Below are 113,944 nucleotides of genomic sequence, written 5' to 3'. Positions count from 1 at the left end.
CACTATGGGCCCGGGCCTGGTCATCGACCAGGGTTCCCTGGACGCGTAAGACAAAATTGGCGCAGTCAAATGCGCCAATTGAAAGATTGGGGTCCCTGCCTGGCGGGGGCTATCCAAGACCGTAGGCGGCGAAAGCCTTAAACCTCAAGCCTACGCAGATGGTGCTCCCGGTTCCTTACCGAATCAGACACCAAAACGACATCAGGCCTCGGCCAGATGAAACGGTAACAAGCAGGAGTTAAACCCGTGGCAATTAAACTCGAAGACAAGAAGGCCATCGTCGCTGAAGTCAACGAGGCTGCCAAAGTTGCCCTGTCCGCTGTTGTGGCTGATGCCCGCGGTGTGACAGTAGGCGCTATGACCGGACTCCGTAAAGAGGCTCGTGAAGCTGGCGTTTACGTACGTGTTGTACGTAACACCCTGCTCAAGCGCGCTGTTGCTGACACTGAATACAGTGTTCTCAACGACGTGTTCACTGGCCCGACCTTGATTGCATTCTCGCAAGAACATCCGGGCGCTGCTGCTCGTATCTTCAAAGAGTTCGCAAAAGGTCAGGATAAGTTCGAGATCAAGGCAGCTGCGTTCGAGGGCAAGTTCCTCGCAGCTAATCAGATCGACGTACTGGCAAGTCTGCCGACCCGTGACGAAGCAATTTCTCAGCTGATGAGCGTGATTCAAGGCGCTACCAGCAAATTGGCTCGTACTCTGGCGGCCCTTCGCGACCAGAAAGAAGCTGCTGCAGCCTAAGGCTGAGCGACTCCTTTCAGCGTTTATTGTTTATTTCGATGGCCGCGTAGGCTGTCACCCCAATACAGGAATTTATAGTCATGTCTCTGACTAACGACCAAATCATCGAAGCAATCGGCGAAAAATCCGTTCTGGAAATCGTTGAACTGATCAAAGCAATGGAAGAGAAGTTCGGCGTTTCCGCTGCTGCTGCTTCTGCTGGTCCTGCTGCTGCCGCTGCTGTTGTTGAAGAGCAAACTGAATTCAACGTTATGCTGCTGGAAGCTGGCGAGAAGAAAGTTAACGTGATCAAGGCTGTTCGTGAGCTGACTGGTCTGGGCTTGAAAGAAGCCAAGGCAGTAGTTGACGGCGCTCCAGCTATGGTACTGGAAGCTGTTGCTAAAGAAGCAGCTGACAAAGCCAAGGCTACCTTGGAAGAAGCAGGCGCTAAAGTCGAGCTGAAGTAAGCATCGACCTTGCGTTTCCAGCCCAGGCGTTAAGCTGAGGCTGATGGCTGGTGGCTCTTGCCACCGGCCTTTTTCCGTTATTGGCAGCCGACTAGGTTGGTGCCTTTAACGTGCTGTAACCACCCTGTGCGGTGGAGCAAACCAAGGGGTTTGCACGATTTTCTGGCTGCTCCCGTCGGGAGAGGCCAAACAAGCAGGTGACCAAGCTGGGGAACGCTGATGGCTTACTCATATACTGAGAAAAAACGTATCCGCAAGGACTTTAGCAAGTTGCCGGACGTCATGGATGTGCCGTATCTCTTGGCAATCCAGCTGGATTCGTATCGTGAATTCTTGCAGGCGGGAGCGACTAAAGATCAGTTCCGCGACGTGGGCCTGCATGCGGCCTTCAAATCCGTTTTCCCGATCATCAGCTACTCCGGCAATGCTGCGCTGGAGTACGTCGGTTATCGCTTGGGCGAACCGGCATTTGATGTCAAAGAATGCGTGTTGCGTGGCGTAACGTACGCCGTACCTTTGCGGGTAAAAGTTCGTTTGATCATTTTCGACAAAGAATCGTCGAACAAAGCGATCAAGGACATCAAAGAGCAAGAAGTCTACATGGGTGAAATCCCCCTGATGACTGAAAACGGTACCTTCGTAATCAACGGTACCGAGCGTGTAATTGTTTCCCAGCTGCACCGTTCCCCGGGCGTGTTCTTTGACCACGACCGCGGCAAGACGCACAGCTCCGGTAAGCTGCTTTATTCCGCGCGTATCATTCCTTACCGTGGTTCGTGGCTCGACTTCGAGTTCGACCCGAAAGACTGCGTGTTCGTGCGTATTGACCGTCGTCGCAAGCTGCCTGCATCGGTATTGCTGCGCGCGCTGGGTTATACCACTGAGCAAGTGCTGGACGCGTTCTACACCACCAACGTGTTCCACGTTCAGGGTGAGAGCATCAGCCTGGAGCTGGTTCCACAGCGTCTGCGCGGTGAAATCGCGGCCATCGACATTACCGATGACAAAGGCAAGGTGATTGTTGAGCAGGGTCGTCGTATCACTGCTCGTCATATCAACCAGCTGGAAAAAGCCGGTGTCAAAGAGCTCGTTATGCCTCTGGACTATGTCCTGGGTCGCACAACGGCCAAGGCTATCGTGCATCCGGCTACTGGCGAAATCATTGCTGAGTGCAACACCGAGCTGACCACTGAAATCCTGGCAAAAGTTGCCAAGGGCCAGGTTGTTCGCATCGAAACGTTGTACACCAACGATATCGACTGCGGTCCGTTCGTCTCCGACACGCTGAAGATCGACTCCACCAGCAACCAACTGGAAGCGCTGGTCGAAATCTATCGCATGATGCGTCCAGGCGAGCCGCCAACCAAAGACGCTGCCGAGACTCTGTTCAACAACCTGTTCTTCAGCCCTGAGCGCTATGACCTGTCTGCGGTCGGCCGGATGAAGTTCAACCGTCGTATCGGTCGTACCGAGATCGAAGGTTCGGGCGTGTTGTGCAAAGAAGACATCGTTGCCGTGCTGAAGACCCTGGTCGACATCCGTAACGGTAAAGGCATCGTCGATGACATCGACCACCTGGGTAACCGTCGTGTTCGCTGTGTAGGCGAAATGGCCGAGAACCAGTTCCGCGTTGGCCTGGTACGTGTTGAGCGTGCGGTCAAAGAGCGTCTGTCGATGGCTGAAAGCGAAGGCCTGATGCCGCAAGACCTGATCAACGCCAAGCCTGTGGCTGCGGCGGTGAAAGAGTTCTTCGGTTCCAGCCAGCTGTCCCAGTTCATGGACCAGAACAACCCTCTGTCCGAGATCACCCACAAGCGCCGTGTTTCTGCACTGGGCCCGGGCGGTCTGACGCGTGAGCGTGCGGGCTTTGAAGTTCGTGACGTACACCCGACTCACTACGGCCGTGTTTGCCCTATTGAGACGCCGGAAGGTCCGAACATCGGTCTGATCAACTCCCTGGCTGCCTATGCGCGCACCAACCAGTACGGCTTCCTCGAGAGCCCGTACCGTGTAGTGAAAGACGCACTGGTAACTGACGAGATCGTTTTCCTGTCCGCCATCGAAGAAGCTGATCACGTGATCGCTCAGGCCTCGGCCACGATGAACGACAAGAAAGTGCTGATCGACGAGCTGGTTGCTGTTCGTCACTTGAACGAATTCACCGTCAAGGCGCCGGAAGACGTCACCTTGATGGACGTTTCGCCGAAGCAGGTTGTTTCGGTTGCAGCGTCGCTGATCCCGTTCCTGGAACACGATGACGCCAACCGTGCGTTGATGGGTTCCAACATGCAGCGTCAAGCTGTACCAACCCTGCGCGCTGACAAGCCGCTGGTAGGTACCGGCATGGAGCGTAACGTAGCTCGTGACTCCGGCGTTTGCGTCGTGGCTCGTCGTGGCGGCGTGATCGACTCTGTTGATGCCAGCCGTATCGTGGTTCGTGTTGCTGATGACGAAGTTGAAACTGGCGAAGCCGGTGTCGACATCTACAACCTGACCAAATACACCCGTTCCAACCAGAACACTTGCATCAACCAGCGTCCGCTGGTGCGCAAGGGTGACCGTGTACAGCGTAGCGACATCATGGCTGACGGCCCGTCCACCGATATGGGTGAACTGGCGCTGGGTCAAAACATGCGCATCGCGTTCATGGCCTGGAACGGTTACAACTTCGAAGACTCCATCTGCTTGTCGGAACGAGTTGTTCAAGAAGACCGCTTTACCACGATCCACATTCAGGAACTGACCTGTGTGGCACGTGACACCAAGCTTGGGCCTGAAGAGATCACTGCAGACATCCCTAACGTGGGTGAAGCTGCACTGAACAAACTGGACGAAGCCGGTATCGTTTACGTAGGTGCTGAAGTTGGCGCCGGCGACATTCTGGTAGGTAAGGTCACTCCGAAAGGCGAGACCCAGCTGACTCCGGAAGAGAAGCTGTTGCGTGCCATCTTCGGTGAAAAAGCCAGCGACGTTAAAGACACCTCCCTGCGCGTACCTACCGGTACCAAAGGTACTGTTATCGACGTGCAGGTCTTCACCCGTGACGGCGTTGAGCGTGATGCTCGTGCACTGTCGATCGAGAAGACCCAGCTGGACGAGATCCGCAAGGATCTGAACGAAGAGTTCCGTATCGTTGAAGGCGCTACCTTCGAACGTCTGCGCTCTGCTCTGGTTGGCCGCATTGCCGAAGGTGGTGCCGGTCTGAAGAAAGGTCAGGAAATCACCAATGAAATCCTGGACGGTCTTGAGCATGGTCAGTGGTTCAAACTGCGCATGGCTGAAGATGCTCTGAACGAGCAGCTTGAAAAGGCTCAGGCTTACATCATCGATCGCCGTCGTCTGCTGGACGACAAGTTCGAAGACAAGAAGCGCAAACTGCAGCAGGGCGATGACCTGGCTCCAGGCGTGCTGAAAATCGTCAAGGTTTACCTGGCAATCCGCCGTCGCATCCAGCCGGGTGACAAGATGGCCGGTCGTCACGGTAACAAGGGTGTGGTCTCCGTGATCATGCCGGTTGAAGACATGCCGTACGATGCCAATGGCACCCCGGTTGATGTGGTCCTCAACCCGTTGGGCGTACCTTCGCGTATGAACGTTGGTCAGATTCTCGAAACTCACCTGGGCCTCGCGGCCAAAGGTCTGGGCGAGAAGATCAACCTCATGATTGAAGAACAACGCAAGGTCGCTGACCTGCGTAAGTTCCTGCATGAGATCTACAACGAAATTGGCGGTCGTCAAGAAAGCCTGGATGACTTCTCCGATCAGGAAATCCTGGATCTGGCGAAGAACCTTCGCGGCGGTGTGCCAATGGCTACCCCGGTGTTCGACGGTGCCAAGGAAAGCGAAATCAAGGCAATGCTTCGTTTGGCAGACCTGCCAGACAGCGGCCAGATGGTGCTGACTGATGGTCGTACCGGCAACAAGTTCGAGCGTCCGGTTACCGTTGGCTACATGTACATGCTGAAGCTGAACCACTTGGTAGACGACAAGATGCACGCTCGTTCTACCGGTTCTTACAGCCTGGTTACCCAGCAGCCGCTGGGTGGTAAGGCACAGTTCGGTGGTCAGCGTTTCGGGGAGATGGAGGTCTGGGCGCTGGAAGCCTACGGCGCGGCATACACTCTGCAAGAAATGCTCACAGTGAAGTCGGACGATGTGAACGGCCGTACCAAGATGTACAAAAACATCGTGGACGGCGATCACCGTATGGAGCCGGGCATGCCCGAGTCCTTCAACGTGTTGATCAAAGAAATTCGTTCCCTCGGCATCGATATCGATCTGGAAACCGAATAACACGTGACGCGAATCGAGAGCGGGGCTGTATGGCCCGCTCTCTGCTCCGCCAGGAGGAAAGGCCTTGAAAGACCTACTGAATTTGCTGAAAAACCAGGGTCAAGTCGAAGAGTTCGACGCCATCCGTATTGGATTGGCATCGCCTGAGATGATCCGTTCGTGGTCGTTCGGTGAAGTTAAAAAGCCGGAAACCATCAACTACCGTACGTTCAAGCCTGAGCGTGACGGCCTGTTCTGCGCCAAGATCTTTGGCCCGGTAAAGGATTACGAGTGCCTGTGCGGTAAGTACAAGCGCTTGAAGCACCGCGGTGTGATCTGTGAGAAGTGTGGCGTTGAAGTCGCACTGGCCAAGGTCCGTCGTGAGCGCATGGCTCACATCGAACTGGCTTCGCCGGTTGCTCACATCTGGTTCCTGAAATCGCTGCCGTCCCGTATCGGCTTGCTGATGGACATGACCCTGCGTGATATCGAACGCGTTCTCTACTTCGAGAGCTATGTCGTTATCGATCCGGGCATGACCACTCTGGAAAAAGGTCAGCTGCTGAACGATGAGCAGTACTTCGAAGCGCTGGAAGAGTTCGGCGACGACTTTGATGCCCGCATGGGTGCTGAAGCTGTCCGTGAACTGCTGCACGCTATCGACCTGGAGCACGAGATTGGCCGTCTGCGTGAAGAAATTCCGCAAACCAACTCTGAAACCAAAATCAAGAAGCTGTCCAAGCGCCTGAAGTTGATGGAAGCCTTCCTGGGCTCCGGCAACCTTCCGGAGTGGATGGTTCTGACCGTTCTGCCGGTTCTGCCGCCAGATCTGCGTCCTCTGGTACCGTTGGATGGCGGTCGTTTCGCGACTTCCGACCTCAACGACCTGTACCGTCGAGTGATCAACCGTAACAACCGCTTGAAGCGCCTGCTTGATCTGTCCGCTCCGGACATCATCGTGCGCAACGAAAAGCGTATGTTGCAAGAAGCGGTCGACGCACTGCTCGACAACGGCCGTCGTGGTCGCGCTATCACCGGTTCGAACAAGCGTCCTCTGAAATCCCTGGCTGACATGATCAAGGGTAAGCAAGGTCGTTTCCGTCAGAACTTGCTCGGTAAGCGTGTTGACTACTCGGGTCGTTCGGTAATTACCGTAGGTCCGACCCTGCGTCTGCACCAGTGCGGTCTGCCGAAGAAAATGGCTCTCGAGCTGTTCAAGCCGTTCATTTTCGGCAAGCTGGAAATGCGTGGTCTTGCTACCACCATCAAAGCCGCCAAGAAGATGGTTGAGCGCGAGTTGCCGGAAGTGTGGGACGTTCTCGCTGAAGTTATCCGCGAACACCCGGTTCTTCTCAACCGTGCACCGACCCTTCACCGTCTGGGTATCCAGGCGTTTGAACCGGTACTGATCGAAGGTAAAGCTATCCAGCTGCACCCTCTGGTCTGTGCTGCGTACAACGCCGACTTCGACGGCGACCAAATGGCCGTGCACGTACCGCTGACACTGGAAGCCCAGTTGGAAGCGCGCGCGTTGATGATGTCGACCAACAACATTCTGTCGCCAGCCAACGGTGAGCCAATCATCGTTCCGTCGCAGGACGTTGTATTGGGTCTGTACTACATGACGCGTGAAGCGATCAACGCCAAAGGCGAAGGTCGTGTATTCGCTGACTTGCAGGAAGTTGACCGTGTATTCCGTGCCGGCGAAGCCGCACTGCACGCCAAGGTCAAGGTTCGTATCAACGAAACCGTCAACGACCGTGATGGCGGCAGCGTGACCAACACCCGTATCGTCGACACCACTGTCGGCCGTGCGCTGTTGTTCCAGGTTGTGCCAAAAGGTCTGTCGTACGACGTCGTCAACCTGCCGATGAAGAAAAAAGCGATCTCCAAGCTGATCAACCAGTGCTACCGCGTGGTTGGTTTGAAAGAGACCGTGATCTTCGCTGACCAGTTGATGTACACCGGTTTTGCTTACTCGACCATCTCCGGCGTTTCCATCGGTGTTAACGACTTCGTTATCCCGGATGAAAAAGCTCGCATCATCGCTGCTGCAACCGATGAAGTGAAAGAGATCGAAAGTCAGTACGCCTCCGGCCTGGTAACCCAGGGCGAGAAGTACAACAAGGTAATCGACCTTTGGTCGAAAGCTAACGATGAAGTTTCCAAGGCGATGATGTCCAACCTCTCGAAAGAGAAGGTAATCGACCGCCACGGCAACGAAGTCGAGCAAGAATCGTTCAACTCGATGTACATGATGGCCGACTCCGGCGCACGGGGTTCTGCTGCGCAGATCCGTCAGCTGGCCGGTATGCGTGGTCTGATGGCCAAGCCGGACGGTTCCATCATCGAAACGCCGATTACTGCGAACTTCCGTGAAGGTTTGAGCGTACTTCAGTACTTCATCTCGACTCACGGTGCTCGTAAGGGTCTGGCGGATACCGCCTTGAAAACAGCTAACTCCGGTTACCTGACACGTCGTCTGGTAGACGTTGCACAAGATCTGGTTGTGACTGAAGTTGACTGCGGTACCGAACACGGTCTGCTGATGACTCCGCACATCGAAGGCGGCGACGTTGTTGAGCCATTGGGTGAGCGCGTACTGGGTCGAGTAATCGCCCGTGACGTATTCAAGCCGGGCACCGAGGAAGTTATCGTTCCTGCAGGCACCCTGGTTGACGAGAAGTGGGTTGAATTCATCGAGCTGAACAGCATCGACGAAGTGATCGTGCGCTCGCCAATCAGCTGCGAAACCCGTTTCGGTATCTGCGCCAAGTGCTACGGCCGTGATCTGGCTCGTGGTCACCAGGTGAACATCGGTGAAGCTGTCGGCGTTATCGCTGCCCAGTCGATCGGTGAGCCGGGTACACAGCTGACCATGCGTACGTTCCACATCGGTGGTGCGGCAAGCCGGACCTCCGCTGCTGACAGCGTTCAGGTGAAGAATGGCGGTACTGTCCGTCTGCACAACCTGAAGCACGTTGAGCGTGTAGATGGCTGCCTGGTTGCAGTATCCCGTTCCGGTGAGCTGGCCATTGCTGATGACTTCGGTCGTGAGCGTGAGCGTTACAAGCTGCCGTACGGCGCCGTGATTTCGGTTAAAGAAGGTGACAAGGTTGACGCTGGCTCTATCGTAGCCAAGTGGGATCCTCACACTCACCCAATCGTTACCGAAATGAAAGGTACCGTGACCTACGTGGGCATGGAAGAAGGCATCACGATCAAGCGTCAGACTGACGAATTGACCGGTATGACCAACATTGAAGTACTTGATGCCAAAGACCGTCCAGCTGCCGGCAAGGACATTCGTCCAGCCGTCAAGATGGTGGGTGTTGATGGCAAGGATCTGCTGTTGCCAGGTACCGACGTACCGGCTCAGTACTTCCTGCCAGCGAACGCCTTGGTCGGTGTAGCGGATGGTGCGGAAATCGCGATCGGTGACGTTATCGCTCGTATTCCGCAAGAAACTTCGAAAACTCGAGACATCACCGGTGGTCTGCCACGGGTTGCTGACTTGTTCGAAGCCCGTCGTCCGAAAGAAGCCTCGATTCTGGCTGAAGTCAGCGGCACCATCGCGTTCGGTAAAGAAACCAAAGGCAAGCGCCGTCTGGTTATTACCCCGAACGACGGTACTGATCCGTACGAAGAGCTGATTCCAAAGTGGCGCCACCTGAACGTCTTCGAAGGCGAACAAGTGAACCGCGGCGAAGTTATCTCCGACGGTCCAAGCGATCCACACGACATCCTGCGTCTGCTGGGTGTGAGTGCGCTGGCCAAGTACATCGTTAACGAGATCCAGGACGTTTACCGTCTGCAAGGCGTAAAAATCAACGATAAGCACATCGAGACCATTCTGCGTCAGATGCTGCGTAAAGTTGAGATTGCCGAGTCTGGCGATTCCACCTTCATCAAGGGCGACCAGATGGAGTTGACGCAGGTATTGACCGAGAACGAGCGTCTGGGCAACGAAGACAAGTTCGTGTCCAAGTTCACTCGCGTCCTGCTGGGTATCACCAAGGCGTCGTTGTCGACTGAATCGTTCATCTCGGCGGCCTCTTTCCAGGAGACCACTCGAGTACTGACCGAAGCGGCGGTAACCGGCAAGCGCGATTACCTGCGCGGCCTGAAAGAAAACGTTGTCGTGGGTCGTCTGATCCCGGCAGGTACCGGTTTGGCATACCACAGCGAGCGTAAGCGCCGCCGTGAGGCTGACAAGCCGTTGCGCGTAAGCGCCAGTGAAGTGGAAGCTGCACTGACCGAAGCGCTGAACTCGAGCGGTAACTGAGTTCTGCGGTAAATGATGGGCGGGCCCCGGCAGTTCCGTTCATCGAATCGAGACAATTTGTCTGGGTTTGATGAGTGGAAGTGTCGGGGCCTTGCCTTGACTGGGGGCAAGATCCTCTTTAGACTCTTGTACCCCTAAATTTGGCGGGAATTCGTTCCTGCCATTTTGCTTTTCTTGCAAGACAATAGCGTCGCAAGACAACAGTGGAGCTAGTAGATGGCAACTATCAACCAGCTGGTACGTCAGCCGCGTAAGCGTATCGTCGAGAAATCCGACGTACCTGCGCTGCAAAACTGCCCGCAACGTCGTGGCGTATGCACCCGTGTGTATACAACTACGCCGAAAAAACCTAACTCGGCACTGCGTAAAGTATGCCGTGTGCGCCTGACCAACGGTTTCGAGGTTTCCTCGTACATCGGTGGTGAAGGTCACAACCTGCAAGAACACAGCGTGGTACTGATTCGTGGCGGTCGTGTAAAAGACTTGCCAGGTGTTCGTTACCACACCGTTCGCGGCTCTTTGGATACTTCCGGCGTTAAAGGTCGTAACCAAGGTCGTTCGAAGTACGGTACCAAGAAGCCGAAGTAGTCTTCGGTTTCCGGTAAATAATGCAGATTTCTTTTTTTCTGAGTCGATAAGAGTAAGGTCGGACCTGCATCCCTGGGGTGTAATGGTTCCGAGCTAACCTGAAGACCGTTTGAGGGCTTATCCATGCCAAGAAGACGCGTAGCAGCCAAGCGCGAAGTGCTTGACGATCCAAAATACGGAAGCCAAATTCTGGCCAAGTTCATGAACCACGTGATGGAAAGCGGCAAAAAAGCCGTTGCCGAGCGTATCGTTTATGGCGCGCTGGAAAAGGTTAAAGAACGCAAGAACAGCGATCCCCTGGAACTCTTCGAGAAAGCTCTCGACGCCATCGCTCCGCTGGTCGAAGTGAAGTCGCGCCGTGTAGGCGGTGCTACTTACCAGGTTCCGGTCGAAGTTCGCCCGTCCCGTCGTAACGCCCTGGCAATGCGCTGGTTGGTAGACTTCGCCCGCAAGCGCGGCGAGAAGTCTATGGCTCTGCGTTTGGCTGGCGAACTGTTGGACGCTGCCGAAGGTAAAGGTGCTGCTGTTAAGAAGCGTGAAGACGTGCACCGTATGGCCGAAGCTAACAAAGCTTTCTCGCACTACCGCTTCTAATTTCAGCTTCACTAATTTTGCGAGGGCTTTATGGCTCGTACTACTCCGATTAGTCGCTACCGTAACATCGGTATCGTCGCTCACGTGGATGCTGGTAAAACCACCACCACCGAGCGCGTACTGTTTTACACTGGCAAAAGTCACAAAATGGGCGAGGTGCATGATGGCGCCGCGACCACAGACTGGATGGTTCAGGAGCAGGAGCGTGGTATTACCATTACTTCTGCTGCCATTACCGCCTTCTGGAAAGGTTCTGCCAAGCAGTACAAGGACGAGCACCGCTTCAACGTAATCGATACCCCGGGCCACGTTGACTTCACTATTGAAGTTGAGCGTTCCCTGCGTGTACTCGACGGCGCTGTCGTTGTGTTCTGTGGTACCTCGGGCGTTGAGCCTCAGTCGGAAACCGTATGGCGTCAAGCCAACAAATACGGCGTTCCACGTCTTGTTTACGTAAACAAGATGGACCGTGCTGGTGCCAACTTCCTGCGCGTTATCGAGCAGATCAAGAAGCGTCTGGGCCACACTCCAGTTCCAATCCAGTTGGCTATCGGTTCCGAAGACAACTTCCAGGGTCAGATCGATCTGATCAACATGGAAGCTGTGTACTGGAACGATGCTGACAAAGGTATGGTTCCTGTTCGCAAAGAAATTCCAGCTGAGCTGAAAGATCTTGCTGACGAGTGGCGCGACAACATGGTTCAGGCTGCGGCCGAAGCCAATGAAGAGCTGATGAACAAGTACCTCGAAGGTGAAGAATTCACCATCGCGGAAATCAAGGCGGCTCTGCGTCAGCGTACTATCGCTGGTGAGATCGTCCTGGCTGTTTGCGGTTCTTCCTTCAAGAACAAGGGTGTTCCCCTGGTTCTCGACGCCGTTATCGACTTCCTGCCTGCTCCGACTGATATTCCTGCCATCAAGGGTACTGACCCGGATGACGAGACTATCGAGCTGGAGCGTCATGCAGACGACAACGAGCCGTTCTCGGCTCTGGCGTTCAAGATCGCTACCGACCCATTCGTGGGTACCTTGACCTTCGTCCGTGTTTACTCGGGCGTGTTGAACTCCGGCGACGGCGTAATCAACTCGGTTAAGGGCAAGAAAGAGCGCGTGGGTCGTATGGTGCAAATGCACGCAAACGCCCGTGAAGAAATCAAGGAAGTACGCGCTGGTGACATCGCGGCCTTGATCGGCATGAAGGACGTCACCACTGGTGAGACTTTGTGCAACGCTGACAAGCCAATCATTCTGGTTCGTATGGACTTCCCGGAGCCGGTTATTTCGGTTGCCGTAGAGCCTAAGACCAAGGATGACCAGGAAAAAATGGGTGTTGCACTGGGCAAGCTTGCTCAGGAAGATCCATCTTTCCGCGTTAAAACTGATGAAGAGACTGGTCAAACGATCATCTCTGGCATGGGCGAGCTGCACCTGGACATCCTGGTTGACCGGATGCGCCGTGAGTTCAACGTCGAAGCCAACATCGGTAAGCCTCAGGTTTCCTATCGTGAGCGCATCACGAAGAACTGTGAGATCGAAGGCAAGTTCGTTCGTCAGTCCGGCGGTCGTGGCCAGTTTGGTCACTGCTGGATTCGTTTTGCACCTGCTGACGAAGGTCAGGAAGGTCTGCAGTTCGTGAACGAAGTGGTAGGTGGTGTGGTTCCTAAGGAATACATCCCGGCTATCCAGAAGGGTATCGAAGAGCAGATGAAGAACGGTGTTGTTGCCGGCTATCCGCTGATCGGCCTGAAGGCTACCGTGTTTGATGGTTCTTACCACGACGTCGACTCCAACGAGATGGCGTTTAAGGTGGCTGCTTCCATGGCGACCAAGCAACTGGCTACCAAAGGTGGCGGTGAGCTGCTTGAGCCGATCATGGCGGTAGAGGTTGTTACACCTGAAGACTATATGGGTGACGTGATGGGCGACTTGAACCGTCGTCGCGGCATGATCCAGGGTATGGAAGATACGGTCTCCGGCAAAGTAATTCGTGCTGAAGTACCGTTGGGTGAAATGTTCGGTTATGCGACCGACGTTCGTTCCATGTCCCAGGGTCGCGCAAGCTACTCTATGGAATTCAAAAAATACGATACAGCTCCGGCGCACATCGTCGAAACTGTTACTAAAAAACAAGGCTGATTTAGTTCAGTCCTTTAGGCAAGGAGTTAATTGTCGTGGCTAAAGAAAAATTTGATCGTTCCCTACCGCACGTCAACGTTGGCACTATCGGTCACGTTGACCATGGTAAAACCACGCTGACTGCAGCTCTGACCCGTGTTTGCTCCGAAGTTTTCGGTTCGGCAATCGTTGACTTCGATAAAATCGACAGCGCGCCAGAAGAAAAAGCTCGTGGTATCACGATCAACACTGCGCACGTTGAATACAACTCGCACATTCGTCACTACGCTCACGTTGACTGCCCAGGTCACGCTGACTATGTGAAGAACATGATCACCGGTGCTGCTCAGATGGACGGCGCTATCCTGGTTTGTTCGGCCGCTGATGGTCCGATGCCACAAACCCGTGAGCACATCCTGCTGTCCCGTCAGGTTGGCGTTCCGTACATCGTGGTTTTCCTGAACAAGGCTGACCTGGTAGACGACGCTGAGCTGCTGGAACTGGTTGAGATGGAAGTTCGTGACCTGCTGTCGACTTACGACTTCCCAGGCGACGACACTCCGATCATCATCGGTTCGGCTCGTATGGCGCTGGAAGGCAAAGACGACAACGAAATGGGCACCACTGCCGTTCGTAAACTGGTTGAAACTCTGGATACCTACATTCCAGATCCAGTACGTGTTATCGACAAGCCGTTCCTGATGCCAATCGAAGACGTATTCTCGATCTCCGGTCGCGGTACTGTTGTAACTGGCCGTATCGAGCGCGGTATCGTTCGCGTTCAAGATCCGCTGGAAATCGTTGGTCTGCGTGACACTACTGTTACCACCTGCACCGGCGTTGAAATGTTCCGTAAGCTGCTCGACGAAGGTCGTGCGGGCGAGAACTGCGGCGTGCTGCTGCGCGGCACCAAGCGTGACGACGTTGAGCGTGGCCAGGTTCTGGTTAAGCCAGGCTCGGTTAAGCCACACACTACCTTCGAAGCTGAAGTGTACGTGTTGAGCAAAGAAGAAGGCGGCCGTCACACTCCGTTCTTCAAAGGCTACCGTCCTCAGTTCTACTTCCGTACAACTGACGTAACTGGTAACTGCGAACTGCCGGAAGGCGTTGAGATGGTAATGCCGGGCGACAACATCAAAATGGTTGTTACCCTGATCAAAACCATCGCAATGGAAGACGGTCTGCGTTTCGCAATCCGTGAAGGCGGTCGTACCGTTGGCGCTGGCGTTGTAGCCAAAATCATCGCGTAAGTGATGATTGCCTGAAAAAAGCCCCCGCTCAGCGGGGGCTTTTTTTATTGAGTTGACACCTACTGGGGTCGTCTATAGAATTGCGCCTCCTTTTAACGGGCGTATTGCGCTCGGTGGGAACAGCAATCTGGAGTCTGAAATCCAATGCAAAATCAGCAAATCCGTATCAGGTTGAAGGCTTTTGACCATCGCCTGATCGACCAATCAACCCAGGAAATCGTGGAAACCGCGAAACGTACTGGTGCTCAAGTGCGTGGTCCAATTCCACTGCCTACCCGTAAAGAGCGGTTCACCGTTCTGGTCTCCCCGCACGTCAACAAAGACGCGCGTGACCAGTACGAGATCCGTACTCATAAGCGCGTACTGGACATCGTCCAGCCAACGGATAAAACCGTTGATGCACTTATGAAGCTTGATCTTGCGGCCGGTGTGGAAGTGCAGATCAGCCTCGGCTAAGACTTGGGTCTTAGTCGTGTAACGCTCTGAAATGGGCGGCCATAGCGGGTGAAAGCCCCGTACACTCATGAGGTTTACAACATGACTATTGGTGTAGTCGGTCGTAAATGCGGTATGACCCGTATTTTCACCGAAGAAGGTGTCTCCATTCCGGTCACGGTCATTGAGATCGAGCCGAATCGCGTCACCCAGTTCAAAACTGAAGAAACCGATGGCTATCGTGCAGTGCAAGTCACTGTCGGCGAGCGTCGCGCTTCGCGTGTAACAGCTGCTCAAGCGGGTCACTTCGCTAAAGCAAACGTTGCCGCCGGTCGTACCGTAATGGAATTCCGTCTTGAAGAAGGCGAGTACCAGGCTGGCGATCTGATCAACACTGAAATCTTCACCGCTGGCCAACTGGTTGATGTAACCGGTCAGTCCAAGGGTAAAGGCTTCCAGGGTACGATCAAGCGTTGGAATTTCCGTGGCCAAGACAACACTCACGGTAACTCCGTTTCCCACCGCGTCCCGGGCTCTATTGGCCAGTGCCAGACTCCTGGTCGTGTATTCAAGGGCAAAAAAATGTCCGGTCATATGGGCGCTGAGCGCGTGACCGTGCAGTCCCTGGAAGTAGTGCGCGTCGACGCTGAACGCAATCTGTTGTTGGTCAAGGGTGCTGTTCCTGGCGCTACTGGCGGCAACCTGGTTGTACGTCCAGCGGCCAAGGCTCGCGGTTAAGGGGAAGCTGACATGCAATTAAATGTAAATGACGCTCAAGCGATCGAAGTTTCCGAACTGACTTTCGGCGGCGAATTCAACGAGACGCTGGTTCACCAAGCAGTCGTGGCCTACATGGCCGGCGGCCGTCAAGGTAGCAAGCAGCAAAAGACCCGTTCCGACGTTCGTGGTGGCGGTAAGCGCCCTTGGCGTCAGAAAGGTACTGGCCGTGCTCGTGCCGGTACTATCCGTAGCCCAATCTGGCGTGGCGGCGGTACCACTTTCGCAGCTCGTCCACAGGATCACTCCCAGAAGCTGAACAAGAAGATGTATCGCGCAGCAATGCGTTCCATCCTTGCTGAGCTGGTGCGTACTGATCGTCTGGTCGTGGTTCAGGACTTCGCTGTTGAAGCGCCGAAAACCAAAGATCTGCTCAACAAGCTGAATGGCATGGGTCTGACTGATGTCCTGATCGTGTCTGAAGGTGTTGATCAGAACCTGTACCTGGCTGCTCGTAACCTGCCACACGTTGATGTACGTGACGTGCAAGGTTCCGATCCAGTTAGTCTGATCGCATACGACAAGGTGTTGATCACCGTGTCGGCCGTGAAGAAATTCGAGGAGCTGCTGGGATGAACCAGGAACGCGTATTTAAAGTTCTGCTTGGCCCGCACGTTTCCGAGAAGGCTACGGTTCTGGCAGACAAGAAAGGCCAGTTCGTTTTCAAGGTTGCTACCGATGCAACCAAGCTGGAAATCAAGAAGGCCGTCGAAAGCCTGTTCAGCGTGAAAGTTGAGCGTGTTACTACCCTGAACGTTCTGGGTAAGAGCAAGCGCACCGCTCGCGGCGTGGGCAAGCGTAATGACTGGAAGAAGGCAGTAATCTCCCTTCAGCCAGGCCAAGATCTCGATTTCAGCAGCAGTGCTGAGTAAGGAAGGGGTGCATCATGGCAATCGTTAAATGCAAACCGACTTCCCCTGGCCGCCGTCATGTGGTCAAGGTGGTCAACCAGGAGCTGCATAAAGGCGCTCCTCACGCACCGCTGCTCGAGAAGAAATCGAAGTCTGGTGGTCGTAACAACAATGGCCGTATTACCACTCGTCACATCGGTGGTGGTCATAAGCAGCATTACCGTATGGTCGACTTCCGTCGCAACGACAAAGATGGCATTCCAGCCACTGTTGAGCGTATCGAATACGATCCAAACCGTACTGCTCACATCGCTCTGATGCTGTACGCAGACGGCGAGCGCCGCTACATCATCGCCCCTAAAGGCGTGAGTGCTGGCGACCAGCTGATTTCGGGTGCTTTGGCCCCAATCAAGCCGGGTAACTCGTTGCAACTGCGCAGCATTCCAGTTGGTAGCACCGTACACGGCATCGAATTGAAGCCGGGTAAAGGCGCGCAAATCGCACGTTCCGCTGGTGCTTCGGCTCAGCTGGTCGCTCGTGATGGTGTCTATGTGACCCTGCGTCTGCGCTCTGGTGAAATGCGTAAAGTACTGGCTGAATGCCGTGCGACCCTGGGTGAAGTCTCGAACTCCGAGCACAGCCTGCGTTCGCTGGGTAAAGCTGGTGCCAAACGCTGGCGTGGCGTTCGCCCAACCGTTCGTGGTGTTGCCATGAACCCGGTTGACCACCCACATGGTGGTGGTGAAGGTCGTACCTCTGGTGGTCGTCATCCGGTATCGCCATGGGGCTTCCCGACTAAGGGCGCGAAGACTCGTGGTAATAAGCGTACCGACAAAATGATCGTCCGTCGTCGCAAGTAAATAGAGGGATACGACAGTGCCACGTTCTCTGAAAAAAGGTCCTTTTATTGATCTTCACCTACTGAAGAAGATCGAAGTGGCGGCGGAAAAGAACGATCGCAAACCGGTGAAAACCTGGTCGCGTCGTTCGATGATCCTGCCACAAATGGTCGGTCTGACCATCGCTGTGCATAACGGTCGTCTTCATGTCCCAGTTCTCGTGAACGAAGACATGGTTGGCCATAAACTAGGCGAGTTTGCCGGTACCCGCACTTATCGTGGGCACGTGGCAGACAAGAAAGCCAAGCGTTAAGGGGTAAGGAACGATGGAAGTAGCCGCTAAGTTGTCGGGCGCTCGAATCTCCGCCCAGAAAGCCCGCTTGGTCGCCGACCAGATCCGCGGGAAGAAGGTGGGCGAAGCGCTCAACCTGTTGGCTTTCAGCAACAAGAAAGCCGCCGAGATCATCAAGAAAGTGCTGGAGTCGGCCGTAGCCAACGCCGAGCATAACGAAGGCGCAGACGTTGACGACTTGAAAGTCGCCACCGTTTTCGTCAACGAAGGGCGTTCGCTGAAGCGCATCATGCCGCGTGCCAAAGGCCGCGCTGATCGCATCGTCAAGCGGTCTTGCCATATCACTGTCAAGGTTGCTGACAAGTAACGGAGTCGAAGAGATGGGTCAGAAAGTACATCCCATTGGCATTCGCCTGGGAATCGTCAAGGAGCACACCTCCGTCTGGTACGCAGACGGCCGGACTTATGCGGACTACTTGTTCGCTGATCTGAAGGTGCGTGAATACCTCCAAGACAAACTAAAAAGCGCGTCCGTAAGCCGTATCGATATCCATCGTCCGGCCCAAACTGCACGTATCACCATCCACACCGCTCGTCCAGGTATCGTTATCGGGAAGAAAGGTGAAGATGTTGAGAAACTGCGTCAGGACCTGACCAAGCAAATGGGTGTGCCTGTGCACATCAATATCGAAGAGATCCGCAAGCCGGAACTCGACGGTATGCTGGTTGCGCAGAGCGTAGCTCAGCAGCTGGAGCGTCGTGTAATGTTCCGTCGCGCGATGAAACGCGCTGTACAGAACGCTATGCGCATTGGTGCCAAAGGCATCAAAATCCAAGTGAGCGGTCGTCTCGGCGGTGCTGAAATCGCACGTACTGAATGGTATCGCGAAGGTCGTGTGCCATTGCACACCCTGCGTGCCGACATCGACTATGCCAACTACGAAGCTCACACCACTTACGGTGTGATCGGTGTAAAGGTTTGGATCTTCAAAGGCGAAGTAATTGGTGGTCGCCAAGAAGAACTGAAGCCACAAGCACCAGCGCCTCGTAAAAAAGCTGCTAAGTAAGGGGTACGCCAAATGTTACAACCTAAGCGTACGAAGTTCCGCAAGCAAATGACTGGCCACAACCGTGGCTTGGCATTGCGCGGTAGCAAAGTCAGCTTCGGCGAATACGCGCTGAAGTCTGTTGCTCGTGGTCGTCTCACCGCTCGTCAGATCGAATCAGCGCGTCGTGCACTGACCCGTCACGTTAAGCGTGGCGGCAAGATCTGGATCCGTGTATTCCCGGACAAGCCTATTTCCAAAAAGCCCCTAGAAGTTCGTATGGGTAAAGGTAAGGGTAACGTGGAATATTGGGTTGCCCAGATTCAGCCAGGCAAAGTCCTGTATGAAATCGAGGGTGTTACTGAAGAGCTGGCGCGTGAGGCTTTCGCCCTGGCTGCTGCAAAGCTGCCGCTCGCCACCTCCTTTGTTAAACGGACGGTGATGTGATGAAAGCGAATGAACTTCGTGAAAAATCCGCACAGCAGCTGAACGAGCAACTGCTCGGCTTGCTGCGCGACCAGTTCAATCTGCGTATGCAGAAAGCAACTGGCCAGTTGGGGCAGTCGCATCTGCTCTCGCAAGTTAAGCGTGACATCGCTCGCGTGAAGACTGTGCTCAAACAGCAGGCAGGTAAGTAATCATGGCTGAAGCCGAAAAGACTGTCCGTACGCTGACTGGCCGTGTTGTCAGCGACAAGATGGACAAAACCATCACCGTTCTGATCGAGCGTCGCGTTAAGCACCCGATCTACGGTAAATACGTTAAGCGTTCGACTAAGCTGCACGCGCACGACGAAACCAATCAGTGCCACATCGGCGACAAAGTCACTATTCGTGAAACTCGTCCGATGGCCAAGACCAAGTCTTGGGCACTGGTTGATGTTCTCGAACGCGCTGTGGAAGTCTAAGGACTAGGGGTCGGAGAAATTATATGATTCAGACTCAATCCATGCTCGATGTGGCCGATAACAGCGGCGCACGCCGCGTTATGTGCATCAAGGTGCTGGGTGGCTCCCATCGTCGTTACGCTGGTATCGGTGACATCATCAAAGTTACCGTGAAGGAAGCAATTCCTCGCGGTAAAGTGAAAAAAGGCCAAGTGATGACTGCTGTTGTAGTCCGCACTCGTCACGGCGTACGTCGTGCTGATGGCTCCATTATCCGCTTTGATGGCAACGCTGCTGTTCTTCTGAACAACAAGCAAGAGCCGATCGGCACCCGTATCTTTGGGCCAGTGACCCGTGAACTTCGTACTGAGAAGTTCATGAAGATCGTCTCGCTCGCCCCAGAAGTGCTGTAAGGAGATCCGACATGCAAAAGATTCGTCGTGACGACGAGATCATCGTGATCGCCGGCAAAGACAAAGGTAAGCGCGGTAAGGTGCTTAAGGTTCTCGCTAACAACCGTTTGGTTATTGGCGGTCTGAACCTGGTTAAGCGTCATACCAAGCCTAACCCGATGTCGGGCGTACAAGGCGGTATCGTCGAGAAAGAAGCTCCACTGGACGCTTCTAACGTGGCCATCTTCAACAGCGAAACCAGCAAAGCAGATCGCGTTGGTTTCAAAGTAGAAGAAGGCAAAAAAATTCGTGTCTTCAAGTCGACCCAAAAAGCGGTTGATGCTTGAACACTGCTAGGTAGATGAGACCATGGCACGACTAAAAGAGATTTACCGGAAGGAAATCGCTCCGAAACTTAAGGAAGAACTTAAGCTTTCGAACGTGATGGAAGTTCCGCGCGTTACCAAAATCACCCTGAACATGGGTTTGGGCGAAGCGATCGGTGATAAGAAAATCATCGAGCACGCTGTAGCTGATTTGGAAAAAATCACGGGTCAAAAATGTGTAGTGACCTACGCTCGCAAGTCCATCGCAGGCTTCAAAGTTCGCGAAGGCTGGCCGATCGGCGTTAAGGTTACTCTGCGCCGTGAGCGTATGTACGAATTCCTGGATCGTCTGCTGTCGATCTCCCTGCCTCGGGTACGCGACTTCCGCGGCCTGAATGCCAAGTCCTTCGATGGTCGTGGTAACTACAGCATGGGCGTAAAAGAGCAGATCATCTTCCCGGAAATCGACTACGACAAAATCGATGCTCTCCGCGGTCTGGACATTACCCTGACCACCACTGCTCGGACAGATGATGAAGGTCGCGCCTTGCTGCGTGCTTTCAAATTCCCGTTCCGCAACTGATTGGAGTAGGACCATGGCTAAGATGAGCATGAAAAACCGCGAGCTGAAACGTCAGCTCACGGTTGCCAAGTTCGCCAAGAAGCGTGCAGCACTGAAAGCTATCATCGTGGATCTGAACGCAAGTCCAGAAGCACGTTGGGAAGCTCAAGTTGCTCTGCAGAAGCAGCCACGTGACGCAAGCGCTGCGCGCATGCGTAACCGCTGCCGCCTGACTGGCCGTCCGCATGGTGTTTACCGCAAGTTCGGCCTTGGCCGTAACAAATTGCGTGAAGCAGCAATGCGTGGCGACGTACCAGGTCTGGTTAAAGCCAGCTGGTAAGGCGCACAGGCAAAGTTACCCCTGTCAGGGTTGCAAGATCCTGACAGCCGGTGACCTTGAATATGAATCAAGCCCCTATTGGGGCTTGATTCATTTCTGGCGTGTGTCTAGAATGACCGGCTCGCCTGAGCCCGTGCTTTTTAAGCATTGAGTACTCGGCGACAGTTGTAGCCGCAAGGCTAATTCTTTTTGTATCAGGAGCGTCTAGCCCATGAGTATGCAGGACCCGTTAGCGGACATGCTAACTCGAATCCGTAATGCCCAGATGGCTGAAAAGTCCGTCGTAAGCATGCCATCTTCCACGTTGAAGGTAGCTGTAGCCAAAGTTCTCAAAGACGAAGGTTACATCGCGGATTATCAGATCAGCAGCGAAATCAAGCCACTGCTGTCTATCGAGCTGAAGTACTTCGAAGGCCGTTCGGTTATCGAAGAAGTTAAGCGCGTTAGCCGTCCAGGCCTGCGTCAGTACAAGTCCTCCGAAGATCTGCCGAAAGTTCGTGGCGGTCTGGGTGTGTCTATCGTCTCCACCAGCAAAGGTGTGATGACGGATCGTGCTGCGCGCGCTGCCGGTGTCGGCGGCGAAGTTCTTTGCACTGTGTTCTAAGGGGGGATAAGCATGTCACGCGTCGCTAAGAACCCCGTTAAGCTGCCAGCTGGTGTCGAAGTAAAATTCGCCGGCCAACAGCTTTCGGTGAAGGGTGCCAAGGGTACTCTAGAACTGAACATCCATTCGTCCGTTGAGATTGTTGAAGAAGCTGGTGAGCTGCGTTTCGCTGCTCGCAATGGCGATCAACAAACTCGCGCAATGGCTGGTACCACTCGTGCGTTGGTAAACAACATGGTCCAAGGCGTAAGCCAAGGCTTCGAGCGCAAGCTCCAGCTGGTCGGTGTTGGTTACAAAGCGCAAGCAAAAGGCACAGTGCTGAACCTGGCTCTTGGCTTCTCGCACCCAGTGGATTACGAGTTGCCGGAAGGCATCACCGCTGAGACTCCTAGCCAAACCGATATCCTGATCAAGGGTATTGATAAGCAGCTGGTAGGTCAGGTGGCCGCTGAGATCCGCGGTTTCCGTCCGCCAGAGCCTTATAAAGGCAAGGGTGTACGTTACGCGGACGAAGTCGTCCGTCGTAAAGAAGCCAAGAAGAAGTAGGGCATAGCAAATGACCGACAAAAAAGTTACTCGCCTGCGCCGCGCTCGCAAAGCACGTCTGAAAATGCACGAACTAGAAGTCGTGCGTCTCTGCGTGTTCCGCTCGGCACAGCACATATACGCCCAGGTCATCTCGGCCGACGGCAGCAAAGTCCTGGCAAGCGCCTCGACTTTGGACAAAGAACTGCGTGATGGTGCCACTGGCAACATCGACGCGGCCACAAAGGTTGGCCAGCTGGTCGCTACGCGTGCAAAAGCCGCTGGCGTCTCGCAGGTGGCTTTCGACCGCTCTGGCTTCAAGTACCACGGCCGCGTGAAAGCGCTGGCTGAGGCTGCTCGTGAAGCTGGGCTGGAGTTCTAAGTTATGTCAAATAACGACCAAAAGCGCGACGAAGGCTACATTGAGAAGCTGGTTCAAGTTAACCGCGTAGCCAAAACCGTTAAAGGCGGCCGTATCTTCACTTTCACCGCGTTGACCGTGGTTGGTGATGGTAAAGGGCGCGTTGGCTTCGGCCGTGGCAAGTCACGTGAAGTGCCTGCTGCGATCCAGAAGGCAATGGAAGCTGCTCGCCGCAACATGATTCAAGTGGACCTTAACGGCACCACTCTGCAGTACGCCATGAAATCCGCCCACGGCGCTTCCAAGGTTTACATGCAGCCTGCTTCTGAAGGTACCGGTATCATCGCTGGCGGCGCTATGCGTGCTGTCCTCGAAGTTGCTGGCGTTCAGAACGTACTGGCCAAGTGCTACGGCTCGACTAACCCGGTAAACGTGGTTCACGCCACTTTCAAAGGTTTGAAAGCTATGCAATCTCCTGAATCTATTGCCGCCAAGCGTGGCAAAAGCGTCAAGGAGATCTTCTGATCATGGCTACCGTTAAAGTAACGCTGATCAAAAGCATGACCGGCCGTATCCCTAACCACAAACTGTGCGTTAAGGGTCTGGGTCTGCGTCGCATCGGTCACACTGTAGAAGTACTTGATACTCCCGAGAATCGCGGGATGATCAACAAGGCTTACTACATGCTGCGTGTAGAGGGTTAATCGATGAAACTCAATGATCTGAGTCCAGCGCCGGGTTCCCGTCGCGAAAAGCATCGTCCGGGCCGTGGTATCGGTAGTGGTTTGGGTAAGACTGGTGGCCGTGGTCACAAAGGTCAGACCTCCCGCTCCGGTGGCACCATTGCTCCAGGCTTTGAAGGCGGTCAACAGCCGCTGCATCGCCGTCTGCCTAAGTTCGGTTTCGTATCCCTGAAAGCCATGGATCGCGCAGAAGTGCGTTTGTCCGAGCTGGCTAAAGTGGAAGGCGACATCGTAACTGTGCAGACCCTGAAAGATGCCAACGTGATCAACGTCAACGTACTGCGTGTGAAAATCATGCTGTCCGGTGAAGTGACTCGCGCTGTCACAATCGGCAAGGGAATCGGCGCCACCAAAGGTGCGCGTTCGGCTATCGAAGCAGCTGGCGGCAAGTTCGAGGAATAAATGGCTAAGCAAGGTGCTCTCTCAGCGCTCAGCAAAGGCGGGTTATCCGAGCTCTGGGCTCGACTGCGTTTTCTATTCCTGGCGATTATCGTCTACCGGATAGGCGCACACATCCCAGTTCCAGGTATCAACCCGGACCGGCTGGCGGACCTGTTTCGACAGAATGAGGGGACCATACTTAGCTTGTTCAACATGTTTTCCGGCGGCGCGCTGGAGCGGATGAGTATTTTTGCGCTGGGGATCATGCCGTACATTTCGGCATCGATCATCATGCAGCTTATGTCCGCTGTCAGCCCGCAACTGGAGCAGTTGAAGAAGGAAGGTGAAGCTGGCCGTCGCAAGATTAGCCAGTACACCCGCTACCTCACTGTCGCTCTTGCTCTTGTCCAGGCTATTGGCATGTCCATTGGTCTGGCAGGGCAAGGCGTAGCGTTCACTGGTGACCTGGGCTTCCATTTCGTTGCAGTAACCACGTTTGTGGCGGGTGCAATGTTCATGATGTGGCTGGGTGAGCAGATTACTGAGCGTGGTGTTGGCAACGGTATCTCGATGTTGATTTTTTCGGGTATCGTCGCCGGTCTTCCGAGAGCAATCGGGCAGTCTTTCGAGTCTGCACGTCAGGGCGATATCAATATCTTCGCTCTGGTTGCTATCGGTTTGCTGGCAGTAGCGATTATCGGTTTTGTGGTGTTCATTGAGCGTGGCCAGCGTCGTATTGCTGTTCACTACGCCAAGCGTCAGCAGGGCCGCAAGGTGTTTGCTGCGCAGACTAGCCACCTACCGCTGAAAGTGAATATGGCCGGTGTTATCCCGGCTATTTTTGCGAGCAGCATTTTGCTGTTCCCGGCTTCGCTGGGTGCCTGGTTCGGTCAGTCTGAAGGTATGGGCTGGTTGCAGGACATCTCGCAGTCGATCGCTCCTGGTCAGCCGTTGAATATTCTGCTGTTTAGTGCAGGGATTATTTTCTTCTGCTTCTTCTATACGGCGTTGATGTTCAATCCGAAAGACGTAGCGGAAAACCTGAAGAAGTCCGGTGCCTTTATTCCGGGTATCCGTCCAGGTGAGCAGTCGGCACGCTATATTGATGGCGTTTTGACTCGTTTGACTCTGTTCGGTGCTCTTTATATGACGGCCGTGTGCCTGTTGCCCCAGTTCCTGGTGGTTGCGGCAAACGTTCCGTTCTACCTTGGCGGGACCTCGTTGCTGATCGTTGTTGTGGTTGTTATGGACTTCATGTCCCAAGTACAATCGCACCTCGTTTCGCACCAGTACGAATCCCTGATGAAGAAAGCCAACCTGAAGGGCTACGGCAGCGGCATGCTCCGCTGAAGTACTACCCCGTAAGGTGAGAGGAGTTGGTGATGAAAGTTCGTGCATCGGTGAAAAAGCTGTGCCGTAACTGCAAGATTATTCGCCGCGAAGGTGTTGTTCGGGTAATTTGCAGCGCGGAACCACGTCACAAACAGCGCCAAGGCTGAGTGTGATCTGTTTGAAGCCCAGCAGCTAGTGCGCTGCTGGGTTGATTATTTGTTATTACAGCGATATTATCTCGCGCCCTATTTCTTGGCTTCCGGGGCGTAGGTAGCTGTCAATTGGAGTCCCACTGAATGGCCCGTATTGCAGGCGTTAACATTCCAGATAACAAGCACACTGTTATCTCGCTGACCTACATCTATGGTGTTGGTCGCACTACCTCACAGAAAATCTGTGCGGATGCTGGTGTAAACCCAGCCGCTAAGATCAAGGATCTGAGCGACGAGCAGATTGAGTTGCTGCGTGGCGAAGTGGCGAAGTTCACCACTGAAGGTGACCTGCGTCGTGAAGTCAACATGAAAATCAAACGCTTGATGGACCTGGGCTGCTACCGCGGTCTGCGCCATCGTCGTGGTCTTCCAGTGCGCGGTCAGCGTACCAAGACCAACGCGCGTACTCGCAAAGGTCCGCGTAAGCCGATCCGCAAGTAATCGCACCAGCGAATCGACAGGAATTTAGTCATGGCAAAACCTGCTGCTCGTCCTCGTAAAAAAATTAAAAAGACAGTGGTTGATGGCATCGCCCACATCCACGCGTCTTTCAACAACACCATCGTGACCATCACGGATCGTCAGGGTAACGCGCTTTCTTGGGCTACCTCTGGTGGTTCGGGTTTCCGCGGTTCACGCAAGTCCACCCCGTTCGCTGCTCAAGTAGCTGCTGAACGTGCTGGTCAAGCTGCGCTGGAATATGGCCTGAAAAACCTTGACGTTAACGTCAAGGGCCCAGGTCCAGGTCGTGAGTCCGCTGTCCGTGCTTTGAACGGCTGTGGCTATAAGATCGCCAGCATCACCGACGTGACGCCAATCCCGCACAACGGGTGCCGTCCGCCGAAGAAGCGCCGCGTGTAATCAGGAGACTGTAAAGAATGGCTCGTTACATTGGTCCAAAATGCAAACTGGCACGTCGTGAAGGCACTGATCTCTTCCTGAAGAGTGGTGTGCGCGCTATCGAATCGAAGTGCAATATTGAAGCTGCTCCAGGCATCCACGGCCAACGCCGCGGTCGCCAATCCGACTACGGTACCCAACTGCGTGAAAAGCAGAAGGTCCGTCGTATCTACGGCGTTCTCGAGCGTCAGTTCAGCGGCTACTACAAACAAGCTGCTGGCAAAAAAGGTGCAACCGGTGAAAACCTGCTGCAACTGCTCGAATGCCGCCTGGATAACGTCGTATACCGTATGGGTTTCGGTTCTACTCGTGCCGAATCTCGTCAGTTGGTATCGCACAAGTCGATCAGCGTTAACGGTCAGACCGTAAACGTTCCGTCCTACCAGGTTCGTGCTGGTGACGTGGTCGCTATCCGCGAGAAAGCAAAGAACCAGCTTCGCATTGTCCAAGCTCTCGATCTGTGTGCCCAACGTGGCCGCGTAGAATGGGTAGAAGTAGACACTGAGAAGAAGTCGGGCGTTTTCAAGAACGTTCCTGCTCGCAGTGATCTGTCCGCCGACATCAACGAAAGCCTGATTGTCGAGCTCTACTCCAAGTAAGGGCTAGAAAATAGGTGCATCCATGCAGATTTCGGTAAATGAGTTCCTGACACCTCGCCATATTGATGTGCAAGTTGTCAGTCCAACCCGCGCTAAAATCACTCTCGAGCCTCTCGAGCGTGGTTTTGGCCACACCCTGGGCAACGCGCTGCGCCGCATCCTGTTGTCCTCAATGCCAGGCTGTGCAGTAGTCGAGGCCGAGATTGACGGTGTGCTCCACGAGTACAGCGCCATCGAAGGTGTACAGGAAGACGTAATTGAAATCCTGTTGAACCTTAAAGGTCTGGCTATCAAGCTGCACGGCCGTGACGAAGTTACGCTGACCTTGTCGAAGAAGGGTTCGGGGGTGGTTACCGCTGCCGATATTCAGCTGGATCATGATGTCGAGATCGTTAATCCCGATCACGTAATCGCCAACCTGGCGTCTAACGGCGCCTTGAACATGAAGCTCACCGTAGCTCGTGGTCGTGGTTATGAACCAGCAGACTCGCGTCAGAGCGATGAAGACGAAAGCCGCAGCATTGGTCGCTTGCAGCTGGATTCTTCGTTCAGCCCGGTTCGCCGTATCGCATACGTGGTGGAAAACGCCCGTGTCGAGCAGCGCACCAACCTGGACAAGCTGGTTATTGATCTGGAAACCAACGGTACACTGGATCCTGAAGAGGCCATTCGTCGTGCTGCAACCATCCTGCAACAGCAGTTGGCTGCATTCGTCGACCTCAAAGGTGACAGCGAGCCAGTGGTAATCGAGCAGGAAGACGAGATCGATCCGATCCTGCTTCGTCCTGTTGACGATCTGGAACTGACCGTGCGTTCGGCCAACTGCCTTAAGGCGGAGAACATTTACTACATCGGTGACCTGATTCAGCGCACCGAAGTAGAACTGTTGAAGACTCCGAACCTGGGCAAGAAATCCTTGACTGAAATCAAGGACGTTCTGGCCTCCCGTGGTCTGTCCCTCGGCATGCGCCTCGACAACTGGCCGCCTGCAAGTCTTAAGAAGGACGACAAGGCGACTGCCTGATCGTCGTAATCACCGAACGTTGTGTTTGGTAAGGAATGAACCATGCGTCATCGTAAAAGTGGTCGTCACCTGAGCCGCACTAGCTCGCACCGCAAGGCTATGTTTCAAAACATGGCAGTGTCGTTGTTCGAGCACGAGCTGATCAAAACGACTCTGCCGAAAGCCAAAGAATTGCGTCGCGTTGCTGAGCCGCTGATTACTCTGGCCAAGATTGATTCTGTTGCTAACCGCCGTCTGGCCTTCGACCGTACTCGTTCGAAAGCCATGGTTGGTAAGCTGTTCAACGATCTGGGCAAGCGTTATGCAACTCGTGAGGGTGGCTACCTGCGCATCCTCAAGTGCGGTTTCCGCGCTGGCGACAACGCGCCTATGGCGTACGTCGAGTTGGTTGATCGTCCAGTTGGCGGTGAAGCTGTATCCGCTGAGTAAGACGTCAGTCTCTACAAAGAACCGGGCCTAGTGCCCGGTTTTTTGTGCGCGTTCGATTATGATTATCTATTGATTCTCATCATTTAATGCATTTGCCCATGTGTAATTCATGGTCAATACTCCTCGTCAGCCGATTAGCCGGCAGTACAAAGACTGACTGAGGAAGCAAACATATGAGCCAGACCAAAACGCTTACAACCGCCAGCGGCGCTCCAGTTGCGGATAACCAGAATTCTCGTTCTGCCGGTCCTCGTGGCCCATTGCTGCTTGACGATTTTCATCTGATCGAAAAGCTCGCGCACTTCAACCGTGAAAACATTCCTGAGCGTCGCGTACACGCCAAGGGTTCAGGCGCCCATGGCACTTTCACCCTGACCCGTGACATGACTCAGTACAGCAGTGCCAAGCTGTTTGATACCATCGGCAAGCAAACCCCCACTTTTCTGCGCTTCTCAACGGTAGGTGGCGAGCGCGGCTCGGCAGATACCGAGCGTGATCCACGTGGCTTTGCCCTCAAGTTCTACACCGAGGAAGGTAACTGGGACATCGTCGGTAATAACACCCCGGTGTTTTTCATCCGTGACCCGCTTAAATTTCCCGACTTTATCCACACCCAAAAACGCCTCCCGCAAAGCAACCTGAAAAGCGCACAGATGATGTGGGACTTCTGGTCGCACTCCCCTGAGTCGCTGCACCAGGTCACCATCCTGTTTTCCGATCGCGGCATTCCAGATGGTTACCGCCATATGCATGGCTTTGGCAGCCACACGTACAGCCTGATCAATGCTGCGGGTGAGCGTCACTGGGTCAAATGGCATTACAAAACCAAGCAGGGCATCAAGAACCTGCCGCCTGCAGAGGCTGCGCGCCTTGCCGGTACCGACCCGGATTACGCACAGCGTGACTTGTTTGGCGCCATCGAACGCGGTGACTTTCCGAAATGGCGCGTATGCATGCAGGTCATGACTGAAGCTCAGGCTGCAGCCCACTATGAGAACCCGTTTGACGTGACCAAGACCTGGTCGCAGAAAGAGTTCCCGCTGATTGAAATCGGTGAGCTGGAGCTGAACCGCAACCCGCTGAACTACTTTGCCGAAGTGGAGCAGGCTGCGTTCGGGCCAAGCAATATGATCCCGGGTGTGGGCCTGTCGCCTGACCGCATGCTGCAAGGCCGTGTGTTCGCGTATGCCGATGCCCATCGCTACCGTGTAGGCACTAACCACCAGCACCTGCCGATCAACTCACCACGGGTACCTGTGCATAACTATCAGCGTGATGGCTCTATGGCCTTCGGCAACAATGGTGGTGCTGCACCGAACTATGAGCCGAACAGCTATGGCGACGCGCCAAAACAAGCACCGCAATATGCTGAGCCGCCATTGGCCCTCAGTGGTGCAGCTGATCGTTACGATCATCGTGTAGACAGCGATTACTACAGCCACGCCGGTGCCCTGTTCCGACTGATGAACGACGAGCAGAAAGCCCTGCTGATCAACAATATTGCAGGGGCTATGGAGGGTGTGACGGGGGATGTCGTCGAGCGTCAGCTGCAGCATTTCTACAATGCTGATCAGGCTTATGGTGATGGTGTTGCCAAGGCGTTGGGTGTACAGCGTAACTAACTCTAAGTGAGAAGCAGAACCGCCCTCAATTGGGCGGTTTTTGCGTTATTTAACCCTGTTTTCTCTGAAAAACAGGGTTTTTATTGCGATTTAGCCGTGACCTCTCAGTCGGCTTGGTTCAAACTACAGCCTTTCAAGCAGGGAGATGTAAGGCAATGCAAGGCCACCCGGATGTAATCGATTATCTCAATACGTTGCTGACCGGCGAGTTGGCTGCGCGTGACCAATATTTCGTCCATTCCCGTATGTACGAGGATTGGGGTTTCACCAAGCTTTACGAGCGTATCAACCACGAGATGGAGGAAGAGGCACAACACGCTGATGCGTTGATGCGCCGGATTCTGATGCTCGAGGGTACGCCGCGCATGCGCCCTGACGACCTGGATGTGGGCACTACGGTGCCTGAGATGTTCGCTGCCGACCTGCGCCTGGAATATAAAGTCCGTGCCGCGCTGTGCAAAGGCATCGCCCTGTGCGAACTGCACAAGGACTACGTGAGCCGTGACATGTTGCGTGTTCAGCTGGCAGACACCGAAGAAGACCACACCTACTGGCTGGAAAAACAGCTGGGCCTGATCAAGTCGATCGGCTTGCAGAACTACCTGCAATCGCAGTTCTGATCCAGGGAAGCTGAGATGCTTTTGGTGGGAGCGTGGCTTGTCCGCGATGCAGGCAACACGGTCTGGCTTGTGTGTCGCGGCGTTACCATCGCGAGCAAGCCCGTTCCAACAAGAGCTTGATTTGCGCTCAGTAAAAAGCCCCTGCCATCTCACGATGGCAGGGGCTTTTTCGTACCGCGCTTTAAGCCTTGTCGCGAATCAACAGTGGCTTCAGGTAGAAGCCCGTGTGTGATTGCTTCATCTCGGCTACTTCTTCCGGTGTACCGGTAGCAATGATCTGCCCGCCCTTGGAACCCCCCTCAGGGCCGAGATCCACCAGCCAGTCAGCGGTCTTGATCACGTCCAGGTTGTGTTCGATCACTACCACGGTGTTGCCATGGTCGCGAAGACGATGCAGCACATCCAGCAACTGCTGGATGTCAGCAAAGTGCAAACCGGTAGTAGGCTCATCGAGGATATACAAGGTCTTGCCTGTGTCGCGCTTGGACAGCTCGCGGGACAACTTGACCCGTTGCGCCTCACCGCCTGACAGCGTGGTGGCGGATTGTCCTAGCTTGATATAGGACAAGCCTACATCCATCAGCGTTTGCAGCTTACGCGCCAGTGCAGGCACAGCATCGAAGAACACTCGCGCTTCTTCGATGGTCATTTCCAGCACTTCGTGGATGCTCTTGCCCTTGTATTTGATCTCAAGGGTTTCACGGTTGTAACGCTTGCTTTTGCACACATCGCAAGGCACATAGATGTCCGGCAGAAAGTGCATTTCTACCTTGATCAGGCCATCACCCTGACAGGCCTCGCAGCGTCCGCCCTTTACGTTGAAAGAGAAACGCCCCGGGCCGTAACCGCGCGAGCGCGACTCGGGCACACCCGAGAACAACTCGCGGATTGGCGTAAACAACCCGGTGTAGGTCGCAGGGTTGGAGCGCGGCGTACGGCCAATCGGGCTTTGGTCGATATCGACGACCTTGTCCAGATGCTCAAGCCCCTTGATGCTGTCGTGCGCCGCCGCTTCCAGCGTGGTCGCGCCATTCAGTGCCGTGGCGCTGAGCGGGTAAAGTGTGTTGTTGATCAGGGTGGATTTGCCTGACCCCGAGACCCCAGTGACACAGGTCAGCAGGCCAATCGGAATTTCCAGATCAACATTGCGCAAGTTATTGCCGCGAGCACCCTTGAGCGACAGTGTCAGCTTCTTGTTGCGCGGTGTGCGCTTGGCGGGTACGGCAATCTTCACACGCCCCGACAGGTATTTGCCTGTCAGTGAGTCAGGGTGAGCCATCACCTCGGCCGGTGTACCTTCAGCAACAATATGACCGCCATGCACGCCAGCACCAGGGCCGATATCCACCACATAGTCCGCCAGGCGGATGGCGTCTTCGTCGTGCTCCACCACAATCACGGTGTTACCGATATCACGCAGATGCTTGAGGGTGCCCAGCAGGCGATCGTTATCGCGCTGATGCAGGCCGATGGAGGGCTCGTCGAGGATATACAGCACGCCAACCAGGCCTGCACCAATCTGACTGGCCAGACGAATACGCTGGGCTTCACCGCCTGACAGGGTATCGGCACTACGGTCCAGCGACAGATAGTCCAGCCCCACATTCACCAGGAACTGCAGGCGCTCGCGAATTTCCTTAAGGATTTTGTCAGCGATTTCGCCACGGCGTCCGCTCAGGCTCAGCGTGCTGAAGTATTCGGTCGCATCACCGATAGGCATGCTGGTGACCGCGGGCAGGGTTTTTTCGCCGACCCATACATGACGGGCTTCGCGACGCAGTCGGGTACCACGGCAATCCGGGCAGGACTGGGTGCTGAGGAACTTGGCCAGTTCTTCGCGCACGGTGGCCGACTCGGTTTCGCGATAACGGCGTTCCAGGTTTGGCACGATGCCTTCGAACGGGTGAGCACGCTTGACGATATCGCCACGATCATTCAGATAGCGGAAATCCACGTTTTGCGTGCCGCTGCCATACAGGATCACCTTTTGCTTGTCGGCCGGCAGCTCGCTGAACGGCACTTCAAGGCTGAAGTCGTAATGCTTGGCCAACGCCCCGAGCATCTGGAAGTAATAAACGTTGCGCCTGTCCCAACCGCGGATCGCGCCTTCGGCCAGCGTCAGCTCACCATTGACCAGGCGCTTGATATCGAAGAACTGCTTGACCCCCAGACCATCGCAGGTCGGGCATGCACCTGCCGGGTTGTTGAAGGAAAACAGCTTGGGTTCCAGCTCGCTGATCGCATGGCCGCAAATCGGGCAGGCGAAGCGCGCGGAAAAGATTATTTCTTCGCCCGGCTCATCGTCCATCGGCGCAACCAGGGCAATGCCATCAGCCAGTTTCAGCGCTGTCTCGAAAGACTCGGCCAGGCGCTGCTGCAGATCGGCACGCACTTTAAAGCGGTCAACCACCACATCAATGCTGTGCTTTTTCTGTTTGTCGAGCTTGGGCAGTTCGTCCAGCTCGCAAAGCTTGCCGTTGACCCGGGCGCGAACAAAACCCTGGGCGCGCAGTTCTTCAAATACTGAAAGGTGTTCGCCCTTACGCTCGCGGATCACCGGCGCCAGCAGCATCAGCTTGCTGCCTTCGGGCTGGGCCAGTACCAGGTCGACCATTTGGCTGACGGTCTGGGCTTCCAGAGGAATGTCGTGATCCGGGCAGCGCGGGATACCTACGCGAGCATACAGCAGGCGCAGGTAGTCGTAGATTTCGGTGATGGTGCCGACCGTGGAGCGCGGGTTGTGCGAGGTCGATTTTTGCTCGATGGAAATCGCCGGCGACAGACCCTCGATGGTATCGACGTCAGGCTTTTCCATCATCGACAGGAACTGCCGCGCATAGGCTGACAACGACTCGACATAACGGCGCTGGCCTTCGGCATACAGCGTGTCAAACGCGAGGGATGATTTGCCGGAGCCAGACAGTCCGGTGATAACGATCAGTTTGTCCCTTGGCAGGGTCAGGTCGATGTTCTTCAGGTTGTGGGTTCGTGCCCCACGTATCAGGATCTTGTCCACTGCGGCCTCGCTTGGCGGGCATAACGTAAACGAATGAGTATACGGATCTGTGCGAAAGCTGTGCAGGCCCTTGATGGCACACTGTCATTCAAGCAGCCTTTATAACTTTTGCGTGACAAAGCGTCGCGTCTCTCTCGTGTATGTGCTGTTAGACGATGGGACTGATAGAATCGCCGCCGGTTCACATGAGGTTTTTCCATGCACGATCCCCACAGCGAACGCATGAGTAGCGGCGAGACCCGGGCAGCAAGCGGTCTGGCCCTTGTGTTCGCCTTCCGTATGCTGGGCATGTTTATGGTGTTGCCGGTTCTGGCAACCTATGGAATGGACCTTGCCGGTGCAACGCCCGCCCTGATTGGTCTGGCGATTGGCGCTTATGGCCTGACCCAGGCCATTTTCCAGATCCCCTTTGGTGTTATTTCCGATCGTATTGGACGGCGCCCGGTCATTTACCTGGGCTTGATTGTCTTCGCGCTGGGCAGTGTGCTGGCGGCCAATTCCGATTCGATCTGGGGCGTCATTGCGGGACGCATCCTGCAAGGTGCGGGGGCGATTTCTGCAGCGGTCATGGCGCTGTTGTCAGACCTTACCCGTGAACAGCATCGCACCAAGGCCATGGCCATGATCGGCATGACCATCGGCTTGTCATTTGCCGTGGCCATGGTGGTGGGCCCGCTCCTGACTCGCGCTTTCGGGTTGTCCGGGCTGTTTCTGGCGACGGGGGCAATGGCGCTGTGCGGGATCGTGATTGTGATGTTTATGGTGCCGCGTTCCACCGGTACCTTGCAGCATCGTGAGTCCGGAGTGGCGAAGCAGGCCTTGCTGCCGACCTTGCGCCATCCCGACCTGTTGCGCCTGGACCTTGGCATTTTTGTGCTGCACGCCATGTTGATGTCGAGCTTTATCGCACTGCCGCTGGCGCTGGTCGAGAAGGCCGGCCTGCCCAAGGAACAACATTGGTGGGTGTATCTGACGGCCTTGCTGATTTCATTCTTCGCCATGATCCCGTTCATCATCTACGGCGAAAAGAAACGCAAAATGAAACGAGTTTTGCTCGGCGCCGTCGTGACGTTGATGCTCACTGAGCTATTCTTCTGGAAGTTCGGCGACAGTTTACGAACGCTGGTGATTGGCACTGTGGTGTTTTTCACTGCGTTTAACCTGTTGGAGGCTTCATTGCCTTCGCTGATCAGCAAAGTTTCACCCGCAGGCGGCAAGGGCACGGCGATGGGGGTTTACTCCACCAGCCAGTTCCTCGGATCGGCACTGGGCGGCATACTCGGCGGCTGGCTGTTTCAGCATGGCGGTCTGTCGGTTGTGTTCCTGGGAGGCGCAGGTCTGGCTGCACTCTGGTTGGCCTTTGCTGTTACCATGCGTGAACCACCGTATGTAACAAGCCTGCGCCTGCCGTTATCGCCCGAGGCGTTGCGCGAAGCAGGTCTGGCTGAGCGTCTAAAGGCAGTCAATGGCGTTACAGATGCAGTGATCGTGGCTGAAGAGGCTGCGATTTATATCAAATTGGACACCGAACTATTGGATCGCGCGACACTCGAGCAGTTGGTTAACCCAGCGCCGACGTGCGAAGCCTAGGAGAACGTTATGGCCCGTGGGGTTAACAAAGTTATATTGGTCGGCACATGCGGCCAGGATCCCGAAGTTCGCTACTTGCCTAACGGTAATGCCGTGACCAACCTGAGTCTGGCAACCAGCGAACAATGGACTGACAAGCAAACCGGTCAGAAAGTCGAGAAGACTGAATGGCACCGTGTATCGATGTTCGGCAAAGTGGCCGAAATCGCCGGCGAATACCTGCGCAAGGGTTCGCAGGTGTACATCGAAGGCAAGCTGCAAACCCGTGAGTGGGAAAAAGACGGTATCAAGCGTTACACCACTGAAATTGTGGTCGACATGCAAGGCACCATGCAACTGCTTGGTGGCCGTCCACAGGGCGACCAGCAAAACCAGGGTGGTGGCAACAACTACCAGCAACAACAGTCGGCTCCGCGTCAGCAGGCTCAACGCCCTGCACCGCAGCAACAGCAACAGTCGCGCCCTGCGCCGCAACAGCAGGCCCCGCAGCCAGCTCCGGATTTCGACAGCTTTGATGACGATATTCCGTTCTAGCGCATACCTTAGACTTTTTTGTAAAGTTTAGTCTTGAGACCCCCGAATTTCGGGGGTTTCGCGTTTTTATGGGTGTTAAAAATATCTTGAGCAATTTCTTAAGAATTAATACCATGTAAAAACGTAAAAAAAGGAGCCTGTCATGGAGCTGTCAGCGCGGAGAATTAAATCCTCGAATGGTGAGCGATTTATCGTTCTAGTCGACGAGGGGGGGATGCCTCTGTTCTACCCTGCGTTGTACGTTACCGTGCACATGCGGGGGCGCTCATTGGCAGTGAACACAATTCAGAATGCGCTTAATGCGCTCAAAGCCATGTACGCTTGGCAGAGCTACTACAGCATTGATGTCGAGTCGCGTTTTTCGCGCGGAGAGCTGCTTCAGAGCCACGAAATCCATTCTCTGCGTGATTTCATGCAGAAACCGTTGACCGACGAGAATGATGGCAACGTCGTTTCGATTTCCCACAGACCCAAAACAGTTAGCGCAAGCAACCAATATGCACGCATGTCAGTGATTGCCGATTACCTAGGCTTCCTCGCTGACCAGCTTCTATCGCCATCGACTTCGGGCCGCGAAGGCATTGCGCGAATGGTTGCGCAGATCAAAGCCAACCGCCCGAGGACGTCGAATAAGTCCAACGTAAGTCGGGAGGAAAAGCATCTCGATGACGCAGTGCTTGATACGCTCGAAGAAGCTTTGAGGCCAGGGTCAGACAGCAATCCAGTGCGTGAATATGCCGTCCAGGTGCGCAATGCTTTGATGTTCTCCATTCTCCGCATCACGGGACTCCGTCGCGGTGAACTGTTGAATCTGAAAGTCGAAGACATCGATTTTGCGAAGAACACATTGAAAGTGGTTAGACGCCCAGACTCCAAGGGTGATGCTAGGGCCTATCAGCCAGTTGCAAAAACACGAGAACGTGTCTTTCCATTGATGGCCGAGCTTGTGGATCGGATTCGTGGCTATGTGCTCAGTCATCGAAATAAAGTGCCGGGCGCCAAGAAGCACGGCTATCTCTTTGTAACGCACAAATCGGGAGGTTCGCAGGGGCTGCCGTTATCGAACGCGGGGTTCGGTAAATTCATGGGGGAGCTGAAGCATACCCTTGAGGGCCATAGCGGTATTCACGCTCATACGCTACGCCATCATTGGAACTATTCCTTCTCGAAAACCTGCGAGAGTCAGGGCTTGACGCCTGAGCGCGAAGAAAAAATTCGTTCATACCTCATGGGCTGGAGCGAGACGTCCGGGACGGCAGCAAGCTACAACCGTAGGCATATCAAAGAGCAGGCAGGTAGAGCGGTGCTTGAGCTTCAAAACAAACATCTTGGTAAAGCACATAAGGGAGGTGCTTTATGAGCGTGCTGGCTTCATACGCGAATGCAAACGCAGAGTTTTACTCGAGGGAAGGCTATCTGGTAAGGCTTGATGGTGAGCGATGGAAGCTGAGCAGGGACATAGACATCCCAATGCTTGCTCTGTCGGGAGCCATGAGCACAGAGCTGTTTCTCTCTTTCCGGCATGTGCTCGCGTTTTATGCGAAGACGAGTGCACCGTCTCACGCGAGGAACCTATTTGAGCGTTGCAAACACTATGTTGAAGCGACTGTGGGGCTGCCCCTCTTCAGCGTCGAATCCTTGATTTCGTACCGCTCTACGTTGGAAATGAAAACAGAATGGTATTTGGGAACGTTGCGCGGACTCATTAGGCAATGGGCTGACCTCGGTTACACCGGTATTCCCCGCGATACTCTCTCTTTGTTGGATCAATGGACGCTCAAGGGGAATGAAAAAGGCTATGCAGTTCAATCAATGTGCCCCGACAGCGGACCGCTGACCGATATCGAAATGGAAGGCGTAACCGAAGCAGTCATCAGGGATTACGCGGGGAATCGTTTAGAGCTTATCGACGCGTGTTATGCAATGACCTTGGCTATGACCGGGCGGCGACCTAGCCAGATTACTGGATTGAAGTTGAGAGACCTTACTCAGCAATCAGACAGGTACTTCATCAATTTTCCTCGCGCCAAGCAACGTAATCAGCCTTGGCGCTCCGCTTTTAATAAGTTTGCGATAGTCGAAGATCTCTGGCTACTTTTGCAGCAGCAAGCCATGCAGGTCCGGCAGGCATTTGCCAAAAGGTTAGGGGGGGAAGTTCCGGCGGATCTGGTAGCTGAGCTGCCGCTGTTTCCAGCGATGGACGCTTTCGACGTGCGGTCCGAGCTAAATACTCAACTCAGTGGAGATCGTTTGCATGCCCCAAGCGCTTCTGTAAAGGAATCGATGGTTCTGGTGGCAAAGACGACAAAGGTGTTCAGTGAACGCACTGGCGTCCTGATTCGCCTCAATCCGACCCGTTTTCGTTATACGCTCGGCACCAATCTCGCGCGAGAAGGGAAGGGAGAGTTCGTTATCGCAGAAGCACTCGACCATTCCGACACACAAAACGCTGGCATATACGTGCGAAACATTCCTGAGATTGTCGAGCGGATTGACAAGGCTGTGGCGTTGCAGCTGGCACCCATCGCACAAGCGTTCCAAGGTGTGCTGGTTGTATCTGAGGTAAACGCAAGGCGAGGAGATGACCCAAGCAGCAGAATTTCCAATGGCGCTGTAAACCTTGGCAACTGTGGCAGCTACGGTTTTTGCGGCGCATTGGCGCCTGTTGCTTGTTACACCTGCAATCACTTCCAGCCTTGGTTAAACGGTCCGCATGAAGCTGTCCTGGATGGCTTGCTCAACGAGCGCGACAGGGTGCTAGAGCAGACGGAAGACAGAAAAATTGCTTCCGTTAATGACCGATTAATTCTTGCTGTCAGCGATGTGGTTAGCCGCTGCAATGCAATGAGAAGAGAGGTCGCTCGTGGCTGAAGTCCTCCTGTTTACGCCAAAGCATTTACTTGATGCCAAAACCAATCTCAAAGATTTCATCGAGATGTGTCGTGACAGGCTCACGGTGTTCGGCGCTGATCTCGATTGGGGTCGCGACACATGGCCGGGGGTTGGTAATTTCACGGTTATTGGTGCGCCGGCTCGGGGCTTTACCGACAGCCAACTTCTGAATCCCGAGATCGTTCCTTTCGCCAAATCTTATGTGCGCTATCAGCAAGGGCATAATCCCAGCAAACTCAAGAATGAGTTCAAAGCGATCCGCTGTATCGAGAAAGCGCTTCTACAAGTCAAGGGGAGAGCCGATATCACGCTGACGGACATTCAGGTGATGGATGTAGCTGCAGAGGTCGCCCGAGAGTACAACGCGACGGCATATCAAGCAGGGAGCAGCCTGGTTCACCTCGTTAAATTTCTCAACGAAAGTAAAATTATTCCAGCGTCTATCACTTGGAAAAACCCGATCTCCAAACCCAAGGAGATACATCGGACAGACGTTGAGGGGAAAAAGAAACGGGCTGAAAAAATGCCCGACCAGCACTTACTCGAATTCATGGGGGAGATGTTCGCAAACGATCCTCAAGCCCCTCGAGATCGCTTCACAACCTCGATCTTTGCGTTGTTGATGTGCGCACCGTCGCGTGTCAGTGAGGTCCAGGACTTGCCGGTGAACTGCCTGCATTCAGAAATCGATACCAAAGGTGTTGAGCGCCTTGGACTGCGTTTCTATGCCGGTAAAGGTTACGGGGCTGATATCAAGTGGGTTTCAACCGTGACGAGAGAGATAGCCGTAGACGCGGTGCGTCGTCTCACCGAGATGTCTGAAGAAGGGCGTAGGCTGGCTACTTGGTATGAAACTCAGCCTGACAAGTTCTACCGTCACGTGGACTGTCCAAATGTTGGCGAGCTTGATCCACTAACAGATGAACAGGCGGCAAAGGCGCTAGGGTTGTCGGTGGAGCATCTGAATCTCATTCCGTACTTTAAGGGCTATGAGCCTTATCAGATTTTGAAGGCAAAAGGAGAGCCTTTGACCTTGGCGTTCCTGAACAAGTTTGCTCATAGCCAACTACCAGAAGGCTGGCCTTGGAAGAACAAGGAGCGGCACATCAGATACTCGCAAGCACTCTGCTGCTTCCGCCGTCATGAGATGCACCTTGATCGTACGACCAGTCCCTTGCTGCTTTGGACTCCGGGCAAAAGCACTTTTACTACAGATCTTAATTACATCCCAGGCCAAGAAAGCAATATTTGGCGTCGCCATGGATACACCGATCGGGATGGCACGCAGATTTCCATGACTTCGCACCAGTTGCGGCACTTCTTAAACACAGTTGCTCAAAGGGGGGACCTCGGCCAGCTTGATCTCGCAAAGTGGTCAGGTCGCGCGAACATCCACCAGAATGCTACCTACAACCATATGAGCGACGATGAATACGTTGATCTAGCTCGGTTGGCTGGGGTAGGGGGCGTTCTTGATAAAGTCAGAGCTAATGATCCAGTCACGTTTGCTGACCTAGATGCTATAGGCGAGGGCATTGCACACCTAACCGAGTATGGCTTCTGTGTGCATGATTTCTCCATGTTGCCCTGCCAGAAGCATCGCGACTGTTTGAACTGCACTGAGCAGGTTTGCATCAAGGGTGACGATGAAAGGCTGGAGCGCTTGATACAACAGCGAGATGGCATTCGCATGCAGTTAGAAAAAGCACGAGAGGCCAGTGAAGACGGTTTGTACGGTGCGGATCGGTGGAGCGAGCATCAATGTAGAACCTTGGAACGAGTTAGTCAGCTTATCGAGATACTTGAATCGACAAATACCCCGATGGGGTCAGTAGTCCGCTTGAGCAACGATCAAGAGTTTAGCCCACTGAAGCGTGAATTGGCTGCCCGTTCAGGTTCTCCGAAGCTTGTAGCGCCATCGCCATCGCCATCGCCATCGCCATCGCCATCAGAAGTGCCAGCTCTTGATGAGCTTCGCTCGCTGTTTGGGGGAAATCATGGCTAAGCACTTGACCAGCAAGGACATCGAAATCCTAGTTAACTTGATCGATGCTTGGGAAGGAAAACTGGGTTGGGATGCGCTGTGCGAAGCGGTTGCGCCTCTGATTGGTGGGCGGCCGACTCGACAGACGCTCAGCTCGCATGACCAAGTAAAGGCAGCCTTTGGGTACAAGAAAGAACAACTAAGAAACGGTTTTGTCGCGACCAAAAGGCCTGCCAGCTTGAGTATTGCAGAGCAGCGCATTAGACGACTTGAAAGCGAAAACGATCGTCTTAAAGCAGAAAATGGCCGCCTGTTAGAGCAGTTCCTGAAGTGGCAGTACAACGCATATAGACACGGAATTAGCCAAGACAAGCTTGATGCCTCGCTGCCTTCGATTGACCGTGACTCATCAGAGTGAAACGTCAAGGATATTAATGAATAGCAGATGCTTTCGGACAGTTTTGTACCAGAGTTCATAGCCGATTACGTCGAAGCTATGGCTCGGACGGCCGTATACTTGCTTTATAGGGGAAATAGGGAAATCATGGATAAAAGCACTCACGAAGTTCCTCAGCAAACGCTGGCGCAGTGCATTGCTGCTTGGCGAGGGGGGCTAGATCTCGCTATTACTGAGGCTGAGGACAGGCCGGAAGAAGTTGGAGATTGTCATTTTGCAGCGGGGGAGTTTTTACAGGCGGCCTCTAGCTACGGTAAGGTCCGGCGCCCTAACTCAGTTTGTAAAGCAAAGTATGGCTGGGTTGCCGCTGTAAATGGAGATTTTGCGCTTGCGAAGACACTATTAACTACTCGTAATTGCGGAGACACCTCGGGAGAAATCGCTATCCTCGTGTTGATTGAGGTTGGGGGATTTGGTGCGCCTTTGCTACATAGTGCTGAGCAAGAAAAACTTTCAGCTTCTCAAAAGTCCAAGCTTTTATCAAAAGTTACGTCTCTTTTGCAGCTATGCTTGCAAGAATCTGAACCGGATTTCCTGGTTTTTTATGTTTATAAGGATGTATTTCCCTACTACCAGAACGCTGCACTTCATCTTCCCATTGCTAAGCGAGGTCTGTCTTTTTTTTCAAACTATTATGTAGTGCGTCTATGGCATGCGCGCGTTTGTCGATTGGCTAGAGCTACTGATTCCAGCGTTCTATCCGGTTTGCGAGAAAATATTCCCACGAAGTGGAACGGAGAGTATGCCGAAGAAATATTCCAAACAGCGTGCTATTTGCAGGATCACTCCTCGATAGATAAAATTTTGGAGTCTACAAGTCAATGGGTTGCGTCTGAGTGGGAGGAGCCGCAGGTCAGTGTAGGGTTGAACCAGTTGGATCTGTTACACAGCTATCTTGATCTGAAACGTATTCAGCAAGGTGATAATGCTGTCTTGTCACGTGCCTGTACTCGCTTGAATGAACAGGTCGAGGTCGCCATTCGTGATCATTGTGTTGTTATTGTTGCAAGTGAAGGGGGTATAGATCAGCGATTTACAGATATGACAGTACTCGCACTTAGGCTAGCTTTGGCGTGCGAAAGCGATGATAAGCTTCTAGTAATAAAAATCGTCAATCTACTGGCTTCTGTTCGAATGAAATCCGAAGCTGGTCCCGGATGCGATGATTTGTTTTCTGATTACCTTTTCAGAAACCCTCTAGCGATGGAGTCGCTTGCTATTGATCTTGATCGCTACACAGCATTTATCGAGTCCTGTGTTGATGGCGAGGTGTTTAATAAGTGGCTCTTCATCAGGGCCGCTGAGGCTGTTGTATCAGGTGATGAGCTAGAAGAAAATATAGAGACTTTAGTGGCTTTCGCGCCTGTGTTTGATGCTCCGGGATTGTTTACTTATATCTCTGATGTATGGTTGGGAAGGCTAGAGTCAGATAATTTGTTGCATATAATGCAGTTTACCAATGCGTTGATTGCTTATGTCAACTGGCTGAAGAAGGAGCCCTCATCAGAAATTTATTATGGCTTTGAGCTTTCTGAGGCTTCATCTGAAGTTATAAATCTACTGCTGGGTAGTGTCCTTGAGCGTTTGAAGGCAGAGAGATCATATGTTGGTGAATGGCTGGTGGGGCTTTTTGGAGCAGTCCTTCTGGAGCATAAACGTCATATCAATCTTCTAGAGGTGTGCGAGCTGGTCCTTGAGCAAGTGGAGTCAGGCATTGCATTGTTCTATTCTGGTTATGTACTCCAAGTTGAGGGGCTTCTGGAGGACGCGCGTGAACGCTACGAATCGGCTATCAAAGTTAATCCTGACTATACTGCGGCGCTTGGAAATCTCGCTATAGTATATCGCGATTTAGACCTTTTTCCGGAGCTTGAGACTTTAGTTAGTTGTATCGCTGCAAAAGCAAAAGGTGGTTCAGATTCATGGCGTCGGGTGCTGGATATTGCCAAACGACAGCTATCAGGGTTGACCGCGCAACGTACTCAGCATCAGGCACAGCAGCGACTAATATCTGCAAAAAGCTCATTTTCAAATCTGGCTCCTAGCAGTCTCGAACCTGGAAATCTTTCTTTAATAGAGGCGGTTTACCTCGTCGCATTAGTGCGCGGCTGTGATATGGACCATGTAAATGGGCGGCTCGCCCCATTCGGGACCACTGCAAAGCCAATGGATCCTACCCCGGGTTTACGCTACGCGATCATCGGCTTATTGAAGAAAGGAATCCTGGGCATTGCTGATATCACACCGGATAGCGCCTTTGATGTGAGTGCTGAGCACACGCGTTACTATTTGCATCGCATTACTTGGACGTTCAACTCGGCCACATTGGATTTGTATAACAATATACGAAAGCTTTCTCGGGATGAGTGGCCGGAGAGTTGGGATTCTCAACTTTTTATTTTGGCTAGAGATGTTGCGGTTGAAGAGTGCGTGCAGTTTTTGGAGTCCCAGGCCGAAGAACGCAAGATTGAACCACCTCCTGTTGAGGACATGCGCTCTGTCTACCGGTTACTGCTGGAAAAGTGTTCAGTTAGCCGTTGCTGGTATTTCTCGTATCTGGCTGCGATGTCTGCAAACGATTATCGTACCAAGTATAACGCTAACGATCGTGCAGTGACGACTCGACTTATCCGCCTGGTAGATCAAAAGGCGGCAAGAGCCTTAGAAGAGGGATATGGTAAGGATTTTAATCGGTCCTCTAGTAGCCCCCGATCTCAATTAAGTGAGGCGTTTCACGATGTACTGACAGGGTGGGAGGAAAAGGCATTCACCACTCCCCTGCATGAGTTGGTGTTTTAGGTTGTTAGCAACCGGAAGCCGTATTATTGTTTGATGGCTTAGAGCGGGCTGAGTTTGTGTTATCAGTAAGGTCTAACTACGGCTTATATTTACGGATTCTTTTTTTTATGTGTCGGCCGTTGTAAAGATACCTTAGATCTGTTTGTGACGCGTCAGGCTGGAGCCCCCTCACATTGGGGGCTTCGTCGCTTGCTATTAGGTTTTTTTAAGGTCGTTCTTTGATATGGGTATCAAAATATCGTGCTCTCTCAGAGGTTTTCTCTGATGCTCTCGCTCAGTTAGTATGGTGAGGTCGAATAGTGTAGAAAGTTTATCGCTCAACAATAGGAAGCTTTTGCTTAAGTCGGCGTGCAGTCGTCCGAGGTCTTTACACTCATTGTTCACGACAAGTAATAGATCGCAATCATTAGCATTTTTGCTTCGAAAAAAAGAGCCGAACCCATATACCTCTAATAGATCATGGTGCTTTGAATGGATAGATTGGATTTCCTTCTTTATCTTTTTTATGGTAGGTCCAGAATTCATCTTTGAAAAGGGCTCCAGATAGCTCGCTAGAATTAAATAGTCCAATTCTGTTGGATAGACATAGGTCTTTTGCTTCAGGGGCATATCCATTCCAGTTTCCGCCTACTGAAATGAAATTAACTGAGGGGAACTCTTGCATTACCCGCCTTGCAGCGGCTTCTCCAAGGGTGTATTCATCAAGGCATATTATTATCAAAGGACACCCTATCTTTCGCGTTACTTCCATGATGATGTCGTCATGGCGCGAGAAGCTAGCTACGTTGTCGTGAGATTTAATAACGTTTTCTAGCCAGGCAATTCGGCTATAAGAAACACCCCATGAGTTGGCACCGTTAGTCATATCGAAAATATCTCCGAAAATTCAGTTGGGAATAGTTGGTACGAGTCCATTCGGTGGTAAACGTGCTTCTCATAGGATTCTGCGTGCAGGCGGAATTTCTCTATGGCGTGAATTGTTGAAATGTCATTTATTAGATCAATGTTTGCATCAATAATTTTCAAGATTTTCTGGTTGTTAGGGATAACTCGGTCAATGCGCCTCAGTTCCCATAATAAGTAAGCATTGGAGGTGGGGTCGGACTGCGCCGTGGCGCTTTGAGGGCCATAAGTATCAAAAATGGATTTATTTGCAATGAGGATGCGTGCTATTTCAAACCGAAGTTTATCATAGTTGTCGTATTTGGTAGCTTTGCCTGCGTTGCTAATAATATCTTCATGCGCTTTTTTCCATTCATGGAGCACTTCAACCGAATATGTTCCTTCAGGAGACTTGTCAATATGCCGGTGGTGGGTAGGACAAAGTAGTATTAAGTTGTCGTAAGTGTCTTCTCCGCCCTCTGGCGTTCCTCGTGCAGCAGTTGGTTTGCTGCCGATAACATGGGCCATTTCGCCAACGGTATAGCGCTTGGTTCCCATGAGTACTGTAAGGTCCTCCCCGCAGCCTGGCTTAGAGCACCGGCCGCCAGCTCGTCCCCATAGTATTTTTGTATCTATTGTATTTATTGTCAAAAGCGATCCTCCTTGACGTATATGGCAATTGTTTTGTTGTTACGTTCTTTATCGAAGTTCAGGGTCGATTCTGGCCAAAAGTAAAATAGAAATTCTACCCCCATTTATAGAATGCTTCCAGCTACGTTGAAAATAATATAAATCTATGGTTGTTCTAGTCTGCTCGACGGAAGTTGCAAATCGCTCTATCGAGCTTTGGAACTGTTTTTGAAGTGCTGCTTTGAGTCGATTGGTGCCCTGCGCCATCGGCAAAAAGCAGCTCTGATAGGGCTCTACGAACCCTGTATTTCCTTTTCGGCAAGACGACGTTTTGGGCTGAGCCCAATTGTTACCAAGGAACGTCCTCATCATATGTAGGTGCAGGTGCAGGTGCAGGTGCAGGTGCAGGTGCAGGTGCAGGTGCAGGTGCAGGTGCAGGTGGTGGTGGTGGTGGTGGTGGCTGCTGCTCAGGTCTGCCAGCTGCCCAGGCTCGGAACTCAGCATCGCCGGAGCGGGGAGTCGGTGAAGCATTCAGGGCACGGATTAACGTCGGCATTGCAATGCTTCCGCCAAACACAATAGCTGTCTGCCGAGGCAGTCCCGCAATACGCCGGATTTCTCTACGATCTGCCCACTCGCTTGCAGATTGGATTGCCGCGAGGTCTTTTTCTGAGGTGAGCCGGAACGCCACCCAGTTATTGCATTGAGAGAGAACTGTTGGTGAGATTTCCGACGGCCTTTGAGTGCTCAGCCAAAGCGCCAGTCCGAATTTTCTTCCTTCCTTTGCGAGTCGTTCATAGGCTAAAGAGTTTTCACCTGCCTCCTCACCTGACCCAATTGGCCTTAAATAATGATGAGCTTCCTCCAATACGAGTAAGGTTGGGATTTTGTTTTCCTGGCCTCGGCGAAAAAGCTCGTATGCGTAAAGCTCCAAAAGTGACCCCAGGATAAATGGGGTCAAATCATGCGATAGGTGCCTTAAATTTATGATGTGCACTCGCCATGACGCATCTTGCCCACCAAAAATGCTCTCTACTAAATTCGTTGATTCCTGAGCCCAGTTCAGTACGTTCCCGGTGCCGGGACCACCTTCGACGTCCACGACCGCTCGGAACATTGGGTCTTCAGCGAATCGATTGATCCTGGTGATGAGCGGCGAGACGTTGGAGTAGCTAAAGGCGTTTCGTTCTGGGCCACTCCTTGAAGGTTGTATTCCATGACTTTCGGCTACAAGCGCTGCAAGCGCTGCCATATTTGGCCAAGTAGTTACTGTGGCTGCTTGTCCACTCCGGATCTGCTGAATCCTACTATCAGCCTCAGCGGCCCCGCCTTGACGGCAGTCGTCGAACAGGAACGGTGCAGTATCATTCGCTAGACCAACGCCCTTCGGCTGAGGAAACCAACGGACTTGGTGAAGGTGCTCCAATGCGAAAGTAAGAGCCGGGCGCTGCGTCTTTTCACTCGGAATTAGTAGTCTGTTCAGGCCATGTCGACCCAATGCGTAGTATGGAATTTTGAAGGCATCAGGGCCCTGCCCTCCGATGGTTGTACATTTCACGGCGTCATTGGGAAGCTCTGGATGGACTAGCGCATCCTCGTACTCGCCATTGATGTCGAACACAACAATCCGTGCGCTTGGCAATTTAACGATTTGCTGAAGCACTGCTGCTGTGAAGCAACTCTTCCCTTGGCCAGAACTGCCCAACACTGCGACGTGTCTGGAGATCAGGTTCTCAAGCCCTACGTGCAGGCTACCGCCGCCACGAAGGTCATCACCGAGTTTTATCGGGATATCGTTCTGGTCATCGCAGCAGAGTATGGATGCAAGCTCCTCGGTACTAAGAGGAAATGCTTCAGCTCCAAGTGGAGGAGTTGCTAAGGAGTCGCTGACGAAGCTTGGCTTTCCTTGTTCTCTGGACAATCGTCCGACGACAACACCCGAAATATTTCGCAGAGGTTCACTCTGATGGGTGCTTGAACCAATACCAAGTCGATGAGCCTCGCGCGGTTCGTCAAAGCTCAACGAGATGACCTTCATTACTAAAGCGCGACTTCCTGCGTCTAGCACTAAAAGGCTTCCCACTTCAGTTACTGAGGAAACGCCCTGAGCGTGTGAGGCGAGCTGCCCTCGGTGCATGTCTAGCAAATTGAGGGTGACATCAGAGCCTTCGATTCTGACCACATAACCAACCGGAAGCCGCCCCCTCATGGCAATGCGTCCTGTGCAAGTGATGCGTTTTGGGAATCCCGTTCGTCCTCTCTCAAGGCTTTTTCAAATTTCCGCATATCCTCGTCATAAATAAGGGGATCTGGCAGGTGACGGGCTAGAGAGTCAATGTAGGCATGAGCCGAACCACCCCCCACCACAGTGATGCGGGGGTTTTTCAGAGATAGCAACTTGCGCAGAGCTGGGGGTAGATTTGCATCTGTTGGATCGCCATTGAAGCCTGAGGAGTAAATGACGAGCTGGAGTGTCGGGTTAAGAAGCGCTGAGCGAATGAGCCTGTTGATATGCTCATCACCAAAACCGTATCCGCAGAGTATTAGGCAGCTTTGCGGCTTGGACATGAACTCTGCAAACCTACGAAAAAGCTCCCCGAGCACGTATCCGATAGTGTCCATGTATTTGGCTGCTCTTGGCATCACCATCAAGCCGAGTTCAGAGCCGTCTCGTTCGTCCATGAAAGTCGTAATGCGTTGGTGCGCCAATGGTGCAGCAACCTCGAAAACCTGGCCGTTTTCCTGCTTCCACGTCAGAGAACCGTGTAACTTTGCGAGATAAATGTTGTAGACGCCGAATCTCGCTTCGCCTCTTGCCTGCGTATTACGAAAGCCGAGATCAAAGCTCTGCGGGGAGAAGCGCCTTGTATGGACGCCTAGGAAGCCATTAGAAACTTGCAGATCGATAGACTCTGCCGCCCATTCGATGGCTAGGTCGTAATTGGTGGTGAATACCCACGGGGACGCTTGGCCAGGTTGTCTCGCCGAAACTAGCTTTTGAAGAATCGTTCGTTGACTCGCAAGGGCTGCGTCGTCCGCTTCAACGCCACTAGACGAAAGCCACCATTCCTGTCGCAGCAGGGCAGCACTAACGACGGTTCTAAAGAGTGCAGCTTTTGCAGCCTTAAGGCCGACAAGGTTCTGCTCCAACTCCTGTTCCCCAGGCGCATAGTCAATGGGGTTTTCCTCGAACTTACTCATCTGTCTAGTCCAGTCAGACAAGGCTATTTCAAGGCTGTCGATCAAATGCTCGATGTTGGGTATAGCAGGCGTAGGAGGGGTAGCGGCTTCGGCATCGATGAACCCATGTTCGACCATCCATGCTGCTTCCTGCGGCCACGCCCTTACAAACTCTGCCCACAGAGCAATCATGGTAAGCCCGCCAGCCGCTACTGATGCGCCAGCGCCTAGAAGCAGTCCAATGTTTTCCAGCCTAAGGAGTGAGGCGAGGTGTGCCTCAAGCTCAATTTCGTCAACTAGAGCAGAAGCACCACGTATCGCAGCAAAAGGCATCCTAACCTCCATCGAAAATGTTGGCCCGCTCCGTGGGCACCTCAAAAAAGCATGAGGCTCGGAGGACGTCATTTGAGGCTACTGAATTGATATCATGCTGTCCACGTCGATGATTGCTTGGAAGTGTGCACGCTTATCCGGAAGCTGCGGGCTAGCAAATGTGATGGGGACGGTGAGCCCATTAGCCCTGACGTGGCTAATCGTCTGGACTCAGATTTGTAAAGTTTCTGAGGGCAAAATGACAATTTTCAGCTGAAATTTTACGAATTATTTTACACTACCCGCTGGTTGTCTTCTTCGGTAGAAGCTATCGTTCAATGGTGCTGTGGGTTTAATCACTCGCTCGGTCGATTTGATAGGCTTCGTGGTGGCTACAACCTTTTTAGGTCTTGCCTTGGGCTTAACAGCTTCAGCATTACCTAAAAAGCCCCGAGAGTTCTGCTCTCGGGGCTTTTTGTTTGCCTCAAAAATAATCCCCGTAAACGGGGATTATTTTTTACATAAACGCAACCAGCCGTTTATTTTTCAGCGCTGTCCGGTAATGCATACGCAATGATGTAATCACCTACGTCAGGGGAGTGGCTCATGCCCCCTGCAGAGATCACCACGTATTGTTTCCCGGTAACCGGTGATTTGTAGATCAGCGGTGCGGCCACTGCGCCGACAGGCAAGCGTGCTTTCCACACTTCTTTACCGGTTGCCGAGTCGAGCGCACGCAGGTAGTAGTCTTGAGTCCCGGCAAAGAACACCAGGCCCGAGGCTGTTGAGGTTGGACCACCCAGTGTTGGCATGCCCAGCGGTATCGGCATGTGGGTTTTAATTCCCATAGGGCCGGTATCCTGGACGGTGCCCATAGGCACTTGCCACACCAGTTTCTGAGTATTGAGATCAATCGCACTCATGCTGCCGAACGGGGGTGTATTGCACGGCACGCCCAGTGGCGATTGCAGAATGTCGATTCTCACGCCGCCATAGATACCGGCGACTTGTGGGCGAATGGTTCCCATGAAACCGGGCACTTCGTCAGTCGATACTTTGAACTTGCTGGTGTCTTCCTTCGTCACCAGCGACATCCGCAGGGGCACACGCATGTCGTTAACAAACATCATGCCTGTATTTTCGTCGATGGAGATGCCCCCCCAGTTCATACCGCCCAACAAGCCTGGCCATTCGATGTACGGTTTCTCGGACGGAGGTGTAAACGGGCCCACGTAAACGGAGTCCTTGAACATGATCCGGCAGTACAGTTGATCGAAAGTCGTCACGCCCCACATGGACTTCTCAGTCAGTGGCTCAACACCAATAGTTGGCATTCCGACCGAAAACGGTTGAGTCGGTGACAGGTGCTCGCCTTCAGCAGCAGGTGAGGTTGGAACCGGACGTTCTTCAACTTCGGTAACAGGTTTGCCTGTACGACGGTCCAGAACAAAAATATTGCCTGTTTTGCTGGTCTGGATCAAAACCGGCGTTTTCTCGCCGTCAGCGCTCTTCCAGTCATACATGACTGGCTGAGAAGGCAGGTCGTAATCCCACACATCGTGGTGAACGATCTGGTAAACCCACTTGGCTTTACCGGTCGATGCATCCACAGCTACAACCGCCGAGCCATATTTTTCCTTGGCCGCGTTGCGATCACCGCCCCAGTAGTCCGGTGGGCCATTGCCTGTTGGCAGGTAGACCAGGTTCAACTCTTTATCGTAAGTAGGAATAGTCCATACGTTAGGCGTTTCCAGCGTGAACTGGTGATCGTCGGCAGTAGCGTCCTTACCCTCAGGTGCGCCTATGTCCCATGCCCAGACCAAATCACCGGTCAGCACGTCAAATGCACGCACGGCCCCTGAAGGCTCGCCCGCTACAATGTCACGCACCCAGCCGCCGACTACGGTCAGATGACCCATCACAACCGGCAGAGAGGTTGGGTGATAGCGTTTGCTCTTCTCGGTCGGGCCCATGCCTTTCTTGAGATCGACGTAACCGTTCTCACCAAAGCTCGAGCACAGGGCGCCGGTGTGCGCATCAAGCGCAAACAGACGGGCATCTACCGACGACACCAGAATGCGCTGACGGCATTGTTGGTCGTTGTCGTGCGAAGCCTTGACCTCAGCACTCAGGCTGTCGTCTTTATCGATGTCGTAATAACCCACGCCGCGGCAGGTGACGTGTTCTTCAGTTTTGGCTTTAGGGTCGAACTTCCAGAGAGGAGTCCCAGTATCACCATCCAGTGCGGTGATCAGATTCTCTGGTGTGCATGAATACAGCACGTTGCCAATCTGCAACGGTGTGTTTTCGTCTACGCCTGCACCAGCCCCGGTCGTTCTGCGCCCTGTTCTGTATGTCCAGGCGACCTGTAGGTCCTTGACGTTTTCTGGGGTGATCTGCGTGTAAGGCGCAAACCGGGTACCCGATGCGCTGCGACCATAGTATTCCCAATTTTCAGGCGTATCGGCAGTAGGTTCCTTCGGCTCGGATGCCTTCGACGCGACCACAGGATTTGAGATCGCACCGTGAGGGTAAAACGCAGCAATAAAGGTGGCGATCAACGCGGCAAACACCGCAAAGCCCAACCGGTTAGCCACGCGCCGAGTCATCAGGGATGTACCCGGGAACGTCGCGCCCACCCACAAACTAAGTGTCAGGATAATGGCTGGAACGACAAGGCGTGGCAGCAGTTCCCAATAACTGAACTGACCTACCTCATAAAATGCCCAGACGCATGTAGCAAGGAAAATAAGTGCCGAAAATATAATGCTGAAACGTTTACGCCATAACAATAACGGGGCGAGTAGCAAATAAGCCAACCCGGCTATTAGATAATAACTTGAGCCGTCCAGGGCCAATAACATGACCCCGCCGTATATCAATGTCACTGCAACAGCAAAAACGAAGAGGGAAAATATTATTCTCGCGAGCGAGCTGATTGCCCGTCTTTTAGTGGGTGATTGATGGTCATCCGTCATTTTCATGAATGCTCTATGGGTGAATACAAAACTGTTCGTCGTCGGTGCGAACAGCCCGGCCGAATGATCGATTCGGACGTAATTGGTTGGGCGTAAATCCTCTGGCACCTCGTCAATCAAGCGTTAAAGCGCTGAAAAACCAGGTCGTTACCCGGTGAGTCGGATGCTGAACGCGCAGTTGCACACAAAGGACTGAAGGTTCTACGAAACCTGGAGCGGAGCATCAGTGCTCTATAGGGTTGGATTTTGTGACTTTGTTTGCGCTAGCAGGCTAATTTTAATCGGATGATGCCTCGGATAAATCCAGCGCATTGGAAAACAATATTGATGAAACAGTAACAATCAAGTAGTCGTGAGCGACTCAATAGGTGCAGAACGTCATCGGTGCTGGGTGGCCAACGAGCAATGAGTCATAGGCACGATGAGCAGATCTGTTGAGTCATCGCTTCAGGTTCGTGCCTGTTAGTTCAAGAGCTGGCATTCAGGCGAATTGTTACGAACGCACCAACAATGTTTCTTGCAGAGTTGGATGTATTCCAAAAAAGCTAATGCTTACACTTAAGCGTTGTTACTAACGTCAAGCGACGTTATCCAATCCAATCCAGTCCTTACACCCTGACGCAAGCAGCATAAGGCGACTTGCTAAACAGCCTTGATCATCTGCGTTTTTTCAACGGAGCACCTTTCGAATGTTTTTTTCTTTCCGCGCGCTGCTGAGTACCAGCCTGTGCAGCGGTTTGTCGTTCTGTATGTTGGCCCCTGCTTCAGCGTTGGCAGATTCTACGGACTTGATGAGTCGCTCAACACTCACCGGCGATTGGGGAGGGGAGCGACAGAAGCTGGTCGACAAGGGGATTAAGCTGACGGGTGAATACAGCTCCGAGACGATTTCGAACCTGCACGGCGGGATAAAACGCGGCACTCGCTATGCGCAACAAATACGCATTGGCGCGCAGTTTGATCTGAGCAAGTTACTCGACACTCCGGATGCTGGCGTGGTGCAGATCATTATCAATGACCGTCGTGGCCACAGCGCCACGGAAGATTTGCTCGGTAACCGCTTATCAGCTCAGGAAAACTATGGGGGTGAATACACCCGGCTGACCGAGTTCAGCTATCAACGCAATCTGTTTTCCAAAGACCTGTCTGCCAAGGTTGGATATATGGTCATGGGCACCGAATTTGGGGGGATGCCCATCCTGACCAACTTTGTAAGCGCCGGTTTTTGTGCACACCCGTTAACCATGTCCAGCGGCAGTGGATGGGGTAACTATCCGACGGCACACTGGGGGGGAGAACTGCGTTACGACGTTAACCCGTCTCTAACGCTGCAAACCGCTGTGTTCCAAGTCAACCCGGAGCACAACGCACGCCCTTCTGAAGCGTTTTCCATGCCCAGCAACGGCACCACCGGGGCTATTTTGCCACTGGAGGCGATTTTCAATAATCATGCCTTTCTGGATGGTCAGTACAAAGTCGGTTGGTATTACGACACGTCCAATTACCAGAAAATTGGCAGCACAGAAAAGAGCAGTAACCGTACCGGGGCTTACGTGTTGTTTGATCAGGCCATCTGGAAGGACGAGCAAGACCCTGAAAGCGTATTGCGCCTTTTCGGGCAGGCGGCCACCAGTAACGCTGCGACTTCACCGATGCGTCGTTGGTATTCGGTGGGTCTGGTCAAGCAGAAGCCCTTTGCAAACCGCCCCAAAGATACTATCGCCTTTGGTTATGGCCGCGCCGTGATCAATTCGCGCACGCGCGATGAGCAAGAAGCGGCTGCAATCAATTTTGGGGAGTCAGACATGATCGCCAGCCTCGACAACGGCGAGCAGATGCTTGAACTCAACTATGGCGCGCAAGTCACGCCCTGGCTGCTGGTGCGACCGGACATGCAGTACTACATCGAACCGGGCGCGTTCTTCGGTAAAAAAAGAGGAAACGCATTGGCTGTAGGACTACAGATCAAAGCGACTTTTTAACAGGCGGGCTGGCGCTTTGTGCGTTACGAACCTGAAAGCGCAGGCTATTAAGCGATCTCCGCGACTCAGGCAAGCACACATTGCCCATTGACCATGCGCCACAGTTCGAGCGGATTGCCCTCCTGTAGCGCTTCAGGCATCAAGGCCGCAGGCAGGTCCTGATAACACACCGGCCGCAAGAACCTGTCGATGGCGCTGGCGCCGACGGCGCTACTTCGACTGTCCGAACTGGCCGGGAACGGGCCGCCATGCACCATCGCGTGAGAGACCTCGACGTTGTTCGGATAACCGTTCACCAGGATGCGGCCCGCCTTGCGCTCAAGGATGGGCAGCAGCTTTCGGGCCAGCCCATGATCAGCGTCATCCAATTGCATTGTCGCCGTCAGCTGTCCTGACAGGTGCTCGGCCACCGCCAGCATTTCATCTTCGTTCTTGCAGGCGACGATCAGCGAGCTGGGGCCGAATGTTTCGTCGCCAAGCCGTTCTGTTGTGAGAAAGGTGGCTGCATCGGTTACGAACACTGTGGCCTGCGCGGCACTTGGCTTTTCTGCAGGGCACCCTTGGCCCAGCGTTGTAATACCGCTGATGTTGCCTGTCTCCTCGATCCCAGCGAGGTAGGCATGATGAATCCCCGGCGTCAGCATGGTTGCTGCCGCCTTTTTGTGCAGGGCGTCCAGGGCCGTGCTGCAAAACTGGGTCAGTGGCTGACCTTCCAGGGCAATCACCAAGCCTGGATTTGTACACAATTGGCCGGCACTCATCGTCAGAGCCTCAACGAATCCACGGCCGATTTCGCTGGCGCGCATCGACAGCGCATGCGGCAACAGGAACACGGGATTGATGCAGCTCATTTCGGCGTACACCGGAATCGGTTCGCTGCGTTGCGCCGCGGTACGCATCAGCGCCAGACCGCCTTGTCGCGAACCCGTGAAGGCGACTGCCTTGATCGCGGGATGGCTGACCAGGGACTGGCCGAACGGATGACTGTCGCCAATGAGCAGGGAAAACACGCCCTCTGGCAAGTTGTGGGCAGCGGCTGCCTGTTGAATCACCTGGCCTACCAGTTCAGACGTACCCAGGTGAGCCTCGTGTGCCTTGACCACTATCGGGCAGCCAGCGGCCAGGGCAGCGGCGCTGTCGCCGCCGGCAACCGAAAACGCCAGGGGAAAATTGCTTGCACCAAATACAGCCACTGGGCCGAGCGCGATTTTGTGCAGCCTCAGGTCGGGGCGAGCAGGGATGCGTGTCGGCAATGCGCAGTCGAGGGTGGCGCCGAGGTAGTGGCCGTCGCGCACCACCTGGGCAAAGAGTCGCAACTGGCTCACGGTGCGACCCCGTTCGATGATCAGGCGCGCTGCAGGCAATCCGGTTTCGAGGGAGGCGCGCCCGATCAGCGTGACCCCCAACGCCAGGATGCCGGTGGCGATCGCTTCCAGAAACTGGGCACGCTGTTCTGCCGTGGTCGCGCGATAGCGATCGCAAGCCTGCTGCGCCAGCGTGCAAGCCTGGTCAATGTCAGCGATACCGCCGACGCCGAAGTCAGGGCCCAGCGTTTCATGGGTGGCAGGGTTGATTGCAGACAGCAATCCTTTGTCGCCAAGTACTGCCGACTGGCCGATGAGCATTTTGCCGGTAATCATCATGTGTCCTATAGCTTGCTGTGCCATCGTCAGGCTCGATTTTCTTGGATTTGGACTGCGCAGGAGGTTGGTTCTATGTATAGCGGTAGCGGCCCAGCACAGCCTGCGGGTCCATTAAAAGCTGCATAGCCCTGCTGATTTCCTGCACCTCTGGGGGCGTGTACTTGCCGTAATAAGCTGCATTCACAGGCCCGACGCCATGCTCTGCACTGAAGCAGCCGCCGTTTTCGGTCACCAGCTTATAGATGCCGCTACGCACAGCGACGACCTTGGCGATGCCGTACTGGCTGATGTGGGCGTGCGGCACCAGCACAATCAAATGGCAGCCGCCGTCGGCAAAATGGCCGAAATCGTAAAGCTGTAGCAGCGGATGTTCGCGCTGTAACCACTGTGCAGCCTGATCACGGAAAGCGACCAAGCGTGAGCGCGAAAACGCTACGTCGAACGACAGTGGGATACCTTCCTTGGCGATGGCCAGCGGCAGGTTGTCTCGCAGTGGCCAAAAGCTGCTGGTATTTCCAAAGGCGGCGTCGAGAATTCGGCCGCTTTCATACAGCGCTTCCAGCACCTGTTCGGTTCGTTGCGCAAAAAGGCTGTGCAAGCCAGGCATGCTGCTGGCGATCTCAATCAGGGCGTAGCAGCTTGCCGACGATTGGCCGAACGGGTGGCGCAGCGTGGGGAAGTTGCGCAACGTAATGGCGAGCGCCGCCTCGGAGATCACTTCGAACGCGCACAGCAGATCGCCAAATTGAAGTTCGAAAGCCTGCAACACCTCAAGCGCTGTCCCATGGTCAGGCAAGGCCACAAACACGCTTTGCGTCGACTGGTCGATGCGTTTGAGCTCAAGCGTCGCCGCCGTAATGATGCCGAAGGCGCCACCGGTGCCGACAAACAACTGCTTGAGGTCAAGCCCGGTATTGTTCTTGCGCAGCGGTGCGAGGAGTTGCACCACGGTGCCGTCGCCATCGGCCAGCACCACTTCGATACCGAGCAGGTTATGGCGCACGTCGCCATGCTTGAGCAAGCGGCTGCCGCCGGCATTGGCGCCAATTAATCCGCCTATGGCCGGGTCGCTGCCGATATCAATAGGGAAATACAGCGAATGGGTTTCCAGTGTGCGATTCAGTGCTGACAAGAGCGTGCCGGCTTCGACAATCACCGTGCGGTTCAAGGGATCAATCTCGCGCACTTGGCGCATGCGCGAAAGTGAGACGATCACTTGCTTGCCGGAGTTGTCGGTGACGGCACCGCCCACCAATCCGCTGCGGTTGCCTTGGGCGACCAGCCGTATGCGATGGCGCACCGCCATGCGCATAAGCGCGCTGACAGCGTGGGTATCGCACGGGATGACGACCGCCGCCGCTTTGCCGCGGCAATGAGCAACGTCGATTTCATAGGGGGCACAGTCCGCCCCGGTCAGCAGCGACGCCTGCCCCAGAACTTCGGCGACTTCGGCCAGAAACGCGTCGAGTCCCGAGGCTTGTCGGTCCACGGTATGTTCCAGGTCGCTCATTGCGCCGCCACCATGCGTTTGAGCAACTGGCTGCGTACCAGCACCAGTGCGACGACCGGCAATACGCCTCCCAGCAGCGTGTTATGGCGAAAAGCCAGTGACACCGCGACGGCGATGGCAGCGCCAATCAGCAACATCACAGAGAGTTTTCGGACCAAAGCCTGGTCGTTGCTGGTTTCGCCGATAAAGCCGAGTGGAGAAAACCGGGTGGCACCCATGCCAATCACCAATACGCACGCCAGCACGGGAGCAGCACCCAGCTCCTGCCCCCACACTTGCAACGCAGCGGTAGAGACCGAAGCCAACAGGGCGCCAATCATCAGGTACAGGTCGACGCCCATTGCGATCCAATGGCCAGGGCGGTAATTGAACAGCCAGAACAGGTGCGCAATGCTGAGAATACCGCTGAGCACATACGCGGTATCCCAGCGTACGCCTGCCTCACCCGGGCCGAAACGGCCATACAGCAGGAACACGATGACCGGAATGAATGCGCTGGCATTCGACAAATAGGCACGGCCTAGCTTGCTGATAGACATGCGGGTTTCCTTGGATAGAGATGCAATGAAATGCCTGAGTCCCGGGCTTAACTCTTGTGCCAGCGGAACATTAAGGTGGCTGCGGTGAGAAACAACGTGGTCCAGCCTGCCATGGCCAACAAGGGCAGCCACAGCGAAGGCAAGGGCGCTCCTTCGAGCAGCACTTGGCGCAGTACCGAGACAAACTGGTTGATCGGAATCACCGAGAGAATGCTTTTGATCCAGGCTGGCGCATCGTTCAACGGGATGGTCAGGTTGCCGAAGAACAGGGCCGGGTAATGGATCAGATGGCACAGCAATTCGGTTTCCTTGACCGAGGAGGTGCGACTGGCCAGCAGGGTGCCGAGGCTCAGCAACATGGCGCCGCCCAGCAGAATGACCGGCAACGCACGCATGGACTGCACGCTCCACAGCGAGATATCAATGCCGTACCCGTACCGCGCCACCAGCAGCAAGGTGCCGACAGAAATCAGCATCATGAGCACCCGCGACACGAGAATAGAGGCCAGAAAGACCAGCTTCGGCACTGGAAAGCAGGCGTAGATCTTGAGTGCATTATGTTCACGCAAGCTTGCAATCGATAAGGCGGTGGACATGATGCCGAGTGACATCAAACAGATGACCAGAATGCCGGTTGTAAAGAACTGGCCGTAGTCGAAGGGCTTGGCACCGGAGGCCGTATCCTCGAAACGCACCAGGTCTGTTGAGACGATGCCGCGTCTGGCCGCTGAACACCTGACCGCGGCGATCTCGATCACGCGCGCTGCGGCGCGTACCGCCAGCTGACCCTTGAAGTCATAGTGCACCTGCAACGGTTCGTCGCCGGCCGCAAAGACGATGCGTACCGTGTCTGCTGCGATGGGGGCAGTGCTGCTGACGGTTGAAAAATTGGCCTTTACCGGATCTCCGCCAGCAAATGCCTGCTGGATTGCTAGCTGGCAACTGGTGTCCGAACTGGCCTGGGCGTCAGCCTCCAGAAACTGGATATTTACCGTACCGAGTGAGCCAGGATGACCGAACGCCATCAGCATCACGGTCAGCAGCAGTATGGGAAAGGCCAGCGCCCAGAACAGCGCCGACTTGCTGCGAAAAAACCCCAGCAGCTCGTTGCGCGTCAATATCGCCAGTATGCTAAACATCCTGTTCTCCCTGGGCGCAGAGGTGCAACATGTCGCGGTAATGGGTGGGGCCGAACTCAAAGTGCTGGAACGCAACATTGCCGATCAGGCGGCGTATCGACTGATCCAGTTCCTGCGTGCCATAGACGCTGATTTCAGTGTTTGATGGCCTCGACAACCGCAACGTGGCGCTTTCGCGTTCCAGTTGGTGATAGATGGCGTTGATATGATCACTGTCGTCCAGCTGCAGATAGGCATGGAAGGCGCCGACCAGGCGGTTCTTCAATGCTTCTTTATCGCCTCGATACTCAACCCCGCCGTTGCACACCCACACCACATCGCTTGCGGCATCCAGCTCTTCCTCCGAGTGGCAAATCATGATGATGGTCAGGTCGGCCAGGTCGTAGCGCAGCAGGTGTGCGACGCGCTCGATATACGCTCGGTCGAGCCCGGTAAACGGTTCGTCAAGGATTGCGATTTCCGGGTGGTGTGCCAGCGCCACGAACAAATCGAGCCGCTGTTTCTGGCCGCGTGACAGTGCCCGATAGGGCAGTTTGCGCAGCGCTTCGATATCCAGTGCCTGCGCCACCTGCGGGTCTTGCTTGCCGTACAGGGCCTGATGCAAATCGAGGATTTCCCTTACATTCGACGAGTCTTCATATTCGACCCGCTGCAATTGCACCCCCAACCGCTTGCGGTGCCGGGTGCTTTGCAGAAAGCGCGACGCCGCAACCCCCAGAATCTGCGCCTCTTCCAGATGCGCCTGACGGAAGCCGAGCAAGGCTTCGATCAGGGTGGTTTTGCCAGCACCATTGGGGCCAATGATGGCGGTATGTCGACCGCGCCGGAACTGCAGATCGCGGACCTCGAAGTGGAAACTGCCAGCGCTGACCCGGATCAGTTTGGCCGCCGCCGCATAGGGTTCATCAGTGCGCGTGGGTGCCAACTGCACCTCACGGTGCAGGGCAGGTTCGGACAGCCCGTGTGTTTCGTCCGTCAGCAGGATTTGACTGTTCATGTTCAATCGAACAACGCGACTTGGACATCGCGTTTGCCTTTGTAGGGATTGCGGCCATGGGCGACGGCAATGTTATCGATCAACAACATGTCACCGCTGTGCCAGGGAAACGCAATCTCCTGCGCCTCCAAGGCGTCGTATATCGGCGCGATTTCATCCTCCGAGATCGGCGAGCCGTCGCCCAGCCGCACATCGTAAGGGCGTGCCGGTTTGTCCTGATAGGCGTGCTGGATGTAGGCGTAACCCGGCTTGCCGAGGGAGCGGGCGTTGTTGTGTTGGGTCGACAGTTGATTGAACCAGATCGCTTCGCCGGTCAGCGGATGTTTCAACATGGCATCACCGGTATGCGACACCGTGATGCTGCCATCGTCGAGCCACTGGTAATCGAGGTGGGTATCGCGGCACAGCTGTTCCACCTGCTGCGGATCATCGGTCAGGAACGCTTCATCCCAGGGGCGGTGGTATTCGCGCATATGGGTGTTACGCGGTTCATTCTCGGGTGTGCTGGGGGCACGGAAGTTGCGCAAGTACTGGATGCGCGCGGTGCTGAGGCGTTCGATCAATGACGGTGACAGGCGACGGGTGACGGCTCGCATATCACACAGTATGGTTTCGCCGCCTTGGTCAGAGGGCTGTTTGCAAAAGAAAGCCAGTTTCTGTGGATAGTGCGCCATGTAGGCCTTTTCCTGATGCAGACCGATTTTCAGGGTGGCCGGGATGCGTGTCGATTCGTAGACTCTGCCTTCGATGTTCTTGCGTGGCGTGGCGCCGCCGATATAACCGAACGCATGCTCAGGATAGTGTTGCGCAATGGCCTGGAAGTCCGCGTTTTCGCGCAATGGAAAACCACGGAACAACAGGCAACCGAACTCCAGCAGCATGCTGTCAAAGATTGCCTGGTGCTGGCGATACCACGTCGTAAAAGCCTCGCGGTCATCGCTTAGCGTACTGTCGACAGGCGTTATGACGAGCGGCATGTGCTCCGGCGACAGAAAGCCACACTGTACCCGTGAGCCGCCCAGCATTTCGTTAAAGTGCTCAACCCTATCTAAACGATGATCCATAGCCTTTTCCCCGACGAGTTGCGTATCAAGCCAGCAAAGGCTTTTTGATAAGGATTTCGAAACCCAGTGCGCCCATGCCGGAACTTGGGCTGGTCACTACCGTGCAATGGTCCAGACCCGCTTCGATGACCAGCGCGCGTGCCTCTTCCAGGGTGACTTTTTCTTCAACATGGGTCGGTGGATAACCCACTGAAGCGCGCATTTGAGTGAACTTCTCCAGCAAGTCGGGGGCGACGTCGCGGCGCATGTCGTGCACCAGGCCAACCCCGCCCGGCTGCAGTACGCGATACATTTCAGTCAGGCTTTTCAGCTTGTCCGGCAAGTGATGCAAGGTGGCACGGCTTACCGCCATGGTCAGGCTGTTGTCGGCGAAGGGCAGGTCCAGGGCATCGCCGACCTTGAGTTCGATGGTATCGCTCAGGCCTAGCGCTTCGATGCGTGGTCGGCCTCCTTCGAGCATGGTTTCGTCCAGATCCAGGCCGATGAAATGCCAGCCTTTCAAAACCGGGTCGGCCGCCAGACGCACCGGGACCACGACGGTGGCGGTGCCGATATCGACCAGGGCGCCCGGCGGCAAGTCGCGGGCAATCTGGCGGATGCGGGTGACGAACAACACATCCCAGGGTTCCAGTGCTTGCGAGGCAAAGCGGTCGTACTCGTCAGCAGGGCGTAGATTTTTCAATAACATGGATACGTTCTCGTCTTGGTTAGCGTTAGAAGAAGATTCAGCGTTGAACTAGCCAGTGCGTGTGGCTCATTTCTTGTCTTACAGCCACCCCACTGGAACGGTGGCCAACAACTTGCGCGCGGCTTTGCTGTTGACACCGAAAGCAGGGCGATCGCGCCGCTCGATGGCATGCGCGACCATGGCCGCCACCCGGCCACAGAGCCCCAGGCCGACACCCCAACGGGCTTGGGTCACGCCGAGATCGAGCAGGGCTGCGGCGGTGATGAAGTCAATATTCGGACGTAGGCCTTTGCGCTCCAGAACGTGGGCACAGACAACGTCGTAAATCTCCAGATAGCGCCCCCCGAAACCCCACTGGGAAAACAGGGCCCTGATGTGCGGCGGTCGTGGGTCCTGCACAAACAGCGGATGGCCAAAGCCAAACAACAGGTTGCCCGGCTGATCCAGCGCGAGGTCGACCGCTTGCCGTATGTCAGCAGGGCTGGCTTGCGCACTGATGGTCTTGAGCCAGGTCATCGCTTCTTCTGCTGCGCCGACATGGTTCGGTCCGCTGGCCATGAAACCGGCCGCCACGGCCTGGGCAAGGGTGACACCGGTGCCGATGGCGGTACGGGGTACCAGCACCGTCGGCGTGATGTAGCCGAAACCGGCGTGCCAGGCCACCAGCAGGGCATCAACGACACGAATGGCTAATGGGTCGATATCGGTCGCGCCCATTGCCGTCAACACGACCTCGGCGTGATGCGTCGATGCTGCGCCGGGGGCGCCATAACCGAGCGCCGTTTGCAGAAAGTGCGGCGTTGAAGCAACGCTGACCAGGCCCTCGATAAAATCCTGATGCGTAGGCAAGTCGCGAACGGTGGCTTCGATCAGGACAATATGTTCCAGCGCTGCCAGATCACCGAGAAGGCCGCAGGCGGCGGCCTGAACGATGCCGGCACCGCTGTCGGCCACGGCTTCGATGCCACGTCGATAGGCAGGCTCCGCCGACAGGTGGCTGGCAATGCGTACCAGAAGGGCGTCAACGGCCTGGCTCTCAGCAGGGGTCGGCAGGCTGCCAAACCACGCCAGCCATAGCGCCGTGGGGAAGTCGACAATGCCGATCAGGTCATTGAGGTTGCGACCCCTGACCCACAGCCCTTCATTAGGCTCAATCGTGGCGCCGTCGATATTGGTACCGCGATACAGGGTGCGTGGTCCGCCAAACAGGCTCTGCGGCGGTGTGGGTATCAGCGTGTCGGCCTGTGCCAACTCATCAAGCGCAATGCCGCAGTGGGCGACCAGCAGGTTTTCTATTGTGTGTGCGTGTTGCGTGACCGTCGGCAGGATGTTGGCGAAAAAATAATGGGCGGTCTTGACCTTGCCACGGTAAAAAGCGGCTTCTTCGGCACTCAGTGGCTCGCGCAACTGACGCTCGGCCAGGCAGGCCGATTCAAGCAAGACCCAGGCGCTGGCGGTGAGACCGAGCATTTCCAGGAAGCGGGTATAGAACTGGCTGGTTTCGTGTGTGCGGCCTTCACGCACGTGCTCATTGATACGGGTTAGCGCCTGCTCCACGGCAACCATGGCGTTTTCCAGCGCCGGGAATTGGTCGTGCAGCTCAGAACCGACACCCGTTGTGTTGTTCAAGAAGGCATCCAGCTCTTCGCGCAGAAACTTGATCAGGCGTGAGTTCCTGCCAAAACCGAGCTTGTCGCGCACCAGGTCCTGGGACTGGATGTAGTTGGTCCCTTCCCAGATCGACAGGATTTTCACGTCGCGCGCATTTTGCTCGACAGGGTAAGCATCGGTGTAGCCGATACCGCCATGCACTTGTATCGCCAGTTCGCAGATTTTCCAGGCCTGGTCTGAGACGAATGCCTTACACACCGGCGTGAACAGCAGCACCAGCTTGCGGTATTTTTCGACCTGGGCTTCGTCCAGTACCGGCTCGGCTTCCAGGGCAAATGCCTGGGTCGATGCGCCGGTCAACTTACCGAGCAGGCCACGGCAACCTTCTACCCGAGCCTTCATTTCCAGCAGCATGCGCTGCACGTCGGCGTGTTCGATGATGGCTACAGGCGGGGCGCTGGCATCGGAGGTGCGACTGATTGCACGGCCCTGGAACCGTTTGCCGGCGAAATCGACTGAATGCAGATAAGCGCTGGAAGCCAGGCCCAAGCCGATAATTGCCGTGCTCATACGGGCCTGGTTCATCAAGGGCACCAGTTGCAGCAATCCGGCATTCTTGCGGTCGCCCAGCAGTACGGCGCGGGTGGTGCCGGTTCGACCAAACACCAGTTGGGTATTGGCGCAGCCCTTCAATCCCATCTTGCGCAGCAATGAAGTGCACTCGACATGGTTGTCTTCCAGCTCGCCCGTTTCGGGATTAGGCCAGAAGCGCGGCACCAGCAGGCAGGACAGCGAGTAGGAGGTCGAGGTGGTGGTATTGATGCGGCCCAGGACAAAGTAAACGGTGTTTTCGGTCAGCGTATGCATGCCCGCCGAGATGTAGACCTTTTCGCCGCTGACGGCGTATTCGCCGTTTTCAAGGGGTTTTGCGACAGTGGTGACCGCTGTCAGGTCGCTGCCGGCCTGCTGCTCGGTGGCGCAGAAACACGCGTCCCAGTCGTAGCGCTGAAGCTTGCGCAGGTACGTTGCCTTTTGCGCTGCGGTAGCGTGCAGCTTCAACAGCTTGATGGCCGGAAAATTGAAGCCGCCGTAGGTCATGAACGCCGGATTGGCGCCCATGAACATTTCCTGGATGGTTTGCCGGATCAGGGGTGGCAAGGCCGGTTGCTGGGATTCGCTGTCGATGCCCAGCACCTGAATCCACTCTTCCTTATAGCGCTGCCAAAGTCCGTGGAACTCTTTGGGGATTTCGACCTTGCCGTTTTCCAGCAAGTGGCATTCCTGTCGGTCGGAGGCTTGATAGGCCTTGCCTAACTCATAAGCGAACGCCCTGGCGCGCTCCAGCAAGGCATCGTAGTAGGTACGATTTTTGTCGTTGAACGGCGCCCGTGTGAGAAAATTCTGGTCGGTTTTATGCAGTTCCCACAAAAAAAAGCGAAGCTCACGCAGGCTGACTTTATAAGCAGACATAGGTTTTCCTGATTAATAAGCGGTGTGTATCTGGGTTCAGGCGCCAGCCTGGATCTCGGCCACAATGGCGCCAGCGGTGCCGCACAACGCCGCATCCCAAAGCAGGGCGGTGGCTGTTTTACCCTGAGGCAGGGTGGCGCGCAGGCGCATAAGCGACAGCAAGGGGGCCGCGCTCGAGTGGTGCGCGCGGGCACCGAGTTCGAAATGTCGCTCTTGTGCAATGCCCAGTTCGCGACTGACGCCCAAGGTGAAGCTGTCGCTGAATCCGGCCGGTAATACCCAATCGATATCACTGGCTTTCAGGCCGGAACGTTCGATTGCCGTTTGCGCTGCGCTCACCGCCATCGGATGCAGGCGCTCAGCCAGAGCGGCAGGGGTCAGCCCCCAGGGGTTGTCAATGGCCGCGCCATAGTGCACCGCCGAGGCGCGTATCGCCCCCCAGCCAGGCGTCGTCTGAGCGTCGCCATCGAGCAAGATGGCGGCTGCGCCGTCGCCGTACACAACCAGATCCCCCCAGGCGCGAAAGAAGGGGTAGAGCCACTTATCGGACGCCACCAGCAGCACCTTGCCGCCGAGACTGACCAGCGCTTCGATCATGGTCAGTGCGTTGAACACGCCGCAAGTACCCGATTGGCCGATGGCGAACGGCAACGCGTTGGGCAAGCCCAGTGCATGCTGGATACGGCCTGCGACCGACTCATTAATGCGTTGGTTAAGGGCGCTATTGGTCACCACAATATGGGTCACCTGTGCCAGCGTTTCTGCCGGAACCTGTTGACGCAATCGCGTGACCGCTTCCAGTGCCAGGTCGGCGCAGCTTTGCAAGGGTGGCGCTACCGGCAGGGCGATGCTCGCCGTGGGAAGCAGTCGACGCTCTTCTTCGGCGTCGATCCTGCCTTTGCCACGAGGCATGGAAAAGACCGCCGACTTGTACAACAGATGGCCATAGCCGATGTTTTTTTCCTGAGCTTGTACCGCCCGGAACGGGGTCGTATCGGGGACGTGAGAAGCGATAGCGCGGATTCGAAGCATGAGGCTATTCCGTGACCGTAAGTGAGGTGGAGAAAAACTCGGAAAACTGCTGCTTCAGCTGCTTTCGGTCGATCTTGCCGTTCGGATTGCGCGGTAAAGGCGAGTCATGGAAGGACACATGCAACGGCACCATATAGGTCGGCAGTTTGTCCCGGCACAGCTTGATCAGTGCCTGGGCGCTGGTTTGTATCTGCGGATGGGCGAACAGGCTGATGATGATGGCTTCGCCCTGTTGCGGATGCGGTACACCAAACGCTGCCGCCTCGGTCACGTCATCCACGGCAAACAGGATTTCTTCGACTTCGGTGGGGCTGACGCGATAACCGGAGGTCTTGATCATGTCGTCGCTGCGCGCAACGAAATACAGATAATCGTCGCTGTCGCGGTAGACGATATCGCCCGACCAGACCGCTGTTTCGGTGCGCGAAATCTGCTGGTCCGGGTGTAACCAGGGACGAAAGCGTTGAGCGGTCAGTTCTGGATCATTCCAGTAGCCGAGCGTGACGAACGCCCCGCGGTGCACCAATTCACCGTGCTCTCCAGCGGCACATTCGCTGCCGTCCTGGCGCATCACGCGAATATCAGCATTGGGGACCGCCTTGCCGATGGAGTCGGGCCGTGTGACGGCCGCTTCCGGCGCCAGGTAGGTGGAGCGGAAAGCCTCGGTCAAGCCGTACATCAGGTACGGCAGCGCATTGGGAAATGCGGCTTTGAGTTTTTCCAGCAAAGGCGGCGGCATATGCCCGCCGGTATTGGCGAAGCAGCGAATGCGAGCGCCGGCAGGCTGCGGCCATTGCACTGACGCCAGTTGCATCCACAGTGGCGGTACGCCGGTAATCACGGTGACGCCATGGGCTTCACAAAACGTCGGGACTTCACCCGCTTGCAGGAAATCCAGCGGGGCGTAGCAAGCACCGCTGACCAGCGCCGTGGTCAGCTGACTGAACCCGGCATCGAAGCTCAGCGGCAACACGCCCAGGATGACGTCATCGGCCCGCAAGCGCAGATAGTGAGCGACGCTATAGGCGCCAGACACCAGGTTACGTTGCGACAGCACCACGCCTTTGGGCCGTCCCGTAGAGCCGGAGGTGTACAAAATGGCCGCAGGATCACTGTCTGTGACGGCGGCGTATGCGTTGAAAAACGCCGCATCGGTCAGCGTGTTCAGGGTCTCGGACTGTAGTTTTTCCAGTTGCCAGGTATCGAGTTCGATGTCATTCAACGCCGCCTCGATGCGTCTTAGGCGTGCCCCCGTACTGATGAGCAAGCGAGCACCGCTGTCCAGCAGGATATGGCGTACCTGTTGCTCTTTGAGCTGAGGATTGATGGGCACCAGGATCGCACCCCGGGCATTGATTGCCAGGAACATGACGACGGTTTCGTACTGCTTGCCCGTATAGACTGCGACGCGTTCGCCCGCTTGCACGCCGCTATCGGCCAGCTTCTTTGCCGCCAGGCGCACGTCCTCCAGCAATTGGGAATAAGTCGCCATCTTTGCGCCTTGCGCGAACGCACGGCGGTCGCCATGGTGTTGGGCGCTGTCTTTCAACAGGTCGTACAAACTGATGTGGGCGGTCATAGTGACGTCCCTAGGATTGGTGGATATAGGTGTGTGCCGGGCTCTGCGAGAGGAAAGCGCTGACGCTGTACGTCTGGTTGTAGGCGCCGCAGTTGTCGAAGATCACCAGATCGCCCACGCTCGGCGGGGCCGACAGTTCATGACTCCAGCCGATCACGTCGGCGCGGCTGCAGGTGCTGCCAACAAACTGGATCGGCAACGGGGGCGCGTCACCCGGTGCCTGTTGACGCCGCAGCAGGCGCGGCTGTGCGTAGTTCTTCAACATGGCCTCAGTTTTGGCCAGCAGGAAGTTGTGGCTCAGGCCTCCGTCGCAGACGGCAACGTAGCGCTCACCCAAGGCTTTGACTGAACGCACGCGGGTCACGAAAGTGCCTGCGCCAGCGAAGACGCCACGCCCGGACTCGTGTACGACCTTGAAGTCTTTTTGCAGCGGCGCAATGCGCTGGCGATAAGCGTCAAACGTCTGCGCCTGGTTGTTGAAGTGCTCGGAGAAACCGCCACCGACGTTAAGAAATTCAACCGGCATGCCGGTGAGGCGTGCTACTTGTGGCGCGAATGCAGCGAGCGCATTGGCAAGGGCGGCGGCATCGGCACCCTTGTCATCGATGTGAAAGCTATTGGAGCCCGCAAACGTATGGAGGCCGATGATTGGCACGTTGGCCTGGGCCAATGCAACCGTCGTCAGCAAGGCGTCTTGGCGACTCATGCCGAAGTGGTCCGCCGGGTGTTTGCCCGAGCTGACCAGTTGGCCCGCGTTCAAGCGCAAAATCGTTTGCGGCGCGGTCTGTTTGCCGATGACGCGAATCAGTCTCTGCGCCTGCTCCAGGCTATCGATGATGAACGTGCAGCGTGAGGCCAGGGCCGCGCGCATGAAATCTTCATCCATTGACGGATTGTTCACGTATTTGGGGGTGTTGATGCGACCCGCCACAATATCGAGTTCGCCCAGGCTGGCCAGCTCCACACCGTCGACGAAGGCATGGCCGCAGCGGATCAACAAATCCAGGTTTGGATTGGCCTTGAGCGACACAATCAACGGTGTACCCAGACGCTCGCGTAAATCAGCGTAACGCGCCTGTACGACAGTGGGGTCCAGTACGTAGCAAGGCGTTTTCAGATTCAGCAGCCATTGGTCGGTCGTTGCGTCGTCGCTTCTGACAGGCGCGCAGGCGGTGGTCATGGTCATGTCAATTCACCGGATGAAGGGTCAATGCCGAAAATGAACCGTTGTCCGATTCCGTTATGTTCATCAGGTGCGCCCCGGCATCGACCTTGCTCAAGCCAATATCGGCAAGGTTGATCGCCAGGTCCGAGCCAAAGGAGTGGCCTTTGTTCAGAATGTTGTCGGAGTAGAGCGTGGAGGAGGGAATGGCCATGGCGCCACAGAAGGCTTTCCAGCCAGAGTGGTTGGAGTTGTAAGGCAAAATGCATGAAAAATCGCTAAGCGCCATGCCACAGTCGGCCACGGCTTCCTTCATGACTTTGCGGGTGTAGTGCCACTCCAGATTGAACATTTCCTTTTTCACCGCGTTGTTGGTCACGGAGCCCAGATACCAGCTGCCGTAATTGCGTACGGCCGTTGCACCGACCCGGTTACGCCGGCTGTTACGGGTCACCAGCAAGCACCCTGCGCCATCACTTAAGATGCTTGCCTGCAACACTCGGAAACGCTCGATAAAGACGCGGTCGGACGACACGATCAGCACCGAGTGCAATTGGCTATGGACATTCATCAAGGCCTTGGCCATCTGAATGGCGACGCTGATCGACGAGCAATTGAGCTGTGCGATCGAGCCGGCCCAGACAGGCTTTATGCCGAATGCAGTGGCCACTTCCATGGGCAGGCTGCGTGGCGCCGGCGGTACGCTGAATAGCCCGGTATGAACATGGATGACCGCACCGATGTCGCTGCCCTTGAAGCCTTGCTCCTCTTGCAGGCGAGCGACAGCGCGCTTGGCCAGTTCGACCTCGTCGATGTCCGGTGACACATGGAAATAACGGCAACCCGCATTGCGGATCATGTCAAAGCGCTCGGCGGGCAACTTATGGTGCTGAGCCCAGTCATTGAGGTCCTGGCGTTCGCCGGGTAACTCGTAAGCGGCGGCTTCAATACCGATCGTGAAGGGGGCGGGGCTGTTTGTTGCCGCAGTAGTTGGGGGCGTCATGACTGTATTCCTGTTAAGCCGGCATTGGCATGGCGGCGTAGTCCAGCACTCTGAGCTTTTCAAAGGCATCGCTTACACGGGGCGTCAGCAAACCCATTTCGCGGATGGTCGGCACCAGCCGCCGGAAAATGGAACGGCGCATGGAGTTGGCCACTTCAGAACTCCTGACCAGGTGGCTGCACTCTTTTTTGGATAAGCCCATCGGCTCCCATATGTCGTCGGCGCACAGGTGTTCGTACAAGGTATAAGCACCTTCAACCACAAACTCTTCGCGCTCCTTGCGTTCAGTTCCGCTCATTTCCTTGTACACACTGCCCAGCGTGATGCGGCCAATGGCGAAATGGCGCGCCTCATCGCGCTGAATGCGCGTCATCAGGTCTTTGATAAAAGGGTCTTTGGTGTAGGCGACCATGCTTTGAAACAGTGACAGCGCAATGCCCTCCACCAGCACTTGCATGCCGAGGTTGGTCATGTCGAGTTTGCTGGTGGTAATGGTGTCTTCCAGCAGGCCTTTGAGCGCCTTGCTCATGGGGTAGCTGATGGGCAGCTTGTTATTCACCAGGCGCCCGAATGCTTCAATATGACGGGCTTCATCGATGATTTGCCCGGCAGCACAGAGGCGAGCCGAGAGGCTTTCTTCTGCCACCGCCAGTTTCGATGCGCAAATCAGGGCAGCCTGTTCACCGTGCAGTACCTGTGACAGGGTCCAGCCTTGCGAGTGATGGCGAATTTCGGCGCGGTTTTTTTCATTCATTTTGTTCCAGACATCGGTGCCGAAGATCAGCAGTGTGCCGTCCGGCATGCCCAGTGGATTGTCCGGGTTGAGCTCGTAGCTCCAATCGATGTCAGTATTGACATCCCACTGGTTGGCCTTGGTTTTCTGATACAGCGCATTCAAGCTGTCATTGCTGAAATCGTAGGTCTGAGACATGTAAGCCTCGACCGAGAAATTCCACTTGATCGGCTCGCCATCATCCAATGTCGGTTTGTGCTCTGTTTGCATGATCACACCTGTACGTGCGTGCATTTCGGTTGAGAGGTGGTGAACGGCTCATGCACAGGAGATGTGTGCACCTGTGCCGCGAAGTAGTCCAGGTCGGGTAAGAACCACTCGGTGATGGCTGGCGTTTGCGCGGTATTCCAGGCTGCGATGTGCAGGAGGTTATCGCCGCCGTCCCACAGGTCGCGGCGAATCTGTTCGGCGCTGATCCAGACCACCGGCGTCTGTAGCTGGCGCGCCCAGAACAAGGCTTCGTTCCATAAATGGGCGCCCATCGTCACGCGTGGATCGAGCAGATTTTTTGGCAACGCAAGGTCGATGGAAGGCATGCGTACCTGCGCCAGGAGAAGCGTTTGCTCACCGCAGCTGTCCCAAATGTACTGGGCCAGCGTGGACAGCAGGGTGTAGTACTGCTGGTTGTTGACCAGCACAGGCGCGGGATTGTCGTGTGCGTACACACTTCGGCGTGCATAGTCTTGCGTTTCGAGCAGTGGCAGGTTGCGAGCCGAACAAGGGATCGCCAGGTTGTAATCGGGGTTACGCTGCAACAGCAGGGAACAGGTTTGCGCGCTCTTCACATTTCACCTTCCAATGCATAGTGCAGATCAGGCGCGAGGGTTATCTGGGCAATCGAAAAATAGCCGTTCATTGCCAGCGAAGAAACGATGCAATCGCTACCCGTGTGCGCGGAACCCGCGCCCAGCTCCCCCAATAGCGAAAGCCAGGGATCGCTGCCGAATGAATGGCCAAATCGTTGATAATGGTCGGCGTGCACAGAAGAAGTGTCGAAGCACTTGAACAGCGCGCGGCGCGACATCTCTGGAAAAAACGGTACTGCAATGCCTAGACCTGGCCGGCTTTCGGTGAAACTGCGCAGGTTGCGTCCTAATTGCAGCAGCGCATTAGCCTGGCTTGAAGTGCCGATGACCAGCATGTTTTTGGCCTCTGGAATCACGTCAATCACTAACGTGCAGATGCCAAAACCGGAATTCCCCCAGCGGTTGTTGCCTAACCAGTAAGTAAAATTGTGGATATCGGTATCGACAATCTGCAGTAACAGCCTGCGACGACCGCTGAACTGAGCCTTCCCCTGGATATATCGCAGGATGAAACCCCAGCCCGTGCATTCATAGGCGTTGGTGACCCAGTCAGGACGGCGCCCATACTGGGTGGCTATCGCCTCCTGGAAATAGCCTGCATGTGGCGAACCGTCTGCCAAAAATTGTGACAGCACGGTAGAGCTCACCACGTAATCGTCGATAGGGCCTGCGTCGCTTGCATAGCGGCAAGCCTCATCGCCTACCCGCTGCCCCAATGCCAACGCTGCATCCTCCAGGCCCACCTGGGGCGACACAAAGGGTGTTTCTGTACGCCGATAAGCGACCGTGTGGACCCTGAAAGCCGGAACGGTGCCCAGCGGCGGCGTTGATGCAAAGGGCTGCGAGTTCGACATGTTGAGCTTCTGGTATGAGGGTGGCTGGCGATCAGGCGACTTGTTGCTGCTGCAACTGCGAGTCGATTTGCTCCAGAGTGGTGTACTGCGTGATATTGAGTTGTTCAGGGTCAATCGATCCGTAGAGCTGTTCGCAATAGACGATCAGCTCAACCACGTTGAGTGAATCGATACCCAGTTCGCCCAAACCGACATGGGTATCGACGGATTCGATATTGAGAATCTTGGCGGCTTCTTTCTTCAGAAGTTCCAGCGTGTTGAGGGTTTCAGTCGTCATTGGTGCATCTCCTGGGGTTAAAGCGGATTAAAGTGAGTCGGATACGGGCTTGGCTACGCGCATGCTTGCGCGCAATTCGTGATAACAGCGGTAAGAGCTGCCTTCCATTTTGGTAAACGCCAACAGGTCACGCTGGTCGAGAAAACTCGGTACGGCAGAGCGGCTGACCAGATGCAAAAGCAGTTCATTGGAGGCGAATTTCAGTGCCAGCACGCGGTGCACGTCTTCGCTCTCATAGCGGTCGGACAGCGTCTTGGTACGGGCGGCGGCAGCGATGAAGTCGCGTGACGCGCGCTCGTCGGGTGTCAGTTCGAGGCGGCCCTGACTTGCCAGCCAGTCAACATGGGCCATCAGTGCGCGCACCAGGAAAGGCCGTACCGTCGTCAGGTATTTATTGAGTACCGCAGGGCCGCCCACTTTCAGACGATCTTCCTGGGAAACCTGCACCGTGCCCTTGACGTTGCCCAACTGCACGACATCGCCGAGAAAGGGCTCGCCGCAGAGGGTTCGCTTGAGGGTCTTGTATTGCTCGGGCCAGACCAGAAAGGCCGAGGGGAAAAACGAGCCCGGCGTGCGGGCGGCAACGATTGCCATGCCATCAAGGTTGGCGTACATGCCCCATAACTTGTCGATATGCAGCTTGAAACCATCCCCTTCAGGCTGGGCGACAGTGCGCCAGCTAGTGAGGGTAGGGCCGCCGGCATCACTCATCAGAAAACGCAGGGCACTGCCCGCATCAATGCTGGCGCGCGCCCGTTCGTATTGATCCGGCGTCAGGAACAGCGAAAACAAATGGGCGAAGTTCTGCATGAACGATCGGTAGTGCAACGCCAGACCGTCTTGCTGAATGCGCTCCAGAATATGTTCCAAGTCATGGCTCGGCTGCGACAGGGCCACCGAGGGGCGGTTTAATTGCTCGGCAGGCTCATAGTCTTGCGGTGTCTGCGAAATCAACATATCTGAATCCATCAGTCGCACTGAAGCGCGCGAAATAATATGGATCAAGTGAGCAGGCAGTTCGCCGTATGTCGATAAGCGATGAAGAACCGGTTGTGCACACACATTCAATAATGAATGGCGTGACGAAGCCGTATCCCCACCTTGCGTCAAAGTGTGCATAGTGTGTGATCCAGTATTTGAAAGTTGCAGTGCTTCAGTGTGTCGATGTTATTGGCGTGGTTGTAGATTAACTAACAAGCTGTTCGCGATCGGCCTTGTCTTTGTTGTCCAGTACGGTTTGCAGATAAATAGTTCGGCATTCCAGGCGCTTGAGTTTGTTGCTGGTCGTACGTGGCAAACTTCCGGGTAGCACGAATGTAATGGCGTGGGCACCAAATCCGAACTTCTCACGCAATTGGTTTTGAAGTTGGGTGCGCAGTTCGATAGGGTTATGCTTCGTTTCAAGCTCGATCAGAATCGCCAGGCTCTCGGTTCTCTGTGTCTCGTCGTAGATACCGAAGGCCGCTATTGCATTACCCCCGCTGGCCAATAAAGGGTGTGAGGCAATGACGTCTTCAATTTCATGGGGGAAATAATTACTGCCACGGATAATGATGAGTTCTTTCTTGCGGCCGAGTACAAACAAGTGCTCATCCACGCGATAACCTATATCCCCGGTCGCAAACCAGTCGCCGCTCTGGTAGTGCTCGGTCTGGCCTTCGGCGGGTAAATAGCCGGACATGACCGAAGAACCACGTATGAAAATTTCGCCCACTTCGCGGTCCTTGGCGTCGGAACTGTCCAAAGCCCTTACCGCCACTTGCATCCCGTCAATCGGCCGGCCCATCGACAGTACGGTTTCTACCCGCCGACTGTTATCGTCGGCGCGGCGTGCCTGCCAATGATCGATTACCGCGCCGGAGTCGATACGGTCAGGAATCACGTAGGAGAGCGCCTGCTTGTCGTAATCAAAGGTCGTGTTATGCATGGTCACTGCCAGCGTCGATTCCGCCATGCCGTAGCAGGGTTGCAGCGCAGAACGTGAAAGGCCGTGGGGCGAGAATGTCTGTGCAAACTCCCTCAGGCAGGCTTCATCGACCCTTTCGGCGCCGACAAAGATATTGCGCAACTTGCTCAGATCCACCTCTTTCATTGACGCTTCGCGGTAACGGCGAATGCAATACTGCAGGGCGAAAGTCGGCGCCGCCGTGGTGGTTGCGCCAAAGCTGGACATGCGCTTGAGCCAGCCAAGCGGGTTGCGAATAAAACTGGCCGGCTGCATCAATAGCAGCGGTGCCTGGTAATACAGGTTCGACAGTAGCGTCACCAGGCCCATGTCGTGATGCAGCGGCAGCCAGGACGCAGAGGCGTCGCCGCGTTCGACACTGTAGCCAACAACACCGCCGATACCGCGCACATTGGCGATGACATTGCGATGGCTCAGGATGGCGGCCTTGGGGCGACCGGTCGAGCCCGAGGTCAGTTGCACATGATGGCCGCTGTCAGCCTGGCAGCGTTCCACGCGCACTGGAAACCCTGCGCTGGCAGCGAGGCTCACCTCTGCGCTCGTGACCACGCGTACAGGCAGGTTGGAAAGCAAGCGCTGGAGTGCCGGTGTATTGCTTTCGGATGCGATCAGCAGGCGCGGTGCAAACAACTGACAGGCCACATATATCTGATTGCGCGGTGAGTCTGCCATCAATCTTCCAGGCAGCGCGACGGTGCAAGGCAAGGCGCCAATCAACACGCATCCAGTCAGCAGTAACAAGTGATCGATCGATGCCGGCAGGGCAAGAATAACCAGGTCATTACGAACAACCCCCAGTTCGGTCAGGGCTGAAGAGACCGCCAATGCTTGTTGTGCCAACGCTGCATAGGAAATGCTTTTTTCTTCCCCGTTCTCTTCTATAACAGTAATTTGCCGCAGTGCACTTTGCTGTGGATTATCCAAGGCAGACAAAATAGCATCGATCATTGTTTCCAATTTCCGATCTCCGGGAAGTCAATCAAACAAGTCTGTCAAATATTACAAATTCAATACAACGCTCTAGTGAGCATACAAACCTGTAGTGCCCGGTCTGGCGGACTTTATGGGATGGAACAGTGTTTGTAAATCGGTCGGGTGAAAGTTTCATAATCTTTCATGTTCGTTTGTAGTCGGCGCTATTGCCCGGTTCTAAAGCAAGTTTATAGTTGTTTAAGTGTCTAAACGCTTGTTACTCGGCGTTGGATGTTTTGTATTTAAGTCGTGCGCGCAGTCGTTTGCTTTTGTAGTACGTGTCGACTCTTTAGTTGTGGGAGTGTCTCGAATAAGTCGTTGGTAGTGCGGGGTAAGCGTGCTCTTCAAGATCACGTATTTCGGCGCTTCCGGCGTATTCTTATAACGGGCGTACTCGTCGTCCAATGAGTACTTTCTCTCCCGGTTTGGTGTTTGCTGCAGTTACGATGCCTGATCTTCGGGTTACACATTTTGTCTAGTGGTGTATTGAATGGCGGCAGTTTCAGGCAAGCCTCAACCGATTATTTCCCGCGCCTGACGTGTCATTGACTACGCTGTACCTGATCGAAATTACAGACGCGCCCTGTCTCGAACCTAATCCCTTCGGTACGGTTGGCCTATCAAGGATGTGCAGGAGGCCCCCGGGTTTGTACAAATTCAAAACAGCGTTTCTGCTTCTTGTCCTGTTGTGCTCGGGCAATGGCATGCTTTTGGCCGCCCCTACACTGGCCTCTGTGATCAAGGCCGAGGAATCCGATGGCAAGCCTCCCGTGCTGGTGGATGGCGGGCTGCTGGGGGCTTTGGGTGCGGGGATGGACGAGGTTCAAGGTCAGCTCGGCCTGAGTATGCAGTTGCTGGACGCCTGGCGTTTACGCACCGAGCGGGCGGCAGGTGAAGTAGGACAACTGGTCGAGCAGGCATCCACACATCCTTCCTGGAGTGGTGTAGGCGACTTTTTCTTGCTGACGGTTATCTGGTCCGGCGTTTTTTTCGGGTTGATGCTCGCAGGAAGATTGCTGGCGCGTTATTTGTGTACCACGCGTTCGATGTTTGACCGGCCACGCATCCAGACGCTGGTGGGTTATGTGGTGCCCTACATGTTGCCTGCGCTGGTCTCGTTGATGCTGGCCCTGTACGCCAGCCGCATGCTGCAAGACACCTTGGGTCGCTCGTTCGGCCTGACCCTGACCTATGCTGGCAGCGCCGGGGTGTTCTGTGTGGCGCTGGTGCTGTCACTGAGTACCTTGTTTGAAACGGGCCACAAGCGCCGCGCGGTGCAGATTATTCGTCAGTACTCGAAACGGGCGCTGTTCTTGATCGGCTTTTTTTCGGCACTGAGCGACGCAATGAGCAGCCCGCAAATTGCGCGGCAAATCGGCGGCAATATCGCCAGTTGTCTGTCGGTACTCGCCGGCCTGCTGGCGTGCGCCATTCTGGGCTGGCTGGTGGTACGGCTGCGGCGGCCCGTGGCTCACCTGATCCGCAATCGGGCCCTGGCACAACGGCTCGGGCAGCCAGCCTTGCAAGAGTCGTTGCGCATTTTTTCGGTACTCTGGTACTGGCCCGTGCTGCTGATGTTGCTGGTGAGCGCGCGCAATTTACTGGGCGTGGGTGAGGGCAGTGAACGTGCATTGCGCAGTGCATTGCTGACATCGGGCCTGCTGATCGGCACGGTATTTCTGAGCACGATTCTGCACCATTCGTTTCGGGCGCGAACCCAGCATACAGGGGCCTATAAAGAGCGTTTTATCGGTGTGGTTTACGCATTGCTGCGCATTGCCCTGGCCGTGACCTTTATTGAGTTGCTGGCGAAGATCTGGGGTTTCTCGCTGTTGGCCTTCGCTTCCGACAGCAATACCGGCAAGGTCATCAGTGATTCCCTGGGCCATATCCTGTTGATCCTTCTGGTGACCTGGTTGACCTGGGTGGTCCTCGACACGGCCATTCAACAAGCGCTGGAACCGGCCACCAACCGGCGCGGGAGCCATGAGCCCAGTACGCGAATCAAGACCATCCTGCCGCTGGCGCGCAATGCTATCAAAGTGATTCTGGTGGTGATCTGTACCATCACCACCATGGCCAATCTGGGGGTGAACGTCGCGCCCTTCCTGGCTGGCGCCGGGGTGATAGGCCTGGCCATCGGCTTTGGCTCCCAGCAGTTGGTGCAGGACGTGATTACCGGGCTGTTTATCATTATTGAAGACACCATCTCGGTGGGTGACTGGGTGGTGATCGACTCCGCCCATGCCGGCACCGTCGAGGGGTTGACCATACGAACCCTGCGCCTTCGCGATTCGAGAGGTTTTGTCCATTCGGTGCCTTTTGGTCAGATCAAGGCCGTCATCAACCATTCCCGGCAGTTTGCCTATGCCTTTTTTTCCGTGCAGTTCACCTATGACACCGATATGGACAAAGCGACGGCCCTGATTCGGGAAGCGGGGAGCCAGATCAGCAGCGATCCTCTGCTCAGCCTGAGCCTGCAGGGTTCGCTGACGATCTTTGGCGTCGACAGCATGAACCTCGATGGCGTGACCATAACCGCGCAGTTCCGAACCATGTCCGGGGCGCAGAACACTGTGAGCCGGGCATTCAATGACCGGCTTAAAAAGCTTGTGGATAAGTCGCCGGATGTTCACTTCGCACAGCATTATCCACAGGGGTTTCTGCTGCCCGTGCGGGAGCCGGAACAAACGCTGCCAGCGGACTCCTTGGCGCAACGGTCTACGGTATTACTGACTGATATTCCGCCCAGATCCCAATGAAGGCCTTTTAGCATGAGGCAGTTTGTCAGTGACGGGTGGGCAAGAAACCCGCAAAATGCGGCTATCTTGATTAGGGTCAGCAGCTTTCACGGCTGGTTTTCTGGTATACATCACCGTTCTAAATAGACTGAGCCTGCATACTTTATGCGAATGCGCCTTATGTTATTGGGCGGCGGAAATGCCCTCGGGCAGGCGCTGATTCGTCTGGGTGCCGAGGAAGACATCAATTTCCTAGCCCCGCGCCCGCCGCAAGACGGTTGGGACGCCGCGAGCCTCACGCAACTGCTCGATGACACCCGCCCGGATGCTGTCATCAACCTTGCGTACTACTTCGACTGGTTTCAGGCGCAGACAGTAAGCGAGTCGCGTCTTGCCGCGCAGGAGCGCGCTGTCGAGCGTCTGGCCGAGCTGTGCCAGCACCACAGCATCACCTTGTTGCAACCTTCCAGCTATCGGGTTTTCGATGGCTCGCGTGCGACGGCCTACAGCGAAAAAGACGAACCCGTCCCGCTCGGGTTACGCGGTCAGGCACTGTGGCGTATCGAACAAAGTGTGCGGGCCATTTGCCCGCAACATGTGCTGCTGCGTTTTGGCTGGTTGCTCGATGACAGCCCGGATGGCACCCTCGGGCGGTTTCTGGCCCAGGCCGAAAAGCCGGGTGAGTTGTTGATGGCCGATGATCGACGGGGCAACCCGACGCCGGTGGATGATGCGGCGCGGGTGATTATCTCGGTACTCAAGCAGCTCGATTGCGCGGCGCCGCTGTGGGGCACTTACCACTACGCCGGGCACGAAGCGACAACGCCGCTGGCGCTGGGGCAGGCAATCCTGGCCGAGGCCCGTAACCTGCACGAACTGGCAATCGAAGCGCCGACACCCCAGGCGCACGCCGCGCGGCCCGACGCGGCAGAAGAACCCCAGCACGCGGTGCTGGCGTGCAAAAAAATTCTACACACCTTCGGGATCAAGCCTCGCGCCTGGCGTGCGGCGCTCCCCACTTTACTGGACAGGTTTTATCGTCATGGTTGATGCTCCCGTTTTAATCACCGGTGGTGCCGGTTTTATTGGCTCCAACCTGGTAGACGCCTTGTTGGCCAAGGGCTACTCCGTAAGAATTCTCGATGACATGTCCACAGGCAAACGCAGCAACTTGCCAATGGCCAACTCGCGGGTCGAGCTGATTGAAGGTGACGTGGCCGATGCCGCACTGGTTGCCAAAGTCATGGCCGGTTGCAGCGCAGTGGTTCACCTGGCGGCGGTTGCTTCGGTACAAGCCTCGGTAGACGACCCGGTGCGTACTCACCAAAGCAACTTCATCGGCACCCTGAATGTGTGCGAAGCCATGCGCGAAACAGGGATCAAGCGCGTTGTTTTCGCCTCCAGTGCTGCGGTCTACGGCAATAACGGCGAAGGCGAGTCGATTGTCGAAGACACGCCTAAAGCGCCATTGACACCTTATGCCGCCGACAAGTTGTCCAGCGAGTACTACCTGGATTTCTATCGTCGCCAGCACGGTCTGGAGCCGGTGATCTTTCGCTTCTTCAATATCTTTGGCCCGCGCCAGGACCCCTCCTCGCCTTATTCGGGCGTGATCAGCATTTTCAGTGAGCGTGCTGAAAAGGGCCTGCCGATCACCATCTTTGGCGATGGCGAACAAACGCGCGACTTCGTGTATGTGGGTGATCTGGTCAAGATTCTGGTGCAAGCCGTCGAAACCGAGAACGCTGAAGCGGGTGCCGTGAACGTAGGCTTGAACAAGGCCACTACACTCAATCAAATGCTGGCAGCGTTGAGCGAAGTGGTCGGCGAGTTGCCACCGATCAGCCACGGTCCGGCCCGCTCGGGTGATATCCGCCATTCCCGTGCTGACAATAGCCGTTTGTTGCAACGCTTCACCCTCGGTGAAACCACACCAATGAGTGTCGGGCTGGCACGCCTGCTAGGCCGCTAAGAACCACCCGCCCACAAAAAAGGCGCCTTTCGAAGGCGCCTTTTTTATGATTGCCGGACTTAGAATTTGTAGCCCAGGCCAACCATGTATACCCATGGGTCCACGTCTACGTTGACCTTGGCACGAGTGCCTGGTGCCACGGCGTTGTTTTCCACAGTGGCGCGGGTGTCGATATCGATATAACGCGCCTGGGCGTTGATCATGATGTTGTCGGTCAGCATGTAGTCAGCACCCAGCTGCCAGGCCATGCCCCAGGAGTTTTTTGCCTTGAAGTTGTCGAACCCTTCGGCGCTGGCACGGCTGCCGACGTGTTCGTCGTAGATCCAGGTGTAGTTGATGCCGGCACCAACGTAAGGCTGGAATGCCGATTTGGTATCCAGTGGGTAGTACACAACGCTCAGGGTTGGCGGCAAGTGTTTGAGGCTACCCAGTTTGCCGTTGGCGGCTGCCAGGCCAGTACCCTTGAGTTTCACGTCATGCTCAAACGGTGTGGCTGCCAGCAATTCGATACCCACATGGTCGGTGATCATGTAAGCGAAGTTCAGACCCAGTTGCGTGTCGCTGCTCATGGTCGCCTTGCCACCCAGATCAGCACCTGCCAACGGGCCTTGATCAACCTTGACGCTGGAGCTGTCGGCTTTCGGGTTTACCGTGATAGCACCGGCACGCACGATGATGTCGCCTTCCGTGTGCGCGTGGGCAAGAGGGGCGACGACGGCGAGCGCAAGGGCGGCTGCGCTGAGCAAAGACTTGTGCATGGGAGCTCCATTTGGATATTTAAAATTTATATAACCAATGGTAATGAGCGCCCAGGCCTGTTCAGTTGACCCAGCTCAATGAAAGCGTGAAGTTGTGAAAAATTCGTTAATTGCCCAGAGCCCCTCACCCCAACACTCTCCCGGAGGGAGAGGGAGCTGATGGGTGGCGTTGCGCAAACCTGCTTTTGCTTTCAGTCCCTTCTCCCACGGGGAGAGGGCTAGGGTGAGGGGCCTTTGGGGTTACTCCGGCAATTCATACACCACGATCCGCTGAGCATCCATCTGATACCCCGCATCCGCCAGTTCGCTAGTGCTGGCCTTGACCTGCAGCGCGCCCACGATCCAGTACGGCTGGTACAACTCGTCGAGCTTGACCCCTTCCTTGCTGGTCACGTGCACGATCTGGTTCGACGGCGGTGGCGGTACATGGATGCAGGCACCGAAGTACGGCACCAGCAAAAAGTCCGTGGTGCGCCCGTCTTCGCTGACTTCAAGGGGCACGATATACCCCGGCAGGCGAATCAACTGGCCATCCAGCGCCGGGACCACCGGCGCATTGGGCAAGTCCTGCCTGGCTGCCGGGGCGGCTTCCATATTGCCCATCTGCGAGAGGTCATGCAGGGGCGTCATGTCCGGTGCTTCAGGCGGCGCATCCGCCGGGATCATTTCCGACCAGGTCAGCTCTTTCGGTTCGGCCGCCCACAGCGGCGTCGCAACCAGCAGTAACAGTGCCAGCAGCACGCGAGACATTGCAGACCTTTTCATAAATGTAAGCTCATAAACGAATGGACAGACCATCTGCCAGCGATTGTCGGTAGGCGCGCCAGGCAGGTACGCAGCCCATCAACAGGGCCGCTGCCAGAATACCGCCGAGCAGCGTCCATTCATATTCACTTGGCCACGCCAGTGGCAAATACAACCCGTAGTTCGATTGCACATAGCCTTGGGCCACGGCAATGCACACATACAACAGACCGACACCGGCGATCACTCCGGCGAGTGCCAGAGCCAGTGCTTCGAACACCAGTAACGTGGCGATATGCCAAGGGCGGGCGCCCACGGAGCGCAAGATCGCCATCTCGCGGCGCCGCTCATTGAGGCTGGTCAAGATTGCGGTGAGCATGCCGATCAGTCCGGTCAGTACCACAAACAGCGACACCACAAACAACGCTTTTTCAGCAGTGCTCATCAAGCTCCAGAGTTCCTGCAGGGCTACGCCGGGCAAAATCGCCATCATCGGCTCACCGCGAAAATCGTTGATCTCCCGTTGCAGGGCAAAAGTCGAAATTTTGCTGTTCAGGCCCAGCATGAACGCAGTGATGGCCTGGGGGGTTAGGTCCATATTGCGGGCCTGGTCAGCGCTGATACGCCCGGCACCGTGGGCGGGCACGCCGTTATGCCAGTCGATATGGATTGCTTCCATACCGCCCAGGCTGATATGCAGCGTGCGGTCCACCGGGGTACCGGTGCGCGCGAGAATGCCAACCACGGTGAACGGTTTGTCGTCGTGCTTGACCAGGCTGATCGCCGCCACGCCATGAGCCAGCACCAGTTTGTCGCCCAGTTTGTAATGCAGGGCATCGGCGACTTCGGCACCCAGTACCACTTCGAACGGATCGCTGGCAAAAGGACGGCCGCTGGCCAGTTTCAGGTTTTGCTTGTGGCCGTACTGGTAGTGCTCGAAGTACGCCTCGCTGGTGCCCATCACCCGATAGCCGCGGTGCGAGTCGCCCAGGGACATGGGGATGGCCCATTTCACTTTCGGGTTGTTGGCGAAATGTTCAAAGCTGTCCCAACGAATATTGTTGGTGGCATTGCCGATGCGGAACACCGAATACAGCAGCAGATTGACCGAGCCGGATCGGGCACCCACGATCAGGTCGGTGCCGCTGATGGTACTGGCGAAGCTGGCGCGGGCTTCGGTGCGGACCCGTTCCACGGCCAGCAGCAGGCACACCGACAGGGCAATGGCGAAGGCGGTCAGCAGTGCGGTAAAGCGGCGGTTGGCCAGGCTGGCCAACGCTAGACGAAACAGATACATCTCAGACCTCTACCGACAGGGCGGCGCGATTGAGTTCAGACAACGACAGGTTACGGTCGAACAGAGGGGCCAGGCTTTGATCGTGGCTGACAAACAACAGGCTGGCACCCGCTTCACGGCATTCGGCAAATAGCAGCTGGATAAAGGCTTCGCGAGCGTCCGCGTCCAGTGCTGATGTGGGCTCGTCGGCAATCACCAGTTCGGGCTGACCGATCAGTGCGCGGGCGGCGGCAACACGCTGCTGCTGGCCGATGGATAACGAGTCTGCACGTCGCTCCAGCAGGGCCGGGTCTTTAAGGCCCAGATGGGCCAGCAGGGTTTGCGCGGCGTTATCCACACTGCCGTGGCGTTGCACGGCGCGGCTGGCACGCAGTTTGGAAAAGTGGCAAGGCAGTTCGACGTTCTCGCGAACCGACAAAAATGGCAGCAAATTGAATTGCTGGAAGATATAGCCCGTGTGGTCAACCCGGAAACGGTCACGGGCCCCGGAGCCCAGCTCTCCCAGCTCCTGGCCGAGCAAGCGGATGCTGCCGCTGTTGGCTTTTTGCACGCCGCCAAGCAACCCCAGCAAAGTGGTTTTGCCACTGCCACTGGGGCCTTTGAGGAACAGGGTTTCACCTGCTTGCAGGCGAAACGCCGGAATATCCAGTAGCACGGGGTGCCCCGGCCAGCTGAAACTCAGGTCGCTCAGTTCGATTAGTGCTTGGGTCATTGGGGGAGGAGATCGCCTGGGAGTTGGTGGAAGTCTTTCTGTGGGAGCTGTTTAAAACTTCAGCACAGGTGCCTTGGCTGTCACTTCCACGGCTTGCTGACCGCTCGGGCCGATCAGTTGTACCTTGAATTTATGGGTGCCGGGGAATGTCTTGAAAAACTGCGCCAGATCCAGCGCTTTCAAAGCGTCCGGCGTGCTGCAGGTAAACGCATAGTGGGCTTCGATATCGCTGTGGTGGTGCTCGCCCTTGGCGCTGCCTTCTTCCGGCGCCGGGTCGAACAGCGGGCTTTTCAGTTCCTGCGCTTCAGCTGTGCAACCGGCGGCCTTGGGGATGCTGAACAGCACCAGTGGGTCTTCCAGTTGTTTGCGTACCGAGCTGACTTTGGCCTTGTCAGCGTCAGTGGTAGCAACGTGTTCAAAGCCCACCAGGTTCATCGACGGGCCATCCAGGTCCAGTTCCAGGGTCTGGCCGTCGAGCGCGACATTCAAGCTGCCTACGCCATGTTCATGGGGCGCCAGGCTGCTGTGTTCATGGTCGTGATCATGATCGTCGGCGGCGTGAGCCATCGCCAGCGGCAACAAGGCAAACGGCAAAGCAAGAAGCAAACGGCGCATGGGAGCACTCCAGCAGAAATGTGAAAATATTGTTATGTGATCTTATAACAACTGTTGCGAGAGTTTGCCCGTGTGCTTGGCGTTACGCAAGGCGCGTGGGAGCATGGCTGCAAGAAAATTGAGGAGCACGACGATGGTGCGCATTCGCGGAACGATAGGCGACTGGCCGGTGGATTTGACCGTGGAGCTGGATGAGAGCGACTGGATAAAGCTGGGCGCGCAACTGCACGTCAGTGAGGCACCGATCAGCCAGCCGCCCGCAAAACCTGCGAATCAGGATGATGCCGTGTGGGAAGCCACCAAGGATTTGCTGCGCAAGGCTGGACAGATCAGCGGGCCTGAATTGCTGGGGCAGCTTGAAGCGCTGACCGGTAGCACGGGCGCAGGCAAACGCTTGTTGGTGCGCCTGCGCCATTGTGCCGAGGTGAAAGTGGTTAGCGGTGCTGATTCGCCGATTTACAGCTGGGTTGACGTGGCGTAACAAAAACTCCCGTAGCAGCTGCCGAGGGACGAGGCTGCGTTTGGCAGCTACAGGAACACTGCAACTGTGGGAGCGAGCCTGCTCGCGAAGGTCGTTCGCGAGCAGGCTCGCTCCCACAATAGGGCTTGACCTGCAACAGAGTATCTACAGATATGTATCGGGGTTTAGTACAGCGCAGCAAACAGCTTGCGGCGGTAGGTGGTGACCAGCGGGTGATCATTGCCCAGCAGGTCGAACACCTGCAGCAGGGTCTTGTGGGTGATGCCTTCGTTGTAGCTGCGGTTGCGGGTGAACAGTTTCAGTAGCCCGTCCAGTGCGCCTTCATATTGCTGGCGTGCCAGTTGCTGGATTGCCAGTTGATACGCCGCTTCGTCGTCCTGCGGGTTTTGTGCCACGCGGGTCTTCAGGTCAGCCACATCCGGCAAGTCCGCCGCCTGGCGCAAGAACGTCAGTTGCGCCTTGGCGCCCGCCAGCTCGGCCTTGTGCTCGTCGCTCTTGACCGCATCCAGCACCGCTTGTGCTTCAGTCAGCTCGCCACGTTCAGCCAGGCAGCGGCCATACAGGATCAGCGCTTTGGCGTTGCTGTTGTCTTCAGTCAGGATGCTTTTGAGCAAAGCTTCAGCATCGGCAAAACGGCTTTCGGCAAACAGCGCCTGGGCTTGAACCAGCGGGTCTTCAACCGCAGCTTCGGGCATCACCACATGGGGCGCGAGCATGGCACGGATCGCTGATTCCGGCTGGGCTTCCTGGAAACCGTCGACCACCTTGCCGTCCTTGAACAGCACCACGGTGGGCAAGGTCTGAATGCCAATGCGGCCAACAATATCCTGCTCGACATCACAGTTGACCTTGGCCAGCAGCAGTTCGCCCTGATAGTCCTCGGCAATTTGCTCCAGGATCGGCAGCATCACCTTGCAGGGAGCGCACCACTCGGCCCAGAAATCCACCAGTACGGGTTGGTCGAATGAGGCCTGGACCACCAGCCTGTCGAAGTCAGTGGAGGTCACGTCGAAGCTGTAAGAAGGCGTAGGCTGATTCATTTCGTGTCTCGAAGCAGGTAAATAAGAGCAACTATAAAGGCTGGGCGCAGTGGCTGAAAGGCACAGGCTCGCGTTGTGCGTGATACAGGCTGACGTTGCGAAATTCGTGGGGCTCGGCCAGGTCGGGCAGGGTCAGGGCCTTGAGCATGGCCAGTTGCCGATAAAGCGGGTGCTTGAAGTCGCGTACGCGGGAATCGGCTACCAGGGTCTGCTGGCCGCGGGTAGGGAACTGATCCAGCAGCGGCAGGTTTTCGCGGTCGTAGAGCACATCAGCCACCAGGATCAGATCGAACCGGTCCGCCTCGGCAAAAAAGTCGCTGGAGTAGCCCAGCGCGACATCGTTGAGCTGGGCATTGGCCCTGCAGGCCGCCAGTGCCAGCGGGTCAAGGTCACAGGCCACCACTTCCAGCGCCCCGGCCCTGGCTGCTGCAATCGCTGCAACGCCCGAACCGGCACCAAAATCCAGAACGCGCTTGCCCTTGACCCACTGCGGTTGCTCGGCCAGAAAGCGTGCGAGCGCCAGCCCGCTGGCCCAGCAAAAGGCCCAGTAGGGAGGTTCGTAGAGAATGCGCCGGGTTTCGTCGGGGGTGAAGGCGCGATCCATATTGTGGGCATCGATCAACCAGAGTTTGAGCGCGGTGCCGGGCAAGTCGGTCGCCACCAGCCGCGCATCACCCAGCAACTCGCTCAACGACTGCTGCAGGCCAAACGGTATATTCATGGTGCTTTGACGAAGGCCAGGGTACCCAGCGCCTGCGTGGTGGGCTGGTTGATGATCCGCGAAGGCAGATGCAGGATCAATTGCCCGGACTGGCTGGCGCGGCCGCGCAGCTCGACCCGCATGCCGGTCGGGAAGGCTTGCGGGTTGAAGCGCAGCTTGAAGGGCAGCGCCTGGCTGTTGCCGAGGATCTTGCTGCTGGCCATCAAGCCTTGGGGGCGGCCACGATCGTCAACGATCAGCATGGCCAGCTCGACCTCGGCGCCTGCCGGCACACCGGTCAGCACTCCGCTCAACTCGCGCTGATATGACGGCAGCGGGCCAAGGTCAGCCGGGGCATCGGTTTTTGGCTGCGTCAGCACTTGGGGCTGTGCCGATTTTGGCGGCTCACTGCTACAAGCGACCAGCAAACTGGCAAGGCACAGCAAAACAAGCGTTCGTAGCGGCATACACGGCTCCAGCGGCAGGTCAGTCGGTGTATCAGATTGTGTAAAAGATAGTAGCCCGTCTGTATACCGTAAAGCCTATGGCTTGTCTTGCCAGTGGGATGCGCTAACATGGCGCTCCCCATTTTTGTTGGCTGCCACCATGCACTGTCCCTTCTGCGGTGCCAACGACACTAAAGTCATCGACTCGCGTCTGGTTGCCGAGGGCGATCAGGTGCGCCGCCGGCGTGAATGCCTGGCCTGTGGTGAACGTTTCACCACCTTTGAAACAGCTGAGTTGGTATTACCCCGCCTTATCAAGCAGGACGGCAGCCGCCAGCCGTTCGATGAAGAAAAGCTGCGCGCCGGCATGCAGCGTGCGCTGGAAAAGCGTCCGGTGAGTGTCGAGCGTCTTGAAGCCGCGCTGGCCCGGATCAAGCACAAGCTGCGCGCCACTGGCGAACGCGAAGTCAAATCGCTGGTTGTTGGTGAACTGGTCATGGGCGAGCTGCAAAAGCTCGACGAAGTGGCCTATATCCGCTTTGCCTCGGTCTATCGACGTTTCCAGGACTTGAACGAGTTCCGCGAAGAGATCGACCGTCTTGCCCGTGAGCCTTCCAAAGAATGATCCAGTCCACAGAACAATCGATTTTAGACACCCATTACATGGCGCGGGCCATCGAGCTGGCGCGCAACGGGCTGTACACCACCCACCCCAACCCCCGTGTCGGTTGCGTCATCGTACGTGACGGGCAGATCGTCGGCGAAGGCTGGCATGTGCGCACCGGCGAGCCCCATGCCGAAGTCCACGCCTTGCGCGCGGCCGGTGAGCTGGCGCGGGGCGCCACGGCCTATGTCACCCTTGAGCCGTGCAGCCATCATGGGCACACCCCACCGTGCGCCGAAGGGCTGATTAGCGCAGGTGTGGCGCGTGTGGTTGCAGCCATGCAGGACCCCAACCCGGAAGTTGCCGGGCGTGGCCTCAAGCGTTTGGCCGATGCCGGTATTGAAGTGCGCAGTGGTGTGCTGGAAGCCGATGCCCGGGCGTTGAACCCTGGTTTTCTCAAGCGCATGGAACACGGCCTGCCGTTTGTACGGGTCAAAATGGCCATGAGCCTTGATGGCCGCACCGCGATGGCCAACGGCGAAAGCCAGTGGATCACCGGGCCAGAAGCGCGCTCGGCGGTGCAGCGCTTGCGGGCCCAGGCCAGTGTGGTGCTGACGGGTGCGGATACCGTGCTGGCCGATGGCGCCCGCCTGACCGTGCGCGGCCCTGAACTGGGCCTGAGCCCCGAGCTGACCGCGCTGGCGCTCAGTCGTCCGCCGTTGCGGGTGTTGATCGACGGGCGTTTGCGGGTGCCGCTGGATGCACCGTTCTTCAAGGCCGGGCCAGCGCTGGTTGCCACCTGCGTGCCGCCTGCCGAGCAATACCGTACCGGGCCCGAGTGCCTGGTGATCCACGGCGCCAATGGCCAGGTCGACCTGCGCAAGTTGTTGCAGGCGCTGGCCGCCCGCGGCGTCAACGAAGTGCTGGTGGAGGCCGGGCCGCGTCTGGCGGGGGCTTTTGCCGAGCAGGGGTTGGTGGATGAATACCAGATATTTGTCGCGGCCAAGTTTTTGGGCTCTACGGCGCGGCCATTACTGGAGCTGCCGCTGACCCATATGAGCGAAGCGCCATTGCTCAAAATTACCGACATGCGCGCGGTAGGCGATGACTGGCGAGTCACTGCCATACCTGTGCCGTCAGCGAGCGTATAATTCTCAGCCTTCGTGTTACGCAGGCTTTGTTCTCAAGGGGAACGCCATGTTTACCGGCATCATTGAATCCATCGGCAGCATCCGTGCATTGACCCCCAAGGGCGGTGATGTGCGAGTTTCCATCGACACCGGCAAGCTCGACCTGAGCGACGTCAAACTCGGCGACAGTATCGCCATCAATGGCGTGTGCCTGACCGCCGTTGAGCTGTCGGGCAACGGCTTTGCCGCTGACGTCAGCCGCGAGACCCTCGATTGCACCGCGTTCAACGACTTGAAAAGCGGCAGCCGGGTCAACCTGGAAAAGGCCCTGACCCCGACCACGCGCCTGGGCGGTCATCTGGTCAGCGGCCACGTTGATGGCGTGGGCGAGGTGATCTCCCGTGAGGAGAACGCCCGTGCCATCGAGTTCCGCATCCGTGCACCCAAAGAACTGGCCAAGTACATTGCCCATAAAGGCTCGATCACGGTCGACGGCACCAGCCTGACGGTGAACGCGGTCAATGGCGCCGAGTTCTCGCTGACCATCATTCCGCACACCCTGAGCGAAACCATCATGGGTGACTACCGTCCGGGTCGCCGGGTCAACCTCGAGGTCGATTTGCTGGCGCGCTACCTTGAGCGTTTGCTGCTGGGTGACAAAGCTGCCGAGCCGACCTCGGGTGGCATCAGCGAAAGTTTTCTGGCCGCCAACGGCTTTCTCAAATCCTGACGTAAGGGGGTGCCGCGTGGCGCTCAACAGCATCGAAGAACTGGTTGAAGATATCCGCCAAGGCAAGATGGTCATCCTTATGGATGACGAAGACCGCGAGAACGAAGGCGACCTGATCATGGCCGCCGAGTGTTGTCAGGCCGAGCACATCAACTTTATGGCGCGCTTTGCCCGTGGCCTGATCTGCATGCCGATGAGCCGCGAGCGTTGCGAACTGCTCAAGCTGCCGTTGATGGCACCGCGCAACGGTTCCGGTTTTGGCACCAAGTTCACGGTCTCGATCGAAGCGGCCACCGGCGTCACTACCGGCATCTCTGCCGCTGACCGCGCGCGCACCGTGCAAGCGGCGGCCGCCAAGGACGCCAAAGCCGAAGACATCGTCAGCCCGGGCCATATCTTCCCGTTGATGGCTCAAGCCGGTGGCACCCTGGCCCGCGCCGGCCACACTGAAGCCGCCTGTGATCTGGCGCGCATGGCCGGGTTCGAGCCAAGCGGCGTGATCTGCGAAGTGATGAACGACGATGGCACCATGGCCCGTCGCCCTGAACTGGAAGCTTTCGCGGCCGAGCACGGCATCAAGATCGGCACCATTGCCGACCTGATCCACTACCGCATGATTCACGAACGTACCGTTCAGCGGATTGCCGAGCAGCCACTGGACAGCGAACTGGGCCAATTCAATTTGGTGACCTATCGTGATTCAGTCGAAGGCGATGTGCATATGGCACTGACCCTGGGCAAGATCTGCGCCGAAGAACCGACCCTGGTGCGCGTGCATAACATGGACCCGCTGCGCGACCTGCTGATGGTCAAGCAGCCCGGCCGCTGGAGCCTGCGCGCCGCCATGAGCGCGGTGGCTGAGGCCGGCAGCGGTGTGGTGCTGTTGCTCGGTCACCCCCTGGATGGCGATGTATTGCTGGCCAATATCCGCGAAACGGCAGACCACGCGCCGGTGAAAAAACCGACCACCTACAGCATCGTCGGTGCCGGTTCGCAGATCCTGCGTGACCTCGGTGTACGCAAAATGCGCCTGATGAGTTCACCAATGAAGTTCAATGCCATATCCGGTTTCGATCTGGAAGTTGTAGAATACGTGCCCTCCGAATAAAGACCGGTCGTGTCCAGTCCGAATTCGTGGCCCAATATCCTAAAGAGCGCATGCAAATGCGCTCTGGCTCTTTAATACGAGACATACCGAATGACCCTGAAGACCATCGAAGGTACCTTCATCGCCCCCAAAGGTCGCTACGCACTCGTAGTTGGCCGTTTCAACAGCTTCGTCGTCGAAAGCCTGGTGAGTGGTGCCGTTGATGCCCTGGTTCGCCACGGTGTGAACGAAAGCGACATCACCATCATCCGCGCACCTGGCGCGTTTGAAATCCCGCTGGTCGCGCAAAAAGTTGCCCAGCGCAACGAATTCGCCGCCATCATCGCCCTGGGCGCCGTGATTCGTGGCGGTACTCCGCATTTCGAATACGTTGCTGGCGAGTGCACCAAGGGCTTGTCCCAAGTGTCCATGCAGTTCGGCGTACCGGTTGCCTTCGGCGTGCTGACCGTTGACTCGATTGAACAAGCCATCGAGCGCTCGGGCACCAAAGCTGGCAACAAAGGCGCAGAAGCTGCCTTGTCCGCCCTTGAAATGGTTAGCCTGTTGGCACAGTTGGAGGCCAAGTGATTTCCGACGAAAGCGATCGTTTCAACCCGCGCGACCCGAAACCTGCGGACGCTGGCAAGCCTTCCAAGAGCGCCAAGCGCCGTGAAGCGCGTCAACTCGCAACTCAGGCCCTGTACCAATGGCACATGGCCAAGCAGTCGCTGAACGAAATCGAAGCGCAATTCCGCGTCGATAACGACTTCTCCGACGTTGATGCTGCCTACTTCCGTGAAATCCTGCACGGCGTGCCTGCGCACAAAGGCGAGATCGATGCTGCCCTGGTTCCGTGCCTGGACATCACCATCGAAGAACTCGATCCGGTTGAGCTGTCTGTTCTGCGCCTGTCCACCTGGGAGCTGATCAAGCGTGTCGACGTGCCTTACCGCGTTGTGATCAACGAAGGCATCGAGCTGGCGAAAGTGTTCGGCTCCACCGACGGCCACAAGTTCGTCAACGGTGTGCTCGACAAACTGGCGCCACGCCTGCGTGAAGCTGAAGTAAAGGCTTACAAGCGCTAAACTGCGCTGTCGGCCATGGGCGAGTTTGAGCTGATCCGCAATTTCTTCGCTGCCGCGCCCTGTGCGCAGGGCGGCGAGGGTGTTGCCCTGGGTATTGGCGACGACTGCGCCCTGCTGGATGTTCCCTTCGGGGAACAGCTGGCGATTTCCACCGACACCCTGGTAGCCGGGGTGCACTTCGCAGATCCCTGCGACCCTTTCCTGCTCGGTCAGCGTTCGCTGGCGGTGGCGGCCAGCGACCTGGCGGCCATGGGCGCAACTCCCATCGCCTTTACCCTTGCCCTGACCCTGCCGACGTTTGACGCCGACTGGCTGCAGGCCTATGCCCGCGGTTTGAACCTGATGGCCCAGACCTGTGGTCTGCGCCTGATCGGTGGTGACACCACGCGCGGGCCGTTGTGCTTGACCCTGACTGTGTTTGGGCGAGTACCCACGGGCCGTGCCCTGACCCGCAGCGGAGCGCGCGCCGGTGATCTGCTGTGTGTGGGCGGCGAGCTGGGCAATGCGGCCGGGGCGTTGCCGCTGGTGCTGGGGCTGCGCACCGCGGCATCGATGATCGGCGAGCCGTTGCTGGCCCATTACTGGTCGCCGCAACCGCAACTGGCGCTGGGCCAGGCCCTGCGCGGTAAAGCCACTTCAGCGCTGGATATCTCCGATGGCCTGCTGGCCGATTGCGGGCATATCGCGGCGGCGTCGAAGGTGGGGCTGGCGATTGAACTCGACCGGGTGCCGGTCGCGCTGGCGCTGGAAGAGTTCCTGGGCGAGGCGGGAGCGCAACAGGCAGCGTTGAGCGGCGGTGATGACTATGTACTGGCGTTTACCTTGCCTGAGGTTGAGGTGCCGACCCTGCTGGCCGATGGCTGGCCTATCCATGTGATTGGTCGCGTGGTTGAAGGGCAGGGCGTCACGCTGCTGGATGACGAAGGCCGGGACATTACCCCGGCAGTGCACGGCTATCAGCATTTTCGTGCGTGACCCTGTGGGAGCGGGCTTGCTCGCGATGGCAGCGCCACGTTCAGCCTGATACACCGCATCGCCTGTTTCGCGAGCAAGCCCGCTCCCACGGGGCCTGTGTAGCGTAAGTCATCAAACTTTTAGATATTTATCCTCGGTAATTCAGCCTAAGCGTCTGTAGGAACCTCCTGTTACAATGTCGCCTCTGCGAATTTCCAGTACTCAAACTGATCAGGAGCACACGGTGCCTGTCGTTTTCGTTGCCGCTTGCAAATTACCCACCCCCTTTGCCGAGTTCACTATGCATGGCTTCCTTGAGAAGGCCACGGGTCGTGAACACGTTGTGCTCAGTTTGGGCGACGTTACAGACGGTGCGCCGGTTCTGGGGCGTGTGCATTCCGAATGCCTGACCGGTGACGCCCTGTTCAGCCAGCGCTGCGACTGCGGCTCGCAGCTTGAAGCCGCCTTGCAGGCCATTGCCCGCGAAGGTCGTGGCGTATTGCTGTACCTGCGTCAGGAAGGCCGTGGCATCGGCTTGCTCAACAAAATCCGTGCCTACGAGTTGCAAGATGGCGGCGCCGATACCGTTGAAGCCAACGAGCGCCTCGGCTTTGCCGCCGACCAGCGCGATTACGCCATTTGCCTGCCGATGCTGGAGCACGTAGGCGTGCATTCGCTGCGCCTGATGACCAACAATCCGCGCAAGGTCAAAGCCCTGACTGACATGGGCATCACCGTGGCCGAGCGTGTGCCGCTGCACACCGGGCACAACCCGCACAACAAGCTGTACCTGGCGACCAAAGCCAACAAGCTAGGGCACATGATGGGTAACCAGCATCAGAGCGAGGCTGACCCGGCATGACCCGTGGCCAGCGTCGTCGGCGCCTGAGTTTCAGTTGGTGGCAACAGCTGCTGCTGACCCTGCTGCCTCTGGTGCTGGTCTGCTGGTTTTTCGGCAGCGCCGAGCCGTTGCTGCCTGAGTTGGCAATGCCGTTATTTATTGCGGGCGTGGCTTCGATGTTCGTCACCCTGCGCACGTTCGGGCCTTACAAACATGGCCTGATCAATCTGCAGAAAGCCCTCGACACCCCACAGGAACCTGCAGCCTGGGATGAGCTGGCGCGTGCACGTCAGCGGTCCCTGCTGGCGGCGGGGCTGCCCACCTGGATTGCTACGCTGGCGGTGTTTGTCGGGCTTGAAGGCGTACCGCTATTGCTGCTGGTACTGTCAACGCTGGTGCTGTTTTACCTCTATCGCGTCCCCCGCCAGGTAGGCTGATGCGCGTCTGGCTGGCAGCTCTGTTGCTGACTGTCAGCTTTTCTGCCCAGGCTGTCAGCCGCGTGGTGAGCCTGTCACCGTCCCTTTCTGAAATGGTTGTCGAACTCGGCGCCGCCGATTTGCTGGTGGGGCGTCTGGAAGCAGGGGAGCCGTTACCTGAGCTTGCCGACGTGCCTTCTGTGGGCCGCTACGGGCAACTGGACATGGAGCGTCTGCTCAGCCTGCAACCCGACCTGCTTTTGCTTTGGCCAGGCAGTGTGGGTGTTGCCCAGCGCGAGCAATTGCGTAACCTGAATATCCCCACCTTCACCGCCGAACCGGCAAGCCTCGATCAACTGGCCGATCAGGTTGAAGCCCTGGCCATCGCCCTGGGTCGCCCGCAGCGTGGAAGGGAGCTGGCAACGCAACTGCGCCAACGTCTGGCACAACTGCGTGAACAGTACCGGACTGACGTGACTGTGCGGGTGTTTTATCAGGTGTGGGATCAGCCGCTGTACACCATCGGCGGCGGGCAAATCATCAGTGATGCGCTGGCAGTGTGCGGAGCAAGCAATGTGTTTGACCACCTAAAACTGCCGGCGCCGCAGGTTGGTATAGAGTCTGTGTTACAGCGTAATCCTGAGGTGATTATCGCCGGCACCCAGGCGCAGCTGGATGCCTGGAAAGCCTGGCCGCAGATCGATGCGGTCAAGCATGGGCGTTTGCTGCTATTGGCCGACAAGGGCCTGGAGCGTCCGAGCGGGCAGATGCTGGAAGCGACGGCCAGATTGTGTGAGCAATTACAGAGATAAAAATTATCTGTGGGAGCGGGCTTGCTCGCGATGCAGGTGATGCGCAGTGTCAGGTAAGTCGCGGTGATGCTATCGCGCTCCCACAGGTTTAGAACGTCGGCGTCCAGGTAATTGCCAGCTGCAGCGAGCGCCGTTCTTCGCGGTAGCCATAGTAGTTGCCGTCATAGCTGTACAGCGCGCGGGTGAAGCTTTTGTCCAGCAGGTTATCGACCTTCAGGTCGAGCCGCACTTCTGAGCTGGCCTGCCAGTTGCCGCGTAATCCCAGCAAGCCATAACCGCCAACGGGCTGCTTGTTGTGTTCATCATTGAAGCTGCTGCTCACCGCTTGCCAGCTGGCGCCGACACCTACCTTGTCAAATTGCCGATCCAGATCCAGGCTCAAGGTACGGCGTGCGCGGCGGCTCAGGGTATGGCCGGTATCACGATCGCGCGGGTCAATAATCGCGATACCCAGGCTGCTCTGCCAGCCGAACCATTCTTGCTGCAACGCGCTTTCGAAACCGGTGATCCGTGCTGCGCCGATGTTCTGCTGAATAAAGTCGGCATCGGCCACAATCGCGTCGCGAATATCGGTGCGATACAGCGAGGTTTCCAGGCGACTGGTCTCACTTAGCTGACTGCGCCATTGCAGCTCGTAGCTTTTTGAGTATTCCGGCTTGAGATCGGGATTGCCGAACTGCGGGTAGTACAAGTCATTGAACGTCGGTGCGCGAAACCCTTCACTGTAAGTCAGCATAACGTCGTTGTCGGCGTTCAGCGGCACCGTCAGGCTGGCGCTCCAGGTGTTGTGGCTGCCAAATTGCTGGTTCTGGTCGTGACGCAGGCCCAGCTCGGTCGAGAAGTACTCGCCGTGGAAGCGGTGCTGAACAAACGCGGCGCGGTTCCAGCGGCTGTCTTCCTCGAAAACGGTGCTGCTGCGTACCCGGTCTTGATAGGCGTCGGCGCCGAGGATCAGGCTGTTTTGATCGTCCAGCGTCAGGTTGTTCTGCCAGTTCAGCGAGTCGCGATAGGTGTTGAAGCTGTAGATCTCGGCGCTGAGTTTGTCCCGGGTTTTTTCACGGTTTTCGCTGTGGCCCAGCTCCAGGCGCGAGTTCCAGCGTTCGTTCAGTTGCGCGTCGATAAAACTGCCGACGCTGCTGATATCAAAATCGCTGTAGAGCTGTTGGCCACTGACAGTCTGGGTCTGCGGGTCCCAGCGCCCGAACGAATTGTCGAGTTCGGTCTTGCCGACGTTTTTCATGGCCGTCAGGCCAATTTCAAGCTCTTGGTTCAGGTAGTGGCTCAGGTTCAGGCTCAGTGACTTGTTGCGATAGGCGTCGTGGTCGCTGTCGCTGGGGAAGGATTCGTGGGTGCGGTTGATCCCGGCGGTTTGTTCCAGGCTGCCACTGAGGTTGTAGCGCGTTTGCCCGTCGCCACCGGAGATGCCCAGGCTGTTTTGCGAGCTGCCATAACTGCCCACTGCACTATGCAGGCGAAGCTGCGGGGCTTGATCGGCACCGCGTCGGGTGAAAATCTGGATCACACCGCCAATCGCATCGCTGCCGTAGATCACCGAGCGCGAGCCGCGCAGCACTTCAACCCGCTCGATCTGATCGATATTGAGGTACTGCAGATTGCTGTCGGCCGAAGTGGCATTGGCCATGCGCTGGCCGTCGACCAGCACCAGGCTTTGCGCCGACTTGGTGCCGCGAATGTAAATCCCCGGCAAACCGCCGCGTCCACCGCTGCGGGCCACTTGTACACCGGGTACCCGGCCGAGCAAGTCGGTCAGGCTGGTGGGTTGCAGGCGGTCGATATCGTCACGGGTGAACACGCTGTTGGCGCTTGTGCTGTCCGAGCGAGCCTCGACCTGGCGATTGCCGGTGATCAGGGTCTGCGGGAGTTTGAGCGCATCTTCGCGCTCCAGCGGCTCTGCAAGCAAAGGGCAGGCGGGGATAAAACCGAGGATCAGGGCAAGACGAAGGCGTTTCATGGTGTCTCAACAGGGTGTTGGGCGGATCGTAGCAGCTGCCGTAGGAACGAGGCTGCGTTCGGTGGCGTAGCCACCGTAAACCATGCCTCGCGGTGTATCAGTATCACCGAGGGGGGCGGATTTACGATCGCTTCGCAATCGAACGCAGCCTGCGGCAGCTGCTACGAAATCGCGCAGACCAAGTGGCTCAGAGCCCCAGGAGTTCCATGCGCTGACGCACCGAGGCTTCGATACCTGCCGCATCCAGGCCGCATTCGGCCAGCATCTGGCTCGGTTTGGCATGTTCGACGTAAATATCCGGCAAGCCCAGGTGCAGCACAGACTTGAGCACGTTTTCACGGGCCAGGAACTCGCTGACGCCGGCGCCTGCGCCGCCCATGACAGCGTTCTCTTCGATGGTCACCAGCAGCTCATGGCTGGCAGCCATTTCGCGAACCAGCTCTTCATCCATCGGCTTGACGAAGCGCATGTCGACCACGGTGGCGTCGATTTTTTCTGCCACTTGCAGGGCTTCTGCCAGTTGCACGCCGAATACCAGCATGGCGACTTTCGAACCCTGGCGACGAACCACGCCCTTGCCGATTTCCAGCGGCTCGAGGTTTTTTTCGATCACTGCGTTCGGGCCTGTGCCGCGAGGGTAACGCACTGCCGCCGGGCCGTTGTACAGGTGGCCGGTGGTGAGCATTTTGCGCAGTTCGTTCTCATCGCTCGGGGTCATGATAAGCATGCCCGGGATGCAGCGCAGGAACGACAGATCGAAGCTGCCTGCGTGGGTCGGGCCGTCTTCGCCCACCAGGCCGGCACGGTCGATGGCGAACAGCACGTCAAGATTCTGCACCGCGACGTCATGCACCAGTTGGTCGTAACCGCGCTGCAGGAACGTCGAGTAAATTGCCACTACCGGCTTGGAGCCTTCGCAGGCCATGCCGGCAGCAAAGGTCACGGCATGTTGCTCTGCAATCGCCACGTCGAAATAGCGCTTTGGATACCGCTCGCTGAACGCAATCAGATCCGAGCCTTCTTTCATGGCCGGGGTGATGCCCACCAGGCGCTCATCGGCAGCGGCCATGTCGCACAGCCACTCGCCAAACACGGCGGAGTACTTGGGCCCGCTGGGTGCCTTCGGTGCAGCTTTCGGAGCATTGAGCGGTTCGAGCTTGGTGATGGCGTGATAGCCGATCGGGTCCGCTTCGGCCGGAGCGAAGCCCTTGCCTTTTTTGGTGACTATATGCAGAAACTGCGGCCCTTTGAGGTCGCGCATATTGCGCAGCGTCGCGATCAAGGTCGGCAGGTCGTGGCCATCGATCGGGCCGATATAGTTCCAGCCCAACTCTTCGAACAGGGTGCCGGGTACCAGCATGCCCTTGGCGTATTCTTCTGTGCGCCGCGCAATTTCCCACGCGCCAGGCAGACGCGAGAGCACCTTTTTGCTGCCTTCGCGCATGCTTGCATAGGTGCGGCTCGACAGGATCTTGGCCAGGTAGTTGGACAAACCACCAACATTGCGCGAGATCGACATGTCGTTGTCGTTGAGGATCACCAGCATGTTGGCGTCGACTTCGGGGGCGTGGTTCAACGCCTCAAACGCCATGCCCGCAGTCAATGCGCCGTCACCGATCACGGCAATCGCCTTGCGCTCGCTTTTTTGCAGGCGGGCGGCAATGGCCATGCCCAGCGCTGCGCTGATCGAGGTGCTGGAGTGGCCGACACCAAAGGTGTCGTACTCGCTCTCGGCACGACGTGGGAAAGCGGCAATGCCGTCTTTCTGACGCAACGTTGCCATCTGCTCGCGACGGCCCGTGAGGATTTTATGCGGATACGCCTGATGGCCCACGTCCCACACCAGCCGGTCGTCCGGGGTGTCGAACACGTAGTGCAACGCGATGGTCAGCTCAATGACACCCAGGCCGGCACCGAAATGCCCGCCCGTCTGGCCGACGGTATAGAGCAATTCCAGGCGCAACTCATCGGCCAGGGTTTCCAGCTCGGCTTCTGCCAGGCGGCGCAGGCCCGCAGGCGTGCCTGCCCGGTCAAGCAGGGGCGTAGTCGGACGGTTGCGGGGAATCTCTTGAAACGTCGTTGGCATCAGGCGAATCGTTATAGGTATAAGAAGAGGCGGCAGTTTACCTTATGGAACGTAAGCTGCCCACGCAGTCTGGCATTCGTTCGTAAGACCTTGGCATTAGAGCTGTCAGAAAACGTTACTGAGCAGCGCCCTTTAGTGGCGTCGCTCAACGATATAACGTGCCAGTTCACGCAGCGGTTCGGCGGCTGCATCAAAATGTCGCAGGGCGTTGAGCGCCTGGTCGCGCAGCTCAAGCGCATAGCCTTTGGCCTGCTCCAGCCCCATCAGGGCGGGGTAGGTCGGTTTGTCCCGTGCTATGTCGGCCCCCTGGCGTTTACCCAGAGTTGCGGTATCGCTTTCAACATCCAGAATGTCGTCCTGAACCTGAAACGCCAGGCCAATGGCCCGTGCATAAACGCTCAGTGCGTGCAGGTTGTCTTCGTTTGCATGACCGCTGGCCAGGGCGCCCAGTTGCACGCTGGCTTCGATCAGGGCGCCGGTCTTGTGCCGGTGCATGTATTCCAGCGCGGCCTGGTCGAGCTTGAGCCCCACTGAACCGAGGTCGATCGCTTGCCCGCCGACCATGCCCGCCGGGCCTGCAGCAAAAGCCAGGGCCGTGACCATGCGCAAACGGGTGTCGGCGTTCAGGTTGCTCAGGCGCGGGTCGAGCAAAGCGCTGAACGCCAGGCTTTGCAGGCCGTCGCCCGCCAGAATGGCGCAGGCTTCGTCGAACGCTTTGTGGGTGGTTGGCTGGCCGCGACGCAGATCGTCATCGTCCATTGCGGGCAAGTCGTCGTGCACCAGCGAATAGGCGTGGATCAATTCCACGGCACAGGCCGCGCCATTGGCTTGCTCAGGTGTACTGCCGAGGGCTTCGCAGGCGGCATAGGCCAGCAGCGGGCGAACCCGTTTGCCGCCATTCATGACGCTGTAGCGCATGGCCTCATAAAGACGGGCCAGCTCGGGAGCCGGAGCGACAAACAGGCTTTCAAGCGCCGCATTGACACGGGCCTGGCTGCTGATCTGGTAAGCATCAATCATTCGGACTGTTCCGCATCAAAAGGCTCTTGTGCCAGCTCACCGTCACGCTCAAGCAGGATCTGTACTTTCTGCTCGGCCTGGGCCAGTGCGCCCTGGCAATCACGGGTCAGGCGGATGCCTTGTTCGAAGGCGGTCAGGGAATCTTCCAGCGACAGCTCGCCATTTTCCAGACGCTCGACCAGTGTTTGCAGGTCAGCGAGTGACTGTTCGAAATCCGGGGAAGCTTTTTTGCGGGCCATGGCGGCATTCTCGGTAGGCGTTAAAACCGGCTGACACTAGCAGACGGCGGGTTTTGGGGCAAATCGACAGGGCGCCCATGTATCCAGGTGAGGGGGTTTTCACTTGTCGCTACTAAACGAGTGGGTGGCAGCCGTACGCAGGTTAGTCGACCGGTGCATCCGGAACCCGGCGCGCCACAAGGGCGCCCTGCGCACGGCCACCATAAAACACAGGCCGTAAAAAGCACCTTGCGGAAGTGTTGCCTTGCGCCGGATTACAGATCGGGCGACTAAACCCGACCGCTGATTTTGCAGCGATGGCCCGAGACTATTTCCCGAGTTTGGCAGGCGCAAGCGAACGGGATTTTTCTCGGAAGTTTCACGAGAATGAAAGCGAAGTGTCGTACGAAAAGACCGAATTTAAAGGCTTATGTTGTGTGCCCTGCCAGCGATTGGATCTGTGCACTGCAGATGTTTCGAGCACGCTGGCGTGGTCACGAGAGAAAAAGCCATGAGTGAAACTCCTGTTGGTTTGAGTGCGCAGCCCGAGGGCTACAGTGACTGGTTGAGCGATCTTAAAGGCCGCATTCATGGCGCCCAGCAGCGCGCCACGTTGGCGGTGAACCGCGAGCTGGTACTGCTGTACTGGCAAATCGGTCACGACATTTTGACCCGCCAGACACAGCAAGGTTGGGGCACGAAAGTGATTGAGCGTCTGGCGCTGGATCTGCGCGCAGCCTTCCCGCACATGAAAGGTTTCTCGCCACGCAACCTCAAATATATGCGTGCCTTTGCCCAGGCATGGCCTGATACGGCAATTGTGCAGCAGGCTGTTGCACAATTGCCTTGGGGGCACAATCTGGTGCTGCTGGACAAACTCCCCGGCCCAGAAACCCGCCGCTGGTATGCGGCCAAGGCCATCGAACACAACTGGTCGCGAAATACGCTGGTCATGCAGATCGAGGGTCGTTTACTGGAGCGCAGTGGCAAGGCCGTGAGCAATTTTGAAAACTTCTTGCCCAAACCCCAGTCCGATTTGGCCCGTGAATCGTTGAAAGATCCTTACCGTTTCGACTTTCTTGGCCTTGGCGCTGATGCGCATGAACGAGAGATAGAAACTGCTTTGGTCAGGCATGTCACCGACTTTTTGCTGGAGCTGGGCGCAGGTTTTGCCTTCGTCGGCAAACAAGTGCTTTTGAATGTGGGAGGTGACGAGTTTTTCATCGATCTGCTGTTCTACCACCTCAAGCTGCGCTGCTATGTAGTGGTTGAACTCAAGGCCGGTAAATTCAAACCGGAGCACCTTGGGCAGTTGGGTTTTTATCTGGCCGCCGTCGATGGGCAGGTCAAGGATCCCCAGGACAGCCCCACCATCGGCCTGTTGCTGTGCTCCAGCAAGAACAAGGTGGTGGCCGAGTACGCCTTGCGCGATAACACCCGGCCCATCGGCGTGGCCGAGTACCAGTTGGTAGAGTCACTGCCAGCAGAGTTGCAGACCAGTTTGCCCAGCATCGAACAGATCGAACGCGAACTGGCGGGTGATGGCGTCGCTATCGAGGAGTGTCGAGTGAACGAGGATTATTTCAGGCATTAAAAAGCCGGCTTGTGGTTAGCTTTTTATTGATGTAGGTATTTGAAAATCAATAACTTATCGTTTTTATGAAATCTTCAGCTCCCCCATTTGTTCCCCCACTTTTTGCGATTTTTTCCTGGTTTTTTTCCGGCAAAAGACCGGCTTTTTTGGAGGGTTTTTGCTCTTTGTTATTTCCCCGTTTTTGCATTGAGCTGGCGGCGGAAAAACTATCGAGGAGGCCCTGCCCTCGATACATCGTTTTAGCTTCGCCACATCCCTACTTTTTCAGCTGCCGTAGTCTGGCGCCTACCTTGTCTGCATAGCACTCAATCACAGGTGGATATAGCCCTCCCGTTTCCAAAGGATCATGGCTCAACCGCCATTAGTCCGCTAGCTGTTCAGTCGATATGGCAATGTGGCATTATCGCGGGGTCTCATCCCCTCATGCGTCGATCGTGCGCATGCGTTTCCCCCCAAAACAGCATTAGCTCCCGAGCGGAATGATCGCCATCCGATCTGATCCGTTCTGCGTGGTGATGGAACCGAGTATCGAGAGCAGAATTAATATGGACGCAAAGCAAGGAGTTCTCTTCAGGGTCTTGAGCTGGCTGAAGTCCTCGCCCAAACCGCTGGCCCACCTCAAACACCCGGATTTGTATGAGTTGAGCGATGAAGGTCTGGCGAAGGACCTCCGCATACGTGAAGAGGCTGCGCGTTTAGGTGCCTTGAAACTCCCTGCCGCTGATGAAAAGAATTTGTCGGCAATCGAATCTCAGGTCTATCACCGTATCGAGAAAGCTCGCCTGGACTTTGTGGATTGGGCGAGCAATCGCATATTGGTATTGAACGAAAATATGTCACGTCTTGATGTCGCGCCCACAGTGAGTCGGGCGCGGCAAGCAGACCAAGAGTTTCAACGCAAATGCAGCACGGTTCTGGATGACGAAGCATCTGCGCTGAGAGTGAAGTGGGACAGCGTCCAAAGCGCCAAAACCGAGATGGATGACTTTAAGCAAAAGCATGCATTGGCGCGTGAACCTCGTTTTCCGCGAGGAGCAAGTTACTTTTTTTGCATCTCATTCTTGATATTCATGATTGCCGCTGAAGGTGTCGCGAACGCGTACTTTTTTGCAGAAGGGTCGAGCCTTGGTCTAGTAGGTGGATTCATCTCAGCCGGTGGCGCGGCGGCCCTGAATGTGTGCTTTTCGGCTATGGTTGGGCGTTTCATTTTACCTTTTGCCTGGTACCGCAATGCCCTCATCAGGGTTGTCATGATCCCGGTGCTACTGATCTCCCTCACCGTTATGGGTTGCATAGGCTTGATGATTTCCCACTATCGGGAAGCGCTTGTCCTCGACGCTGATACGCCTGGCCAACTTGCGCTACAAACGTTCATCCGATCTACCTTTGATTTGCAAGACATGACCTCATGGGCGCTCTATGGCGTTAGCTTGTTATTCGCGATTTTTGCTCTGTTCGACGGTTTGAAATTGAACGATCCGTACCCGTTCTACGGTGCTCATCAAAAGCGGTTGGATAAAGCAATCAAGGTTTATGAATGTTTGGCTTTGGACTTGCGTGACGAATTGGAAGGTCTAAAGGATGAAGCTCTTAATGAGCTCAAAAGAGACGTAGAACACGTCAGAAGTATTATCACTAGGCAGCTGAGTCAAGTTGAGAAAAAGACTGAGGGTCAAGCGCGCTTGACCACTGCGTTGGCGAATGCGGAACATTGCATGGGCTTTTTGCTAGCTCTTTTTAGGCAGGAAAACGCGGCTGAACGCCAGGGGCATCCGGTTCCTTCAACCTTCTCCTATCTGCCAACTTTGACCTCCTTGACACTTCCCGATTTCGCTATTGCTTCTGACCGGAATTACATCGAGGCTCAGGAGCGTTTGGTTGCCGAGCTTGAAGAGCGCTTACAAAGCATCCGTGCTGCTATCCAGGCAGCTTATAACCGGGAATATGACCGTCTTAACCCGCTCATGCAGCAACTTGGTGGTACGGCAAAAGCTCCAATCGTGGAGGTCGCATAATGGCTCGCAGACGCAGAAGAAATGACGGCGGGCATTGGGCTGTCTTAGGCGGTGTAGGATTACTGTTGGTGGTACTGGCTGTTGGCGGCGCGGCCGCGTATTTCAAAATCAATGCGCACGTCATGGACGCAGAGACGCTTTGCCCAGCCGAAGGGCCGTTAGGCCATGTAGTGGTGTTGGTAGACAAGACGGATCCATTGAATTTCACCCAAAACGAAGCCTTCCAGGTATTGCTAGAAAAAATCATCACACAAGAAGTAGCCCCCGGCGAACTGGTTTCGGTCTTTGCACTGGGTGAGGACTACAAGACCACCGCGAAGCCCCTGATTGAAATCTGCAACCCTGGTGACGGCAGCGATAAAAATGCATTGACCTCGAACGTAAAAAGGTTGAAACGCCAATTCTCTGAACGCTTCCGCAGTCCTCTTTTGGCTGTTTCCAATGAGCTTCAGGCTCAGCATCCGGCCGATCATTCGCCGCTGCTGGAAATGATCCAACTAGTGTCCATCAATGGCTTTAGAGCACATGGCATCGAGCAGAATCGTCGCTTAATAATTGTCTCTGACATGTTGCATAACACGCCTGAGTTTTCGATGTACAAAGGCACCTATGACTACGCAGCATTCTCAGGTACCCCATACGGCCGAAAAATGCAGGTCGAACTTCCGGGCGTCTCGGTTGAGTTGCATTACGTTTTGAACAGTCCTCTGCTCCAGACTCGGCGCCACTTGAAATTCTGGGAAGATTATTTCTCCCGCGCCGGCGCCAAAGTGGTTGCCGTTCGTCCCATGGAAGGCTAAGTACAATGAAACTCAAATTGCAGAAGCTGTTCCTCGTTGCTGTAGTCTTGAAAATTGGTTTTTCGCTGCTCGGCCTTTACTTAAGTGATCCTTGGATCTGTGGTTTCGCGCTACCAATCGCCGTCATGCTCGTATACGTGCTCTTGGGATTTCGACGCTCACAGGACGATGTCTCGGATGAGAAATTTGCCGACTCTTGCTATTACCTCGGCTTTATTTTCACTATCACTTCTATCCTGATCAGCTTGTTCGATATTTCTCGGATGGGTACTGATATGTCTCTGATCGCTACCCGTTTCGGCGCAGCAATGGTCAGTACTGTCGTGGGGTTGAGTGTCCGGGTGTACTTGGTTGGCTTTCGTCAAAATATGGACGATGCAATGACCTCGGCCGAAGACAGTGTGGTTGATGCCACTAACCGCTTGCGGGAACAATTGACGATTGCCTACGAGCATCTGCAGAACTTTGAGGCTCGCGTGCACGAGGGCACCCAGAAAACCCTTGAGAACGTGGCAGAGGGCGTAGATACCCTGACCTCGTCGTATGCCCAGAAAATGACGAGCTTTTTCGAAGAGCTTTCCGCGCAGAACAAGGCGGCTTGTGAGGCCGCGTTGGAAAAGGTCGCTAAGTCGAGTGACAGGCTCGCTCAGTCAGTGGACGGCTATTCACTTGCTCTGGGTACCAACCTCAAGAGCCTTGAGCAAAAGGTGGAGTTGTTCAGCGAGGGCGTCAACAGCAGGTTGTTAACTACCACATTCCCGGATGATTTTTTCTCGTCTAGGTTAAGCGAGCCACTCTCAATGCTTCATGCCAACACCTCTGAGATCGCACAGAGCGTTGGTCTCGTGTCTTCCAGTGTTGCGGAATCGGTGACGGGGATTCGGACATCCCTATCGCAGCTTCGAGCTCGCTCTGATGAAATCGGTGATGCACTATCACGTGTGACAACTCTCGCTCAGACACAGGAGCAGATTTTCTTGGGCGCCCAAACCCAAATCGATTCGATCACGGTTATCTCCAATACACTGCGCTCGGCGCAGCAGGACTTCGGGCGGGTTTCCAATGCGGTCGAGCGACAGACTCAGGCGCTAGAGCAACAACTGACCAACAACCGGGCGCAGTCGGAGGGGCTATCCGCCACAACCGCACAGACCATCACGGTGTTGAATGCGGTCGAGCAGAATCTCGGGAAAGTATCCGAAGCTTTGGGGAGTCGTACGCAGCAAGTTGAAGACAATATGGGTGCTGTTCTAGAGCACATGGTCTGCCTTCGCGAGAGTGCGGAACAAGTAGGGCCCGTCAGTCAGTCCATTCTCGAAGCAGCGCGTCAGTCGGCTGGTCAGCAGGAAGCTATTCGAGAGATTTTGGAGGCACTACAACACAGGCCGCAATTCAGTGAGGGCTTTACGCCTGAAACACTAATAGGGCTTACACAAGCGATCTCGGCGGTCCACGAAACCTTGATCAAGTCCGGCACAGATCTCGCTGGGCTTACCGACAGTATCCAAGCTTTTGAGCGCACCACGGGGCAAACCCTAGCTGTTCTGGGTGAGGCGGTCGGTAAAGGAAATGAATTGAACGCGGATCCTTCTAGCTTGCTTCACTTGGCTTTAGATAAAAGCGCGCAGGGCACAGCCGATCTCCCCACGGTAGTTAACCAAGTATGACTTGCAAGGACCTCCGCTGATGGGAAAAAATTCGGACTCCATATTCCAGCTCTCCTTGACCGAGATAGCATTTACTCTGATTTTTATGCTGCTGATGATACTGGGGTGGATGTACTTTGATGCTCAGAAGCAGCGGCTTGCCGCCGAGTCGAAGCTCGAGCAGCTAGGGTCGCTTGAAGCAATGACCCAGGCTCTTGACCAGCTGAAAGCTGAGCATTTGGGCAAAATGAGTGCTGCCGACGCGGACGAGGTAATCAGTCGCTTAGTGGAGAGCGCTCCAGCATTAAAAGAAAAGGCGCGCTTGCAGGCACAGATTAAAGATATGGACGCGCAACTGTCATCCTTGGATGAAGTGAAGCGTACATTGGAAAAAGCAAAGGCAGCACTTTCGGAGAGTTTTTCTGTTGACAGTTTGGTCTCCGCACTTTCACTTAAGGATCGTTTGGAGCAAAAAATCACCGAGCATCAAGCCGAAAAGCTGCCTGGAGATGCCCAAGAACAGTCGAAACAGGCAGCAATGTTGGTCCAGACACAAGTTACTACAGACGAAATAATCAAGCAGACAAGCGCAGCACTTGAACTCAAGTATCAACTTGAGCAGCATTTAGGTAAGGAGTTCGCCGACAAATTGGTGCCTGGCCAGGAACAATCACTAGCACAAGGGTTGGCTGAGGCTGTGCGGACAAATCAGACCAAGGAAAACTCGGACCTGCGGGGACAACTAGCCTATCTCAAGGCTAAATTGGAGGCGCGTGGAGGCAGGGACTATCCACCATGTTGGGCTAACGAACAAACAGGAAAGGTCGAATACCTTTTCAATATTATGCTTACGAGTGGCGGTATTGAAGTGGCGGCTGGATGGCTGGAAAGCCGCAATAGCGACGCGATGGCGCTACCCGGTATTTCCCAGCTGGTTGGGAAGAAGATTGCCCTGACGAGCTTTGGTAGCACAGTGCAGCAAATTTTCGATTTGTCTGTTGCCAAAAATTGCAGGCACTACGTGGTGGTACGCAACCAGATTAGTGATCTTGCCTACTTCAACAAAAACCGATTTGCCGTAGGGAATTACTTCTACATGTATGAGCCGCGATAGTGTCGCGATCATAGAAAGGGCGTCAGCTGTTACCGATATCCTTTTTATATCCCCGCCACCTCAATCCCATGTTCAGCCAGCCATTCCTTGCGCTGTGCGTAATCGGGCATGGCGCGCTCGAGCCGTAGCCAGAACTCTGGGGTGTGGTGCGGCTCGTGCAGATGGACCATTTCATGGACCACGACATATTCGGCGATGCGCTTGGGCAGCAGGATGCTTTTCCAGTGGAAGTACAAGATGTCACCTTTGCCGCATGAGCCCCAGCGATAGCCAAGATCCTGCACCCGCACCCCTCCGGGGGAAACGTCCATACGTCCTTGGTACTCCTTTGCCCGCAAGGCGAGCCAGTTACGGGCATGCAGGCTGTACCAGCGAATAAAGTTTTCCCTCGCCTGTGGCAGCTGGCTGCGTAGCAGCAGAAAGCGTCCCCCCGTCAGTTTCAAGGGCACGTCCTGCTCGTCGACCAGTTTGAGCCTGTAACTGCGTCCGAGGTAAAGGAATCCTTCGCCATCCACAAATTCCTTGGTAGGCATGGCACGCAGCAGGCGCTCCTTCTCGGCCAGGCGAGAGTAAATCCAAAAGCTCTTTTCCTGCACGAATCGACTCAGTGATTCTTCGTCCGCCTCAGGCGGTGCCAAGAGCACCAGCGTGCCGTCACGTTCGACGGTGATCTGCAGCGTCTTACGCCGCGCACTGCGCCGCAGCGTCAGACACAGATCGTTGATCGTCAGGCTGGCCGTCATGTTCACACCTGCATCAGCTTGTCGTGGCTGGCCCGAGCCTGATCTAGCAGGCGGTCGGCCAGTATTCCGGCGGTGTCGATATCAACAAGAGGCGGCCGCAAAAGCATCAGGTGGTCGAATAGTCGGCCGGTGAGGTCTTCCTGGGCTACCCGCTTACGAGGGCTCCAGATGTCCCGGTGGCTCTGCAGTTCATCAACCAGCAGATTGACCAGCCCCACGGTCACATCTTTCAGCCGTATCAGTTCAGCTGGCTGAGGGTCCGCCTCGGCACAGACGACCTCCAATACGGTGCGCAGGAACGGCGCGTAATGCGCGGGAAGATTCGCTGCATTCGTGTCCTCGTCGATCTGCCCAGAGCGCAGTTCGGAAATTATTTTCTGCAACTGGGCGACCAATACGTCCCACTGTTCACCGAGCGATTTGAGGATGTCGTTCAGTCGCTCGGATAGTTTACGGAACAGCACCGGGTCTTCATCGGCATGCTTGCGGATGTGCGAGCGAATGGCGTGCTCCATTTCCGAGGCTTTAGCGCGGTCGTTGACGCTGCGTGACATCTGTTTCTCGAAGTCTGCATCGGTCAGCTGAATGGGCGGAATTTTTGGATCGACGCCCAGGGATATAACGTGGTCGTCGATCAGTTTGCGCACCTTCGCACCGATATCCTTGCCCAGCACCGGCAGGTCCTTGTAACGGTTGCGGGCGCGGGCATGAATATAGGCTAAACGCTTGGCGTCCTTGACAAAGGGCAGGCCCTCTGGACGCGGCAAAACGGTATCAAGCGAAGCGAGGAATGCCTTGAGTTTGACGGCGAACTCCGCTCGTACCTTCTCCTGATTGAGGGCGGCCAGACAGGCCTCGGTATCGTCCAGCGACTCGATACCCTGGCGCCGCAGCACATCCACCACTCGCAGGTGGCGATCACGCAGGATCGGCACCTCGTCTTTGATGCTAACCAGCGCGCCCTCGATATCCTCGTCAGCATAGGCTGCCAAGGCCTCTTTCAGGTGATTGGCCACGCCGTAGTAGTCCACGACGATGCCGCAGCGCTTGCCGTGGCCGGTACGGTTTACTCGGGCAATAGCCTGTAGAAGCTCGGCCTCCTTGATTGGTCGATCCAGGTACATGACGCCTTCGATGGGGGCGTCAAAGCCGGTCAGCAGCATCGATTTGACGATCAGAAAGGCCAGCGGATCGGCTTTGCCCGGTTGCTCATCGCGCAGCGGCTTCTTGAAGCGTTTGATCAGTTGTTCGTGCTTTCCGCCATCGGTCCAGATTTTCCACGATGGATCGTCGTTGTTGCTCCCGGAAATGATTGCAGCGAATTCCAAGCTGCGCAGCGTCTCGCGGTAGCGCCAGGCCTGGATACGCGCCTGTACTTTGGGTGGACGGACACACAGGGCTTCGTCGTCGAGCATCTTATCGGCTGCTGGCAGCGCCTCTGCCTCGCGCAGCAGTTCGTCGCGAGCGCTCTGTAAGGCGCTGAAATAACGGATGGCGGCCAGCCGACTGTAAGCCACTACCTGAGCTTTATAGCCGTTAGGCAGGATATTGATGACGTAGTGACGCAGGATGTCGCGTGCTTTATCGTCGATCAACGCTGGGGCATCGAAGATATGGCCTTTGGTGGCGTACTTTTTCTTGATCAGCTCCAGCTCTTCGTTGCTGTGTTCGCGGAAGAGATCCTCGAATAGCTCATCCAGGCTGGCACCGTCCTTGACCGCGCCCTGAGCTGTACGGCCCTCGTAAAGCACCGGGACCGTAGCGCCATCGGCTTCGGCTTCCTTGATTGTGTATTTATCGATGAATGCACCGAAAATTTCATGGGTGCGCTTCTTGTCGCCCATGATAATCGGTGTGCCAGTGAAGCCGATGCGCGTGCAATTGGGCATGCCCGCCATCAGGCTGGCCTGCAGGTCGCCAGCCTGGGTACGGTGAGCCTCATCCACAAGCACCAAAATGCTTTCGTCGCTGTTCAATACTTCGAAGAGTTTGCTGACTTGGTAGGAGGCGCGATCCTCGGCAGCCTTGAGCCCGGCGTCAGGCATTCCGGGTAGATCGTTCTCGCCCAGTGCCGCATCGTCTTCCAGTTCAGAGTTGCGGTACTTCTGGATGGTAGCGAAGACCAGGCCAGGCCCCTTACGACGAGCTAGAACCTTTACGCCCTCAGTACTGGAGGCCACTTCTGGCCGCTCGCCGGTCAGCGTGGCGGTTGCCGACAACTGGCTCTGCAAGTCCTTACGGTCAGTCACCACGATGACTTTGAAGCGCCGTAGTTGGATGTCCGTGCGCATTTTGCGTACCAGGAACACCATGGTCAGGCTCTTGCCCGAACCCTGGGTATGCCAGACGATGCCGCCGCGCTGGTCGTATTCACCGTGCTCGTGGCGGGTCTGGCCGGTCTTCAGACGGGTGATGGCTCGGTTTACAGCGCGGTACTGCTGGTAGCGACAGATGGTCTTGATGGTTTGCCCACCGACTTGCATAAACAACATGAAGTGCCGCATCACATCCAGCAGGTGTGCAGGGGACAACAGGCCGACAATCAGCCGCTCCTGTTCAGACAAGGCGGATTTTCCCAGCTCGCTCGCCACTTCCTGCTCGCTGCCTTGGCCGTCAGGGCCGACGACGGTCTTCCACTGCGAGAAATGAGCGAAGCCGGCACCGATGCAACCGACCCGCGCTTCGTCGAAGCTGCTGGTAATCAGTAACTGCACACTGGCAAACAATGCCTCGTTGCCTTCGTTGTCCTCAACTTCGAAGGCCGCCTTGCGTTGATTGCTGTAACGACGCAGTTGGTCCACGGCCTCTGTTAGCGGCTCGGGTATGGATGGGCTCTTGCACTCCACCACCACAAACGGAATGCCGTTCACCAGCAACACCAGATCGGGGACGATGAATTTTTTGCCACTGTTGTAGCCTGGCGGGCAGTCCACCCGATACTGGTTGATCACGGTGAAGCAGTTGTTGGTCGGCGCCTCCCAGTCGATGTACTGGATCGTCTGGTTACGACCGCCATCCCAACCAGGAAGGCCATCCACCGTGATGCCTTTGAGCAGTAGCTCGGTGGCTTTCTGATTGGCCTCCATCAGCTTGGCTATGCCCAGACGAGTGATCGCTGAAACAGCCTCGCTGATGCGCTCGTCATCCAGCCAAGGTTTGCCGTCGCGCAGGTTGATGATCCGCAGCCGTTCGCGCAATTGGGCTTCCTGAATGACTTCGGCAAAGGTGTTGCGACCCGTCACGGCCGGGATGTCGAGACTGCCCTCGATGTGTGTCCAGCCCAGTCCTTGCAGCTGTGCAACAAAGGGTTGCTCAACGTCGTCCAGTTCCCAGCCCATCTCACCACTCCATTTTCAATGGATGAAATCTTTTCGATCTCATCCGATTCCATCAGGTTTACTTGGCGCCCATACGGGCAGATGTCAGCTTATTGCTGCTTAATTATCGGTCAGTTCCTGCTCGATTTGTTCGATGCTAGGCAGGGTGGTTTGCAGCTCTGCTGGGAGCGACTCCATCAATTGATACTCCGCTACACCCATGGGTTTGGCACTGTCACGCAGGGCGTATTCCGCCACTACCTTATTCTTGCTCTTGCACAGCAGCAGGCCAATGGTAGGGGCATCGTGTTCGCTTTTCATCTGTGCATCCACGGCCGTCAGGTAGAAGCCCAACTGACCCAGATGCTCGGGCTTGAATTTGTCGGCCTTCAGCTCGATCACCACATAGCAGCGCAGCTTGAGGTGATAGAACAGCAGATCAATGAAGAAGTCGTCACCGCCCACTTCCAGTGGTACCTGCCGTCCAACGAAGGCAAACCCCGCGCCCAGTTCCAGCAGAAAGCGGGTGACATGCTGCACCAGAGCGTGTTCGATTTCGCGCTCGTTTGCCTCCCGATTCACGCCGAGGAAGTCAAAAATATAGGGATCTTTCAGCGCCTGTTGGGCCAGATCCGAGCCCGGAGCCGGCAGTCTTGCCGAAAAATTGGTCTGCGCCTGACCTTCACGCTCCAGCAAGCGGGTTTCGATGTGCATACCCAGTACGCTGCGCGACCAGCCATATTCGACGGCCCGTTGGGCATAGGCCTGCCGTTGCTGCGGGTCTTTCAGCTTGGCGAGCAGCACCAAATTATGGCCCCAGGGCAATTGTCCAACAGCCTGTTGGACAATTTCAGCGTCCGGCCAAGCCTCGGCGAAGGCGCGCATATACATCAGGTTAGCGCGGGAAAAGCCCTTCATATCGGGGAAGGCCGTACGCAGGTCGTGCGCCAGTCGCTCGATGACCTTGGCGCCCCAGCCCTCGCGGCTTTGTCGATCGAGTATGTCGCTGCCGATTTTCCAGTAAAGCAGCACCAACTCGCGATTGACTGTCTGCACCGCACGCTGTTGGGCGTGGTGGATACGGGTTTTCAGTTCGCTCAGCCAGTCGGAGTAGCTACCAGGTGGGTCGATCAGAGAGACGGGGCGTGAGTCGGTCATGTGGCGGTTTCTTCTAGTAGCTGCGTTACGCGTACGCGGCCGGTGAGGAGGTCGCTCATTAGACCTGACTTTGTTTGCTTCAATTTGGCGACGTAATGTGATTCATTGTTGATTCTTGAGTCCATTTCAGTGAGCTGCTGGACAATTCTCTCTTGCTCAGCCAATGACTCTGGGACGGTGATCAGAAGTCGCCTAAAAGTTGACTGCTGAATACCTTCAACTGTCGAGCCACTACCCAAGGCAAAGAGACGGTTACGGAATATTTGTCCCAGCATCAAATACTTAAGGAATGTATTAATAATTCGTGGGCCTGCCTGCAGGATGATCATCCTCTGTGCAAATGCCAGTCTCTCTGCAGTCTCTATTTGCGCAACGTTGCCCAGAGGAGCCTCTGTGGTGAAAAGAACATCGCCTTGCCGTGGGATCCCTCTAGTCATCCATCGATCAAAACTCTCGTACGCAATAAACTCGCAAGGCTCTGGATCAATGTAGCCTAAGCGTACATTTTTTGCGGTGATGAGCGGGACTCCAGAATCAGTCTTTTCGGGAGTTTTTCCACGATAGTCGATTATGCAATCTAGATAGTTTTCGACTGTACCAACTTTCCATTCCTTTGGAATCCATCCCAGCGGTGAGTCTTTGTAGAGCAGCGGCGCTTCGCTCTGGGTAGGGCGCAGTTCACCGTTGGCGTCGATGCCGCGGGTCAGCAAGTCTTGCAATAGTCCCTGTTTGACGACTTTGAGCTTGTCGACTATCGCCTCGGTTTCACGGATGGCGGTGCCGAGGGTGTCTAGAACCCTCGCAATGAGGTTTTGCTCTTGGATGGGAGGAAGCAGCAAAGGAGTGCTCAAGAGAACATCATTTGCGAAGTTGACCTGCGACTCTGCCATTCCGGTTGTACGATCGTGTATGTATTTTTGTGGTTCTTGTGTGGCCAGAAGTCCTGCAAGAAAACTCGCATTGACTGTTTCCGATGTTGGTCTGAGGCCGATCATTTTTCCAGAAACGACTAGCTGGCTACGAGTGGACGGAATATGGCAAACAACGCCAACGCGATTCCGTGGCCCTGCTTTTGTCACTAGAACATCACCCGCGTGAACTTCAATTTTGGCTTGCCCCCAAAATGCCCTTGGTAACACTTTATGGGCCTTTTCGTCCCACCCTGCCCATGTGATCGCAGTCGTTTTAAGAACCCCCCATTCTTCAGGCGCAAATATTTGCCGCTCTTCACAATCGGGACTCGGCCCACAGAAATGACGCTCTACAACGTCTTTGACAGTGCAGGTTGTCCAGTTGAAAGTATTAGACATATCCCAAGCCCTTCAAAAAGTCCTGAAGCTCCTGCGCCGCCGCATCACGCTTGTGCTCAATCTCGATCAGGGTCACCTGATACTTATCCCACCACTTTTCAAAGGCGCTGACTATCTGCTTGCGCTGGGCAGAAATATAACTTTCTACGATGGCCTGCATATCGTTGTGCAATATAGTCAGCAGCAACTCGCTAGCAGCCTCCGGCGTCAGTCCATCAACAGCTTGGTTCAGATGGTTGGTGAAGCTGTCCTTCTGGGTTTTTAACCGCTTTTTCACCTTGGTCAATTCGGTCTTCCAGGCTTTGAGCTGGTTCTCATCGACGGTGTTTTCCTCATCACCTTCGGTAGTTTCGCTTTCAGTCTCTTCGCCGTCCTCGCTTTTGGCTGAAACGACAGCCTTTAGTTGGCTTTCCAGCTCAGCTTTCTTCGCGTCCAGTTCGGTTAATTCGGTTACGAAGTCGCTGAGCAGAAACTTGACCAGCTTGTGCTCCAGCGGGCTGTCCTTGCTGGCTTTGTCCTCCAGGGCGGTGACAATACTGGTACGCCAAGCATCGGCTACTCCCGTAGCGCCACGGGCCATCAGGGTAAGAAAGTCGTATTTGCTCTGGTACCAGAAGCCAGCGACGATGCCGCGTACTTGAAAGGGGTCAAGCAGGCCGATGCTTTCCAGTGACTGACTGAAACTCTGCAGTAACTCGCTACGCAGGCTGACCAAGCTATTGCTGTTGTCCATTTGCCCAGCCAGGGCAGTGATACGGGGTCTGTGCTCTTTCCACCAGCTTTCGAAGGTGTCGCGAATTTTGGTTTCTTTACCCCGCAGGCCGACATTGCCTTCGATGGCTGGCTTGAGTGCTTGGCGGTTTTTCAAGTTTGGGCGGAAGTCGAAATAGCGTTCGTCCCGGACGACGAACAAGTCCTGGGGGGCGAGGCCGTGGGCCTGGAATAGGTTGGCTTTGGCTGCCACTTCGGACTTTGGTATGCCGCCAACCAAGTGTGCACGCACGTCGTGGGGTTCTGGTGCAGGAGCGTTGTCCACATAGCGGCGGATAT

General features: G+C 55.9%; 107 protein-coding genes (2 of these 107 running past the window's edge). 66 read left to right on the top strand and 41 right to left on the bottom strand.

Going from position 1 to position 113,944, the window contains the following annotated elements:
- The 39 genes from rplA to bfr form a co-directional block, all read left to right on the top strand.
- Positions 1-49, top strand: partial view of a 50S ribosomal protein L1 gene (rplA, locus tag ACP7BE_RS12745; RefSeq protein WP_016779167.1) — the 3' end only. The gene continues 647 nt to the left of window position 1, outside the view; the window shows 49 of its 696 coding nt (coding positions 648-696); its start codon lies beyond the left edge, outside the window; the stop codon is at positions 47-49.
- 197 nt (positions 50-246) lie between these two features.
- Positions 247-747, top strand: coding sequence for a 50S ribosomal protein L10 (gene rplJ / locus ACP7BE_RS12740; RefSeq protein WP_016779168.1), 501 nt, complete (start codon positions 247-249; stop codon positions 745-747).
- 80 nt (positions 748-827) lie between these two features.
- On the top strand, positions 828-1,193 hold the full coding sequence (gene rplL, locus ACP7BE_RS12735; protein ID WP_016779169.1) for a 50S ribosomal protein L7/L12: 366 nt from the start codon (positions 828-830) through the stop codon (positions 1,191-1,193).
- A gap of 219 nt (positions 1,194-1,412) precedes the next feature.
- Positions 1,413-5,486 (top strand): DNA-directed RNA polymerase subunit beta, encoded by a 4,074-nt coding sequence (gene rpoB / locus ACP7BE_RS12730; RefSeq protein WP_016779170.1) that lies wholly within the window; start codon positions 1,413-1,415, stop codon positions 5,484-5,486.
- A 64-nt stretch (positions 5,487-5,550) separates the two neighbouring features.
- The gene (gene rpoC / locus ACP7BE_RS12725) at positions 5,551-9,750 is read left to right on the top strand and encodes a DNA-directed RNA polymerase subunit beta' (protein ID WP_094999501.1); all 4,200 of its coding nucleotides are present in this window, start codon (positions 5,551-5,553) and stop codon (positions 9,748-9,750) included.
- A 216-nt stretch (positions 9,751-9,966) separates the two neighbouring features.
- Entirely contained in the window at positions 9,967-10,338 is a 372-nt protein-coding gene (gene rpsL, locus ACP7BE_RS12720) for a 30S ribosomal protein S12 (protein ID WP_002555494.1), read from the top strand.
- Between the two features lie 123 nt (positions 10,339-10,461).
- The gene (gene rpsG / locus ACP7BE_RS12715) at positions 10,462-10,932 is read left to right on the top strand and encodes a 30S ribosomal protein S7 (RefSeq protein ID WP_016779172.1); all 471 of its coding nucleotides are present in this window, start codon (positions 10,462-10,464) and stop codon (positions 10,930-10,932) included.
- A 30-nt stretch (positions 10,933-10,962) separates the two neighbouring features.
- On the top strand, positions 10,963-13,068 hold the full coding sequence (fusA, locus tag ACP7BE_RS12710; protein WP_094999500.1) for an elongation factor G: 2,106 nt from the start codon (positions 10,963-10,965) through the stop codon (positions 13,066-13,068).
- A 35-nt stretch (positions 13,069-13,103) separates the two neighbouring features.
- A complete protein-coding gene (gene tuf / locus ACP7BE_RS12705; protein ID WP_016779174.1) occupies positions 13,104-14,297 on the top strand; it encodes an elongation factor Tu in 1,194 nt (397 codons plus the stop codon).
- A 144-nt stretch (positions 14,298-14,441) separates the two neighbouring features.
- A complete protein-coding gene (rpsJ, locus tag ACP7BE_RS12700) occupies positions 14,442-14,753 on the top strand; it encodes a 30S ribosomal protein S10 (protein WP_003186070.1) in 312 nt (103 codons plus the stop codon).
- Positions 14,754-14,834: 81 nt separating this feature from the next.
- A complete protein-coding gene (rplC, locus tag ACP7BE_RS12695) occupies positions 14,835-15,470 on the top strand; it encodes a 50S ribosomal protein L3 (protein ID WP_016779175.1) in 636 nt (211 codons plus the stop codon).
- Between the two features lie 12 nt (positions 15,471-15,482).
- Entirely contained in the window at positions 15,483-16,085 is a 603-nt protein-coding gene (gene rplD, locus ACP7BE_RS12690) for a 50S ribosomal protein L4 (RefSeq protein WP_016779176.1), read from the top strand.
- Complete coding sequence (gene rplW, locus ACP7BE_RS12685; RefSeq protein ID WP_003444375.1) at positions 16,082-16,381, top strand: 50S ribosomal protein L23; 300 nt, start codon at positions 16,082-16,084, stop codon at positions 16,379-16,381. The genes rplD and rplW overlap by 4 nt, the downstream gene beginning before the upstream one ends.
- Before the next feature lie 14 nt (positions 16,382-16,395).
- Positions 16,396-17,220, top strand: a complete 825-nt coding sequence (rplB, locus tag ACP7BE_RS12680) for a 50S ribosomal protein L2 (RefSeq protein ID WP_016779177.1) — start codon at positions 16,396-16,398, stop codon at positions 17,218-17,220.
- A 16-nt stretch (positions 17,221-17,236) separates the two neighbouring features.
- Positions 17,237-17,512: a 30S ribosomal protein S19 gene (rpsS, locus tag ACP7BE_RS12675; protein WP_003232420.1), complete on the top strand. Its 276-nt coding sequence runs from the start codon at positions 17,237-17,239 to the stop codon at positions 17,510-17,512.
- 13 nt (positions 17,513-17,525) lie between these two features.
- Positions 17,526-17,858 (top strand): 50S ribosomal protein L22, encoded by a 333-nt coding sequence (gene rplV, locus ACP7BE_RS12670; protein WP_003444373.1) that lies wholly within the window; start codon positions 17,526-17,528, stop codon positions 17,856-17,858.
- Between the two features lie 13 nt (positions 17,859-17,871).
- Positions 17,872-18,558 (top strand): 30S ribosomal protein S3, encoded by a 687-nt coding sequence (gene rpsC / locus ACP7BE_RS12665; protein WP_003176422.1) that lies wholly within the window; start codon positions 17,872-17,874, stop codon positions 18,556-18,558.
- 12 nt (positions 18,559-18,570) lie between these two features.
- Positions 18,571-18,984 (top strand): 50S ribosomal protein L16, encoded by a 414-nt coding sequence (rplP, locus tag ACP7BE_RS12660; protein WP_016779178.1) that lies wholly within the window; start codon positions 18,571-18,573, stop codon positions 18,982-18,984.
- Positions 18,984-19,175, top strand: a complete 192-nt coding sequence (gene rpmC / locus ACP7BE_RS12655) for a 50S ribosomal protein L29 (RefSeq protein WP_003444371.1) — start codon at positions 18,984-18,986, stop codon at positions 19,173-19,175. The genes rplP and rpmC overlap by 1 nt, the downstream gene beginning before the upstream one ends.
- 2 nt (positions 19,176-19,177) lie before the next feature.
- Positions 19,178-19,444, top strand: coding sequence for a 30S ribosomal protein S17 (gene rpsQ / locus ACP7BE_RS12650; RefSeq protein WP_003194644.1), 267 nt, complete (start codon positions 19,178-19,180; stop codon positions 19,442-19,444).
- A 23-nt stretch (positions 19,445-19,467) separates the two neighbouring features.
- Complete coding sequence (rplN, locus tag ACP7BE_RS12645; protein ID WP_002555479.1) at positions 19,468-19,836, top strand: 50S ribosomal protein L14; 369 nt, start codon at positions 19,468-19,470, stop codon at positions 19,834-19,836.
- Between the two features lie 11 nt (positions 19,837-19,847).
- Entirely contained in the window at positions 19,848-20,162 is a 315-nt protein-coding gene (rplX, locus tag ACP7BE_RS12640; protein WP_016779179.1) for a 50S ribosomal protein L24, read from the top strand.
- A gap of 22 nt (positions 20,163-20,184) precedes the next feature.
- Positions 20,185-20,724 carry a 50S ribosomal protein L5 gene (rplE, locus tag ACP7BE_RS12635; RefSeq protein ID WP_003444368.1) on the top strand — a complete coding sequence of 180 codons (540 nt, stop codon included), beginning with the start codon at positions 20,185-20,187 and terminating at the stop codon, positions 20,722-20,724.
- Positions 20,725-20,737: 13 nt separating this feature from the next.
- Complete coding sequence (gene rpsN / locus ACP7BE_RS12630; protein WP_003444367.1) at positions 20,738-21,043, top strand: 30S ribosomal protein S14; 306 nt, start codon at positions 20,738-20,740, stop codon at positions 21,041-21,043.
- A 211-nt stretch (positions 21,044-21,254) separates the two neighbouring features.
- Complete coding sequence (rpsH, locus tag ACP7BE_RS12625; protein WP_003444366.1) at positions 21,255-21,647, top strand: 30S ribosomal protein S8; 393 nt, start codon at positions 21,255-21,257, stop codon at positions 21,645-21,647.
- 12 nt (positions 21,648-21,659) lie between these two features.
- The gene (rplF, locus tag ACP7BE_RS12620; RefSeq protein ID WP_016779180.1) at positions 21,660-22,193 is read left to right on the top strand and encodes a 50S ribosomal protein L6; all 534 of its coding nucleotides are present in this window, start codon (positions 21,660-21,662) and stop codon (positions 22,191-22,193) included.
- 10 nt (positions 22,194-22,203) lie between these two features.
- A complete protein-coding gene (gene rplR / locus ACP7BE_RS12615; RefSeq protein ID WP_016779181.1) occupies positions 22,204-22,554 on the top strand; it encodes a 50S ribosomal protein L18 in 351 nt (116 codons plus the stop codon).
- Positions 22,555-22,557: 3 nt separating this feature from the next.
- The gene (gene rpsE / locus ACP7BE_RS12610; RefSeq protein ID WP_003186035.1) at positions 22,558-23,058 is read left to right on the top strand and encodes a 30S ribosomal protein S5; all 501 of its coding nucleotides are present in this window, start codon (positions 22,558-22,560) and stop codon (positions 23,056-23,058) included.
- Between the two features lie 2 nt (positions 23,059-23,060).
- Positions 23,061-23,237: a 50S ribosomal protein L30 gene (gene rpmD, locus ACP7BE_RS12605; protein ID WP_003186033.1), complete on the top strand. Its 177-nt coding sequence runs from the start codon at positions 23,061-23,063 to the stop codon at positions 23,235-23,237.
- Positions 23,238-23,240: 3 nt separating this feature from the next.
- Complete coding sequence (gene rplO, locus ACP7BE_RS12600) at positions 23,241-23,678, top strand: 50S ribosomal protein L15 (RefSeq protein WP_016779182.1); 438 nt, start codon at positions 23,241-23,243, stop codon at positions 23,676-23,678.
- The gene (gene secY / locus ACP7BE_RS12595; protein WP_003444361.1) at positions 23,679-25,007 is read left to right on the top strand and encodes a preprotein translocase subunit SecY; all 1,329 of its coding nucleotides are present in this window, start codon (positions 23,679-23,681) and stop codon (positions 25,005-25,007) included.
- Between the two features lie 32 nt (positions 25,008-25,039).
- Positions 25,040-25,156, top strand: a complete 117-nt coding sequence (gene rpmJ / locus ACP7BE_RS12590) for a 50S ribosomal protein L36 (protein WP_002555468.1) — start codon at positions 25,040-25,042, stop codon at positions 25,154-25,156.
- 129 nt (positions 25,157-25,285) lie between these two features.
- Positions 25,286-25,642, top strand: coding sequence for a 30S ribosomal protein S13 (gene rpsM, locus ACP7BE_RS12585; protein ID WP_016779184.1), 357 nt, complete (start codon positions 25,286-25,288; stop codon positions 25,640-25,642).
- Between the two features lie 30 nt (positions 25,643-25,672).
- A complete protein-coding gene (rpsK, locus tag ACP7BE_RS12580) occupies positions 25,673-26,062 on the top strand; it encodes a 30S ribosomal protein S11 (protein ID WP_007924177.1) in 390 nt (129 codons plus the stop codon).
- 17 nt (positions 26,063-26,079) lie between these two features.
- Positions 26,080-26,700, top strand: a complete 621-nt coding sequence (gene rpsD / locus ACP7BE_RS12575) for a 30S ribosomal protein S4 (RefSeq protein WP_003444359.1) — start codon at positions 26,080-26,082, stop codon at positions 26,698-26,700.
- Between the two features lie 22 nt (positions 26,701-26,722).
- Complete coding sequence (locus ACP7BE_RS12570) at positions 26,723-27,724, top strand: DNA-directed RNA polymerase subunit alpha (RefSeq protein ID WP_003176403.1); 1,002 nt, start codon at positions 26,723-26,725, stop codon at positions 27,722-27,724.
- A gap of 42 nt (positions 27,725-27,766) precedes the next feature.
- Complete coding sequence (rplQ, locus tag ACP7BE_RS12565; RefSeq protein ID WP_016779185.1) at positions 27,767-28,153, top strand: 50S ribosomal protein L17; 387 nt, start codon at positions 27,767-27,769, stop codon at positions 28,151-28,153.
- Positions 28,154-28,326: 173 nt separating this feature from the next.
- Positions 28,327-29,775 carry a catalase gene (locus ACP7BE_RS12560; protein ID WP_153380185.1) on the top strand — a complete coding sequence of 483 codons (1,449 nt, stop codon included), beginning with the start codon at positions 28,327-28,329 and terminating at the stop codon, positions 29,773-29,775.
- 155 nt (positions 29,776-29,930) lie between these two features.
- Positions 29,931-30,395 carry a bacterioferritin gene (bfr, locus tag ACP7BE_RS12555; RefSeq protein WP_016779187.1) on the top strand — a complete coding sequence of 155 codons (465 nt, stop codon included), beginning with the start codon at positions 29,931-29,933 and terminating at the stop codon, positions 30,393-30,395.
- Positions 30,396-30,576: 181 nt separating this feature from the next.
- On the opposite strand, the gene uvrA is transcribed toward bfr, so the two are convergent.
- The gene (gene uvrA / locus ACP7BE_RS12550; RefSeq protein WP_094999498.1) at positions 30,577-33,411 is read right to left on the bottom strand and encodes an excinuclease ABC subunit UvrA; all 2,835 of its coding nucleotides are present in this window, start codon (positions 33,409-33,411) and stop codon (positions 30,577-30,579) included.
- Positions 33,412-33,609: 198 nt separating this feature from the next.
- On the opposite strand from uvrA, the gene ACP7BE_RS12545 reads away from it, so the two are divergent.
- The 7 genes from ACP7BE_RS12545 (at position 33,610) to ACP7BE_RS12515 (ending at position 43,667) form a co-directional block, all read left to right on the top strand.
- Positions 33,610-35,001, top strand: coding sequence for an MFS transporter (locus ACP7BE_RS12545; protein WP_095019084.1), 1,392 nt, complete (start codon positions 33,610-33,612; stop codon positions 34,999-35,001).
- 9 nt (positions 35,002-35,010) lie between these two features.
- Positions 35,011-35,535 (top strand): single-stranded DNA-binding protein, encoded by a 525-nt coding sequence (locus tag ACP7BE_RS12540; protein WP_016779190.1) that lies wholly within the window; start codon positions 35,011-35,013, stop codon positions 35,533-35,535.
- Between the two features lie 142 nt (positions 35,536-35,677).
- Positions 35,678-36,895, top strand: coding sequence for a tyrosine-type recombinase/integrase (locus tag ACP7BE_RS12535; protein WP_426106040.1), 1,218 nt, complete (start codon positions 35,678-35,680; stop codon positions 36,893-36,895).
- Complete coding sequence (locus ACP7BE_RS12530; RefSeq protein WP_426106039.1) at positions 36,892-38,406, top strand: site-specific integrase; 1,515 nt, start codon at positions 36,892-36,894, stop codon at positions 38,404-38,406. The genes ACP7BE_RS12535 and ACP7BE_RS12530 overlap by 4 nt, the downstream gene beginning before the upstream one ends.
- Positions 38,399-40,432 (top strand): integrase, encoded by a 2,034-nt coding sequence (locus ACP7BE_RS12525; protein WP_426106037.1) that lies wholly within the window; start codon positions 38,399-38,401, stop codon positions 40,430-40,432. The genes ACP7BE_RS12530 and ACP7BE_RS12525 overlap by 8 nt, the downstream gene beginning before the upstream one ends.
- Positions 40,425-40,829, top strand: a complete 405-nt coding sequence (locus ACP7BE_RS12520) for a hypothetical protein (protein ID WP_426106035.1) — start codon at positions 40,425-40,427, stop codon at positions 40,827-40,829. Before ACP7BE_RS12525 ends, ACP7BE_RS12520 begins: the two co-directional genes overlap by 8 nt.
- A gap of 126 nt (positions 40,830-40,955) precedes the next feature.
- Entirely contained in the window at positions 40,956-43,667 is a 2,712-nt protein-coding gene (locus ACP7BE_RS12515) for a hypothetical protein (RefSeq protein WP_426106033.1), read from the top strand.
- Between the two features lie 457 nt (positions 43,668-44,124).
- Here ACP7BE_RS12515 and ACP7BE_RS12510 read toward each other — a convergent pair whose 3' ends face one another.
- The 5 genes from ACP7BE_RS12510 to ACP7BE_RS12490 form a co-directional block, all read right to left on the bottom strand.
- On the bottom strand, positions 44,125-44,532 hold the full coding sequence (locus tag ACP7BE_RS12510) for a hypothetical protein (RefSeq protein ID WP_426106031.1): 408 nt from the start codon (positions 44,530-44,532) through the stop codon (positions 44,125-44,127).
- The gene (locus ACP7BE_RS12505) at positions 44,529-45,107 is read right to left on the bottom strand and encodes an HNH endonuclease (protein WP_426106029.1); all 579 of its coding nucleotides are present in this window, start codon (positions 45,105-45,107) and stop codon (positions 44,529-44,531) included. The genes ACP7BE_RS12510 and ACP7BE_RS12505 overlap by 4 nt, the downstream gene beginning before the upstream one ends.
- Before the next feature lie 421 nt (positions 45,108-45,528).
- Positions 45,529-47,388, bottom strand: coding sequence for an anti-phage-associated helicase HerA (gene herA, locus ACP7BE_RS12500; protein WP_426106027.1), 1,860 nt, complete (start codon positions 47,386-47,388; stop codon positions 45,529-45,531).
- Positions 47,385-48,692 (bottom strand): SIR2 family anti-phage-associated protein, encoded by a 1,308-nt coding sequence (locus ACP7BE_RS12495; protein ID WP_426106025.1) that lies wholly within the window; start codon positions 48,690-48,692, stop codon positions 47,385-47,387. Before ACP7BE_RS12495 ends, herA begins: the two co-directional genes overlap by 4 nt.
- Before the next feature lie 518 nt (positions 48,693-49,210).
- The gene (locus tag ACP7BE_RS12490; protein WP_426106088.1) at positions 49,211-51,649 is read right to left on the bottom strand and encodes a membrane-bound PQQ-dependent dehydrogenase, glucose/quinate/shikimate family; all 2,439 of its coding nucleotides are present in this window, start codon (positions 51,647-51,649) and stop codon (positions 49,211-49,213) included.
- Between the two features lie 689 nt (positions 51,650-52,338).
- Here ACP7BE_RS12490 and ACP7BE_RS12485 point away from each other — a divergent pair.
- Positions 52,339-53,631 carry a carbohydrate porin gene (locus ACP7BE_RS12485; protein ID WP_094999496.1) on the top strand — a complete coding sequence of 431 codons (1,293 nt, stop codon included), beginning with the start codon at positions 52,339-52,341 and terminating at the stop codon, positions 53,629-53,631.
- Between the two features lie 65 nt (positions 53,632-53,696).
- On the opposite strand, the gene ACP7BE_RS12480 is transcribed toward ACP7BE_RS12485, so the two are convergent.
- From ACP7BE_RS12480 to ACP7BE_RS12395, 18 genes are all read right to left on the bottom strand, one after another.
- The gene (locus ACP7BE_RS12480) at positions 53,697-55,274 is read right to left on the bottom strand and encodes an aldehyde dehydrogenase (NADP(+)) (RefSeq protein WP_153380238.1); all 1,578 of its coding nucleotides are present in this window, start codon (positions 55,272-55,274) and stop codon (positions 53,697-53,699) included.
- A 70-nt stretch (positions 55,275-55,344) separates the two neighbouring features.
- The gene (locus ACP7BE_RS12475; protein ID WP_153380187.1) at positions 55,345-56,784 is read right to left on the bottom strand and encodes an FAD-binding oxidoreductase; all 1,440 of its coding nucleotides are present in this window, start codon (positions 56,782-56,784) and stop codon (positions 55,345-55,347) included.
- On the bottom strand, positions 56,781-57,323 hold the full coding sequence (locus ACP7BE_RS12470; RefSeq protein ID WP_153380190.1) for a permease: 543 nt from the start codon (positions 57,321-57,323) through the stop codon (positions 56,781-56,783). Before ACP7BE_RS12470 ends, ACP7BE_RS12475 begins: the two co-directional genes overlap by 4 nt.
- Positions 57,324-57,370: 47 nt before the next feature.
- Positions 57,371-58,462 (bottom strand): ABC transporter permease, encoded by a 1,092-nt coding sequence (locus ACP7BE_RS12465; protein ID WP_153380192.1) that lies wholly within the window; start codon positions 58,460-58,462, stop codon positions 57,371-57,373.
- Positions 58,455-59,459, bottom strand: coding sequence for an ATP-binding cassette domain-containing protein (locus ACP7BE_RS12460; RefSeq protein ID WP_095023477.1), 1,005 nt, complete (start codon positions 59,457-59,459; stop codon positions 58,455-58,457). The genes ACP7BE_RS12465 and ACP7BE_RS12460 overlap by 8 nt, the downstream gene beginning before the upstream one ends.
- Before the next feature lie 2 nt (positions 59,460-59,461).
- Complete coding sequence (locus tag ACP7BE_RS12455; protein ID WP_133143861.1) at positions 59,462-60,523, bottom strand: TauD/TfdA family dioxygenase; 1,062 nt, start codon at positions 60,521-60,523, stop codon at positions 59,462-59,464.
- Between the two features lie 25 nt (positions 60,524-60,548).
- Complete coding sequence (locus ACP7BE_RS12450; RefSeq protein WP_094999489.1) at positions 60,549-61,211, bottom strand: class I SAM-dependent methyltransferase; 663 nt, start codon at positions 61,209-61,211, stop codon at positions 60,549-60,551.
- A 78-nt stretch (positions 61,212-61,289) separates the two neighbouring features.
- Positions 61,290-64,292 (bottom strand): citrate/2-methylcitrate synthase, encoded by a 3,003-nt coding sequence (locus ACP7BE_RS12445; RefSeq protein ID WP_323166035.1) that lies wholly within the window; start codon positions 64,290-64,292, stop codon positions 61,290-61,292.
- Between the two features lie 36 nt (positions 64,293-64,328).
- On the bottom strand, positions 64,329-65,324 hold the full coding sequence (locus ACP7BE_RS12440; RefSeq protein ID WP_426106020.1) for a hypothetical protein: 996 nt from the start codon (positions 65,322-65,324) through the stop codon (positions 64,329-64,331).
- A gap of 4 nt (positions 65,325-65,328) precedes the next feature.
- On the bottom strand, positions 65,329-66,903 hold the full coding sequence (locus tag ACP7BE_RS12435; RefSeq protein WP_426106018.1) for an acyl-CoA ligase (AMP-forming), exosortase A system-associated: 1,575 nt from the start codon (positions 66,901-66,903) through the stop codon (positions 65,329-65,331).
- A gap of 10 nt (positions 66,904-66,913) precedes the next feature.
- On the bottom strand, positions 66,914-68,089 hold the full coding sequence (locus tag ACP7BE_RS12430) for an alanine racemase (protein ID WP_094999486.1): 1,176 nt from the start codon (positions 68,087-68,089) through the stop codon (positions 66,914-66,916).
- A gap of 1 nt (position 68,090) precedes the next feature.
- Positions 68,091-69,068, bottom strand: coding sequence for a 3-oxoacyl-ACP synthase (locus ACP7BE_RS12425; protein WP_165484547.1), 978 nt, complete (start codon positions 69,066-69,068; stop codon positions 68,091-68,093).
- A 13-nt stretch (positions 69,069-69,081) separates the two neighbouring features.
- Positions 69,082-70,071 (bottom strand): ferritin-like domain-containing protein, encoded by a 990-nt coding sequence (locus ACP7BE_RS12420; RefSeq protein WP_426106015.1) that lies wholly within the window; start codon positions 70,069-70,071, stop codon positions 69,082-69,084.
- Between the two features lie 2 nt (positions 70,072-70,073).
- On the bottom strand, positions 70,074-70,646 hold the full coding sequence (locus ACP7BE_RS12415) for a hypothetical protein (RefSeq protein WP_094999483.1): 573 nt from the start codon (positions 70,644-70,646) through the stop codon (positions 70,074-70,076).
- Positions 70,643-71,521: a hypothetical protein gene (locus ACP7BE_RS12410; protein ID WP_426106013.1), complete on the bottom strand. Its 879-nt coding sequence runs from the start codon at positions 71,519-71,521 to the stop codon at positions 70,643-70,645. Before ACP7BE_RS12410 ends, ACP7BE_RS12415 begins: the two co-directional genes overlap by 4 nt.
- Before the next feature lie 31 nt (positions 71,522-71,552).
- Positions 71,553-71,798, bottom strand: coding sequence for an acyl carrier protein (locus ACP7BE_RS12405; RefSeq protein ID WP_094999482.1), 246 nt, complete (start codon positions 71,796-71,798; stop codon positions 71,553-71,555).
- 27 nt (positions 71,799-71,825) lie between these two features.
- The gene (locus ACP7BE_RS12400; RefSeq protein WP_317757502.1) at positions 71,826-72,755 is read right to left on the bottom strand and encodes a hypothetical protein; all 930 of its coding nucleotides are present in this window, start codon (positions 72,753-72,755) and stop codon (positions 71,826-71,828) included.
- A 229-nt stretch (positions 72,756-72,984) separates the two neighbouring features.
- A complete protein-coding gene (locus ACP7BE_RS12395; protein ID WP_094999480.1) occupies positions 72,985-74,712 on the bottom strand; it encodes an AMP-binding protein in 1,728 nt (575 codons plus the stop codon).
- A gap of 671 nt (positions 74,713-75,383) precedes the next feature.
- Here ACP7BE_RS12395 and ACP7BE_RS12390 point away from each other — a divergent pair.
- From ACP7BE_RS12390 to ACP7BE_RS12380, 3 genes are all read left to right on the top strand, one after another.
- Positions 75,384-77,498, top strand: coding sequence for a mechanosensitive ion channel family protein (locus ACP7BE_RS12390; RefSeq protein ID WP_095019070.1), 2,115 nt, complete (start codon positions 75,384-75,386; stop codon positions 77,496-77,498).
- A gap of 144 nt (positions 77,499-77,642) precedes the next feature.
- Positions 77,643-78,527 (top strand): sugar nucleotide-binding protein, encoded by an 885-nt coding sequence (locus tag ACP7BE_RS12385; RefSeq protein ID WP_094999478.1) that lies wholly within the window; start codon positions 77,643-77,645, stop codon positions 78,525-78,527.
- A complete protein-coding gene (locus ACP7BE_RS12380; protein ID WP_094999477.1) occupies positions 78,520-79,449 on the top strand; it encodes an NAD-dependent epimerase/dehydratase family protein in 930 nt (309 codons plus the stop codon). The genes ACP7BE_RS12385 and ACP7BE_RS12380 overlap by 8 nt, the downstream gene beginning before the upstream one ends.
- Positions 79,450-79,508: 59 nt before the next feature.
- On the opposite strand, the gene ACP7BE_RS12375 is transcribed toward ACP7BE_RS12380, so the two are convergent.
- The 5 genes from ACP7BE_RS12375 to ACP7BE_RS12355 all read right to left on the bottom strand — a co-directional run bounded on the left by ACP7BE_RS12375 (position 79,509) and on the right by ACP7BE_RS12355 (position 83,575).
- Positions 79,509-80,207, bottom strand: a complete 699-nt coding sequence (locus ACP7BE_RS12375; protein ID WP_094999476.1) for an OmpW/AlkL family protein — start codon at positions 80,205-80,207, stop codon at positions 79,509-79,511.
- 240 nt (positions 80,208-80,447) lie between these two features.
- Positions 80,448-80,957: a DUF3299 domain-containing protein gene (locus ACP7BE_RS12370; RefSeq protein WP_370688634.1), complete on the bottom strand. Its 510-nt coding sequence runs from the start codon at positions 80,955-80,957 to the stop codon at positions 80,448-80,450.
- A 25-nt stretch (positions 80,958-80,982) separates the two neighbouring features.
- On the bottom strand, positions 80,983-82,248 hold the full coding sequence (locus ACP7BE_RS12365) for an ABC transporter permease (RefSeq protein ID WP_095019069.1): 1,266 nt from the start codon (positions 82,246-82,248) through the stop codon (positions 80,983-80,985).
- A gap of 1 nt (position 82,249) precedes the next feature.
- Positions 82,250-82,960, bottom strand: coding sequence for an ABC transporter ATP-binding protein (locus tag ACP7BE_RS12360; protein WP_094999473.1), 711 nt, complete (start codon positions 82,958-82,960; stop codon positions 82,250-82,252).
- 51 nt (positions 82,961-83,011) lie between these two features.
- Positions 83,012-83,575, bottom strand: a complete 564-nt coding sequence (locus tag ACP7BE_RS12355) for a DUF2796 domain-containing protein (RefSeq protein WP_094999472.1) — start codon at positions 83,573-83,575, stop codon at positions 83,012-83,014.
- A gap of 133 nt (positions 83,576-83,708) precedes the next feature.
- Between ACP7BE_RS12355 and ACP7BE_RS12350 the strand changes: the two genes are divergently transcribed.
- Entirely contained in the window at positions 83,709-84,056 is a 348-nt protein-coding gene (locus ACP7BE_RS12350) for a hypothetical protein (RefSeq protein ID WP_094999471.1), read from the top strand.
- A gap of 164 nt (positions 84,057-84,220) precedes the next feature.
- Here ACP7BE_RS12350 and trxA read toward each other — a convergent pair whose 3' ends face one another.
- The 3 genes from trxA to ACP7BE_RS12335 are packed head-to-tail and all read right to left on the bottom strand — an operon-like array spanning position 84,221 to position 86,263.
- Positions 84,221-85,096 carry a thioredoxin gene (trxA, locus tag ACP7BE_RS12345; RefSeq protein ID WP_094999470.1) on the bottom strand — a complete coding sequence of 292 codons (876 nt, stop codon included), beginning with the start codon at positions 85,094-85,096 and terminating at the stop codon, positions 84,221-84,223.
- A 31-nt stretch (positions 85,097-85,127) separates the two neighbouring features.
- Positions 85,128-85,817, bottom strand: a complete 690-nt coding sequence (locus ACP7BE_RS12340) for a class I SAM-dependent methyltransferase (protein ID WP_426106006.1) — start codon at positions 85,815-85,817, stop codon at positions 85,128-85,130.
- On the bottom strand, positions 85,814-86,263 hold the full coding sequence (locus ACP7BE_RS12335) for a hypothetical protein (protein WP_094999468.1): 450 nt from the start codon (positions 86,261-86,263) through the stop codon (positions 85,814-85,816). The genes ACP7BE_RS12340 and ACP7BE_RS12335 overlap by 4 nt, the downstream gene beginning before the upstream one ends.
- Before the next feature lie 139 nt (positions 86,264-86,402).
- On the opposite strand from ACP7BE_RS12335, the gene nrdR reads away from it, so the two are divergent.
- The 10 genes from nrdR (at position 86,403) to ACP7BE_RS12285 (ending at position 93,901) form a co-directional block, all read left to right on the top strand.
- Positions 86,403-86,867 (top strand): transcriptional regulator NrdR, encoded by a 465-nt coding sequence (gene nrdR / locus ACP7BE_RS12330; protein WP_029611200.1) that lies wholly within the window; start codon positions 86,403-86,405, stop codon positions 86,865-86,867.
- The gene (gene ribD, locus ACP7BE_RS12325) at positions 86,864-87,997 is read left to right on the top strand and encodes a bifunctional diaminohydroxyphosphoribosylaminopyrimidine deaminase/5-amino-6-(5-phosphoribosylamino)uracil reductase RibD (protein ID WP_165446500.1); all 1,134 of its coding nucleotides are present in this window, start codon (positions 86,864-86,866) and stop codon (positions 87,995-87,997) included. The genes nrdR and ribD overlap by 4 nt, the downstream gene beginning before the upstream one ends.
- Positions 87,998-88,043: 46 nt before the next feature.
- Complete coding sequence (locus ACP7BE_RS12320; protein ID WP_086795767.1) at positions 88,044-88,706, top strand: riboflavin synthase; 663 nt, start codon at positions 88,044-88,046, stop codon at positions 88,704-88,706.
- Positions 88,707-88,722: 16 nt separating this feature from the next.
- A complete protein-coding gene (ribBA, locus tag ACP7BE_RS12315) occupies positions 88,723-89,814 on the top strand; it encodes a bifunctional 3,4-dihydroxy-2-butanone-4-phosphate synthase/GTP cyclohydrolase II (RefSeq protein ID WP_094999467.1) in 1,092 nt (363 codons plus the stop codon).
- Between the two features lie 90 nt (positions 89,815-89,904).
- Entirely contained in the window at positions 89,905-90,381 is a 477-nt protein-coding gene (gene ribH / locus ACP7BE_RS12310; protein WP_003444275.1) for a 6,7-dimethyl-8-ribityllumazine synthase, read from the top strand.
- Entirely contained in the window at positions 90,378-90,878 is a 501-nt protein-coding gene (gene nusB / locus ACP7BE_RS12305; RefSeq protein WP_095019065.1) for a transcription antitermination factor NusB, read from the top strand. Before ribH ends, nusB begins: the two co-directional genes overlap by 4 nt.
- Before the next feature lie 15 nt (positions 90,879-90,893).
- A complete protein-coding gene (gene thiL, locus ACP7BE_RS12300; protein WP_426106001.1) occupies positions 90,894-91,853 on the top strand; it encodes a thiamine-phosphate kinase in 960 nt (319 codons plus the stop codon).
- A gap of 223 nt (positions 91,854-92,076) precedes the next feature.
- Positions 92,077-92,694 (top strand): GTP cyclohydrolase II, encoded by a 618-nt coding sequence (gene ribA / locus ACP7BE_RS12295; protein ID WP_165446501.1) that lies wholly within the window; start codon positions 92,077-92,079, stop codon positions 92,692-92,694.
- Positions 92,691-93,110 (top strand): MFS transporter, encoded by a 420-nt coding sequence (locus ACP7BE_RS12290; protein ID WP_094999463.1) that lies wholly within the window; start codon positions 92,691-92,693, stop codon positions 93,108-93,110. Before ribA ends, ACP7BE_RS12290 begins: the two co-directional genes overlap by 4 nt.
- Positions 93,110-93,901 carry a cobalamin-binding protein gene (locus ACP7BE_RS12285; protein ID WP_426105999.1) on the top strand — a complete coding sequence of 264 codons (792 nt, stop codon included), beginning with the start codon at positions 93,110-93,112 and terminating at the stop codon, positions 93,899-93,901. Before ACP7BE_RS12290 ends, ACP7BE_RS12285 begins: the two co-directional genes overlap by 1 nt.
- A gap of 88 nt (positions 93,902-93,989) precedes the next feature.
- Here ACP7BE_RS12285 and ACP7BE_RS12280 read toward each other — a convergent pair whose 3' ends face one another.
- From ACP7BE_RS12280 to ACP7BE_RS12265, 4 genes are all read right to left on the bottom strand, one after another.
- Positions 93,990-95,873: a TonB-dependent receptor domain-containing protein gene (locus ACP7BE_RS12280; protein ID WP_426105997.1), complete on the bottom strand. Its 1,884-nt coding sequence runs from the start codon at positions 95,871-95,873 to the stop codon at positions 93,990-93,992.
- A gap of 187 nt (positions 95,874-96,060) precedes the next feature.
- A complete protein-coding gene (dxs, locus tag ACP7BE_RS12275) occupies positions 96,061-97,959 on the bottom strand; it encodes a 1-deoxy-D-xylulose-5-phosphate synthase (protein WP_095023466.1) in 1,899 nt (632 codons plus the stop codon).
- A 132-nt stretch (positions 97,960-98,091) separates the two neighbouring features.
- Complete coding sequence (gene ispA, locus ACP7BE_RS12270) at positions 98,092-98,979, bottom strand: (2E,6E)-farnesyl diphosphate synthase (protein WP_095023465.1); 888 nt, start codon at positions 98,977-98,979, stop codon at positions 98,092-98,094.
- Positions 98,976-99,218 carry an exodeoxyribonuclease VII small subunit gene (locus ACP7BE_RS12265; RefSeq protein ID WP_019824297.1) on the bottom strand — a complete coding sequence of 81 codons (243 nt, stop codon included), beginning with the start codon at positions 99,216-99,218 and terminating at the stop codon, positions 98,976-98,978. The genes ispA and ACP7BE_RS12265 overlap by 4 nt, the downstream gene beginning before the upstream one ends.
- A 490-nt stretch (positions 99,219-99,708) precedes the next feature.
- Here ACP7BE_RS12265 and ACP7BE_RS12260 point away from each other — a divergent pair, with 490 nt between their 5' ends.
- The 5 genes from ACP7BE_RS12260 to ACP7BE_RS12240 all read left to right on the top strand — a co-directional run bounded on the left by ACP7BE_RS12260 (position 99,709) and on the right by ACP7BE_RS12240 (position 106,366).
- Positions 99,709-100,791, top strand: a complete 1,083-nt coding sequence (locus ACP7BE_RS12260) for a PDDEXK nuclease domain-containing protein (protein ID WP_095019060.1) — start codon at positions 99,709-99,711, stop codon at positions 100,789-100,791.
- A gap of 545 nt (positions 100,792-101,336) precedes the next feature.
- A complete protein-coding gene (locus ACP7BE_RS12255; RefSeq protein ID WP_426105994.1) occupies positions 101,337-102,806 on the top strand; it encodes a hypothetical protein in 1,470 nt (489 codons plus the stop codon).
- Positions 102,806-103,606: a hypothetical protein gene (locus ACP7BE_RS12250; RefSeq protein WP_426105992.1), complete on the top strand. Its 801-nt coding sequence runs from the start codon at positions 102,806-102,808 to the stop codon at positions 103,604-103,606. The genes ACP7BE_RS12255 and ACP7BE_RS12250 overlap by 1 nt, the downstream gene beginning before the upstream one ends.
- A 5-nt stretch (positions 103,607-103,611) precedes the next feature.
- On the top strand, positions 103,612-105,273 hold the full coding sequence (locus ACP7BE_RS12245) for a hypothetical protein (protein WP_426105990.1): 1,662 nt from the start codon (positions 103,612-103,614) through the stop codon (positions 105,271-105,273).
- A gap of 19 nt (positions 105,274-105,292) precedes the next feature.
- Positions 105,293-106,366, top strand: a complete 1,074-nt coding sequence (locus tag ACP7BE_RS12240) for a hypothetical protein (protein WP_426105988.1) — start codon at positions 105,293-105,295, stop codon at positions 106,364-106,366.
- Between the two features lie 44 nt (positions 106,367-106,410).
- On the opposite strand, the gene ACP7BE_RS12235 is transcribed toward ACP7BE_RS12240, so the two are convergent.
- The 5 genes from ACP7BE_RS12235 to ACP7BE_RS12215 all read right to left on the bottom strand — a co-directional run.
- The gene (locus ACP7BE_RS12235; protein ID WP_426105986.1) at positions 106,411-107,109 is read right to left on the bottom strand and encodes a M48 family metallopeptidase; all 699 of its coding nucleotides are present in this window, start codon (positions 107,107-107,109) and stop codon (positions 106,411-106,413) included.
- A 2-nt stretch (positions 107,110-107,111) separates the two neighbouring features.
- Positions 107,112-110,447, bottom strand: a complete 3,336-nt coding sequence (locus tag ACP7BE_RS12230) for a type I restriction endonuclease subunit R (RefSeq protein WP_426105984.1) — start codon at positions 110,445-110,447, stop codon at positions 107,112-107,114.
- Positions 110,448-110,546: 99 nt separating this feature from the next.
- The gene (locus tag ACP7BE_RS12225; RefSeq protein ID WP_426105982.1) at positions 110,547-111,584 is read right to left on the bottom strand and encodes a PDDEXK nuclease domain-containing protein; all 1,038 of its coding nucleotides are present in this window, start codon (positions 111,582-111,584) and stop codon (positions 110,547-110,549) included.
- On the bottom strand, positions 111,581-112,894 hold the full coding sequence (locus ACP7BE_RS12220; protein ID WP_426105980.1) for a restriction endonuclease subunit S: 1,314 nt from the start codon (positions 112,892-112,894) through the stop codon (positions 111,581-111,583). Before ACP7BE_RS12220 ends, ACP7BE_RS12225 begins: the two co-directional genes overlap by 4 nt.
- Positions 112,887-113,944 carry the 3' end of a type I restriction-modification system subunit M gene (locus ACP7BE_RS12215; protein WP_426105978.1) on the bottom strand. It continues 1,435 nt past the right edge of the window, so 1,058 of the gene's 2,493 nt are visible here — the last part of the coding sequence; its start codon lies off the right edge, out of view; it ends in the stop codon at positions 112,887-112,889. Before ACP7BE_RS12215 ends, ACP7BE_RS12220 begins: the two co-directional genes overlap by 8 nt.

The sequence above is a fragment of the Pseudomonas sp. TWR1-1-3 genome (assembly GCF_049896805.1).
In the GTDB taxonomy this organism is placed as follows: Bacteria; Pseudomonadota; Gammaproteobacteria; order Pseudomonadales; family Pseudomonadaceae; genus Aquipseudomonas; species Aquipseudomonas bubulae.
The sequence above is the reverse complement of the archived record's forward strand: the minus strand, read 5'-3'. Positions and strand labels throughout refer to the sequence as shown.

What these genes read in the sequence shown, in the direction of transcription:
- rplL (WP_016779169.1), top strand. Translation starts at nt 828, where the DNA reads ATGTCTCTGACTAACGACCAAATCATCGAAGCAATCGGCGAAAAATCC.
- rpoB (WP_016779170.1), top strand. Translation starts at nt 1,413, where the DNA reads ATGGCTTACTCATATACTGAGAAAAAACGTATCCGCAAGGACTTTAGC.
- rpsL (WP_002555494.1), top strand. Translation starts at nt 9,967, where the DNA reads ATGGCAACTATCAACCAGCTGGTACGTCAGCCGCGTAAGCGTATCGTC.
- rpsG (WP_016779172.1), top strand. Translation starts at nt 10,462, where the DNA reads ATGCCAAGAAGACGCGTAGCAGCCAAGCGCGAAGTGCTTGACGATCCA.
- fusA (WP_094999500.1), top strand. Translation starts at nt 10,963, where the DNA reads ATGGCTCGTACTACTCCGATTAGTCGCTACCGTAACATCGGTATCGTC.
- rpsJ (WP_003186070.1), top strand. Translation starts at nt 14,442, where the DNA reads ATGCAAAATCAGCAAATCCGTATCAGGTTGAAGGCTTTTGACCATCGC.
- rplC (WP_016779175.1), top strand. Translation starts at nt 14,835, where the DNA reads ATGACTATTGGTGTAGTCGGTCGTAAATGCGGTATGACCCGTATTTTC.
- rplD (WP_016779176.1), top strand. Translation starts at nt 15,483, where the DNA reads ATGCAATTAAATGTAAATGACGCTCAAGCGATCGAAGTTTCCGAACTG.
- rplW (WP_003444375.1), top strand. Translation starts at nt 16,082, where the DNA reads ATGAACCAGGAACGCGTATTTAAAGTTCTGCTTGGCCCGCACGTTTCC.
- rplB (WP_016779177.1), top strand. Translation starts at nt 16,396, where the DNA reads ATGGCAATCGTTAAATGCAAACCGACTTCCCCTGGCCGCCGTCATGTG.
- rplV (WP_003444373.1), top strand. Translation starts at nt 17,526, where the DNA reads ATGGAAGTAGCCGCTAAGTTGTCGGGCGCTCGAATCTCCGCCCAGAAA.
- rpsC (WP_003176422.1), top strand. Translation starts at nt 17,872, where the DNA reads ATGGGTCAGAAAGTACATCCCATTGGCATTCGCCTGGGAATCGTCAAG.
- rplP (WP_016779178.1), top strand. Translation starts at nt 18,571, where the DNA reads ATGTTACAACCTAAGCGTACGAAGTTCCGCAAGCAAATGACTGGCCAC.
- rpmC (WP_003444371.1), top strand. Translation starts at nt 18,984, where the DNA reads ATGAAAGCGAATGAACTTCGTGAAAAATCCGCACAGCAGCTGAACGAG.
- rpsQ (WP_003194644.1), top strand. Translation starts at nt 19,178, where the DNA reads ATGGCTGAAGCCGAAAAGACTGTCCGTACGCTGACTGGCCGTGTTGTC.
- rplN (WP_002555479.1), top strand. Translation starts at nt 19,468, where the DNA reads ATGATTCAGACTCAATCCATGCTCGATGTGGCCGATAACAGCGGCGCA.
- rplX (WP_016779179.1), top strand. Translation starts at nt 19,848, where the DNA reads ATGCAAAAGATTCGTCGTGACGACGAGATCATCGTGATCGCCGGCAAA.
- rplE (WP_003444368.1), top strand. Translation starts at nt 20,185, where the DNA reads ATGGCACGACTAAAAGAGATTTACCGGAAGGAAATCGCTCCGAAACTT.
- rpsN (WP_003444367.1), top strand. Translation starts at nt 20,738, where the DNA reads ATGGCTAAGATGAGCATGAAAAACCGCGAGCTGAAACGTCAGCTCACG.
- rpsH (WP_003444366.1), top strand. Translation starts at nt 21,255, where the DNA reads ATGAGTATGCAGGACCCGTTAGCGGACATGCTAACTCGAATCCGTAAT.
- rplF (WP_016779180.1), top strand. Translation starts at nt 21,660, where the DNA reads ATGTCACGCGTCGCTAAGAACCCCGTTAAGCTGCCAGCTGGTGTCGAA.
- rplR (WP_016779181.1), top strand. Translation starts at nt 22,204, where the DNA reads ATGACCGACAAAAAAGTTACTCGCCTGCGCCGCGCTCGCAAAGCACGT.
- rpsE (WP_003186035.1), top strand. Translation starts at nt 22,558, where the DNA reads ATGTCAAATAACGACCAAAAGCGCGACGAAGGCTACATTGAGAAGCTG.
- rpmD (WP_003186033.1), top strand. Translation starts at nt 23,061, where the DNA reads ATGGCTACCGTTAAAGTAACGCTGATCAAAAGCATGACCGGCCGTATC.
- rplO (WP_016779182.1), top strand. Translation starts at nt 23,241, where the DNA reads ATGAAACTCAATGATCTGAGTCCAGCGCCGGGTTCCCGTCGCGAAAAG.
- secY (WP_003444361.1), top strand. Translation starts at nt 23,679, where the DNA reads ATGGCTAAGCAAGGTGCTCTCTCAGCGCTCAGCAAAGGCGGGTTATCC.
- rpmJ (WP_002555468.1), top strand. Translation starts at nt 25,040, where the DNA reads ATGAAAGTTCGTGCATCGGTGAAAAAGCTGTGCCGTAACTGCAAGATT.
- rpsM (WP_016779184.1), top strand. Translation starts at nt 25,286, where the DNA reads ATGGCCCGTATTGCAGGCGTTAACATTCCAGATAACAAGCACACTGTT.
- rpsK (WP_007924177.1), top strand. Translation starts at nt 25,673, where the DNA reads ATGGCAAAACCTGCTGCTCGTCCTCGTAAAAAAATTAAAAAGACAGTG.
- rpsD (WP_003444359.1), top strand. Translation starts at nt 26,080, where the DNA reads ATGGCTCGTTACATTGGTCCAAAATGCAAACTGGCACGTCGTGAAGGC.
- ACP7BE_RS12570 (WP_003176403.1), top strand. Translation starts at nt 26,723, where the DNA reads ATGCAGATTTCGGTAAATGAGTTCCTGACACCTCGCCATATTGATGTG.
- rplQ (WP_016779185.1), top strand. Translation starts at nt 27,767, where the DNA reads ATGCGTCATCGTAAAAGTGGTCGTCACCTGAGCCGCACTAGCTCGCAC.
- ACP7BE_RS12560 (WP_153380185.1), top strand. Translation starts at nt 28,327, where the DNA reads ATGAGCCAGACCAAAACGCTTACAACCGCCAGCGGCGCTCCAGTTGCG.
- bfr (WP_016779187.1), top strand. Translation starts at nt 29,931, where the DNA reads ATGCAAGGCCACCCGGATGTAATCGATTATCTCAATACGTTGCTGACC.
- ACP7BE_RS12545 (WP_095019084.1), top strand. Translation starts at nt 33,610, where the DNA reads ATGCACGATCCCCACAGCGAACGCATGAGTAGCGGCGAGACCCGGGCA.
- ACP7BE_RS12540 (WP_016779190.1), top strand. Translation starts at nt 35,011, where the DNA reads ATGGCCCGTGGGGTTAACAAAGTTATATTGGTCGGCACATGCGGCCAG.
- ACP7BE_RS12535 (WP_426106040.1), top strand. Translation starts at nt 35,678, where the DNA reads ATGGAGCTGTCAGCGCGGAGAATTAAATCCTCGAATGGTGAGCGATTT.
- ACP7BE_RS12530 (WP_426106039.1), top strand. Translation starts at nt 36,892, where the DNA reads ATGAGCGTGCTGGCTTCATACGCGAATGCAAACGCAGAGTTTTACTCG.
- ACP7BE_RS12520 (WP_426106035.1), top strand. Translation starts at nt 40,425, where the DNA reads ATGGCTAAGCACTTGACCAGCAAGGACATCGAAATCCTAGTTAACTTG.
- ACP7BE_RS12515 (WP_426106033.1), top strand. Translation starts at nt 40,956, where the DNA reads ATGGATAAAAGCACTCACGAAGTTCCTCAGCAAACGCTGGCGCAGTGC.
- ACP7BE_RS12510 (WP_426106031.1), bottom strand. Translation starts at nt 44,532, where the DNA reads ATGACTAACGGTGCCAACTCATGGGGTGTTTCTTATAGCCGAATTGCC.
- ACP7BE_RS12505 (WP_426106029.1), bottom strand. Translation starts at nt 45,107, where the DNA reads ATGGGAACCAAGCGCTATACCGTTGGCGAAATGGCCCATGTTATCGGC.
- herA (WP_426106027.1), bottom strand. Translation starts at nt 47,388, where the DNA reads ATGAGGGGGCGGCTTCCGGTTGGTTATGTGGTCAGAATCGAAGGCTCT.
- ACP7BE_RS12495 (WP_426106025.1), bottom strand. Translation starts at nt 48,692, where the DNA reads ATGCCTTTTGCTGCGATACGTGGTGCTTCTGCTCTAGTTGACGAAATT.
- ACP7BE_RS12490 (WP_426106088.1), bottom strand. Translation starts at nt 51,649, where the DNA reads ATGACGGATGACCATCAATCACCCACTAAAAGACGGGCAATCAGCTCG.
- ACP7BE_RS12485 (WP_094999496.1), top strand. Translation starts at nt 52,339, where the DNA reads ATGTTTTTTTCTTTCCGCGCGCTGCTGAGTACCAGCCTGTGCAGCGGT.
- ACP7BE_RS12480 (WP_153380238.1), bottom strand. Translation starts at nt 55,274, where the DNA reads ATGATGATTACCGGCAAAATGCTCATCGGCCAGTCGGCAGTACTTGGC.
- ACP7BE_RS12475 (WP_153380187.1), bottom strand. Translation starts at nt 56,784, where the DNA reads ATGAGCGACCTGGAACATACCGTGGACCGACAAGCCTCGGGACTCGAC.
- ACP7BE_RS12470 (WP_153380190.1), bottom strand. Translation starts at nt 57,323, where the DNA reads ATGTCTATCAGCAAGCTAGGCCGTGCCTATTTGTCGAATGCCAGCGCA.
- ACP7BE_RS12465 (WP_153380192.1), bottom strand. Translation starts at nt 58,462, where the DNA reads ATGTTTAGCATACTGGCGATATTGACGCGCAACGAGCTGCTGGGGTTT.
- ACP7BE_RS12460 (WP_095023477.1), bottom strand. Translation starts at nt 59,459, where the DNA reads ATGAACAGTCAAATCCTGCTGACGGACGAAACACACGGGCTGTCCGAA.
- ACP7BE_RS12455 (WP_133143861.1), bottom strand. Translation starts at nt 60,523, where the DNA reads ATGGATCATCGTTTAGATAGGGTTGAGCACTTTAACGAAATGCTGGGC.
- ACP7BE_RS12450 (WP_094999489.1), bottom strand. Translation starts at nt 61,211, where the DNA reads ATGTTATTGAAAAATCTACGCCCTGCTGACGAGTACGACCGCTTTGCC.
- ACP7BE_RS12445 (WP_323166035.1), bottom strand. Translation starts at nt 64,292, where the DNA reads ATGTCTGCTTATAAAGTCAGCCTGCGTGAGCTTCGCTTTTTTTTGTGG.
- ACP7BE_RS12440 (WP_426106020.1), bottom strand. Translation starts at nt 65,324, where the DNA reads ATGCTTCGAATCCGCGCTATCGCTTCTCACGTCCCCGATACGACCCCG.
- ACP7BE_RS12435 (WP_426106018.1), bottom strand. Translation starts at nt 66,903, where the DNA reads ATGACCGCCCACATCAGTTTGTACGACCTGTTGAAAGACAGCGCCCAA.
- ACP7BE_RS12430 (WP_094999486.1), bottom strand. Translation starts at nt 68,089, where the DNA reads ATGACCATGACCACCGCCTGCGCGCCTGTCAGAAGCGACGACGCAACG.
- ACP7BE_RS12425 (WP_165484547.1), bottom strand. Translation starts at nt 69,068, where the DNA reads ATGACGCCCCCAACTACTGCGGCAACAAACAGCCCCGCCCCCTTCACG.
- ACP7BE_RS12420 (WP_426106015.1), bottom strand. Translation starts at nt 70,071, where the DNA reads ATGCAAACAGAGCACAAACCGACATTGGATGATGGCGAGCCGATCAAG.
- ACP7BE_RS12410 (WP_426106013.1), bottom strand. Translation starts at nt 71,521, where the DNA reads ATGTCGAACTCGCAGCCCTTTGCATCAACGCCGCCGCTGGGCACCGTT.
- ACP7BE_RS12405 (WP_094999482.1), bottom strand. Translation starts at nt 71,798, where the DNA reads ATGACGACTGAAACCCTCAACACGCTGGAACTTCTGAAGAAAGAAGCC.
- ACP7BE_RS12400 (WP_317757502.1), bottom strand. Translation starts at nt 72,755, where the DNA reads ATGTTGATTTCGCAGACACCGCAAGACTATGAGCCTGCCGAGCAATTA.
- ACP7BE_RS12395 (WP_094999480.1), bottom strand. Translation starts at nt 74,712, where the DNA reads ATGATCGATGCTATTTTGTCTGCCTTGGATAATCCACAGCAAAGTGCA.
- ACP7BE_RS12385 (WP_094999478.1), top strand. Translation starts at nt 77,643, where the DNA reads ATGCGAATGCGCCTTATGTTATTGGGCGGCGGAAATGCCCTCGGGCAG.
- ACP7BE_RS12380 (WP_094999477.1), top strand. Translation starts at nt 78,520, where the DNA reads ATGGTTGATGCTCCCGTTTTAATCACCGGTGGTGCCGGTTTTATTGGC.
- ACP7BE_RS12375 (WP_094999476.1), bottom strand. Translation starts at nt 80,207, where the DNA reads ATGCACAAGTCTTTGCTCAGCGCAGCCGCCCTTGCGCTCGCCGTCGTC.
- ACP7BE_RS12370 (WP_370688634.1), bottom strand. Translation starts at nt 80,957, where the DNA reads ATGTCTCGCGTGCTGCTGGCACTGTTACTGCTGGTTGCGACGCCGCTG.
- ACP7BE_RS12365 (WP_095019069.1), bottom strand. Translation starts at nt 82,248, where the DNA reads ATGTATCTGTTTCGTCTAGCGTTGGCCAGCCTGGCCAACCGCCGCTTT.
- ACP7BE_RS12360 (WP_094999473.1), bottom strand. Translation starts at nt 82,960, where the DNA reads ATGACCCAAGCACTAATCGAACTGAGCGACCTGAGTTTCAGCTGGCCG.
- ACP7BE_RS12355 (WP_094999472.1), bottom strand. Translation starts at nt 83,575, where the DNA reads ATGCGCCGTTTGCTTCTTGCTTTGCCGTTTGCCTTGTTGCCGCTGGCG.
- ACP7BE_RS12350 (WP_094999471.1), top strand. Translation starts at nt 83,709, where the DNA reads ATGGTGCGCATTCGCGGAACGATAGGCGACTGGCCGGTGGATTTGACC.
- trxA (WP_094999470.1), bottom strand. Translation starts at nt 85,096, where the DNA reads ATGAATCAGCCTACGCCTTCTTACAGCTTCGACGTGACCTCCACTGAC.
- ACP7BE_RS12340 (WP_426106006.1), bottom strand. Translation starts at nt 85,817, where the DNA reads ATGAATATACCGTTTGGCCTGCAGCAGTCGTTGAGCGAGTTGCTGGGT.
- ACP7BE_RS12335 (WP_094999468.1), bottom strand. Translation starts at nt 86,263, where the DNA reads ATGCCGCTACGAACGCTTGTTTTGCTGTGCCTTGCCAGTTTGCTGGTC.
- nrdR (WP_029611200.1), top strand. Translation starts at nt 86,403, where the DNA reads ATGCACTGTCCCTTCTGCGGTGCCAACGACACTAAAGTCATCGACTCG.
- ribD (WP_165446500.1), top strand. Translation starts at nt 86,864, where the DNA reads ATGATCCAGTCCACAGAACAATCGATTTTAGACACCCATTACATGGCG.
- ACP7BE_RS12320 (WP_086795767.1), top strand. Translation starts at nt 88,044, where the DNA reads ATGTTTACCGGCATCATTGAATCCATCGGCAGCATCCGTGCATTGACC.
- ribH (WP_003444275.1), top strand. Translation starts at nt 89,905, where the DNA reads ATGACCCTGAAGACCATCGAAGGTACCTTCATCGCCCCCAAAGGTCGC.
- thiL (WP_426106001.1), top strand. Translation starts at nt 90,894, where the DNA reads ATGGGCGAGTTTGAGCTGATCCGCAATTTCTTCGCTGCCGCGCCCTGT.
- ACP7BE_RS12290 (WP_094999463.1), top strand. Translation starts at nt 92,691, where the DNA reads ATGACCCGTGGCCAGCGTCGTCGGCGCCTGAGTTTCAGTTGGTGGCAA.
- ACP7BE_RS12285 (WP_426105999.1), top strand. Translation starts at nt 93,110, where the DNA reads ATGCGCGTCTGGCTGGCAGCTCTGTTGCTGACTGTCAGCTTTTCTGCC.
- ACP7BE_RS12280 (WP_426105997.1), bottom strand. Translation starts at nt 95,873, where the DNA reads ATGAAACGCCTTCGTCTTGCCCTGATCCTCGGTTTTATCCCCGCCTGC.
- dxs (WP_095023466.1), bottom strand. Translation starts at nt 97,959, where the DNA reads ATGCCAACGACGTTTCAAGAGATTCCCCGCAACCGTCCGACTACGCCC.
- ispA (WP_095023465.1), bottom strand. Translation starts at nt 98,979, where the DNA reads ATGATTGATGCTTACCAGATCAGCAGCCAGGCCCGTGTCAATGCGGCG.
- ACP7BE_RS12265 (WP_019824297.1), bottom strand. Translation starts at nt 99,218, where the DNA reads ATGGCCCGCAAAAAAGCTTCCCCGGATTTCGAACAGTCACTCGCTGAC.
- ACP7BE_RS12260 (WP_095019060.1), top strand. Translation starts at nt 99,709, where the DNA reads ATGAGTGAAACTCCTGTTGGTTTGAGTGCGCAGCCCGAGGGCTACAGT.
- ACP7BE_RS12255 (WP_426105994.1), top strand. Translation starts at nt 101,337, where the DNA reads ATGGACGCAAAGCAAGGAGTTCTCTTCAGGGTCTTGAGCTGGCTGAAG.
- ACP7BE_RS12250 (WP_426105992.1), top strand. Translation starts at nt 102,806, where the DNA reads ATGGCTCGCAGACGCAGAAGAAATGACGGCGGGCATTGGGCTGTCTTA.
- ACP7BE_RS12245 (WP_426105990.1), top strand. Translation starts at nt 103,612, where the DNA reads ATGAAACTCAAATTGCAGAAGCTGTTCCTCGTTGCTGTAGTCTTGAAA.
- ACP7BE_RS12240 (WP_426105988.1), top strand. Translation starts at nt 105,293, where the DNA reads ATGGGAAAAAATTCGGACTCCATATTCCAGCTCTCCTTGACCGAGATA.
- ACP7BE_RS12235 (WP_426105986.1), bottom strand. Translation starts at nt 107,109, where the DNA reads ATGACGGCCAGCCTGACGATCAACGATCTGTGTCTGACGCTGCGGCGC.
- ACP7BE_RS12230 (WP_426105984.1), bottom strand. Translation starts at nt 110,447, where the DNA reads ATGGGCTGGGAACTGGACGACGTTGAGCAACCCTTTGTTGCACAGCTG.
- ACP7BE_RS12225 (WP_426105982.1), bottom strand. Translation starts at nt 111,584, where the DNA reads ATGACCGACTCACGCCCCGTCTCTCTGATCGACCCACCTGGTAGCTAC.
- ACP7BE_RS12220 (WP_426105980.1), bottom strand. Translation starts at nt 112,894, where the DNA reads ATGTCTAATACTTTCAACTGGACAACCTGCACTGTCAAAGACGTTGTA.